117 protein-coding genes, 1 tRNA gene and 4 pseudogenes (1 of these 122 running past the window's edge) are annotated in these 115,343 nt (G+C 40.1%); 12 read left to right on the top strand and 110 right to left on the bottom strand.

Translation table 11 applies throughout. The features are described from left to right. The 17 genes from K6V48_RS00610 to tehB all read right to left on the bottom strand — a co-directional run. Nucleotides 1–997 carry the 5' portion of a capsular polysaccharide synthesis protein gene (locus K6V48_RS00610; protein ID WP_222367227.1) on the bottom strand. It extends 941 nt beyond the left edge of the window, so only the first 997 of its 1,938 coding nucleotides appear in the window; it begins with the start codon at nt 995–997; its stop codon lies beyond the left edge, outside the window. Beyond that, complete coding sequence (locus K6V48_RS00605; RefSeq protein WP_222367225.1) at nt 990–2,135, bottom strand: glycosyltransferase WbsX family protein; 1,146 nt, start codon at nt 2,133–2,135, stop codon at nt 990–992. Before K6V48_RS00605 ends, K6V48_RS00610 begins: the two co-directional genes overlap by 8 nt. After that, entirely contained in the window at nt 2,135–3,100 is a 966-nt protein-coding gene (locus tag K6V48_RS00600; RefSeq protein ID WP_222367223.1) for a capsular polysaccharide synthesis protein, read from the bottom strand. The genes K6V48_RS00605 and K6V48_RS00600 overlap by 1 nt, the downstream gene beginning before the upstream one ends. After that, a complete protein-coding gene (locus K6V48_RS00595) occupies nt 3,093–3,926 on the bottom strand; it encodes a LicD family protein (RefSeq protein WP_261311007.1) in 834 nt (277 codons plus the stop codon). Before K6V48_RS00595 ends, K6V48_RS00600 begins: the two co-directional genes overlap by 8 nt. Beyond that, nucleotides 3,923–5,095 carry an SDR family NAD(P)-dependent oxidoreductase gene (locus K6V48_RS00590; protein WP_222367221.1) on the bottom strand — a complete coding sequence of 391 codons (1,173 nt, stop codon included), beginning with the start codon at nt 5,093–5,095 and terminating at the stop codon, nt 3,923–3,925. The genes K6V48_RS00595 and K6V48_RS00590 overlap by 4 nt, the downstream gene beginning before the upstream one ends. A gap of 44 nt (nt 5,096–5,139) precedes the next feature. Beyond that, the gene (gene cps2T, locus K6V48_RS00585) at nt 5,140–6,309 is read right to left on the bottom strand and encodes a beta 1-4 rhamnosyltransferase Cps2T (RefSeq protein ID WP_222367218.1); all 1,170 of its coding nucleotides are present in this window, start codon (nt 6,307–6,309) and stop codon (nt 5,140–5,142) included. 38 nt (nt 6,310–6,347) lie between these two features. Then, the gene (locus tag K6V48_RS00580; protein ID WP_222367216.1) at nt 6,348–7,724 is read right to left on the bottom strand and encodes a sugar transferase; all 1,377 of its coding nucleotides are present in this window, start codon (nt 7,722–7,724) and stop codon (nt 6,348–6,350) included. Nucleotides 7,725–7,806: 82 nt separating this feature from the next. Further along, entirely contained in the window at nt 7,807–8,529 is a 723-nt protein-coding gene (gene cps4B, locus K6V48_RS00575; RefSeq protein WP_222367215.1) for a capsular polysaccharide biosynthesis protein Cps4B, read from the bottom strand. A gap of 17 nt (nt 8,530–8,546) precedes the next feature. After that, nucleotides 8,547–9,242, bottom strand: coding sequence for a tyrosine-protein kinase (locus tag K6V48_RS00570; RefSeq protein WP_222367212.1), 696 nt, complete (start codon nt 9,240–9,242; stop codon nt 8,547–8,549). A gap of 9 nt (nt 9,243–9,251) precedes the next feature. Beyond that, nucleotides 9,252–9,941: a YveK family protein gene (locus K6V48_RS00565; RefSeq protein ID WP_222367210.1), complete on the bottom strand. Its 690-nt coding sequence runs from the start codon at nt 9,939–9,941 to the stop codon at nt 9,252–9,254. 33 nt (nt 9,942–9,974) lie between these two features. After that, nucleotides 9,975–11,435: an LCP family glycopolymer transferase CpsA gene (cpsA, locus tag K6V48_RS00560; protein WP_222367208.1), complete on the bottom strand. Its 1,461-nt coding sequence runs from the start codon at nt 11,433–11,435 to the stop codon at nt 9,975–9,977. Nucleotides 11,436–11,696: 261 nt separating this feature from the next. Next, nucleotides 11,697–15,062, bottom strand: a complete 3,366-nt coding sequence (locus K6V48_RS00555; protein WP_222367203.1) for an FtsX-like permease family protein — start codon at nt 15,060–15,062, stop codon at nt 11,697–11,699. Between the two features lie 8 nt (nt 15,063–15,070). Further along, entirely contained in the window at nt 15,071–15,772 is a 702-nt protein-coding gene (locus K6V48_RS00550) for an ABC transporter ATP-binding protein (protein WP_172018069.1), read from the bottom strand. 304 nt (nt 15,773–16,076) lie between these two features. Next, the gene (locus K6V48_RS00545; protein ID WP_222367201.1) at nt 16,077–16,403 is read right to left on the bottom strand and encodes a helicase BlpT; all 327 of its coding nucleotides are present in this window, start codon (nt 16,401–16,403) and stop codon (nt 16,077–16,079) included. Nucleotides 16,404–16,678: 275 nt separating this feature from the next. Further along, nucleotides 16,679–17,173, bottom strand: coding sequence for a thiol peroxidase (gene tpx / locus K6V48_RS00540; RefSeq protein ID WP_222367199.1), 495 nt, complete (start codon nt 17,171–17,173; stop codon nt 16,679–16,681). 209 nt (nt 17,174–17,382) lie between these two features. After that, a complete protein-coding gene (locus K6V48_RS00535; protein WP_222367196.1) occupies nt 17,383–19,845 on the bottom strand; it encodes a heavy metal translocating P-type ATPase in 2,463 nt (820 codons plus the stop codon). Nucleotides 19,846–19,939: 94 nt separating this feature from the next. Then, a complete protein-coding gene (tehB, locus tag K6V48_RS00530) occupies nt 19,940–20,797 on the bottom strand; it encodes an SAM-dependent methyltransferase TehB (protein WP_222367193.1) in 858 nt (285 codons plus the stop codon). Nucleotides 20,798–20,950: 153 nt separating this feature from the next. On the opposite strand from tehB, the gene K6V48_RS00525 reads away from it, so the two are divergent. Then, nucleotides 20,951–21,994: a zinc-binding dehydrogenase gene (locus K6V48_RS00525; RefSeq protein WP_222367190.1), complete on the top strand. Its 1,044-nt coding sequence runs from the start codon at nt 20,951–20,953 to the stop codon at nt 21,992–21,994. Between the two features lie 158 nt (nt 21,995–22,152). Here K6V48_RS00525 and K6V48_RS00520 read toward each other — a convergent pair whose 3' ends face one another. The 15 genes and pseudogenes from K6V48_RS00520 to ybeY all read right to left on the bottom strand — a co-directional run bounded on the left by K6V48_RS00520 (nt 22,153) and on the right by ybeY (nt 33,257). Next, nucleotides 22,153–22,602 carry a type II toxin-antitoxin system HicB family antitoxin gene (locus K6V48_RS00520; RefSeq protein ID WP_160863757.1) on the bottom strand — a complete coding sequence of 150 codons (450 nt, stop codon included), beginning with the start codon at nt 22,600–22,602 and terminating at the stop codon, nt 22,153–22,155. Nucleotides 22,603–22,639: 37 nt separating this feature from the next. After that, a pseudogene (locus K6V48_RS00515) lies at nt 22,640–22,822 on the bottom strand (type II toxin-antitoxin system HicA family toxin). Between the two features lie 377 nt (nt 22,823–23,199). After that, nucleotides 23,200–23,667 carry an SsrA-binding protein SmpB gene (smpB, locus tag K6V48_RS00510; RefSeq protein WP_024396797.1) on the bottom strand — a complete coding sequence of 156 codons (468 nt, stop codon included), beginning with the start codon at nt 23,665–23,667 and terminating at the stop codon, nt 23,200–23,202. A 2-nt stretch (nt 23,668–23,669) separates the two neighbouring features. Continuing rightward, complete coding sequence (rnr, locus tag K6V48_RS00505) at nt 23,670–26,039, bottom strand: ribonuclease R (protein WP_222367188.1); 2,370 nt, start codon at nt 26,037–26,039, stop codon at nt 23,670–23,672. A gap of 49 nt (nt 26,040–26,088) precedes the next feature. Next, a complete protein-coding gene (gene secG, locus K6V48_RS00500) occupies nt 26,089–26,322 on the bottom strand; it encodes a preprotein translocase subunit SecG (protein WP_105126555.1) in 234 nt (77 codons plus the stop codon). A 46-nt stretch (nt 26,323–26,368) separates the two neighbouring features. Continuing rightward, a complete protein-coding gene (gene rpmG / locus K6V48_RS00495; RefSeq protein WP_012775228.1) occupies nt 26,369–26,518 on the bottom strand; it encodes a 50S ribosomal protein L33 in 150 nt (49 codons plus the stop codon). Then, nucleotides 26,518–27,723, bottom strand: a complete 1,206-nt coding sequence (locus K6V48_RS00490; RefSeq protein ID WP_222367187.1) for a multidrug efflux MFS transporter — start codon at nt 27,721–27,723, stop codon at nt 26,518–26,520. The genes rpmG and K6V48_RS00490 overlap by 1 nt, the downstream gene beginning before the upstream one ends. Beyond that, nucleotides 27,710–28,312: a dephospho-CoA kinase gene (gene coaE / locus K6V48_RS00485; protein WP_222367184.1), complete on the bottom strand. Its 603-nt coding sequence runs from the start codon at nt 28,310–28,312 to the stop codon at nt 27,710–27,712. Before coaE ends, K6V48_RS00490 begins: the two co-directional genes overlap by 14 nt. Beyond that, complete coding sequence (mutM, locus tag K6V48_RS00480) at nt 28,305–29,132, bottom strand: DNA-formamidopyrimidine glycosylase (protein WP_222367180.1); 828 nt, start codon at nt 29,130–29,132, stop codon at nt 28,305–28,307. Before mutM ends, coaE begins: the two co-directional genes overlap by 8 nt. A gap of 276 nt (nt 29,133–29,408) precedes the next feature. Then, the gene (locus K6V48_RS00475; RefSeq protein WP_172090161.1) at nt 29,409–29,846 is read right to left on the bottom strand and encodes a GNAT family N-acetyltransferase; all 438 of its coding nucleotides are present in this window, start codon (nt 29,844–29,846) and stop codon (nt 29,409–29,411) included. A gap of 51 nt (nt 29,847–29,897) precedes the next feature. Continuing rightward, nucleotides 29,898–30,455, bottom strand: coding sequence for a DUF1697 domain-containing protein (locus K6V48_RS00470; protein ID WP_172017055.1), 558 nt, complete (start codon nt 30,453–30,455; stop codon nt 29,898–29,900). A gap of 93 nt (nt 30,456–30,548) precedes the next feature. Next, complete coding sequence (locus K6V48_RS00465) at nt 30,549–31,025, bottom strand: NUDIX hydrolase (RefSeq protein ID WP_172017056.1); 477 nt, start codon at nt 31,023–31,025, stop codon at nt 30,549–30,551. Between the two features lie 436 nt (nt 31,026–31,461). Further along, nucleotides 31,462–32,361, bottom strand: a complete 900-nt coding sequence (gene era / locus K6V48_RS00460; RefSeq protein ID WP_222367178.1) for a GTPase Era — start codon at nt 32,359–32,361, stop codon at nt 31,462–31,464. A gap of 16 nt (nt 32,362–32,377) precedes the next feature. Continuing rightward, on the bottom strand, nt 32,378–32,779 hold the full coding sequence (locus K6V48_RS00455) for a diacylglycerol kinase family protein (RefSeq protein ID WP_024392025.1): 402 nt from the start codon (nt 32,777–32,779) through the stop codon (nt 32,378–32,380). Then, nucleotides 32,760–33,257, bottom strand: coding sequence for an rRNA maturation RNase YbeY (ybeY, locus tag K6V48_RS00450; protein ID WP_222367177.1), 498 nt, complete (start codon nt 33,255–33,257; stop codon nt 32,760–32,762). Before ybeY ends, K6V48_RS00455 begins: the two co-directional genes overlap by 20 nt. A gap of 104 nt (nt 33,258–33,361) precedes the next feature. Between ybeY and K6V48_RS00445 the strand changes: the two genes are divergently transcribed. Both K6V48_RS00445 and K6V48_RS00440 read left to right on the top strand, forming a co-directional pair. Then, nucleotides 33,362–33,733, top strand: coding sequence for a MurR/RpiR family transcriptional regulator (locus K6V48_RS00445; protein WP_261311006.1), 372 nt, complete (start codon nt 33,362–33,364; stop codon nt 33,731–33,733). Nucleotides 33,734–33,952: 219 nt separating this feature from the next. Further along, a pseudogene (locus K6V48_RS00440) lies at nt 33,953–34,786 on the top strand (transposase); the annotation flags it as partial. Nucleotides 34,787–35,359: 573 nt separating this feature from the next. Here K6V48_RS00440 and K6V48_RS00435 read toward each other — a convergent pair. From K6V48_RS00435 to K6V48_RS00385, 11 genes are all read right to left on the bottom strand, one after another. Further along, nucleotides 35,360–36,064, bottom strand: a complete 705-nt coding sequence (locus K6V48_RS00435; protein ID WP_222367168.1) for an HAD family hydrolase — start codon at nt 36,062–36,064, stop codon at nt 35,360–35,362. A 15-nt stretch (nt 36,065–36,079) separates the two neighbouring features. Then, nucleotides 36,080–36,727, bottom strand: a complete 648-nt coding sequence (locus tag K6V48_RS00430) for a GntR family transcriptional regulator (RefSeq protein ID WP_105126575.1) — start codon at nt 36,725–36,727, stop codon at nt 36,080–36,082. A gap of 139 nt (nt 36,728–36,866) precedes the next feature. Next, a complete protein-coding gene (locus K6V48_RS00425) occupies nt 36,867–37,391 on the bottom strand; it encodes an Asp23/Gls24 family envelope stress response protein (protein WP_105126576.1) in 525 nt (174 codons plus the stop codon). A 46-nt stretch (nt 37,392–37,437) separates the two neighbouring features. Beyond that, complete coding sequence (locus tag K6V48_RS00420) at nt 37,438–37,635, bottom strand: CsbD family protein (RefSeq protein WP_105126577.1); 198 nt, start codon at nt 37,633–37,635, stop codon at nt 37,438–37,440. A 22-nt stretch (nt 37,636–37,657) separates the two neighbouring features. After that, a complete protein-coding gene (locus K6V48_RS00415) occupies nt 37,658–38,161 on the bottom strand; it encodes an Asp23/Gls24 family envelope stress response protein (RefSeq protein WP_222367166.1) in 504 nt (167 codons plus the stop codon). Nucleotides 38,162–38,183: 22 nt separating this feature from the next. Further along, nucleotides 38,184–38,369, bottom strand: coding sequence for a DUF2273 domain-containing protein (locus K6V48_RS00410; RefSeq protein ID WP_222367164.1), 186 nt, complete (start codon nt 38,367–38,369; stop codon nt 38,184–38,186). 8 nt (nt 38,370–38,377) lie between these two features. After that, nucleotides 38,378–38,953, bottom strand: coding sequence for an alkaline shock response membrane anchor protein AmaP (gene amaP, locus K6V48_RS00405; protein ID WP_172017081.1), 576 nt, complete (start codon nt 38,951–38,953; stop codon nt 38,378–38,380). Between the two features lie 21 nt (nt 38,954–38,974). Next, entirely contained in the window at nt 38,975–39,220 is a 246-nt protein-coding gene (locus K6V48_RS00400) for a GlsB/YeaQ/YmgE family stress response membrane protein (RefSeq protein ID WP_172017083.1), read from the bottom strand. Between the two features lie 54 nt (nt 39,221–39,274). Beyond that, nucleotides 39,275–39,520 (bottom strand): GlsB/YeaQ/YmgE family stress response membrane protein, encoded by a 246-nt coding sequence (locus tag K6V48_RS00395; RefSeq protein WP_172017086.1) that lies wholly within the window; start codon nt 39,518–39,520, stop codon nt 39,275–39,277. A gap of 414 nt (nt 39,521–39,934) precedes the next feature. Next, nucleotides 39,935–41,674, bottom strand: a complete 1,740-nt coding sequence (locus K6V48_RS00390) for an ABC transporter ATP-binding protein (protein ID WP_222367162.1) — start codon at nt 41,672–41,674, stop codon at nt 39,935–39,937. Continuing rightward, nucleotides 41,674–43,401 carry an ABC transporter ATP-binding protein gene (locus K6V48_RS00385; RefSeq protein WP_222367160.1) on the bottom strand — a complete coding sequence of 576 codons (1,728 nt, stop codon included), beginning with the start codon at nt 43,399–43,401 and terminating at the stop codon, nt 41,674–41,676. Before K6V48_RS00385 ends, K6V48_RS00390 begins: the two co-directional genes overlap by 1 nt. Nucleotides 43,402–43,992: 591 nt before the next feature. Here K6V48_RS00385 and K6V48_RS00380 point away from each other — a divergent pair. Further along, nucleotides 43,993–44,265 (top strand): annotated as a pseudogene (locus K6V48_RS00380) (tyrosine-type recombinase/integrase); the annotation flags it as partial. Here K6V48_RS00380 and K6V48_RS00375 read toward each other — a convergent pair. Beyond that, nucleotides 44,260–44,332: transfer RNA gene (locus K6V48_RS00375), tRNA-Thr, on the bottom strand. The pseudogene K6V48_RS00380 and the gene K6V48_RS00375 sit on opposite strands and share 6 nt — an antisense overlap. Nucleotides 44,333–44,527: 195 nt before the next feature. Here K6V48_RS00375 and K6V48_RS00370 point away from each other — a divergent pair. Genes K6V48_RS00370 through K6V48_RS00360 form a run of 3 tightly spaced genes read left to right on the top strand, consistent with a single transcriptional unit; the run spans nt 44,528 to nt 47,284 of the window. After that, nucleotides 44,528–44,989: a FeoA family protein gene (locus K6V48_RS00370; RefSeq protein WP_222367158.1), complete on the top strand. Its 462-nt coding sequence runs from the start codon at nt 44,528–44,530 to the stop codon at nt 44,987–44,989. An 8-nt stretch (nt 44,990–44,997) separates the two neighbouring features. Beyond that, nucleotides 44,998–47,148, top strand: coding sequence for a ferrous iron transport protein B (gene feoB, locus K6V48_RS00365; RefSeq protein WP_222367155.1), 2,151 nt, complete (start codon nt 44,998–45,000; stop codon nt 47,146–47,148). Further along, a complete protein-coding gene (locus K6V48_RS00360) occupies nt 47,141–47,284 on the top strand; it encodes a FeoB-associated Cys-rich membrane protein (RefSeq protein WP_222367154.1) in 144 nt (47 codons plus the stop codon). Before feoB ends, K6V48_RS00360 begins: the two co-directional genes overlap by 8 nt. 266 nt (nt 47,285–47,550) lie before the next feature. Here K6V48_RS00360 and K6V48_RS00355 read toward each other — a convergent pair whose 3' ends face one another. The 14 genes from K6V48_RS00355 to rplK form a co-directional block, all read right to left on the bottom strand. Continuing rightward, complete coding sequence (locus K6V48_RS00355; RefSeq protein WP_222367151.1) at nt 47,551–47,898, bottom strand: GNAT family N-acetyltransferase; 348 nt, start codon at nt 47,896–47,898, stop codon at nt 47,551–47,553. Next, nucleotides 47,888–48,910 carry a PhoH family protein gene (locus K6V48_RS00350; protein WP_222367148.1) on the bottom strand — a complete coding sequence of 341 codons (1,023 nt, stop codon included), beginning with the start codon at nt 48,908–48,910 and terminating at the stop codon, nt 47,888–47,890. Before K6V48_RS00350 ends, K6V48_RS00355 begins: the two co-directional genes overlap by 11 nt. 78 nt (nt 48,911–48,988) lie before the next feature. Beyond that, on the bottom strand, nt 48,989–49,204 hold the full coding sequence (locus K6V48_RS00345) for a YozE family protein (RefSeq protein WP_009910192.1): 216 nt from the start codon (nt 49,202–49,204) through the stop codon (nt 48,989–48,991). A gap of 5 nt (nt 49,205–49,209) precedes the next feature. Next, nucleotides 49,210–49,665 (bottom strand): DUF1801 domain-containing protein, encoded by a 456-nt coding sequence (locus K6V48_RS00340; RefSeq protein ID WP_172071562.1) that lies wholly within the window; start codon nt 49,663–49,665, stop codon nt 49,210–49,212. Nucleotides 49,666–49,674: 9 nt separating this feature from the next. After that, nucleotides 49,675–50,595 (bottom strand): 2-dehydropantoate 2-reductase, encoded by a 921-nt coding sequence (locus K6V48_RS00335; protein ID WP_222367145.1) that lies wholly within the window; start codon nt 50,593–50,595, stop codon nt 49,675–49,677. A 9-nt stretch (nt 50,596–50,604) separates the two neighbouring features. Continuing rightward, on the bottom strand, nt 50,605–51,459 hold the full coding sequence (gene cvfB / locus K6V48_RS00330; protein WP_222367143.1) for an RNA-binding virulence regulatory protein CvfB: 855 nt from the start codon (nt 51,457–51,459) through the stop codon (nt 50,605–50,607). Nucleotides 51,460–51,587: 128 nt separating this feature from the next. Beyond that, complete coding sequence (gene frr, locus K6V48_RS00325; RefSeq protein ID WP_172038947.1) at nt 51,588–52,145, bottom strand: ribosome recycling factor; 558 nt, start codon at nt 52,143–52,145, stop codon at nt 51,588–51,590. 63 nt (nt 52,146–52,208) lie between these two features. Beyond that, entirely contained in the window at nt 52,209–52,940 is a 732-nt protein-coding gene (gene pyrH / locus K6V48_RS00320; protein ID WP_172017104.1) for a UMP kinase, read from the bottom strand. A gap of 429 nt (nt 52,941–53,369) precedes the next feature. After that, on the bottom strand, nt 53,370–55,763 hold the full coding sequence (locus K6V48_RS00315) for a Spy0128 family protein (RefSeq protein ID WP_222367140.1): 2,394 nt from the start codon (nt 55,761–55,763) through the stop codon (nt 53,370–53,372). Nucleotides 55,764–56,029: 266 nt separating this feature from the next. Next, nucleotides 56,030–57,670 (bottom strand): putative polysaccharide biosynthesis protein, encoded by a 1,641-nt coding sequence (locus K6V48_RS00310; protein WP_222367287.1) that lies wholly within the window; start codon nt 57,668–57,670, stop codon nt 56,030–56,032. A gap of 160 nt (nt 57,671–57,830) precedes the next feature. Beyond that, complete coding sequence (yghU, locus tag K6V48_RS00305) at nt 57,831–58,619, bottom strand: glutathione-dependent disulfide-bond oxidoreductase (protein WP_172065877.1); 789 nt, start codon at nt 58,617–58,619, stop codon at nt 57,831–57,833. A gap of 8 nt (nt 58,620–58,627) precedes the next feature. Further along, complete coding sequence (locus K6V48_RS00300; protein WP_222367137.1) at nt 58,628–58,918, bottom strand: hypothetical protein; 291 nt, start codon at nt 58,916–58,918, stop codon at nt 58,628–58,630. A 106-nt stretch (nt 58,919–59,024) separates the two neighbouring features. Next, nucleotides 59,025–59,714, bottom strand: coding sequence for a 50S ribosomal protein L1 (gene rplA / locus K6V48_RS00295; protein WP_004194879.1), 690 nt, complete (start codon nt 59,712–59,714; stop codon nt 59,025–59,027). 40 nt (nt 59,715–59,754) lie between these two features. Further along, nucleotides 59,755–60,180: a 50S ribosomal protein L11 gene (gene rplK / locus K6V48_RS00290; RefSeq protein WP_024382554.1), complete on the bottom strand. Its 426-nt coding sequence runs from the start codon at nt 60,178–60,180 to the stop codon at nt 59,755–59,757. Between the two features lie 154 nt (nt 60,181–60,334). Between rplK and K6V48_RS00285 the strand changes: the two genes are divergently transcribed. Continuing rightward, on the top strand, nt 60,335–60,697 hold the full coding sequence (locus K6V48_RS00285) for a DUF3397 domain-containing protein (protein ID WP_222367134.1): 363 nt from the start codon (nt 60,335–60,337) through the stop codon (nt 60,695–60,697). 60 nt (nt 60,698–60,757) lie between these two features. Here K6V48_RS00285 and K6V48_RS00280 read toward each other — a convergent pair whose 3' ends face one another. The 14 genes from K6V48_RS00280 to K6V48_RS00215 all read right to left on the bottom strand — a co-directional run bounded on the left by K6V48_RS00280 (nt 60,758) and on the right by K6V48_RS00215 (nt 76,799). Next, on the bottom strand, nt 60,758–61,693 hold the full coding sequence (locus K6V48_RS00280) for an ABC transporter ATP-binding protein (RefSeq protein ID WP_024391700.1): 936 nt from the start codon (nt 61,691–61,693) through the stop codon (nt 60,758–60,760). Beyond that, complete coding sequence (locus K6V48_RS00275; protein WP_105126243.1) at nt 61,690–62,733, bottom strand: ABC transporter ATP-binding protein; 1,044 nt, start codon at nt 62,731–62,733, stop codon at nt 61,690–61,692. Before K6V48_RS00275 ends, K6V48_RS00280 begins: the two co-directional genes overlap by 4 nt. Before the next feature lie 14 nt (nt 62,734–62,747). Further along, on the bottom strand, nt 62,748–63,779 hold the full coding sequence (locus tag K6V48_RS00270) for an ABC transporter permease (RefSeq protein WP_105126244.1): 1,032 nt from the start codon (nt 63,777–63,779) through the stop codon (nt 62,748–62,750). 10 nt (nt 63,780–63,789) lie between these two features. Continuing rightward, nucleotides 63,790–64,704, bottom strand: coding sequence for an ABC transporter permease (locus tag K6V48_RS00265; protein ID WP_105126259.1), 915 nt, complete (start codon nt 64,702–64,704; stop codon nt 63,790–63,792). Nucleotides 64,705–64,774: 70 nt separating this feature from the next. After that, nucleotides 64,775–66,421: a peptide ABC transporter substrate-binding protein gene (locus K6V48_RS00260; protein ID WP_024391704.1), complete on the bottom strand. Its 1,647-nt coding sequence runs from the start codon at nt 66,419–66,421 to the stop codon at nt 64,775–64,777. A gap of 425 nt (nt 66,422–66,846) precedes the next feature. Further along, nucleotides 66,847–67,233, bottom strand: a complete 387-nt coding sequence (gene gloA2 / locus K6V48_RS00255; RefSeq protein WP_172006957.1) for an SMU1112c/YaeR family gloxylase I-like metalloprotein — start codon at nt 67,231–67,233, stop codon at nt 66,847–66,849. Beyond that, nucleotides 67,233–69,608 (bottom strand): DNA translocase FtsK, encoded by a 2,376-nt coding sequence (locus K6V48_RS00250; RefSeq protein WP_222367131.1) that lies wholly within the window; start codon nt 69,606–69,608, stop codon nt 67,233–67,235. Before K6V48_RS00250 ends, gloA2 begins: the two co-directional genes overlap by 1 nt. 116 nt (nt 69,609–69,724) lie before the next feature. Continuing rightward, nucleotides 69,725–71,083: a glycoside hydrolase family 32 protein gene (locus tag K6V48_RS00245; RefSeq protein WP_172006892.1), complete on the bottom strand. Its 1,359-nt coding sequence runs from the start codon at nt 71,081–71,083 to the stop codon at nt 69,725–69,727. Nucleotides 71,084–71,101: 18 nt separating this feature from the next. Further along, the gene (locus tag K6V48_RS00240; protein WP_172006893.1) at nt 71,102–72,712 is read right to left on the bottom strand and encodes an ABC transporter substrate-binding protein; all 1,611 of its coding nucleotides are present in this window, start codon (nt 72,710–72,712) and stop codon (nt 71,102–71,104) included. 42 nt (nt 72,713–72,754) lie between these two features. Beyond that, nucleotides 72,755–73,642, bottom strand: a complete 888-nt coding sequence (locus tag K6V48_RS00235) for a carbohydrate ABC transporter permease (RefSeq protein WP_160863638.1) — start codon at nt 73,640–73,642, stop codon at nt 72,755–72,757. 9 nt (nt 73,643–73,651) lie between these two features. Then, nucleotides 73,652–74,572, bottom strand: a complete 921-nt coding sequence (locus K6V48_RS00230) for an ABC transporter permease (RefSeq protein ID WP_024403655.1) — start codon at nt 74,570–74,572, stop codon at nt 73,652–73,654. A gap of 109 nt (nt 74,573–74,681) precedes the next feature. Further along, nucleotides 74,682–75,722: a LacI family DNA-binding transcriptional regulator gene (locus tag K6V48_RS00225; RefSeq protein ID WP_160863639.1), complete on the bottom strand. Its 1,041-nt coding sequence runs from the start codon at nt 75,720–75,722 to the stop codon at nt 74,682–74,684. A 106-nt stretch (nt 75,723–75,828) separates the two neighbouring features. Then, the gene (locus tag K6V48_RS00220; protein ID WP_222367129.1) at nt 75,829–76,368 is read right to left on the bottom strand and encodes a hypothetical protein; all 540 of its coding nucleotides are present in this window, start codon (nt 76,366–76,368) and stop codon (nt 75,829–75,831) included. A gap of 74 nt (nt 76,369–76,442) precedes the next feature. Beyond that, complete coding sequence (locus K6V48_RS00215; RefSeq protein WP_222367126.1) at nt 76,443–76,799, bottom strand: DUF2500 domain-containing protein; 357 nt, start codon at nt 76,797–76,799, stop codon at nt 76,443–76,445. A gap of 147 nt (nt 76,800–76,946) precedes the next feature. Here K6V48_RS00215 and K6V48_RS00210 point away from each other — a divergent pair, with 147 nt between their 5' ends. Beyond that, nucleotides 76,947–77,747: a peptidylprolyl isomerase gene (locus K6V48_RS00210; RefSeq protein ID WP_105126252.1), complete on the top strand. Its 801-nt coding sequence runs from the start codon at nt 76,947–76,949 to the stop codon at nt 77,745–77,747. Nucleotides 77,748–77,800: 53 nt separating this feature from the next. On the opposite strand, the gene K6V48_RS00205 is transcribed toward K6V48_RS00210, so the two are convergent. The 11 genes from K6V48_RS00205 to K6V48_RS00155 all read right to left on the bottom strand — a co-directional run bounded on the left by K6V48_RS00205 (nt 77,801) and on the right by K6V48_RS00155 (nt 84,860). Then, nucleotides 77,801–78,346, bottom strand: coding sequence for an ECF transporter S component (locus tag K6V48_RS00205; RefSeq protein ID WP_024403660.1), 546 nt, complete (start codon nt 78,344–78,346; stop codon nt 77,801–77,803). Next, complete coding sequence (locus tag K6V48_RS00200) at nt 78,343–79,188, bottom strand: pyridoxamine kinase (protein WP_222367123.1); 846 nt, start codon at nt 79,186–79,188, stop codon at nt 78,343–78,345. The genes K6V48_RS00205 and K6V48_RS00200 overlap by 4 nt, the downstream gene beginning before the upstream one ends. 198 nt (nt 79,189–79,386) lie before the next feature. Beyond that, nucleotides 79,387–80,076 carry a 5'-methylthioadenosine/adenosylhomocysteine nucleosidase gene (locus tag K6V48_RS00195; protein WP_222367120.1) on the bottom strand — a complete coding sequence of 230 codons (690 nt, stop codon included), beginning with the start codon at nt 80,074–80,076 and terminating at the stop codon, nt 79,387–79,389. Nucleotides 80,077–80,084: 8 nt separating this feature from the next. Further along, nucleotides 80,085–80,405 carry a cell wall synthase accessory phosphoprotein MacP gene (macP, locus tag K6V48_RS00190; protein WP_222367117.1) on the bottom strand — a complete coding sequence of 107 codons (321 nt, stop codon included), beginning with the start codon at nt 80,403–80,405 and terminating at the stop codon, nt 80,085–80,087. 8 nt (nt 80,406–80,413) lie between these two features. Beyond that, nucleotides 80,414–80,959: an NUDIX hydrolase gene (locus K6V48_RS00185; RefSeq protein WP_130555174.1), complete on the bottom strand. Its 546-nt coding sequence runs from the start codon at nt 80,957–80,959 to the stop codon at nt 80,414–80,416. An 8-nt stretch (nt 80,960–80,967) separates the two neighbouring features. Continuing rightward, nucleotides 80,968–82,350 carry a bifunctional UDP-N-acetylglucosamine diphosphorylase/glucosamine-1-phosphate N-acetyltransferase GlmU gene (gene glmU / locus K6V48_RS00180; protein WP_222367109.1) on the bottom strand — a complete coding sequence of 461 codons (1,383 nt, stop codon included), beginning with the start codon at nt 82,348–82,350 and terminating at the stop codon, nt 80,968–80,970. Between the two features lie 168 nt (nt 82,351–82,518). After that, the gene (locus K6V48_RS00175) at nt 82,519–82,833 is read right to left on the bottom strand and encodes a hypothetical protein (protein WP_222367108.1); all 315 of its coding nucleotides are present in this window, start codon (nt 82,831–82,833) and stop codon (nt 82,519–82,521) included. Between the two features lie 65 nt (nt 82,834–82,898). After that, entirely contained in the window at nt 82,899–83,372 is a 474-nt protein-coding gene (locus tag K6V48_RS00170) for an ASCH domain-containing protein (RefSeq protein ID WP_222367106.1), read from the bottom strand. After that, nucleotides 83,369–83,920 carry a GNAT family N-acetyltransferase gene (locus tag K6V48_RS00165; protein WP_222367105.1) on the bottom strand — a complete coding sequence of 184 codons (552 nt, stop codon included), beginning with the start codon at nt 83,918–83,920 and terminating at the stop codon, nt 83,369–83,371. The genes K6V48_RS00170 and K6V48_RS00165 overlap by 4 nt, the downstream gene beginning before the upstream one ends. Before the next feature lie 12 nt (nt 83,921–83,932). After that, nucleotides 83,933–84,631, bottom strand: a complete 699-nt coding sequence (locus K6V48_RS00160; RefSeq protein ID WP_222367104.1) for a 3-oxoacyl-ACP reductase — start codon at nt 84,629–84,631, stop codon at nt 83,933–83,935. Further along, entirely contained in the window at nt 84,624–84,860 is a 237-nt protein-coding gene (locus K6V48_RS00155; RefSeq protein ID WP_004194840.1) for a DUF2829 domain-containing protein, read from the bottom strand. Before K6V48_RS00155 ends, K6V48_RS00160 begins: the two co-directional genes overlap by 8 nt. 341 nt (nt 84,861–85,201) lie before the next feature. Here K6V48_RS00155 and K6V48_RS00150 point away from each other — a divergent pair, with 341 nt between their 5' ends. Continuing rightward, nucleotides 85,202–85,294: a type I toxin-antitoxin system Fst family toxin gene (locus K6V48_RS00150; protein ID WP_125175730.1), complete on the top strand. Its 93-nt coding sequence runs from the start codon at nt 85,202–85,204 to the stop codon at nt 85,292–85,294. Nucleotides 85,295–85,497: 203 nt separating this feature from the next. Here K6V48_RS00150 and K6V48_RS00145 read toward each other — a convergent pair whose 3' ends face one another. The 11 genes and pseudogenes from K6V48_RS00145 to K6V48_RS00095 all read right to left on the bottom strand — a co-directional run bounded on the left by K6V48_RS00145 (nt 85,498) and on the right by K6V48_RS00095 (nt 94,503). Continuing rightward, nucleotides 85,498–86,004: a class I SAM-dependent methyltransferase gene (locus K6V48_RS00145; RefSeq protein ID WP_222367103.1), complete on the bottom strand. Its 507-nt coding sequence runs from the start codon at nt 86,002–86,004 to the stop codon at nt 85,498–85,500. Between the two features lie 79 nt (nt 86,005–86,083). Further along, nucleotides 86,084–86,878, bottom strand: a complete 795-nt coding sequence (locus K6V48_RS00140; protein ID WP_222367102.1) for a DUF1129 domain-containing protein — start codon at nt 86,876–86,878, stop codon at nt 86,084–86,086. A gap of 1 nt (nt 86,879) precedes the next feature. Beyond that, nucleotides 86,880–87,197, bottom strand: coding sequence for a PadR family transcriptional regulator (locus tag K6V48_RS00135; protein ID WP_002936711.1), 318 nt, complete (start codon nt 87,195–87,197; stop codon nt 86,880–86,882). After that, a complete protein-coding gene (locus tag K6V48_RS00130) occupies nt 87,194–87,358 on the bottom strand; it encodes a hypothetical protein (protein ID WP_222367100.1) in 165 nt (54 codons plus the stop codon). The genes K6V48_RS00135 and K6V48_RS00130 overlap by 4 nt, the downstream gene beginning before the upstream one ends. 448 nt (nt 87,359–87,806) lie before the next feature. Beyond that, complete coding sequence (locus K6V48_RS00125; protein WP_105126087.1) at nt 87,807–88,148, bottom strand: P-II family nitrogen regulator; 342 nt, start codon at nt 88,146–88,148, stop codon at nt 87,807–87,809. A 14-nt stretch (nt 88,149–88,162) separates the two neighbouring features. Then, complete coding sequence (locus K6V48_RS00120) at nt 88,163–89,398, bottom strand: ammonium transporter (protein WP_222367286.1); 1,236 nt, start codon at nt 89,396–89,398, stop codon at nt 88,163–88,165. Nucleotides 89,399–89,628: 230 nt separating this feature from the next. Further along, nucleotides 89,629–89,847 (bottom strand): annotated as a pseudogene (locus K6V48_RS00115) (transposase); the annotation flags it as partial. A 122-nt stretch (nt 89,848–89,969) separates the two neighbouring features. Continuing rightward, the gene (locus tag K6V48_RS00110) at nt 89,970–91,979 is read right to left on the bottom strand and encodes an FtsX-like permease family protein (RefSeq protein WP_222367098.1); all 2,010 of its coding nucleotides are present in this window, start codon (nt 91,977–91,979) and stop codon (nt 89,970–89,972) included. A gap of 1 nt (nt 91,980) precedes the next feature. Further along, on the bottom strand, nt 91,981–92,739 hold the full coding sequence (locus K6V48_RS00105) for an ABC transporter ATP-binding protein (RefSeq protein ID WP_024392533.1): 759 nt from the start codon (nt 92,737–92,739) through the stop codon (nt 91,981–91,983). Nucleotides 92,740–92,834: 95 nt separating this feature from the next. Next, nucleotides 92,835–93,827, bottom strand: a complete 993-nt coding sequence (locus tag K6V48_RS00100) for a sensor histidine kinase (protein ID WP_222367094.1) — start codon at nt 93,825–93,827, stop codon at nt 92,835–92,837. Beyond that, nucleotides 93,820–94,503 carry a response regulator transcription factor gene (locus K6V48_RS00095; RefSeq protein WP_024396851.1) on the bottom strand — a complete coding sequence of 228 codons (684 nt, stop codon included), beginning with the start codon at nt 94,501–94,503 and terminating at the stop codon, nt 93,820–93,822. Before K6V48_RS00095 ends, K6V48_RS00100 begins: the two co-directional genes overlap by 8 nt. A 175-nt stretch (nt 94,504–94,678) precedes the next feature. Between K6V48_RS00095 and K6V48_RS00090 the strand changes: the two genes are divergently transcribed. Then, entirely contained in the window at nt 94,679–95,860 is a 1,182-nt protein-coding gene (locus K6V48_RS00090; protein ID WP_172071546.1) for a DUF2974 domain-containing protein, read from the top strand. Nucleotides 95,861–96,091: 231 nt separating this feature from the next. Here K6V48_RS00090 and K6V48_RS00085 read toward each other — a convergent pair whose 3' ends face one another. The 16 genes from K6V48_RS00085 to K6V48_RS00010 form a co-directional block, all read right to left on the bottom strand. Continuing rightward, nucleotides 96,092–97,216, bottom strand: a complete 1,125-nt coding sequence (locus K6V48_RS00085) for an aminotransferase (RefSeq protein WP_172071545.1) — start codon at nt 97,214–97,216, stop codon at nt 96,092–96,094. 186 nt (nt 97,217–97,402) lie between these two features. Beyond that, on the bottom strand, nt 97,403–97,939 hold the full coding sequence (locus tag K6V48_RS00080) for a YtxH domain-containing protein (RefSeq protein WP_222367091.1): 537 nt from the start codon (nt 97,937–97,939) through the stop codon (nt 97,403–97,405). Next, complete coding sequence (locus tag K6V48_RS00075; RefSeq protein ID WP_222367089.1) at nt 97,923–98,336, bottom strand: DUF948 domain-containing protein; 414 nt, start codon at nt 98,334–98,336, stop codon at nt 97,923–97,925. The genes K6V48_RS00080 and K6V48_RS00075 overlap by 17 nt, the downstream gene beginning before the upstream one ends. Nucleotides 98,337–98,346: 10 nt before the next feature. Beyond that, nucleotides 98,347–99,123: a prolipoprotein diacylglyceryl transferase gene (gene lgt, locus K6V48_RS00070; RefSeq protein WP_222367087.1), complete on the bottom strand. Its 777-nt coding sequence runs from the start codon at nt 99,121–99,123 to the stop codon at nt 98,347–98,349. Nucleotide 99,124: 1 nt separating this feature from the next. Next, on the bottom strand, nt 99,125–100,057 hold the full coding sequence (gene hprK / locus K6V48_RS00065; protein WP_024403682.1) for an HPr(Ser) kinase/phosphatase: 933 nt from the start codon (nt 100,055–100,057) through the stop codon (nt 99,125–99,127). 119 nt (nt 100,058–100,176) lie between these two features. After that, complete coding sequence (locus K6V48_RS00060; protein ID WP_222367284.1) at nt 100,177–103,290, bottom strand: glycosyl hydrolase; 3,114 nt, start codon at nt 103,288–103,290, stop codon at nt 100,177–100,179. 181 nt (nt 103,291–103,471) lie between these two features. Continuing rightward, entirely contained in the window at nt 103,472–104,863 is a 1,392-nt protein-coding gene (locus K6V48_RS00055; RefSeq protein ID WP_222367085.1) for a glycoside hydrolase family 1 protein, read from the bottom strand. After that, complete coding sequence (locus K6V48_RS00050) at nt 104,844–105,827, bottom strand: acetylxylan esterase (protein WP_222367083.1); 984 nt, start codon at nt 105,825–105,827, stop codon at nt 104,844–104,846. Before K6V48_RS00050 ends, K6V48_RS00055 begins: the two co-directional genes overlap by 20 nt. A 1-nt stretch (nt 105,828) precedes the next feature. Further along, nucleotides 105,829–106,467 carry an SGNH/GDSL hydrolase family protein gene (locus K6V48_RS00045; protein WP_222367082.1) on the bottom strand — a complete coding sequence of 213 codons (639 nt, stop codon included), beginning with the start codon at nt 106,465–106,467 and terminating at the stop codon, nt 105,829–105,831. Nucleotides 106,468–106,469: 2 nt separating this feature from the next. Next, a complete protein-coding gene (locus tag K6V48_RS00040; protein WP_172084553.1) occupies nt 106,470–107,342 on the bottom strand; it encodes an ROK family protein in 873 nt (290 codons plus the stop codon). Nucleotides 107,343–107,350: 8 nt separating this feature from the next. After that, complete coding sequence (locus K6V48_RS00035; RefSeq protein ID WP_172066353.1) at nt 107,351–108,064, bottom strand: GntR family transcriptional regulator; 714 nt, start codon at nt 108,062–108,064, stop codon at nt 107,351–107,353. Nucleotides 108,065–108,194: 130 nt separating this feature from the next. Next, complete coding sequence (locus tag K6V48_RS00030) at nt 108,195–110,420, bottom strand: alpha-galactosidase (RefSeq protein ID WP_222367081.1); 2,226 nt, start codon at nt 110,418–110,420, stop codon at nt 108,195–108,197. Beyond that, nucleotides 110,404–110,997, bottom strand: a complete 594-nt coding sequence (locus K6V48_RS00025; protein ID WP_105112825.1) for a hypothetical protein — start codon at nt 110,995–110,997, stop codon at nt 110,404–110,406. Before K6V48_RS00025 ends, K6V48_RS00030 begins: the two co-directional genes overlap by 17 nt. 27 nt (nt 110,998–111,024) lie before the next feature. After that, nucleotides 111,025–111,852: a carbohydrate ABC transporter permease gene (locus tag K6V48_RS00020; protein ID WP_105112824.1), complete on the bottom strand. Its 828-nt coding sequence runs from the start codon at nt 111,850–111,852 to the stop codon at nt 111,025–111,027. 3 nt (nt 111,853–111,855) lie between these two features. Further along, nucleotides 111,856–112,734, bottom strand: coding sequence for a carbohydrate ABC transporter permease (locus K6V48_RS00015; protein WP_172084544.1), 879 nt, complete (start codon nt 112,732–112,734; stop codon nt 111,856–111,858). A 61-nt stretch (nt 112,735–112,795) separates the two neighbouring features. Continuing rightward, nucleotides 112,796–114,103 (bottom strand): ABC transporter substrate-binding protein, encoded by a 1,308-nt coding sequence (locus tag K6V48_RS00010; protein WP_222367080.1) that lies wholly within the window; start codon nt 114,101–114,103, stop codon nt 112,796–112,798. 177 nt (nt 114,104–114,280) lie between these two features. Between K6V48_RS00010 and manA the strand changes: the two genes are divergently transcribed. After that, nucleotides 114,281–115,222 (top strand): mannose-6-phosphate isomerase, class I, encoded by a 942-nt coding sequence (manA, locus tag K6V48_RS00005; RefSeq protein WP_222367077.1) that lies wholly within the window; start codon nt 114,281–114,283, stop codon nt 115,220–115,222. The last annotated feature ends 121 nt before the right edge of the window (nt 115,223–115,343 follow it).

Here is a 115,343-nt window from a genome sequence, read left to right as displayed (position 1 = left end):
AAACTAAATTAAAGAAAATATAACCATAAAAATCAAAAATTCTTCGTGTTAATAGTTCAAGTTTTTTGGGTTTATTTGTCGTATGTTTTAAAATAAATTTTAGTGTACCATGGTAAAGCTTATCTTTCTTTAATAATGTATATAGTTGTTTAAACGAAGAACTATCACTTTGCTTCAATCTTTGAAAATAATTTTCAATTAAAAAGAAATACAAAGCCATTGATTGATGATCATTTCGTGAAACTTCTAACATTTTTTGATAAGCTAACTTGCTTTTCTCTAAAGTACTAATTAATTCACCCGTTTTCATCATTGAATTCTGATTAGCAACATTATAAAAATACGAATTTGGAGAACTAATTACTTTAACGCTATTACTTGCCTGCAAAGTCAACAACGTGAACATTGAATCTTCACCCAAACTAATCTTTTTACATTTTTCAAACGCAGAAAAAATCTTGTTAATCACAGTCTTCTTATATAACTTATTCCACCGAGATATAAAGAAACGATTTGAAACTAATGCCTCACCCTTTTCATATAAAAACATTTTTCCAAATTTATCTAGAGCTTCTCCAGAATAAATTCGAGACTCTTTAAGATACTTTGGAGTTAATTCCCCAGCCCTGTCAAGATAATAGCCCATTGAAATAATATCAAAATCATCGGTAATTTGCCCAACAAAATTTTCAATAAAATCTTCACCTATTCTATCATCAGGATCTAAGAATGCAACATAGTCACCTGTCGTGTTTTGCAACCCAGTTAATGTTGCATCAACCAAACCCCCATTGGCTTTATCAATAACTTTGAATCTTGAATCAATTTGTGAATAATGTTCTATTATACTTCTACTACTATCAGTAGAACCATCATTTACAACAATAATCTCAATATTTGAATAAGTTTGAGAAATTACTGATGGTAATGAGATATCTAAATAATTTTCTTGATTGTAAACTGGAATAACTATTGAAACTTTTATTTTATTATTCATCTGCCTCTAATTCTTCCCTCAATACCTGAATAAAACCTTTTCCATAGACTGTATCTGGCTCCATATAAGCTCCTTCAGCCCATTCATTCCAAGAGTTTAAAAAAATTATTTTATGCTCATCTTCTTTATTTTTTACGCACTCTAATGAATTACGTACTGCTTTTCGGAACTCAGAAGGGGTGTTTTCATAATATACCACCGCCGTTTTTCCTGATCTCGGAGACCGATCCCGTCCAGGAATTAATTGAGGAAAAATGTTTTCTTGATGGTCTTCTTTTGTATTAAAATATTTAATAATATCTTTATAGCGGTATTTTTCAACAAACATCGAATTTAAATACTTACGAGTAAAGGCATAAAATATTTTTTTAATTTTTCCATTTGCATTTAGTTCTGCATATTTTAATGTATGTGAATTGATTCCATCATAACCCAATTTTAATATTTCTTGATATTTATCGGAAAAACTACTCCCACCATTTGTTAAATTACTTGCACTTAATTTTCCTAGTGGGTCGACTTTCGCCACAAAATAAATGCCTTTTAAACCATTTTCCTTTGCCAATTTTTGCCACAAATCAATAAACTCTTTAGAATTAGGAATACCAATAGGATCCCAAACATAGAACAGTGGTTTTCCATCAACCGTAATATACCTTCTATCCTTAAATGCAGACAAAAGGTGATAAAAATGAGATTCATAATCCGATTTACCAGGATACTTTTGTTCAAATATTATCGTGTCTTCGGAATTACTTTTATCTTTATCCCAAGTTTTTGTCGACCAGGTATGATTTGCCCATCCTAAGCAAAATGGGAAGTCTGGTTTATTTGAATTTAGAACTTCTTCAAACGGCATTTCTAATGTCTGTATCCCATTCCCAAACCAGTAATGCCAGTAACAAAAACCTTCAATCCCCGCTTCTCTTGCAAGTTCAGCCTGTGTTTCTCTCACTTCAGGCAGCCTCAAATCATAAAAACCTAAGTCAGCTGGTATACGAGGTTGATTGTGCTTTCTAAACAACGGTTTTGCTTTTGCAACATTAGTCCATTCTGTAAACCCTTTACCCCAAAATTTATCATTTTCTGGAGTTGGGTGAAACTGAGGTAAATAGAACGCTATAACTCTTGCTTTCATTAATATTTCCTAATTATCTTTCTATAAAAAGTGTTTGGTAGTTGCTCATCTTCTTTAGTAAATTTATATGTTAATTTATGAATAGATGATTGCTTCGCAATTCCTTCCCATATGCATTCATTGAAATCATCAAACAATTTTAATAATAAAGAATGTGGGGTCGAACTTGTTGCCGGAACAACTAGCTTCCATTCTTCAGGATAATACTCAGTTGCAATTTGGAAAAACATATGGAAAATAAAGTAATGAATAACATCGTTATTTTTCAACCAATAGGAGTACAGTAACTCCTTTGTCATACAAAGTAACGGATGATTTGCTTTTGATGTGATGAACCAGTTAGAGATAGCTAAAGAGTTCCCGTCCAAAGCAGGTTTTAGTTTTTGAAATAGAAATAAATCAGAATCAAAAAAGAATTTTGGGAGGTTATCATCAGAAAAATAAACTGTGGCATCAACCCACGTTCCACCATATTTTGTTAATAACTCTAAACGAAGTAAATCTGACATATGAGCACCTGAAATAATGCCATTATCAATTTTTTCTTGAATAAATATTGGAAATATAACATAATCTCTGTAATTTTCACAAGTTATTACTATAATCTCTTTACTATGGATATTTCGTTTAAGGCTTTCAAAACATATCTTTACAATATCTGGAGCATCCTCAATCCCCTGAAACCAGCAAACCCAAATAACATTATCTTTACGATATGAAAACTTTTTCGCATCAATAGAAGTTTTAATTCTAATTGCTTCGCTTTTATATTTTTTTCTTAATCGGTTTATAATCTTATTATCTACAGAATTTCTCACTATCTCTAAAGATTTTTTTGAAGTGCCTTGTGTCAAAATCTGAAATAAAGCAAAAATAAGAACTCTTGATTTTGCATATTGCTTGATAACATTAAATCCATTGACCTTTTTAAAAATATTTAAAAAATTTTTGAAACTATTAATCATTTTTTTCCTTAATATTTACAACTTTAAAGTGTGTCTTTCGACTTTCCACTGGAGGAAGCTGCATGTAATCACCATAAGTATAAGTTAAGTACTCATCATATTTATCTAAACCTACAATTTCAATATTTTCAAATTGATATTTAGTTCCTTTTCCATACCATTCTTTAGGGACAATTTCTTTAGTACGGTATGCTCCCATAATATTTCCAATTAAGTGAGAGCTTTCAATATCTTGCTTAGATAACAACTTATTTATTTTTTCTTTTTCCTTATATGGAGTTGTCAACTTCTCAATTGGAACTCTTTCCAAAACAGCAAGCAATATTTTTTCAGCGAGGCCACGTTTTCTTTTTCTATCAATTGAGTCTTTATAACATAATGACATCATTGCCCTATGATAAAGTACTCTGAAGTAGTAGATTTTCCGGAGAATTGAATTGTTCGGAGTACCATCAATCGGGAAAATATCAATTGATGCGTGAGTATACTTACTACTATTCCCAATCCTTTCCTCGATAACCTGAGTAGTAGTATCCATGATTCTCGTAATATAATATTGATACTCAGGTGTGTTCTTATAATTAACTATTTTGAGTCTATCTGATAATTGACTCGGGCCAACCTCCAAGAATTTTTCATAATCTTTCCGAGGCATACCTAAATCAATATCGTCATCCCAAGGTATAAAACCTTTGTGTCGAATAGCACCGAGCATCGTTCCACCAAGAGCATAGTAAGTTAAGTCATACTTCTTACAAACATCAATGACTTCTTTTACAATCTCTATATCAACCTTATGCAACGAGTTCATTATTAATTTTCTCAACTTTCATTTTCTATTCTTTGGGAAACAGTTTTTCTAATTTCAGTACTACTAGTTCCTTGAGTATAAGGGAAATATATAATTTCTGCATCCTTATCTGAAAAATATTCTTCATATTTGTTAAATCTTTCAGTGCCTTTATAATCACTACCTACAAACAAATAGTTATAATGATATAAATCCCAAGCAGCACTGTCTTCAGGTGTAGAGGTTACAACCTCATCAACATACATATTAGAAGCTACGATCTGTTTTCGTTCTTCAAAAGGGATAAAAGTATTTTTACCTTTGTGAGAAGCATCGGGATGAACACCAACAATCAAATAATCACAATGATTTTTCGCATTCTTTAATAAATTCAAATGTCCTACATGAAATAAATCAAATGTGCCAGATAGATATCCAATACTAATAGCTTTTTTCTTTTCATTCGACACTCGGCTCGATTTTAATTTGTACTCATAGCTATCTAATCCAAATTGATGTGAATCTAAATGATAGCGTCTTAGAACATCACTGTAAGTTGCATCATATTCTGGAATAAAAATTTCATTTTGGGAGAGTACCTGTGACACAATTTCCCCAGCCAACTCAGAAGTCAACGAATAATCATTTTCTCCTCCATTGAATTTTGTTCCTTTGATTGAACCAGGAGATACATTTAATATTCTATTAGCATAGCCTTCTGACTCTAGCTCAATATTAATACTCTCAATAAAGCGATTCAATGCCGATTTCGAAGCAGCGTACGTTGCAAACAACGGAGAAGAAACTAAGCCAGCTATTGAAACCATCATACCTGTATAGAATGAAGAATTTGACTGAATCCTATTATAAAAATACCTGATAATTTCTAAGCCAGCAACTGTATTAACTCGAAAAATATCCCTAATCTCTTGAACGCTTACAGATGAAAATGGAGCCACTCTTCCAAAACCGGCAGTAATCATAAGAAAATTAATTTCATCGTCTTCTGATAACTTAAGAAATGTACTCGGATTAATATTAGTTAAATCTGTGTAAATATATTCTGTGTTTTCTTTTTTGCAAAAATCTTTTAGATTTGGTTTAACTAAATCTAAAACAAAAACAAAATATCCTGATTGAGCTAACTCTTTGACAATAGACAGACCAATACCGTTGCTACCGCCGACTACTACAGCTTTCTTCATGTTCAACTCCTGATTCTAGTATTAATAAAGATACAGACTTCGAATTAATCTTTAAATAAACTCTCATACTCATCAACAATAAAGTCCCAAGAAAACCTTTCGGTTACTTGTTTCTTCGATAACTTATCCATTTCATCAATTCTATCTTGTGACAATCGTTCACTTTCTTCAATGACTTTATGAAGATTCTCTTTTTCCCAATACATTGCGCCATCTTCTCCTACTTCCCTGTTAAAACCGACATTTAAGAGAAGATTTAACTTAGTTGAAGACAAGGCTTCTAGTAATGAAGGATTCGTGCCACCAACTTCATGGCCATGGAAATAGGCAAAAGCATTTTCACGAATGTATTTCAAAAGTTCTTGGTTATAGACTGTACCAACAAACTTAATACGAGTATCCTTATCAAAGCCCGTTTCTTTTTTGAGTTTTTCATAAAAAGCATTCTGCTCAACATTCGTAATCAGAACAAAATCTTTTTGTGAATTTGACTTCATAAACTCTCTAATCATTGATTCGTAGTTGTTCTCAGGAACAAAGCGACCTACAACTAAGTAATAATTATTTTCACTGACTTTCTTCTCGTTAAACCATTCGCGAACTACTCTGTCTTTTGATGTTAAAATTGATTTTTCTAGATCTGTACCATAAGCGATATAAGTAGTTTTAGGATTGAGCTTGCTGTAATCATTTTGAATATATGTTTCAATGTTTTTACTATCACAAACCAATAAGTCTGCATGTTTTACCATCAATGACTCTGAAACTTTCCAATAACGACGAACAGGGGCACTCCACTTCTCCCTTAACCATTCATGTCCATCTGGATTAACAAATAATTGACCTCCTAATTGATGGATTTCTTTACGATATTTTGAAATAAATGGCCCGATACGACAAGCTAGAATATAAAAAATAGGTTCTTTGTCACCATTTGTTTTTGCAATCTCAATTGCTTTTTTTAATGCTGCAATATCATATGCAATTGCTTTAGCTGGACCAATATTTGGAACATCTATGCTGAAACATGTTGCACCATTATATTCAAAAAAATCTTCACTAAAATTAGATTTTTTTGAATTTTCCCTTGTACATGCCACGAAATACTTAATATTCTGATTTTTTTGATTTTCCGTTAATTTTTCTACAAAGGTTTCAAATCCGCCATATTTGGCAGGAATCCCTTTTGATCCAATAATATAAACTGTTTTCATATAGCCAAATTTTCCTAACATGTACAAATAATTAAAAACTACTTACTTCCCTCTTTTTTAAAAACAACGACGATTGTCTTCAACAAAATCTTAATATCTGACCAAATCGACCAATTATCGATATATTCAACATCGAGTTTTACCACCTCATCAAAGTTGGTAATATTGCTACGACCACTTACCTGCCATAAACCTGTAATTCCTGGTTTGAAGCTAAGGCGACGTTTTTGACTTGGTGAATACTTTTCAAATTCATCCACTGTCGGTGGACGAGTACCTACCAAGCTCATATCACCAACTAGTACATTATAAAACTGTGGCAATTCATCTAGACTTGTTTTTCGGATAAATTCACCAATTGGTGTAATCCGTGGGTCATTATCCATTTTAAACATACCACCCTGCATCTGGTTTTGAGATAATAACTCTTTTTTGCGTTCTTCAGCATCAACATACATTGATCGGAACTTATAAAATTTGAAAGTCCGTCCATTCTTACCAACTCGTTTCTGTATGAAGATCGCTGGACCACCATCTCTTCGAATCATTGGGACAAGGACGATAGAAACAATACCACAAATCAGCAATCCAACAATCGCACCAAAGATGTCTAACAGACGCTTGACAAAGATATGACTAGGCTTGTAGTAATTTGAATTAAAGGTAACAATACTGTGATCTCCGACCTGCTTTATCCTTTTATTTTTCAAAGCCTTAAAGTCAAAAGAGTTAATATCAACACTAACATCAATTCCAAGTACCTCAAATTCTGAAACTATATTTTTTATATCGTAATATTCACTCGGTAAGTTGATAAAGACATGGTCGACAACCTCTCTTGTAGCAAACTCAATGGCATCATCATAATGAATAAGTGGAACACTTAAAGTGAGACTGTCCTCTGTTTCACCCATAATCACCATTCCTGCCAAGTAGCGGATTGGTAAATTTTCAGATTCAAAAAGTCCTTGCATCAGATGAAGTCTTTCAGAGGTTGTGATGACTAAAGTATTTTTTTGTTGTTCAGCAGTTACCAAAAAAACATATTTATATTTCTTCACGATATAATTAATACCATAAATAAATATAGAATTTATAATTAAAAAATATACCACACCACGCCTAGAAATAGTAAAACTATCCTCTAACATAAATGAGAAGAAGGTAAGAAGGAGGCCAAAAAAAATGGAATAAACAACCATCTTTTCTATTTCTGAAAAATAACCTCGACTTTCAAAGTCACTTGCCATTCGAGAAACATAGAAAGCGATGAAATGTAGTGCTAATACTAAAAGTATGCTAATACGATTCAAATCCGAATTTGGAAATTGATAGGTTATAAAGATTGCTGCGGCCACACCAAACAGCTCCAAAAATGCCAAGCGTAATCGACGATATCCATTAATATTTATCATTTTAAAATCTCCTAATTTAAGATACTAAATCCCCATCTAATCATTAATGCATTGATCGTTTACCTGACATTCAAAATACGACTTATTTTTTTAATATCATCAATGGATTTTTTTTCAATAATGCTTTTGCTCGATCAATCCCATATTCCTTTTCAATAATATCAAAGGCCTCTTGCATATAAGGCTTTCTTTTAGAAAGATTGTGCATATCACTTGCCACGCAATGAACTAAATCATTTTCCAAGAAATATTGGACTCGCTTCTTAAATGTTTTGGACGAATCACCGATTAAATGCGGTTTTAAAACATGATTGCTATTTACCTGAGTGTAACACCCTTTATCAATCAACTCGGCTACCCTCTCACCTTTAAAAGCCAGAGCATCGTACCTTTCAATGTGAGCGATAACAGGAGTCAGCCCCAAAAGGAGCACCTCATTGACTGCTTCTTGAATTTCCTTCCATGGGGTATTCATACTAAATTCAATCAAGACATTTTGAGTACCATTGATAGTAGGAATTTTTTTCTTTTCTAACTTGCCAATAATATCTTTCGTGTAATACAGTTCTCCTCCATAACAAAGGGTTGTACCCGGAAATACCTGAGACACAGCTTCCTTCAACTCGAGAAAATTTGCCATGATCACTTTTTCTGGTGTCTCAAACATCCCCTTACGACGGTGTGACGTTGCAACGATGATACGTACTCCCTGTTTCCTTGCTTCTCCGATCAATTCTAGACTTTCTTGTAATGTCTTTGGCCCATCATCCACACCAAAGATAATATGGGAATGAATATCAATCATTTTCTATCTCCATTTTATTAGGATTTTTTACCATAATTTCCGTAATTACCATAGTTACCATAGGCACCATATTTTTCAGTTGCGACATCGTACTTGTTTAAGATTACTCCTAGGAACTGACTTTCCGTCTGTTCCAACTGTTCTACAACTTTCTGTACTCCTGAACGTTTCGCACGTCCAGCTTCTGCGACAACTGCCATACCATCACATTTTTGAGCAATAATAGCGGCATCAATGACAAGTCCAAGCGGAGGGCAGTCCACAATGACATAGTCATAGTAACGTCGTAAGGTAGTAATCAGGTTTTCAAAGTTCTTGCTCTGCAATAAAGCTGTCGGGTTTGGTGAAACCTTACCAGATTCAATGACAGTTAGGTTTGGAACATCCGTATCACATAGTCCTTGAGACAAATCTGTCGTACCTGCTAGGTAATCAGTCAAACCAGTAATTTTAGCTGAAGGTTTGAAAAATCCAAACATGACCGAGTTTCGTATATCTGCATCAACCAAAACAGTTTTGTAACCAGAACGAGCATAGGCAATGGCCAAGCTAGCTGATGTGGTACTTTTACCTTCATTTGACTCTACTGAAGTAATCCCGATAACCTTTAAGTCAGTACCACTTAGTTGGATATTGGTCCGAATAGCATTAAAATATTCTTCCGTTTTCTTGACTAATGCCAGTTTCTTCTTTGCTAATTCTAAAGTTGCCATAACTATCTCCTATTTCAATTTGTTTGCCTGAGGTACAATACCAAGTAAGGTCAAGCCTAAGGCTTCCTCGATATCTTGTGGCCGTTTTACCCTATCATCTAATACTTCCAAGATCAATACTAGAGCAGTTGCAAGGAAAAAACCAGCAATGAAACCTAGGGCCATATTACGTTTTGTTTGCGGAGTGGACGGGTCTAATGCTGGAACAGCTTCCTCTAATGTAGTCACATCACTAACTTTTGTAACATCGATAATTTTATTTGCAGCCTCTTCACGGAGTACGTTTGCGATAGTAGCAGCTTGATTTGGATCACTATCTCGTACAGTAATAGACAGGATACGAGTATCAACTGGGATATTAACAGTAATTTTTTCTTTTATATCGTCAGTAATTCCTAAAGTAGTAGTGACGTTTTTCAAAACATCTTGAGATAGGATGATTTCCTTGTAGTCTTTTACGAGGAAACTACCAGCCTGTAAGTCCTGGTTAGTCAAGCCTGCTCCAGCCTCAGTATTCTGGTTTACTACATAAAGTCTCGTTGTTGCATCATATTGAGGCGTTACCAGAAAAGCACTGTAGGCATAGGCTAGGCCTGTTGTTAACAGGGCTGTCAGAAGGATTAAGAATTTTTTTCTCCAAATCGTTCTTAATAAGGCTATAACATCAATTTCAAGCGTATTTGTTTCTTGGTTTTTCATAATTTCTCCAAATAAATTAGTTTTATTTTTTATTTATTGACCGGACATTGTCGCATTTATAGCTGCTTTAGCTTGTTCTAAGCTATCTTGGCTAAGTTCCAACATATACAGTGCATAACCTGGCATGGCATAAGATGGAAGTATGCCTGTACTTCCTGTACCTTCGACAGACTGAGAAGTTACGGAATAATTTCCACCTGACTCCAATTGTTGATTGACCAATTCCATCATGGTTTCCAATTGCATATCTGTTTGAATAGAATCGGATAAGGATTGGATGATATCCTGATAATGAACCAAATTTTCTGGTTGAGTCAGTTTATTAATGAGAGCGGCTATAACTTTTTCTTGGTTCTTCCCACGGTCATTATCTCCGTTAGCTAAAGAATATCTCTCCCGAACGAATCCTAAGGCTTGTTCAGAATCCAAATGCACCTGGCCTACTGGAAAATAATAATTACCATGCAAGCTTGTGAATGCTTGCGTATTCTCCACATCCACTCCTCCTACGACATCAATCAGTCTGAGGAAAGAAGTAAAGTTTAATCGAGCATAGTAATGAATATCAATACCATACAGTTGTTCGAGGGTCGCTTCAGATGTCGCCACACCATAAACCCCTGCATGAGTGAGTTTGTCTTTTTGATTTTGACCTGCACCTGGAATCGTCACATAAGCATCACGAGGCGTAGTTGTTAACAGGATTTTTTTCGCATCACGATTGATGGTCATAATGATGTTAACATCAGATCGAGATACGGATGTAATTGGTCCGTAGGTATCAATACCACTGATATAAATATTGATGGCCTGGCCTTTTTCTTGAACTGGATTTCCTTGAACCTCATTTTTAATTTCATTGGTAGTTGAGTAAAGGACCTTAATCTTTGAATCGATTTCCGGATCTTCAGATCGGAGCATTTCTAGGAATACATTATTCAAGACCATGGCATCTCCCTCTCCATCTATCAAAGCTTGATAAGCATCTAGATAAGATGCCTTAGAAGTAGGAGTTAATTCTACATTTTTTTCAGCTTTTAATTTTGTCAGTAATTTGGTGATATTATCACCATCTGTTTCTGTAGGAGCCAGTAGATTTGTTACCTGACTAACATCGGCGATACTACTTTCTGCAGGCACTACAATCTGCATTTCGTAGCTTGAATAGCTGGCATTCTTATTGACAGCCGAGCCAAGTTGAACCAAATTCTGTGTACCCCAGATTCCGACCCCAGTTAAGGTAATACCGATGAGAAATAGGATGCTAGTTAGTACTTTTGCTTTCTTTTTAATAAGTAGAAATAGTCCAAGTAATCCTAACATTACCATCGCAACAACCAAGATATGGTTGATATTCCTAAAGTTTAGAATTTGATAGCGATAGATTGTGAAGGTTAGGTAGCTAACAAGCACGCTATAAACAGCAAAAAGACCCCAATTTAATATCCTTAAAAATGGGTTCCTCTTCTGACGCCTTATTCTACTCGATTTCATAAAAACTCCTATAATCTTTAGTCATTTATTATACGTACACATTAATAGCTTATCTTATTATTTATACACTATTTCTCACAAATATTCAAGTGAATTATCTATTATTCACAAAATGAATATGTTTACATTTTACCTGTCTTTTACACTAAGTAAAAGCTAATACAATAGTTTGTTCATTCTATCACAATTTTAGGATTCTGTATAGCTATAAAAATGAGGAGCTAACTGAATCTTCTAAGCATTCAGCCACCTCCTCATATATTAGTCTACAGATTTCAAAGCTTCTAACATATCAATTTTTTTCAATTGATGATTCACATACCAACCTAGAAAGGCTAAGATGCCAACAATTGCAATTATAGGTATAAAATAGACTTCTATTCCAACCGATGGATTGAAACGAATGCTGTCAGAACCAATCATATAAAGCAAGATTCGATGGAGATAGAAACCTCCAATCAGCCCAGTAACTATTCCGATGATTGATAAAGCAATTGTCTCTCGGTAAATGTATAGAGTAACTTCCTTATGGTGGAAACCTAGCACTCGTATCGTGGATAATTCTCGGATACGCTCTGACATATTGATGATGGTCAGATTATAGAGAATGACGAGTCCTAGTAATATTGAAAGAACCACTAAAATAGTCATAATACTCTGCAAAGAGGCTGCCATTGTTGTCAACATGGCCATAAGTGAAGTATTTTGTACCAGACTTTTCACAGCTGGCATTTCTAAGAGTTGACTGGCTACTTCTTTTACATGTTCCGAAGTATCTTTTTTCAACTCCACTAAGTAAGCATTGGCCAATTTTCGGTCACCTGTTACTTGTTGATAATAACCATCGGTCATAAACATAAAGTGCCCAGCATACATATCTGCAATGCCATCAACTCTAACTTCGACTTCTTTTTCATTAAGTGTCAGTTTCAGCTTATCACCAGCGGTGACACCATATAATTCTGCTAATTTCTCAGTCAGGATAATTCCACGTCCAGTTAGGCTAAGTGTCTTTCCATTCTTCGTTTCTAAGTGGACGAGATTTCCTAAATCTTTCCTATCAGTGATATAAAGACTGATGGATGCTGTTTTTTCTTGGGCATTTGAAGTGATTTTTTCTGTTAATTGTTCAAATGCCACAGGCAAGGATTGACGAACTTGGTCAGATTGTAGAAAATCAGAAAGCCCATTCAGTTCATCCTCAGAAGTTTTGCTATTTTCCACCACCAACAGATCATAATGAATCAGGTCACCAAACTGCCGATCCACGACACCAGATATTGAGGAACGGATACCTAAACCTCCGAATAGGAGAGCAACTGTTCCTGCTACGCCAAAGATTGTCATCAGCATCCGTAGTTTATAACGGAAGATATTCCGTGCGGTCACTTTTTGTGTAAAGCTAAGGCGAGACCAGATAAAACGCCATTTTTCTAGAAGGATTTTTGAGCCTGATACTGGTGGTTTAGGTAAAAGAAGTCTAGAAGGTTTTTCAAACAATTCTTTTTGTGCAACCAAGTAGGCAGGAAGTACTGCCGATATCAGTGTTAGTCCAATTGCTACGAGAGTCCAAATCGGGTAGAAATACAGTTTTGAATCTCCGATGACACTCGTACTTGTAATAATGGATGAGATTAAGGGAGATAAAACAATATTTCCAAGGAGTATACCGATTACAGCACCAGCCAAACCAGCTCCTAATCCATATAAAACAAATTTAGCCATGATTTGTCGGTTAGTATATCCCAATGCTTTAAATAGTCCTGATTGGGTCCGTTCTTCATCTACAAATCGTGCCATTGTGGTAAAAGTTACCAAGGCGGCAACTATGTACAGGACAACTGGGAATACATTCCCAACAGCTGCTATAGATCTTGTGGCATTTTGATAGGTTACATAGCCATCACTTCCAGGTAAAGTTGATCGGGTATAAATTTGATAACTTGATTTTTCTAAATTACTTAATTCGGACTTAGCTTCCGCTATGTCATTTTGTGCCTCACTTATCTCTTTGTCAGCTTGTGCTTTTTGAGTAGAGAATTCTTCACTAGCTTTACTTAATTCCTCATCAGCTTGATTGAGTCGTAATTCTTCTTGATCCAAAGTTAGGCTTGAGGACTGAAGTTGTTGAACCCCCCACTCATAATCAGCTACTCCTTTTTGATAGGCAGCATAGCCATTCTCAAATTCTTTTAACCCTGCATTGTACTGTGCCAGTCCTGCTTGGTATTCAGCATTCCATTTATTATACTGATCTAAACCCGTTTGGTACTCTGTCTGCTTTGTTTGAAGCAAATTATAGCCTGAAAGATAATCCGTATGAGCTTGTTCGTATGAAGCTTCCAATTGGTCTAAACGTATTTTTTCTGCATCTATAGCCTCTTGTCTAGCCAATAGCTCAGGATAGTCTGATAAATTCTCTCCTTCTTTGATTTGACTTGTAATAAGGGCATTTAGTTCATTTTGAGCTTGGTTCCATGCACTTCGGCCTGATGTAATCGTTGCACCGAGCTGATTTAATTGCTGATTTTGATTTTCAAGTTCTGCCTTTGCTGTTTGTAATAAATTAGCAGATTGATTAAGCTCATTCGCACTCGCATCCAAGAAAGCCTTGGTTTGGTCAAGCTTTTGTTTGGAGTCATCCAGTTGTTGCATACTTGTTTCCAAACGTGCTTTGGTTTCGAGCAAAGTAGCATGAGCAGTTTGCAATTCTTGCTCAGATTGGATTATTTTAGCCCTTCCTCTGGCAAATTCTTCCCGTCCAGTTGCTAGCTGAGCGTTTCCATCTTGGATTTCTTTCTCAGCATCTGCTAATTCCTGTTGGGCTTTGGTAATTTCCGCTTCTCCTTTGGAGATTTCTTCTTGTCCATCAGCTTGAATACTGGCTATACGTTGTTCATCATTATCAGCCACAAGTGTCTCTAAATCTTCCTTGTGTTTTTCCAATTTCGAAGAATATTTATCACTGGAATATGAAATTTTTGCCAAGTCATCATAGGAAAGACGGGCAATCATGTAGACATCTGATGAAAATACAGAGGAAGGTACTATTGCATAGCCTGTCAGCTGTCCTGTACCACTACTAGCCATTCCCATGGTGACATTGTCCCAAATTTCAGAAGAAGCTACGAAACCAACAACCGTAAATGCAGATTCTTTGAGAACTGTACCATTTTTATCAGGCTCTACAATATTAAATGTGTCTCCAATTTGATAACTAGACTTCAGTGATGGTGACAAAGCTATTTGATTTTCTGTAGTTGGAAATTCTCCCTCAACCAACTTGTATAGAGATATTTCTTCCGGTTGTGAGAAGATTCGCACAGCTTGTTGGTTGTCTCTAAGGACAACATCTTTGAAATAGCCTGGTTCAACTGTCGCTCCCTCTATTGTCTGCAGTTCCTTCATATCATCTTGAGTAATCCCCAGTTCAGACATGACAGCTAAATCCATGGTTCGGTTGGCTTCAATATATGACTGTGCTGTCCGATCCATATTTGGAGCTGTTACTTTTAATCCAGTCAATGCCAGCGAACCTAACATCATCAAGCTAAAAATAGATAAAAATCGTCCTTTGGAAGACAACAAGGATCGTCGGATGTCTTTCCAATAGATGGTCTTTTTCATAGTTTCTCCTAATACTCTAGACTGCTAATGTCCTGTGGTCTCGGGTTTGTTTCAACTGAATGGATCCGTGCATCACGCATACGAATCACTCGATCTGCAATTGGAGCGAGTGCCGCATTGTGCGTTACAATAATGACTGTCGCGCCTTCTTTTCGAGACATATCTTGAAGGATTTGCAAGACCTGTTTTCCTGTTTGATAATCCAGGGCCCCTGTTGGCTCATCACAAAGAAGTAATTTTGGTTTTTTTGCAACTGCACGCGCAATGGCCACTCGTTGCTGCTCCCCTCCAGACAATTGAGCGGGGAAATTGTCCTTCCTATGTCCTAAACCAACTCGTTCCAATACCTCTTCGGCATCAAGAGCATCTTTCACAATCTCTGCTGCCAATTCTACATTTTCTTTGGCAGTTAAATTGGCTACGAGGTTATAGAATTGAAAAACAAATCCAACGTCATCTCTTCGATAATTGGTCAATTCATGGCTTGATAATTTGGCAATATCAACCCCATCAATCAATACTTCACCCTCATCAGCTTGATCCATTCCACCCAGAATATTCAGCAAGGTTGATTTACCAGCACCTGAGGAACCTAAAATAATTACTAATTCTCCCTTTTCTATATCAAAGGTCACATCTTTATTTGCCATAATCAGCGCTTCACCCATAGGGTAAAATTTGCCTTCGTTTTTCACTTGAATATAGGTCATATGACACCTCTTTTCTACCTATAATTATAGCACAAAAATGACAACCCTTCTATTTTCAAGGGTTGTGACTTTGGTAACGATTATAAGATAGAACAACCAACCCAGTCTCGTAAGTCCGTGAAGGAGTTACCTGGGTTGAGGGAATGACGTTGAGGGGTGAGAATTTGCTTATACATTGTCTTATATAATATTGATAGGAACAATTTAACTGTCATATCACCTATTTATTCTCGACAAAGAGTGATTATCTAACATTACTATAAAAAGAGCCACTCGGCTCTTTTCCTTTATGATCCCGAACAATCTACCCTAATCTCGTATTTCCGTGAAGGAGGAGTTTGGGTTTTACTTGGTCGTAGTGAAATTGGTCATAGGCACGCCATGCTCGCCTGGTCGTTTCGCTTAATTGAACGTCCCCCAATCCGATCAGAAAACTTGCATTTTGATAAAATTTTTCCAATCGAATAGTGAGCCGATTGATATCTTTTGACTCATTCAACACCTGCAAAATTTCTTGTAAATGCATTTCCAATCGAAGCTCATCCATGGTCCCTCTCTTGTCAAGTTGGAAAGCTTTTAAAACGTCTTCAATCAAGCGATTAGCACGAGCTTGAAATAATACTGTATTCATCTCAATATCCTTATTTCATAAAATCGTCATCATTATAACAAGTAGCTATCTTTTTGTCAAAAAAAAAATGAAGCCACTACTTAATCAGTGTCAGTGCAGAACTGCTTAAGAAGCGGCTTTTTCATATCTGGCAAAACAAAGGCTACAAGGAAATGAGCCTGAGTGCCTTGAGCAAGCACATTTAGTGTAGCACATTGAGATTATTTTGTCATGTCAAACAGTTGTTCCGTTAGTTGGTATGGTCACAAAACAAGAGTTATTCTTGGTTTGAACATTTACCCCAATCTCTTCACCACTTCAATGACAGATTCATAATCTGGGTGCGTATTGACATTGTCCACGTACTCAACATATAGAATGGTATTGTCACTATCTAGGACAAATACAGCTCTTGCAAGCAAATGCCATTCTTCCATCAACACCCCATAGGCTTTTCCAAATGCATGGTCATAATAATCCGATAAGGTCACAGCATTTTCTAGGCCCGCTGCCCCACACCAACGTTTTTGAGCAAATGGTAGATCCACTGAAACAGTGATGACAGCTGTATCTTCATTGAGTGCCAATTCTTGGTTGAACCGGCGAGTTTGTGTATCACAGACACCTGTGTCCAACGATGGAACGACACTAATCACCTTTATTTTCTGACCGAAGTCTGAAAGATGTTTTGCCTGTAAATCATTGTCCATCAGCACAAAATCAGGCGCTTTATCCCCTACGGTCAAACGGGGGCCAATCAAGGTTACAGTTTGTCCAATAAATGTTGTCATATGCTTTCTCCCTTCCTTTTATTATCATTGTAAGCGTTTAAAGAGTTTTTAGCCACTAATTTGTTTGGGAATATTATAAGCATAGAAAGAACTGAGGATTCGAAACGGAAATTAAATCCCTATAAAACCTATCCTAAAGCAAACACCCCACAGACGAGAAATCATCTACGGGGTATTTTCATATGTACAACATCATTAGCGTTAATCCATTAGAGGCTATCAATTCGGGTGTTTTTCAATCGCAGAGCATTCAAGACGACTGACACTGAGCTGAGAGCCATGGCTGCTCCTGCCAACATGGGGTTGAGCAAGGGACCACCAAATAGGTGAAGGACACCCATTGCAACAGGAATTCCTATGACGTTATAGGCAAAAGCCCAGAATAGGTTTTCCTTGATATTTCGAATCGTTAATTGACTGAGTCGAACAGCCTTTGGAACATCCATGAGATCACTGTGCATCAATACAAGATCCGCAGACTCGATGGCTACATCTGTTCCTGAACCAATTGCTATTCCAACCTCAGCTTGGGCCAGGGCAGGGGCATCATTGATTCCGTCACCAACCATGGCAACTTGTTTTCCTGATTCTTGGATGCGTTTGACCTGTTCTGCCTTATCCTCTGGCAAAACTTGACTAATCACTCTATCGATACCAACTTGCTCCGCAATGGCTTGAGCTGTTTTGGCATTGTCCCCTGTCAGCATAACAACTTCCAATCCCATTTGGTGCAAAGCCTGGATAGCGGCCTGACTAGAGGGTTTTACTTGGTCCGCAATGGCAATCACGGCAACTAGTTCCCCATCTGCTGCCAAATAAACAGGCGTTTTAGCTTCGGAGGCGAATTTTTCCGCGACAGCTACTGCTTGGTCAATCTCAATAGCAGATTCTGTCATTAATTTGGCATTCCCGAGTAAAATGTGTTGCTCTGCTATTGTCACAGATAAGCCTCGTCCTGAAAGTGCCTGAAAATCTTGGCTGGCAAGTAAGGAAATTGATTCCTCTTCTGCTGAACGTAAGAGGGCTTGAGCCAATGGATGCTCGGAGTATTGCTCACTGCTTGCTGCTAGTTGAAGGGCTTGTTCATTTGTGAAATTTCCGAAAACCTGAATGTCTGTTACGACGGGTTTCCCTTCAGTAATGGTTCCTGTCTTATCAAAGACGATGGTATCAATTTTTTCAAGGACTTCAATCGCTTGACCAGATTTGAAGAGAACACCATTTTCTGCTCCTTTACCAGTTCCAACCATGATAGCGGTCGGTGTGGCAAGGCCCAAGGCACACGGGCAGGCAATGACAAGAACGGAGATAGTAATGGAAAGGGAGAACATCCAGGGCTCTTGTCCCAAGAAGTACCAAGCAAGGCCAGAAAGGACGGCTAATCCCATTACAATTGGAACAAAGACTGCTGAGACGCGGTCAGCCATCTGTGCAATCGGTGCTTTTGAACCTTGTGCCTCTTCTACTAAGCGAATAATTTGAGATAGGGTTGTATCTGCACCGACTTTTGTGGCTTGCATCTGAAATGCACCATGTTGATTGAGAGTCGCACCAACGACTGTATCCCCGATGGTTTTTTTAACAGGTAAACTTTCCCCTGTCAGCATGGATTCATCAACAGTCGATTGGCCTTCTACTATTTTCCCATCAACTGGAATCTGTTCACCAGGGCGGACTTGCAGTACATCTCCTACTCTGACTTGTTCCAAAGGAATGGTCACTTCTTGTCCAGCACGGAGGACATGCGCAGTTTTAGGGGCGAGGTTCATCAGTTTACTGATAGCTTCTGAAGTACGCCCTTTTGATAAAGCCTCCATGTATTTTCCAAGAGTGATAAGAGTTAAAATAACAGCTGCCGATTCAAAATAGAGCTCAGGATGTCCATGTTGGGTGGCTACTTGGTTGGTAGCAATCATCATTGTCATAATAATCCCTTGAACCAGGGCTGCACTTGTCCCAACGGCTATCAAACTATCCATATTGGGATGTCCTGCTAGGAGTGTTCTAAAGCCTTTTTGATAAAATGCACGACCAACATATAGGACTGGTAATACAAGAATGAGCTGAACTAGGGCAAAAACTAGTGGCTGGTGTAAGATCGCTGGCAATGGCAATCCCCCACCAGGTAGCATAGGTCCCATTGCAATGTACAGCAATGGAAGTGTGAAAATGGTTGACCAGATAAATCTGCGCCACAAATCATTTTTGTGTTGTTCTTTTCCGCTCGGTTGAGCTTCTGACTCTTGTGTTTTTGGCAGTACCGCTTTATAACCTGCTTTTTCAACAGCTATCTCGATATCTGATAAGTTCAGGTGGGCTGGATCATACTGAATGGTTGCTTTTTCCGTTGCTAGATTCACACTGGCGTTTTGTATTCCATCTAGCTTATTCAAGGCTTTCTCGACTGTCAGAGCACAGGTTGCACAAGTCATCCCTTCAATAGCAAGCGTTTGGCTCTGGTAAGGATTTTCCAATTCATATCCAGCTTTTTCTACAGCCATCTGCAAGTCTTTCAGTCCAACTTCCTGCTCATCATATTCAACAGTTACTTTTTCAGTCGCAAGATTGACTGTAGCCTTTGAAACTCCTGCTACTTTTCCAACAGCCTTTTCAACAGTTAATGCACAGGTTGCGCAAGTCATCCCATTGACATTATAAATGGATGTTTTCATAATACTGCTCTCCTTTTGACTACGTTTGTAATCAAATTATATACTTTTTGATTACATTTGTAAACGTTTTTGATTAAAAAAATAGAGATCATCCCTATTTCTTTCGTGCTAACATGGTCGCAAACCGCATCTTAAGGAAATTGCCATTTTCATCCCGCTTATGGAGTTGACCAAAATCTTCATTGTATTTGACCAGTTCCCAGTCACGATAGTATTCTTTCAGCTCACCTGCTCCAAAAGTAAAGGAGAAATTCATAGGACATGGCGCATCTTCTGTATCCATGGCAGCTACAATCAAGTTATAGCCTCCAGTGCGTGTTCTCTCCTGCATATTGTGGATAATGTCCGATACCCGATTTCGCTCTAAGAACATAAAGACGACTGTTGAGATAATCCAGTCATAGTCCTGCTCCAGACTGGCTGAATTGATGTCATAGATCCCAGCCTGCAAGTCCAAGTCCTCCACTTCCTTGACCTGCAAGAGTGTCCGAATACTTGGCACATCTTTATCTACAGCTGTTACCTCAAACCCCTGCTGAGCCAAGTAGAGACTATTTCGACCATGCCCACAGCCTAAGTCTAAGATCTTACAAGGCTCAATTATCTTCAAAGCCTCTAAGACCTCCGAATGGGTTCGCGTATAGTCATACTTTTTAGCAAAATAGTCTTCTGGTTGACAGAAAAATTCCAAGAAAAACTCTGTTTCCTCTGTCAATAGGGTCACACGATGCCAGGCCTGCGGTTCCACAAAGGGAATGTCATCGGTTGGACCATAGACATACTCTCCCAAAGTCTCATTGTCATCTGAAATCGGCTCAAATTTAAGTTGACCTCTCAAGACCTTGATTTTGGCCCAAGTACCAACCTTGGTATTGTGCTTGGTCAAAAAATGCTGGGGAACCGTATCCTGATTCCAAATGGACATGCGTTTATAAGGAACTAAAACTGTCATTATCTCTCCTTTTCTTTCCGATACACTTAGTCTATCACAAAGGAAATATGAATTCAAACCCATTTTTTTCTTGACTTGGAGTGAACTCCAAGGTGTATAATATTCCATATCAATCAGAAAGGATATTTACTGACAAGTAAATGTGTGATGAATATGAAAACAGCTATTTATGAAAAAGCCGGTAAGATGACCGTTGCTGAAGTCGAGAAACCAAGCCTTCAAGCCAAAGATGATGTCATTATCAAGGTTGTTCGCGCCTGTGTCTGTGGTTCAGACCTCTGGAACTATGGGGAACACATTCATCACGATCATGGTGATACCAATACTGGGCATGAAGCCATTGGTATTGTAGAAGAGGTTGGCGAAGATATCACTACCTTTGTACCTGGTGACTTCGTTATTGTTCCATTTACACATGGTTGCGGACACTGTGATGCCTGTCGTGCTGGCTTTGACGGTACTTGTGACAACCATCCAGGCTACACCAACTGGGGCAACAACTACCAGTCTCAATACATTCGTTTCCACTACGGCAACTGGGCCTTGGTCAAAATTCCTGGTCAGCCAAGTGACTACTCAGAAGGCATGATCAAATCTCTTCTTAGTTTGGCTGACGTGATGCCAACAGGCTACCATGCTGCCCGTGTAGCAGATGTCAAACCTGGTGACAAGGTTGTTGTCATCGGTGATGGTGCAGTGGGTCAATGTGCCGTCATTGCTGCAAAAATGCGCGGAGCTTCTCAGATTATCATGATGAGCCGCTATGCAGACCGCCAGCAAATGGCTTTGGAATCAGGGGCTACTGCCATCGTAGCAGAACGGGGTGAGGAAGGTATTGCCAAAGTCCGTGAAATTCTAGGTGGCGGAGCTGATGCTGCCCTCGAATGTGTTGGTACAGAAGCCTCTATTGACCAAGCCCTCGGTGTCCTCCATAACGGTGGTCGTGTTGGTTTCGTTGGCGTCCCTCATTACAACAACCACGCGCTCGGCTCAACCTTTGCTCAAAACATCATCATCGGCGGTGGATCTGCTTCCGTCACAACCTATGACAAAGAAATCCTGCTCGATGCTGTTCTCAAAGGCGACATCAACCCAGGTCGAGTTTTCACCCAAACTTACAGCCTAGACAATATCGACCAAGCCTACAAAGATATGGCAAACCGCAAAACCATTAAAGCAATGGTAACGGTGGAGTAAGAAAATAGAACAAAACCCCTGAAGTTTACATAAACTTTGGGGGCTTTCGTATAATTAGTAGAAAGATAAAAACGGAACCATCCCACTCATTAGAACTACTAATACTCAATGGGAGTTGAAAGGTCCAGTTTCAACACTTGCAATAACAGAATCAAGTGTTAAGCATGAATTTTTTTATCTGCAATTGCATCTGTGAGGGTCTGTGAGAAATTCAATCCTAGTTCACGTCCTAGTGTGTCTGCCCAGCGTGGGATAGTGAGTGTTTTCTTTACTGGCTCTTGACTGCCCAAATACTTTGCAACATCCACCATCACCATGGAGATAAAAGACTTGCTAGAATCGTAAACCATCTCAAAATCCTCATCACGGAAAGGGTTATTATCTACTAATGACAAAGTATTTATAGAAGACGGGGTAGGAATGTCTCGTCCATTCTCGATATAATCAGCTAAGTTCATGCCTAACCAATCGCTAGCCATTGCCATAGCGTCCGCCATATCCTCGCCTTGAGTTGCTGAATGCTCAAAATCAGGGAATGTTACAAAGTAGGGCGCGTTAGCTCCGTCTGTATCATCAAAATAAAATAAAGCTGGATAAGTGACAAGCATAGTTTACCTCCAAATGAAAACAAGCGGTAGGCTGTTGTTATAACAGCCCTGCTTGCTTTTTGATACCTCTTTCGGTGTATTTGTTTATTTCACCGTGGGGAATGGTTATGGGTCGCTCGCCTGCTTTTTCAAGTTTCACGTGTTACCCCTTACCGCCTTTGGTTTTTGTCCAACCATGGGCTGTAAGTAGCTTAACCATTTCTTTTTGTGTCATAGGCATAGCGCTTTTACCTCCTGACAAAATCATTATACCACACGTATTACACGTATTAAACCACAAAGATTCAGAAAATGTCTGAAATTTGCGACTGATACTCAATGAAAATAGCCTCTAAACTCTAGCTCTGATACTCAATGGAAATCAAAATCTGACTTGCTCTAAAGTTCGGAGAACCTTTAGAGGTTGGAAATAGGCGAGCGTAGTTCATTTCGCTTTGACATAAATTGAACTCTGTCCCTTTTATATTTCAAGGGAACAGGCTCTCAAGCTCCACTGGAGCTTGACACTCATCTAATCAAGTCAACAACGTCTGACTTTGATTTTCGAAGAGTGTGAGGGTTCATTCGTAGAAGAAAAACCAGGATTTCTCCCAGTTCTTATCGATTATTGATCGCCTTCATGGTCCGCTTAATATCACGGTCTTGCTCACGACGTTTAATTGACTCCCGCTTGTCGTAATCATGCTTCCCTTTAGCAAGCCCAATCAAGACCTTGGCAAAGCCGTCCTTGATATAGACCTTGAGAGGAACAAGGGTCATCCCAGTTCCCTTGACTTCATTCCCCAAATCTGCAATCTGCTTCTTTCGCAGGAGAAGCTTGCGAGTTCGTGTTGGCTCTTGATTCCAGATATTGCCCTCATCGTAGGGAGCGATATGAACATTAACCAACCAAGCCTCACCATTCTTTATTTGGGCAAAACCATCTTTAAGGTTGATCCGCCCCGCACGAATGGACTTAATCTCTGTCCCCGTCAGGACAATCCCCGCCTCCACTGTATCCACAATGGTATAGTCGTGACGGGCTTTTTTATTCTGCGCAATCACATTGCCCTCACCCTTGGCCATACCTATCTCCTTTTCTTCTTATTCTTTTTCGCCACTTCTTTATAAAATGGTTTCTTTTTCTTGTCAGTTGCTCCAGACTTAGATTTGCGGTCTTTTCCAGACTTGTGACGTCCGCTGTCGCGACCAACAGCTTCCTTTTTACGGTTTTTGCCCCGTCCTCTCCCTGACCGATCATCACGATCGCGGTTTGAATGACTCACTGTTTTCCGTTTCGCCTTTAGATTCTTCTCGACAAGATCCAGCTCGGACGGCACGTGGGCAAAATCGATTTCCCCTGTCATCTTGTCCGCCCGCGTTAGCTTGATACGAATTGGCTGACCGACACGGAAGACACGACCAGATTTCTCACCCTGCAAGGTCAGAGTCCGCTCGTGGAACTGGTAGTACTCGTTGAGATTGGTAACATGAATCAGGCCTTCAACGGTATTTGGCAACTCTACAAAGAGACCGAACTTGACCACGCTAGACACGACACCATCAAACTCTTGCCCGACAAATTCTTGCATGAATTCTGCCTTCTTCATAGCTTCGACTTCCCGCTCTGCCTCAATGGCACGGCGTTCTAAACTGGACGAAGACTTGGCAAGCTCAGGAATGACCTGCTCAAAATGCTCTGCTTTTTCCGCAGGATTGTGACCATATTCCCGCACCATACGGTGAACCAGCAAGTCAGGATAGCGGCGGATAGGACTGGTGAAGTGGGTGTAAAACTCCGCACCCAGTCCGTAATGGCCGTGGTTGTGCTCTGAGTAACGCGCCTGCTGCATGGAACGTAGCAACATCATGTTGAGGACATCCGCATAGGGTTCATCCTTGACCCGCTCCATAAGGTCCTGAAGGGCATCCTGGCTGATAGAGCTGGCCGTGCCATAGACCGTCAGACCGAAGCTGGTCGCATAGTCGATGAACTTCTGCAACTTGTCTGACTTAGGCTCCTCGTGGATCCGATAAATAAAAGGCAGGTCAAGCTTGGCAAAATGCTCGGCAACGCACTCGTTGGCTGCTAACATGAAGGACTCAATCATCCGCTCAGCAATACCCCGCTGACGCAGTTGAATATCGACTGGCAGACCATCCTTGTTGACGATGATTTTAGCTTCAGCTGTATCAAAGTTGAGAGCCCCACGCTTGTAGCGCATGGCTTCCAGCGTCTCATGGAGTTTGACCATGAGCTCTACACTTGACACGATCGCCTTGTATGTAGCCAGCTTTGCCTGATTGCCCGCAATCATGTCATTGACATCGGAATAGGTCATGCGGAAGGTCGTTTTGATGACCGTCTGACCAATCCAGTGCTTGACCACCTTGCCCTTACGGTCAATTTCCATAATAGCCGACTGGGTCAGGCGATCCACATTTGGATTAAGGGAACAAATACCATTTGACAAACGTTCTGGCAACATTGGCACCACACGATCAGTCACATAGACAGAAGTCCCACGCTTGATGGCCTCTTGATCCAAGGCTGAGCCTTCCGTCACATAGTAGCTGACATCAGCGATATGGACACCCAGCTCAAGATTGCCGTTCTTGAGTTGCTTGATATGGACCGCATCGTCCAAGTCTTTGGCATCAGCACCGTCGATAGTGAAGATGATTTCATCTCGCAGATCCAAGCGGCCTTCAAAGTCCTTCTCAGATGGACTTTCTGGTACTCGATTGGCCTCTGCCAAGACTTCATCCGGAAACTCCGACACGATGTCCATGGATTCCAAAACTTCCAAGACATCAATCCCCACATCGTCCTTGTGGCCCACCACGTCCCGAATGGTCGCAACAAAGTGGTCCCGTTTCTTGTTTGGATAGGCTTCAATGTCAACTTTGAGAATTTCCGTTCCGGTCAATACCAAAGGTGACTTCTTGATGTAGATTTTCTGAGCGATTTTCTGATTTTTTGACTTGATGTAGCCTGCATATTCTGGCTTATCTTCGTCAAAAACAATCAAGCCAACCGCAGTTTTCAGGCTATGTTCTAAAATATCAATGACTTCCGCTTCTGCGGCAGTTCCCTTGAGACGATCTGCAACCTTTTTAATTGCAATCTCAACTCTGTCACCCTCAATAGCAAAGTTGACATCGTCACGACTGACAAAGAGATCATCTTCCTCCTCGTCTATGGTCACAAAGCCAAAGCCTGACTTGTGGGCACGGAAAATGCCCTGCAAGGTTACTCGATTTCTAGTAACCTTGGGCGCTGGAAGAGCAATTCTTCCATCTTGGTCGAAAACCAGTTTCCGCTGTCCTTCCATAGAAGAAACCATCTTGACCAAATCGGTAAAGCTCTTAGCAGAACCAGCTCCAAACTGATCCGCTAATTGGTCCATGGTCACAGGCCCAACTTCTTTAATATAGTTAATAATTTCGTTTTTCATCTTACCTTTACTAAAAAAATAGACCAAGAACAAGTCCCAGTCTGTCTATCTACTTACTAGAAATGATTACTAGCGCAACAGCATCTAACAACCACAAAAAGATAAGTATGGCTGTAATACGCTGCATAACGGCTTCAAAACCACGCGCTTTTGTACGCTCAAAGAGGGCTCCACTTGAAGCATCAAAAACGTTACTTGATTGGTTTTTTGCTGGTTGGATAAAAATCACGGCTATAAGAATAACAGATAAAATCAACAGAATGGTTAATAATGCTTGATACATATTTTTTTCTCTTTCTACAATAACTCCATTCATTATAGCATAAAATTTATTTGGTTTCAAGATGGAGTGTAACTTTTCTCTCTTTTGGGCAGTATTTTAGGACCTCAATCTTATCAGGATGGGTCTTGGCATTTTTACTGGTCAGATAGTTTTTACTACCACACTCTGAACACTGTAAATTGATTTTAACTCTCACTAAATATCCCTTACTTTCAAGTAATTTCTAAAGTTGGTTAAGGACCAGATTAGATTAAAGAGGACCAGTCCACACGATAGGTAGAAGACCCAATCATAGCCCATATGGGCAGCAACTGCTGAACCCATCATCGGCCCAACTACAGTTCCCAAATTATTAAAGAGCTGATTATAAGAAAATATTCTTGAAATCCCTTCTTTCGGTGTCAACTTGGTCAGTAATGAATTGACAGAAGGCAAGAGAGCCCCTGTCCCAAATCCATAGAGAAAACGAAGCAATCCTAATTGAAAAGGATTTTGCGCAAACACAAAGAAGACGTTTATCAATAAACTATAGGTCAAGGCCATTAACAAGAGACGATGATTACCTATACGATCCCCCAACTTTCCTAGATAACCAGAGGTCATTAAGGATGCCATCCCTGGCAAGGAAATGATAAAGCCAGCCACGAAGAGCAGATTATCGGTTTGCCCCAAATGGCGAACGTAGAGGGTTAGGATAGGTACTACCGTCTGTGCCGCAGCAATGATAATCATGGAGGTCACAAAAAGTCCAACCAGCATTTGTCGATCTTTTATCTGAGCAAACAAATCCTTGACCGGCATCGCATCACTTTTTTTGATAGGAACAAAGTCTTCCCGAATATATAAAACGGTCAACAATACTACTATAGCATAAAGAAGCCCAACCAACAAGAAGACTGTATGAACTCCAAAAATCTCCGCTAGAACCCCACCAAGAGTTGGTCCAATCAAGTTCCCTGCCACAGCCCCAGTTGACAAGGTACCTAGGGCATAACCTGTCTTATCTCTCGGAACCTGGCTAGCAATCAAGGCTGTCGCATTTGGGATATAACCCGTAAAAACACCGTTAAGTACACGAAGAATAAGAAGCCAGAAAACATTGGGAACAAAAGCCATCCCGCCCATGGTAAAGATCATAGCAAAAGCCGCCCGAACCATCATAGGCTTGCGACCATAGCGGTCAGCCAAACTCCCCCAAATCGGTGCCATCAAGGCCGCTGCAAGAGCATTCGTAGACACAGCAAGCCCCGCATAATACTCCACCAAACCAGGCCCTACACCCAATTCTTCCACGAACACTGATATAAACGGCATGACCAAGGTAAAACTCGTTCCCGTCAGGAAATTCCCCAACCATGCCACCTTTAAATTCTGTTTCCAATAACTACTACTGTCGTCCATCCTTCAAATCCTCCAAAAGTAGTTCGACCCTTGCAAACGTCTCCTCGACCGCACCACTATTATCAATTAATACCTGTGCCTTTGCTCGTTTTTCTTCTAAAGAAAGCTGCGCATTCAGTCGATTTTCAGCATCTTGAACAGAAAAACCATTTCGCTTCATAAGCCGTTCCAACTGCTGCGCCTTATCGACATAAACAAGCCAGACTTCATCCACTTCCCCGCTATAATCCACCTCGTAGAGCAAAGGGATATCCATGAAAACCACTGGCTCGGTCTGCTTGAGAGCATCCCTTCTGGCCAACAATTCCTCCCTGATAATCTGGTCCTGTAAATGAGACAAATGTGCTCTTAGCCCAGCATTCTCAAAAACTACTTGACCTAATTTTTTCCGATCCAAATCCCCTTCTGCCGTTAGAATTGCATTACCAAACTCTTCGACAAGAACCTGATAGAGTTTACCACCCTTTGCTTGCAATTCATGCACGACCGCATCCGCATCGATGACTGGATAGCCCTGTTCTCGTAAAAAAGCTGTGACCGTTGATTTTCCAGAGGCGATTCCGCCTGTTAAACCGATAATTTTAGTCATGTTTTACCTGACACGTGGGGCAGAAATGCGTCCCCCGTCCGCCCAACTGGATTTTCACAATCTCTGTCTGGCAGCGAGGACAAGCCTGTCCTGTCTTTCCATAAACTTGAAAATAATCTTGCATGGTTCCATCCATCCCCAAGGCATTCTTGTATGTTCGAATCGTAGAACCACCCTTTTCAATCCCTAATTGCAACACTGCGATTACAGCTTGATGCAGGTCTTCTGCCTGTTTCTCCGTAAGTCGACAACTAGCTTGAGCTGGATGAATCATAGCTCTAAACAAAACCTCGTCTACATAGATATTGCCCAAACCAGCCACTAAAGACTGATCCAAGAGATGGGCTTTAATAGGTTTTTTGGAACGTGCCAGTTTGGTCTTGAATACCTCCAAGTCAAAATCTTCCTCTGTCGGTTCAGGACCAAGATTTCGATTGAGAAAATAGGCCTCAACATCCGCTTTCCCAAGCAATTCCATGGTCCCAAACTTGCGAACATCTTGATAAACCAGCATCGACCCATCTGAAAATGTAAAAAAGGCATGAAAATGCTTATTTTTCGGAATTTTTTCTGAAAAATAGTTGTATTTTCCTTCCATACGCAAATGAGAAATCAACACAAAATCCGTCAGATAGATTAACAGATACTTGCCACGACGATCCACATGCTGTATTTCTTGACCAATTAAATCCTGACAGAATACGTCAACACCAGTCTTAACCATCGGAGCATAGGTCACCTCCACCTTGGTGATGACCTTCCCCTTAACCAACCGATTCAAACCACGACGAACCGTCTCCACCTCTGGTAACTCGGGCAATATAGGATACCAAGAGCGTAAAAAGCGACTGAAAATTAGGAGAGCGACGCTGTGTGACTTGCACACAAGGAGCTCTATCTATTTTCCGAGCTTTTAGCTCGGGTTCAAGTACGCAACACTCGTCCTTTCTAACAAAATTACAAAGCAAATAGAAACCTGACCGACGGTGCTACGGCACCTAGGTCACGGTTGTCTTTTTTCAAAGAGTCGTAGGCGAGTTCAAGACAACACCTAGTCGGCTTTCCTTTCTTAACTAAATGTGTGGTAGACATACTTTTATTCACTATTCAAATCTCGAACATAGTGAACTGTTCGGCTAACTTCACGGAAGCCATGCTTGATATGAAAATTCTGACTAAGTAGGTTATCTAATTCCGCATCAGACCCCAGTTGGCTTATTCCACGGCTTTTAGCCCAACCTTGTGCAAAATGCAACAGTTCTTCCGCAATCCCTTGACTACGGTAATTCGGACTAATAAAAATTCCTTCTAAATAGGCAACTGGACTAAACTGACAGCCTTCCACATAATCATGACGTAGTGACAAACTTATCCAAGCCACCGCTATGTTTGATGGAGAATAGTAAAGAAACTCAAAGGGAAATTTGCCCTCAGTAAATTGTTCTTGCAAAACTTGTTCATCTGTCTGCCAAACCCTGCTTGCAAATGAAACCCAAACCGAAACTGTTTGTTCTGTGACAGATTTAATTGACATACTTTTCCCCTTGGTGACAAACATACAATTGCCCCCGTCTAATACCTGTTCTCATATTTCCCCATTTCTGGACTGGAGACGCGCTACTATCTTGTTGAAGGTATTGGCATTTCTCAGCGTAATAGCTTGATTAAAAGGCTTGGTCATAATCTTTCTGGCATGAGCTGTTTTAGTATAATGTTCCTTGGTGGCGACCCGCCAAAAGAGGGCTGTTTCACCAATATGATACTCTTCCTCTCCTAACTGCCAAGCCTTTAGCTGATCCGCAAGCATCTCTTTAGAACAGTTTGGCAAATAGAAAAGGGCATCACATCTGTAATTTTCTTCCTGCCACCAGTGAGGTAGACAATCCGCGTCCTCAATAATTGTCGAACTTTCCAACAATACAAACGGAATTTCGAAATCATACTGGCTCTGCAATAAATCCGCAAGAGATTGAACCAAATCAACTTTCGGTCTATCTGAATAGAAAAAAAGATTTCCCGTGTTGATATAAGAATCGACTTGGAGTAGACCAATACTGGCAAGTTGTTCCTTTAACACTGGCATAATAACCTTATTCTCTTTTCCTAGATTAACCCCTCGCAAAAGAAGAGTATAGTGAACCATAGAACCTCCAACTATTCTAAAAAACAGAAAGATGGTCGCCATCTTCTGTCTATTTAACCGTCACATTGGCTGGTATTTTTACACACGAATGCGTCAATGCCCCATCTTAAAGTCATTTGCGAAATATTCATCCAGCATTAGGCGATGTTTTGCAGATAGGCTGTCCAACTGTGCAATTTCTTCCTTCGAGAAAAATTTCAACTTCAGGGTTTCTTCATTGCTAAAATCCGCAATGTTATAGTCGGAAATCGCGCGCAACTTGTAAATAAAGACAACCGTCTGCACCGCATCACCATTGGGATAGATTTCCTCAAAGTTAGTATAGACATTGAGCAAGGCATCCGACTCAACGGCAATTCCAGTTTCTTCCAAAAATTCACGTTTGCAAGTCTCCAAGGAACTCTCGCCAAGCTCCATTGTGCCTCCCGGGATGGCCCACGTTTTCTTATCACCGCGGAGTTGAAGGAGAACGTGCCCATCTCCATTGGCTAAAATTCCCCCAGCAAAATTCAATAGTATCTTCTCATGCCCCACTTTTGAGCGGATAAAGGAGATATAATCTTGTGTCATGCTTGCCTCACTTTTCTGTTGTCAAGAACGGGCTCAACTCGCCAAAATTAAGTGCATTGAAATGCTACTCAACTAATGGCAATTCTCAACGGAATTGCCTAGGCGACTTACTAGTTTCTCACATCATTATGATCGAATGATGTGAGAAACGTCGAACACGTCCACTGGACCTACCTCGCTCTCCAATTTCTTGGCTCGGGTTTTCACATGGTCACTTTCGCATTTCTAGGTGACCAGCTGAAACAGTCTATTCCCAGACTGTTTCACTCCCCCGGACTACCACGCTCTCTAGTTTTCAAGCTCGGGTTTTTCAAATGGTCACTTTCACATTTCTAGGTGACCAGCTGAAACAGTCTATTCCTAGACTGTTTCACTCCCCCGGACTACCTCGCCCTCTAGTTTTCAAGCTCGGGTTAAAAACGTCCCCCGGACGTTTTTAATACTCTTTCTCATTATACCCAAAGTCAGCGAGGTCGAGTTTTTTGTCTCGCCAGTTTTTCTTGACTTTAACCCAGGTTTCGAGGAAGACTTTGTCACCAAGCATTAATTCAATGTCACGACGGGCCATGGAGCCAATTTTCTTGAGCATAGCTCCTTGCTTACCAATGATGATGCCTTTTTGGCTATCACGCTCTACCATAATCGTCGCGCGAATGTGGACTTTGTCGGTAAATTCATCGCGTTTCATGGACTCAATGACAACGGCAACTGAGTGCGGAATTTCCTCACGAGTCAGATGCAAGACTTTCTCACGAATCATCTCAGACACCAAAAAACGTTCGGGATGGTCAGTGATTTGGTCCGCAGGGAAATATTGAAATCCTTCGTCCAGGTTTTCCTTGAGAATTTCCATGAGTCGGTTGACATTGTTCCCTTGGGTAGCAGAAATTGGTACAATTTCCTTGAAGTCCATCTGTTGACGGAAATCATCAATCTGTTCCAAAAGCTGGTCCGGATGAACCTTGTCAATCTTGTTAACCACTAAAATGACTGGAACCTTGGCTTGTTTGAGACGATCCATTATCATATCATCGCCCTTGCCTCGTTTTTCATCGGCTGGCACCATAAAGAGTACCGTATCCACTTCACGAAGGGTGCTGTAGGCAGACTCCACCATGAAATCTCCTAAAGCTGTCTTGGGCTTGTGAATTCCTGGCGTGTCAATAAAAACAATTTGCTCTTCATCCGTGGTATAAATCCCCATAATCTTATTACGGGTGGTTTGAGCCTTGTCGCTCGTGATGGCAATTTTTTGCCCCATTACATAGTTGAGGAAAGTGGATTTTCCTACATTTGGACGACCTAAAATCGCCACAAATCCTGACTTAAATGTCATGAATTCTCCTTCATTCTTAAAATATAAAATTCCAAATTTTAGGCACAAAAATAATGAGCCCTGTTAGTAATGCAAATCCTGATACAAATAAGACTGCCCCTGCCGCCATATCTTTTGCATTTTTGGCCAGCATGGAAAAATGATAATCAGAAGCCAAGTCCACCACATTTTCAATGGCAGAATTGACAATCTCAAAGGCGATAACTAAGCTGATACTCAACAAAAGAAATAGCCACTCTGTCACCGATACTTGGAAAACCAAGCCTGCCAAGATGACTAATATAGCCGATACAGCATGCTTACGCATATTGCGCTCTTCTTTAAAAGCGGTAATGAGTCCTGATACAGCAAAATCCAGACTCGACATCAATTCTCGGTTTTTCCACCGATTTTTTGAATTATTCTCGTGTAAGTCCATAAGCAGTTAAAATTTCTTCTTGTAAACCAAACATCTCAGTTTCTTCTTCTGTCGTATAATGATCGTAACCATTGATGTGTAAGAAACCATGTACGGCTAAAAATCCCATTTCACGCTCAAAGCTATGTCCATAATCCTCAGCCTGTTCACGCGCCTTATCAATTGAAATATACAATTCACCAATATAGGCATCAAAATCTTCCATCATTTCAGCCAATTCAGGATTGTCCACCAAATCTTCTTCATCAAAGACAATTTCTGATTCGGGTTTGTACTCTAAACTAACCACATCTGTGGGGCGATCAATGCCTCGATATTCCAAATTTACTTCATGCACACGGGCATTATCTACAAATGTCACAGCCATTTCTTTATTTTGTTTACCGATTTTTTCAGCTGCAAATTGGAGCAATTCTGTGATTTGTTCTTGCATTTTCACAGGAACTTTTCCTGTTTCGTCTACCATTTCAATATACATCTTATTACATTCCTTCTATACAAGTCCATTATACCACAAAAGGGAAGAAAGCGGATTTTTATGGTATAATGATTACAAACCATCGTACTAAAGGGTAAGTCACTATGATAGCAACAGAAAAAAATATCATTGCCATTATTGAGTCTAATATTGATAAAATGACTGAGTTGGAAAAAGAAATTGCCCGCTATTTCACGCAATTGGATCCTGTTGATGCAGATTTAACATTGGAGTTCATTACAGCCGCTCTTCACGTTTCACCATCTGCACTCACACGATTCGCTAAAAAATGCGGTTTCTCAGGTTATAGAGAATTTGTTTTCACCTATCAAAAAGATCACCAGCATTTGTTAAAACATTTCGACCATATTCAGCGTAGCCTAACTAAACATACTAAGATTAGTAGTGAAGAAATCTCCGACGGGAGAGAGTACTCACTATTTTTTCTTTATGATAAAGTAGAGGTGTCTTGTTAAGTCGTGGGGCTTTTTGACACTAGACGTCGCAATAAAAACTGTCAAGATACCTGTTTTAGAAAGAATGTTATCAAAGTATGTGGGATGCCAGACGTCGAGTATTGAAAATGACATCACTAAAACAAGGAATCATTCAAGACAAAGAGGTAATATCATGCGTTCAGTTTTTGGGATTGATGTGAGTAAGGTAAGTTCAGAAGTGGCCATTCTAGTCAACGGCGAGATTTAAGTCGATTCTATCAGAACTTAACTGAGGACATTGTTCGGGCTAAAAACTGCCTGCACAAGGTCTTACAGGTCACTTTCCCAGAGTTGGAGGCTATCTTATCAACACCAACTGGTGAACAATACTGGAACTTAGTTATAGCTTTTCCTTGCAAGGACTTCGTGCTTGACTTAAGCAAGGATGAACTCTCAGAGAGCATCCGTCAGTCCACTTCAAAACGACTTTCTGACAAACTTGTGGCTTACTTAGCTGAGAAACTTATAGCACTAGCAAATCAGTCTTACTGTGCTGTCAAGAAAACCTCTCCAATGCTGGAAGAGGTCCGTTACTATACAAAAGAATTGCTTAGACTTTCTGAACAGAGACAGGCAGTCTTAGACGAAATGGTGGAACTAGCTCAGCCATTACCTGAATATGACATTCTGCTCTCTATTCCTGGAATAGCTGAGACTGCTGCAACAAGTATTATTGGTGAACTGGGAGATATTCGCCGTTTTCAGTCTGCCAATCAAATCAATGCCTTTATCGGTATTGACCTGAGACACTATGAATCTGGTAACTTCCTCGCTAAGGAACACATTACCAAGCGTGGCAATCCCTACACTAGAAAGATTCTGTTCAAATGTATTCACAATATCGCTTCAGCTAGTCACACCAATCCTTGCCATATCGCAGACTTTTATGAGAAACGAAAAAGACAATCGCAAACGACTTCAACGAAGCCGCACACGATTGCCTCCATCTCCATACATCGTCTCATTCGGACAATGTATTACCTCATAACGCATAACAAACTTTACGATTACGCTTCAACCCAAAATCGGTAAAACTGTTTATGCTCTATCATTGTAACACCTTATCAAAAAATTTCAACATAAGGTGTTGGTTTTGTATGCACTTTTTACACTAAACTTTAGTCCAAAATAAAACAATTTACTTATTTTGACTACTGAACTCAAAATATTTTTCATCAAACACCTTGATAGGCTTGACAAATGGTAGAAAAAGAGTTCGTCAACAATTTTTCGTTTTAAGTTGTTGAGCTGTAACTGTCTATCCCCAGACATCAATTTATGTGAGCTGACTACCGTCAGCTTATATCTCCCACTTTAAAAGGTCTCCCAGACCTTTTAAACTCCTACCCCCGCATAGCTCCAATGGTTCCTCGAACCTTTGGAGGCTGGAGATATAGCGAACAAAGTTCGCATTAGCCATAGTGGTCAGATTAGGAGTGTAAAACACGAACTGCTGAGATTTGCTGTGCAAATCTTATCTCCTACCTTTAACAGTCTCCCAGACTGTTAAAGCCAATCAACCACTGCGCTAAGATGTTAACACGAACTCTGAGAAGCGTGGCTGGACTTTCTGCCCAGCCTCTTTTCTTCAATCTGAACCAGCATTTACTGGTTTAACAATTGTTTAATCGCAGGTACAAGTTCTTCCCATTCGGAGATTATGGAATCTGCTGAAACAGAGCTGGATGGAAGTGGGCGTTTGCGATGATTGAACCAAATTGCCTTCCAGTTCGCAGCTTTTGCGCCCACCACATCATTTTCAAACGAATCTCCGATATAATACGACTTCTCAGCAATTACCCCCGTTCGCCCTTCCATTTGGTGAAAAATAACAGGGTTGGGTTTGGTTATCCCGATTTGTCCAGAAATAAGAACGTTTTCCGGTTCAAACCAATCAAATAGACCCATGGTACGAATTTTTCTTAACTGATGCCTATAGGGGCCATTTGTAATGATGCCAATTGCAATTCCATGCTCTTTACACACTGAAAATATTTCTGGGAAAATGGGGGCGAGCTCAATCTGACCTTGGAAATAGTCATAATCAATTTGAATGGTCAAAGCCAGCGCATCAGACACCTGATAACCATTGTCCGCCAAGGCTTGTTTCATCCGGTAAATATGGCTTTCCTGTAAACTCATTTTACCAGTTGCAGTAGCCTCAAAAACCTCATCTGCACGCTTGCGAAAATCCAGATAAAGCTGATCCAATAGGTCAGCTGGCACGGACAAATGACGTTCCAAGGCCCGCTGAAAGGGCTGAATTTGGTCATAGAGAGTATCATCAAGATCAAAAATTAAAGCTTTCATCCGCTGCTTCACCTGTTATTGTTCAGGATTTTCTGGATGCAAGTCAAATAAATTCTTCATCCGGGTGTAACTCTCTTCCTCACCGACAAAGTAGACTAAATCATCCTTTTCAAGCGTCTGATAAGGACTAGGGGAAATCAACAATTCATCGTTGCGTTCAATACCAACAACGACTGCACCAGTATGATGCCAAACTCGGATTTCAGTCAATTGTTTCCCCAACAAATCAGAATCCGACGTCAGCTTTAAACCGTATGGTTCAAGGGGATACTTTTTTTGGACACGCTTGGTCTGATCTAGGTAAACAGAAACCATACCACGCAATTCTTTCAGCATGAGCTCCTGTTCATCCATTTTTTCAAGAATCCGATCTTTCTGCGTAACCAATGAATTGGTCATTTCGAAATTATCCAAGAAATCATGAGCCTTTTCTTTGGATAGAACAATGGCACCGCTCCCGTGTTTAACCGACACAATGTGCAAATCCGCCAATATATTCAAGGCTTTTCGAGTCGTTTCAGGCGAAACACCAAACATACTGGCTAATGTAGAACGAGATTTGATTCGTTCACCCACTTCATACTCCCCGCTCACGATCCTTTGAGCAACTCCAACTGCAATTTGCTGATATTTTGATGCTTTTACCATCTTACGATTTGGCATAAGTGTTCTCCTTTCAAACTGAAAAAGAAGTGAGATGTCATCATCTCACTGTAATGATTATCTCACTCCTATCGTCTAGCTGGATAACACATCTTTTACCTAGCTAGTTGTCTCTTTTCGCACCTAACTGCGAACGTGATTATTGAACACGTGATGATTCAAGTTTATCTTTTACCACTTCTGTTTGAGTTGTGACAAAATCACCAGCTTTACTAGCTTGATCGGCAATCACTTCACCTGTAGCTTGAGTAGCACTAGCTACACGATCTTGTAAGGTTACAGATTCTGCCTCAAACTCTTCACGTGTCTTAATATCCACAACTTCAACATTAACTTCCACCACTTCCAAGTGTGTCATCTTCTTCACTTCGGCACCGATAACAGACTTCATTGTTTCGACGATTTCAGGAATATCTTTTCCATATTCTACCACAATTTTCAAATCCGTTGCAACTTGTTTGCTACCGACTTCAACGTTGATACCTTCGCGAACATCTGAGCTGTTGACCAATTTGTTCTTAATGTCTGTGAAAAATCCACCACTAACAGCCAAGAGACCTGGTACATGTTGCAAAGCATGACCAATCATCTTCTCAATCACTTGGTCTGCATAGGTTACAGTCCCCTTCATTGCCGTTGTTTGTTTTGCGTTTGTTTGTGTCATATTTTTTTACTCTACTTTCTTTGCTACTTTACTATTTTTTCGTTCGTTATTTTGGATTGTTGATACCATTCAAGGCACCTTTAACAGCATCCTTTGCATCTGCTAAAATGGATTCTGCTTTACCTTTTAATTCTTCAACCTTACCTTCATTTTCCAACTCTTTATCTCCAGTCACTTTACCAGCAACTTTCTTTGCTGTTCCAACAAATTCATCTTTTTTTGCATCAAATTTTTCTACTGACATAATTTTTTCCTCCTATATTCACTTAAATGACGCGTGGTTCTTTGCCACTTGTCAAGTTGTCTACTCCATTAGAAACCTTGTCTACTTGGTTTGACGTAAATCCAACCGCAGAGCTAGCAACGTCCGTTACCATATCCTGTAGGCTAACGGAGTCTGCCTCAAATTGAGCCCGTGTTTTAATATCGACAACTTCGACATTGACTTCAACAACTTCCAAATCTGTCATCGCTTTGACTTCTGACTCGATAATGGCTTTCATGTCCTTGTAAATCGTCGGCAAATGTTTCTTGTACTCCGCAACGATCGCTAAGTCCACAGCAACTTGTTTTTTACCAACTTCAACATTGACGCCTGTCGTCGGCTCATCGCTATTGACCAATTTGTCTTTCAAGTTCGCGAAGAACCCCCCACTAACCGCTAGCAAGCCGTCCACTGACTCCAAGGCAATGCCAATCATTTTTTCGATGACTTTATCAGCGTAGGTCAATTCACCTCTGATTGCAGATAATTCTTTGATTTCTGTCATGTTTATTCCTCCGATGTCGCATTTACTTTCTCATCAGGTATCCCAAGATACCCGACTTTTGTACCAAATACCCCACTCCTGCACCGGCAACTACCAAAACAAGAACCAGCAAGGTTTTGAGAAAACCAAGTGTTAGGAGCAAGACTGCCAAAAGCAATCCTGCAACCGCACCGATAATGGGGTATTTCCAACGTTCAAATTCTCTCATGTGCACCTCTATTCTACCCGTGAAACTAAGCCTTGCTTAGGATCCACGACTTCTTTAACGGCTACGGAAAACTGCATTGGACGAGACAGGCCGAAGAAATTTTCTAAACCGTCACGGATTTCCTGTTCCAATTGAGACAATTGTTGAACAACCGCCGTCCGCGAGCGCATTTGACCAGCAACTTTCACCTTAAAACGTTTCTTATAAATCGAAACTTGGACTGCTGGCGCTGTCATTGCACCATTGGCATCTACTACTGATTTAACGTAGCCTTCTAGGGCTGATTTTTTCAATAGTAGCTTTCCATTGCCATCCTCAGATAAATTGACTTCTGTATAGCGCTTTGGCCATAATAGAAAAACCAGACTGAGAACCAAGAAGATAAGGATAAATACGAGCGATCCCCAGAAGAGGAAATTTGAAAATACTAGATTTGTTTGGTCATGGAGATGCCATTGAGGTAGAAAATTTTCTACCTCTTGTGGCAAAGTGACAATCTCCGAATAGCGAATAGCCACCAGTCCAAGTAGGACAATCAGAGGCAAAGCCACCAATCCATAGACCCATTTTACTAATTTAGTCATAGGCTACTCTTTCTAATCGTCTTATGCTTTACGGCTGACGAAGAAAGAAACAACTGCTACTACGATAACCGCACCTAAAATCGATGGGAAGAGTGCCATACCTGCAAACGATGGACCCCATGATCCAAAAATTGCTTGACCAATGGATGAACCAACAAGTCCTGCTACAATATTTGCGATCCAACCCATTGAGCCACCTTTTTTCGTAATCGCACCTGCGATTGCACCAATAACACCACCTACGATTAATGTCCAAATGAATCCCATAATAAACCTCTTTCAATACATCTAATATCTTTTAAGACTGTGTGCTTACTTCGTCTACGCCTTACGACCCACGAAGAAAGAAACAACTGCTACAACGATTACCGCTCCAACAATCGATGGAACAAGTGCCATTCCTGCAAGCGATGGTCCCCAATGACCTAAAACAGCTTGACCAATGGATGAACCGACGAGTCCTGCTACAATATTTGCAATCCAACCCATAGATCCACCTTTATTCGTAATCGCTCCTGCGATTGCACCAATGACTCCACCTACGATTAATGTCCAAATAAAAGCCATAATAAATTCTCCTTTAAAATAAGTAATAGTAAAAAATCGATTTTTGTTTTATAAAGATATATAATCGTTAACGTTACTTTTAAAGTGACAACTCTTTATTTATCTTTATGTTGTCAGTATAACATTAAAGGTGTCACTTTGCAAGCCTTTTGACTCACTTTTTTAAAAAAATTTTCCAACAATCCTTATAAACCGTATAAAACAGCGGTTTTCCACAATCTGTTTTTTTTTTTGTTATTTTTTCATAAAACAAGATTTCAATACTATTATTCCTTTTAAACTTCAAACAAAATCACCAAAAAAATCAGCAAACTGACACTATTCCAATTTATTTTTAATAAAAGGTTGTCACTTTTTTATTAAATCATGAACAAGACAAAAATCCAGCTCGTCAGAACTGGATGTGTGTGTTTATTAGACTTTAGACTGAATAGTCTGCATTTGAGCATAGATGCCCCCGAGAGCTAAGAGGCTGTCATGTGTTCCCCGCTCGACAATCCGTCCTTCATCCAGTACCAAAATCTGGTCCGCATTCTGAATGGTTGACAATCGGTGTGCAATGATAAAGGTTGTTCGGCCTTCTTTCACCACTTCCATGGCATGTTGGATAATTTCTTCCGTCTCCGTATCAATATGAGATGTTGCCTCGTCCAAAATGAGGATTTTAGGATCAGAGTAGAGTGTCCGAGCAAAGGCAATCAGCTGGCGCTCACCACTTGAAAAGGCTGCTCCCTTCTCAACTACAGGTTCATCAATCCCTTTCTCTAAACGAGATAGCATCGGCCCTGCTCCAACTTTTTCCAGGGCTTGCAAAATTCGTGTTTTGTCTGCTGTTTCCTCATTCATGGAAATATTACTTGCAATCGTTCCTGTAAAGAGATAGGGATCTTGTAAAACAATTCCCATGTGACTACGCAGGCTTTCACGAGAATAGTCACGAATATTTTTCCCATCAATCAATACACGACCCGCCTGTGGATCATAGAAACGATAGAGGAGGTTCATAATGGATGACTTTCCAGAACCCGTATGTCCTACCAAAGCAACTGTTTCACCTTTTTCAGCCCGAATGGAAATATCTCTCAAAACTGGTTTGTTTTCTTCATAACTAAAATTCACATTTTCAAACACGACTTGACCTTGATTGACTTCCAAATCATGCTCGCTATCAGGTTCAGCCTCTTCTTCTAAAAGAGCCATTAGACGCTTACCCGTTTCAAAAGAACGAAGCATATTTGGAAATTGCTGAACCAAGGCACCTAATGCGATGAAGACTCCCTCGATGTAGTTAACATAAACAAAGAGTCTCCCGGCTGTAACTCCAGGATGGCCCTTGAGAAATTGATAACCAACTACTGTCAAAATCCCTGTAATCACTAAATTTTGTAAGAAGCCACTCAAATTCCAAGTTGCGAGAGACTGAGCCCAAATCATCTTGTTGTCTGCACGACGCATCTTGTCAGCAGTCGCTTCAAACTCTTGCATACTTCTTTCTTCTTGTCCAAAGAGTTGAATCAAACTAGCACCGTTCATGGTTTCATTTACCTGAGTATTCACATCACTCCTGGCATCATAGAAGTCCTTCATGGGCTTGTCAGTCATTTTTTTATAAGCATATTGAATCCCAATATAAAGAGGAATTAGCAGCAACATCAGCCAACCCAGACTACGATTCATGTAGAAAAGAACAGCATATGTAAATACCAGTCGAACGATATTGTTAAAGGCATAAACTAAAGTACCATAAAATTGAGTTCGCAGTGTCTCTGTATCGTTGACAATTCTTGTTGCAATCTTCCCTGCTGGTTTATCATCAAAATATGAAATAGGCAACCGCTGCATCACATCATAGGCTTGATTTCTCAGATTCTCTGCAATCCGATTGGCACAATGCATGAGCAAGCGCATGGATAGGTAAAAACCAATGGCTCCTAGGACTATCATCCCCATATATTGAGCTGACTGGGTCAAAAAAACAGTTTCATCAAATGGCAAACCCTTGCTCAAATCTGTAATCGGCCCATCGATAGCCTGCTGAATCAACAGAGGAGCCAATCGAACCAGGGTTGAAGCTAGTAAATAGAAACCTACAGCTACAATAAATAGCCATTTGATGCGTTTGATTTGTTTTAATAAAAATCCTAAAATAGTCATTACTCTCCTCCTTCCTGGCTTTGTTGTCGCTGGTATTGTTCATAATACCAACCTTTTTGAGCAAGCAAATCAGTGGGACGCCCTTCTTCAACGATACGACCCTCATCCAGAACCAACACCCAATCAGCATGGTTGACAGCAGATAGACGATGGGTCACGATGACATTGGTTTTACCTGCACGTTCTTTTTGAATATTTTGGATAATCTGGCGTTCTGTCCGAGCATCCACTGCAGATAAGGAATCATCTAGAATTAGTAAATCTGGCTTCCGTAAGAATGCACGCGCAATAGAAATCCGTTGCTTTTGACCACCCGAAATAGACACCCCACGCTCACCTATCATGGTGTTAAGTCCATCACTCATCCGTTTTAAATCTTGATCAAATGCAGCCGTAACAATGGCTCGTTCAATCTCTTCAGAACTACTATCTACTTTACCGAGCGCAATGTTTTCTCCGACAGACTTAGAAAAGAGAATGTGTTCTTGTGGAACATAACCAATTTTTTCTTCAAGACTAGCGCGTTTATAATCCAATACTGATTGATCATTAATGGTGAAATCACCCTGACCAATAGGATATTGACGGAGGAATTGGCGGATTAAAGTCGTCTTTCCAGAACCTGTTTTTCCGACGATTCCAACGGTCTGTCCAGCCAGTAGGGTCCAATTAATATCCAGTAGGCTGGCTCTTTCCGCCTGTGGATATCGGAAACTGTAATCCTTGAAAGCAATACTCCTCAGCTCTGCTATTTCCTTGACCCCATCCACCTCCAAATCATCACCTGTCTCTATTAGCTCTTGCAATTTTTCGAAAGATGTCTTGCCAGTTTGATAAACAAGGATAAAATCTGCCAGTGTCCAGAAGGGCTCTAAGAGCGAACTGACATAGAGTTGCAGTGCAATGACTTGTCCAAGTGTTAATTGCCCTTTCTTCACGGCCTGTGCTCCCATTACAAGTACTAGAATCGTAGATAAACCTAAACAGACAGTCGCTAGTGGATTATATGTAGATTGAAGTGAGGTGATACGATCACCACCTTGTGCTAATTGTTTGGTGCGTGCTTGGAATTGAGCTTTTTGAGTCGCTTTCTTACTATAAGCCCGAGTCACTCGAATCCCTTCAATGACTTCCAAAACTTCATTATTGAGTTGAGCTACAGCGTCCCTATTCGCGTCAATCGCCTTATCTTGTTTTCTTCCGACAAAAAATATACAAAGAGTCATGAACAGCATCGGAAGCAAAGCAACCGTAGAAATCTTCCAGTCAATGAAGAACATGGTTGGGATAATAAAAGCTAGCATACCGCCTGCATAGACGACAATCATGAGACCGTAGCCGACCATCTCCATCAAGCCATCCACATCCGTTGAAAAACGGGTCATTACATCTCCTGAGCGAAATTTCTCATAGAATGGTGTTCGCATGGTGACCAATTTTTTGAATGCCCGTTGTTGCATATCAAACTTGAAGTTAACGGAAGCCTGAAACAGTTTAAGGTGCCAAATAAATGCCATAGCATAGTTCAGCAAGGTCACGAGCAACAAGAGCGTCATATCCTGAACTAAAATTGCTTGCGTTAATTCATTTTTGGTCAGTATATCAACCATCCGTTGAATCATTTGCGTCGGTACCAAAAGTGTGGCATCATAAATAATCAAGGTCACTGCAACCAATAAATAGAGCCACTTATGACGTTTGATATAATCAAAAATTAATCGAAACATATATCTCCTTTACAAATCTCCAGCCTGTCATTTGCCACTTTATTCAATCAGCAACAATTGATAGACGTTATACTCAATGAAAATCAAAAGTAGCCTAGAAAACGATGTCGAAGATAGAACTCTGTTACTTTCTTGTTTCAAGGTAACAGGCTGAAAAGCTCCACTGGAGCTTTTCACTCATCAAGGCTCTTGACAAAGGATAATTTTGATTTTCGAAGAGTATTACCTTTCTAAGCGCACAAAAAAGCCCAGGGAAGCATTTCACTCCTCCTAGGCTTGCTTTAGTCCACAAAAATAGACCCGTTGTTTTTCAAAAATCACTCAATAAGTCAATAAACTTAACTAGCTGAACCGCAGTTCAACCTCTATTCTTCATTGAGACCACACTCATGAATGATTTCTAGAATCTGTTTTCCCGCTTAGAAAGGAGTATATGATAAAAAATAGCTTGTTTGACGACAAGGTTCTTGTTCATTTGTTTTACTCCTTTCAGCTTTCTATCCACTATTTTATCACAATAAACATATATGTCAAGGGATTTTGTTGATAAAATATTCCCTTTTTACCCCCATTTAAAAGAATCGCCTTTAGAAAATTGTCGGGCAAAATGTCCATATACACTCATTAAGACATACCTATGCTTCATACTTGATTACCCAAGGTGTTGAGTTAATTTCTATTTCCCAGTTGTTAGGGTATGAGAATTTAAACATCTCACTCAAAGTCTACGCTCACCAACTTGAATCATTAAAAGAGAAGAGTAATGACAAGATCAGAAAGATATTTGAAAAATTTGGGGCAGATTTGGGCAGACATAACAAAAACCCTTGTGTATCAAGGGTTTTTAACGTTATTTTATGCTAGTTGCCGGGATTGAACCGGCGACCTCATCCTTACCATGGATGCGCTCTACCGACTGAGCTAAACCAGCGTACTTACCTAGTATATCATACCTCCTAAAAATGTCAATGGATTTTTATAAAATAATTGAGAGCCAACTTATCAATGTAAGCCCGTGAACAAAATATATTCCAGTATCATTAAAGCTAATATATATCTAAAAATTATCTGACATTTTTAAGTATTTGTGTTATACTATTGTTATAAAAATCACAAAGGGTGCCTAATGAACATGCAAACACTGCAAATTGGACAAATTTATCTTGTAAAAGACATTCAATTACAAGAAGATGTTCGCAAACATTTGAACCATCTTGGGTTAAAGATAGGACAAGAAATTCGAATCATTTCAAAAACAAAGGACAATGCAATTATCCAGGTCAAAGCCAGTCGTTTAGCCCTAGATCAATCTGTTCTCAATAGCTTGGTTTTAGAAGAAAAATCAGAACAAGAGCAATCCTTGGCCTTATCAGATCTTCCAATTGGTAGCAGCGCTAAGGTTATTGAAATCTGTGCGACAGGCGCCCTACGCCGTCGTCTCATGGATATGGGTATAACGAAACATACACAACTTCTTCTAAAAAATGTTGCTCCTTTAGGCGACCCATTAGAAATAACACTTCGTGGCTATCATTTAACTCTCCGGAAATCGGAAGCACAAATGATTCTCGTTCAAGTTGAAAGCTAGGTGAATACATGAAAAAACAGATAGCCTTAGTGGGTAATCCGAACAGCGGGAAGACCACCCTTTTCAACCTACTGACAGGAACCAACCAACGAGTTGGAAATTGGCCAGGTGTAACGGTTGAAAGAAAATCAGGAAACATAAAAAAACGACCACACTTGGATCTGCAAGATCTTCCCGGAATCTATTCCCTCTCACCCTACACTTCCGAAGAGATGGTTGCTAGAGACTATCTCCTATCTGCTCAACCAGCAGCCATTTTAAATGTTGTAGATGCAACGAATCTGGAACGGAATCTATATCTAACTCTCCAATTACTCGAGATGGGTATCCCAACTGTTATTGCACTGAATATGACCGATACTTTGAAACAACAGGGACGGAGTATTAAATTAGATCAGTTATCTCACCAGCTAGGTTGCCCCATTCAATCGATTAGTGCTTTAAAAAAGATGGGTATCCCTCAACTACTCAGCGAAGTTGAAAGAACGAGCACCCAATCTAGCACACCTTATTTTCCGCAATATGAGAAACAATTTGAGGCAGCTATCGCTCAAGTGATTGAATTGTTACCTCAGACAATCCCTACTAGGCAACAACGCTTTTATGCTATCAAGGCTTTAGAACAAGATCCAGACATTTTACATCAACTCAATTTCGGAGAAACTGAAAAAGCAGATTTATCTGAAATTATCATGATTTTGGAGAAAATCTATTCGGATGATATCGAAGCCATAATTGTCAATCAGCGATACCAATTAATTGAAACTATTTCGAGCTCCGTTCAAGAAGAATTTGGAAACGGCCATAATATTTCTGATATAGTGGACCAAATTGTAACCAACCGCTTTCTCGCACTTCCTATTTTTGCACTCGTTATGTGGCTAACCTACTTTCTTGCTATCCAAACCGTAGGAACTATTGGGACTGACTGGGTCAACGATGTATTGTTTGGCCAATTTGTTCCAGATATTATTCAAAATCTTCTTGATACCTTTGGAATTGCTGGCTGGTTACAATCATTAGTACTTGATGGAATTGTAGCTGGTTGTGGGGCTATACTCGGCTTTGTGCCACAGATTTTTGTACTCTTCTTCTGTCTAGGAATCTTAGAAGATATTGGATACATGAGTCGCATTGCCTTTGTCATGGACCGAATTTTTAGACGGTTTGGCCTATCAGGTAAATCATTTATCCCAATGCTGATTGCTACAGGATGTGGTGTTCCTGGAGTAATGGCTAGTCGAACAATTGAGAATGAACAAGACAGAAAAATCACCATTATGACAGCTACTTTCATGCCTTGTTCAGCCAAACTTCCGATTATTTCACTCGTTGCAGGTGCTTTTTTCCCTGGCAACCCTTGGATTGCACCCAGCGCATATTTCATTGGTATGGGAGCCATTATTCTTTCTGGTTTGGCATTGAAAAAAACAAAGCAACTCGGTGGCTTGGCGAGTCCATTTATCATGGAATTGCCTTCCTACCATCTTCCGCAAATTCAAACTGTTCTTCGTTATTCTTCCGATAAGGCAATAAGCTTTATCAAACGTGCGGGAACCATTATCTTCGTAACCAATATCATCATTTGGTTTGCTAGTTCATACAGCTGGGCTTTGGCACCAGTCGAGACAAATCAAAGTATCCTGGCTTCAATCGGCCATGGTTTTGCCTTTTTCTTCCACCCACTTGGTTTTGGGAACTGGAAAGCTACAATCGCAGCGATTACTGGCCTCTTAGCCAAAGAGACAGTCATTGCTAGTTTTGGTATTCTCTATAAACTGGGAGAAACTTCCGAGAGCAATCGTGAATTGTGGGTATTGCTCCAGCAAGATTATTCCGCTTTATCCGCCTACTCATTCCTCATTTTTAACTTGCTCTGTGCACCATGCTTTGCTGCTATTGGAGCCATACATCGTGAGATGGGAAATGCAAAATGGACCTGGATTGCTGTAGGTTTCCAAACAGGACTAGCCTATGCTGTCAGCCTCATCATTTATCAATTAGGAGCTGTTTTTCTCTACCATCACCAACCAACTATTTGGACCGGTATTGCACTGATTTTACAATCTGCAATGGTGTATAGTATTGTTCGAAAACCTGCTTCCGACCTACCTATCGTCACTCTAAAAAACCTTCAAAAGGAGCAAATGAATGGCTAACTTCATCCTGATATCACTCATTGTTGTATTGTTCGTCCTAGCTATCCGTAGCTTGGTCAAAAGTAAAGGTGCCTGCAATGATTGTTCTTGTGACTGTGCTATCAAACAAGAAATTTCTCATCAACATGATTCATAACATTCTAAAATCTCATAAGCTTTACCTTTAAATAAAAAATTCCATTTTTAACTGTCAGACAGATAAAAAACTGCCTTATTTTCTTTTTGTGAAATAGGCAGTTTTTATTAGTATTCATCTAATGCATATTCTGCTTAGACGATTGTTTTTCCAGCCAACTCTTTGACCTCACCAGTTGGACAAAATCCAACTTTGGACCAAAAATGACTGGCCTGAGGATTGCTTTCTACATAACCTAGACGCACCTTTTTGAAGTGAGTTGCTAACTAAGTTAAGAGCTTTGCTATGATCTTTGAGCCCATACCCTGACCAGCCAATCTTGAATCCACCATAAAAAGTCCGATATAAGCGGTGTCTTCTGTCGGATAACCGTCAATTAGGTCTAGAATGGCAACTAATCGCTCTTTGTCCCAGAATCCTAAAAAATATTTATCTGATAGCTCCTTACCTGGTGGATACTCGACAAGGTCATTTGCTAAACTTTCCAGACTAGGCAAGGGTGGAAAATGTTTAAAATAGAGAGGGTTGGTCTGGTAGAGTGCTAAGACCTGCTCTAAGTCGGCATCTGCTAACTTTCGGACTTGATAATGATTTGAAAAGTGACTAATCTTCATCTTCTTCGCTCCGACCAGGCTGTCCAATCATTTCAAAACTTGCTCGACTAGCAGCTGCCTGAGCCTCCTCTTCATAGGCATTGATAATCTGGGCAACAACTGGATGGCGAACCACATCCTTGGCTGAAAAATGTACGAAATCAATCTGTGGAATTTTGCTTAGTTTCTCTGTCGCATCAATCAAGCCCGACTTAACCTTGCGTGGCAGGTCAATCTGACTAATGTCCCCATTGACAATCATCTTGGAATTAAAGCCCAGACGGGTCAGGAACATCTTCATCTGCATAATGGTGGTATTTTGCGCCTCATCCAAGATGACAAAGGCATCTTCCAAGGTCCGCCCCCGCATATAGGCCAGCGGTGCAATCTCGATAATCTCGCGCTCCATTAGGCGCGTGGTCTGCTCCTTGCCCAAAATCTGGTATAGGGCATCATAGACAGGACGCAAATAGGGGTCTACTTTTTCTTTTAAGTCCCCTGGCAAAAAGCCTAAACTTTCGCCTGCTTCTACCGCAGGACGTGTCAGAACAATCCGCTTGACCTGTCCCCGCTTGAGGGCTGTTACAGCTAGAGTAACCGCCAAGAAGGTCTTCCCCGTACCAGCTGGTCCGATTCCAAACACGATGTCATGACGCTTTACGCTGTCCACGTAGAGTTTTTGTCCAAGGGTCTTTACGCGAATGGGTTTGCCATAGTTGTCCTTGATAATCTCTTCTTCATAGAGGGCAACGAATTTCTCAATCTCATCATTTTTTGCCATGGAAATAGCTGTGACCACATCTGGCGTATTGATAACCAAACCACGACTCACCAAGACAAGGAGAGACTGGATAACAAGACGCGCCTGTTCTACATGTTCTTCCTGTCCAATCACCTGCACTTTTTCCGTACGGGCATGAATAACCACACCTAGTTCCTGTTCCATCAATCTCAGATGGCGTTCATTCGAACCAAATAGGCTAAACGAATCATCTGGATGCTTGAGTTGAATATCAATTGAATGTTCTAGCAAGAGTTGCTCCTTTTCCTGTGCTTTTCTCTATTATAACAAAAATAGCCCAAACAGGGCTATTTTGTACTATTTTATCCATCAATGTCCCAAATAATCTTCCCAAATCGCATCAAAATCAGACATGGAAAAAGCAAAGCTGGCCGATTCCTCCAAAAAACGACTGACTTCATCGAAATTATCTGATTGCTTAGGAAAATCAGATTCATCAAAGGCATAATCTGCTAAGATAGCTACTGGTTCATTACTTTTTGGGTTGCGCTGGGTCATCAACCAAGAATAAAAACTTCTTCTCACTACATCTACTTTCTATGATTTTTTTCGTAGAGCTCTATATAGCGCTCCATAGACATCTTACTAACCAATTCCCCAATCAATTCATAAGGAATATTCTTGGGATTTTTCATACGAACACAGGACTTGCCCATATCCAGCTTGGTAGGCACCTGTGCTTGATAAGCAGCAACGAACCAATCATTCAATTCTTGGTCCATATAGATTCCCATGTGGTAGAGGGCGATATGTGCCTTTTGTGATGCCAAGGCAAGGAATGGCAAGGGCTCTCCCGGTGTGCAATGATAACCATCAGGGTAGGCAGCAAGCGGCACATAATAGTGAATCATACCTCCCAAGATGCCTACTTCAAAACCAGCTGGTAACTGTTCCACAATCACATGATGGAGTCGTTCAACTGCTTCCTTCCGATTTTCAGGCAAGGCAGACATATATTCTTCAATCGTTTCCACTTCAATCAGCATGATTTTCTCCTATCTCAACCCCAGCATACTCTCTTTGGCGTGAACCATGTCTGTTATCATTTGGCAATAGGGTGTAGGGATACCTGCACGTTTGCCCTTAAAAACAACCGCTCCATTCAGATAATCAATTTCTGTCTTTCGACCATGTTGGACCAAATCCTGGTGCATAGATGGATAGTGATTGGAAGCCTTCTTCGAAGCATCAATAACATATTTCCAAATAGTTTCTTCGTCAATTCCATCTGCCTCAGACTTAGCAACAGCAATAAATTCTTTGAAAATCCCTTGAACTAGATTCAGTCCAGCCTCCGTACCAAATAATTCACCAATTGTACAGTCTAAAATGGTACAAGTTGGATTCATCACACCATTGACACAGGCTTTCTTCCAAATGGCACTGACAACATGATTGTCATAGGTCACATTTAGTCCTGCTTCATTCAGCATTTCAATAATATCCGCAATTGATTGCTCATCACCAAGAATATGCTGAACGGAAATAGAACCCGGACCTTCTAAGTGAGCCTGTCCAGGACCCTTTAGTCCCGCCAACCACATGGTCACCCCAACCATAATACTTTCATCTGGTACATACCGACGCATGGTCGTCGCATGGCCCAAACCATTCAAGAGACACAAAACCTTGGTAGTTGGACCGATAATTGGCTTAATATCCCGCAACATCTTTGGCAACTGATCAGCCTTTGTCAGTAGAATGATAAAATCTGCTTCTCTCGTTGCTTCGGTCGGTTTCATGATGGGTAAGTGTACAGTTTCCTCTACATCTCCAGTCACTTTCAAGCCGTTTTCTCGAATTGCCTCGACATGCTCTTCCCAATTATCCAGCAAAATCACTTCATGATTTGTCTTAGACAATTGATAACCAAACCGACACCCCATTGCTCCACTACCAGCAATATATACGAGCATAGATGCCTCCTATACCAACTCTGTTCCCAAAGAATCCTGTTTAATTTTCCCAGCCTTCATCAAACCACCAAGAGCTTTTTTGAATTGCCCTTTGGAAATACCAAAGGTGGCCTTGATGTCTTCCGGAGCAGACTTATCGTTCAAGGTCATGAAACCTCCATTGCTTTCCAGATAAGTCAATATCATCTGAGCATCATTTTCCAGCATCTCAAACGAACGTGGCTTGAGAGACAAGTTCAAGGTCCGATCAACTGCACGGTAGCCGATGACACGCGCCTCCAAAACCTGACCCAAGCGTGGTTCCGCAAAGCGTTCGCTCGGATGGATAAAACCAAGCATGTTGTTGTCTGGCAAATAAACAAAAGTACCATTCATTTTCAAACGGTAGACAATCGCTCGCAGAGTTTGGTTTTGCATATTATCATAAGCAGGTCCAGCCATTTTCTGAAAATCTTCCTGAAAAGCTGGTAGAGCCCAAATGCGGTCCTTCTTATCGACGTCTAATTTGACGTACAACTGATCACCTTTCTTCGGCCAGAGTTCCTTGATTTCAGGCAAAATGTCTAAGGAAACAACCACTTGCTTGTCTGGCAGGCCTGTATCCACAAAGACACCCAAATCCTTACGTACCTCAGTGACAGTTCCCCAACCAAAGCTGGTACGACTCGCTCCAACTTCCTTAGTTGTCAAACGGAGTTTTTGTTTCATATCGGTATAGGCAAATCCCTTAACAGATTGACCTAGACTATGTTCTCCTTCATCCTTAGAAAGAGCAAAGGTTCTCCCCTCTTTTTGGATAAAGTAAAACTGATCATTTTCGTCAGTCACTAAACCAACGATATACTGTGCTAATAAATCATTCATGATTTTCTTCTTTCTGATTAAAAAAGGAGGAGTCTGTCTAACTCCCCCCATTAGATTTCTTATTGGTTCACCACTGGAAGTTAGACAGCCCAGTGATGATCTATTTTTGTAGCCTGAAAACGTGTTGATTAAACTTCCAACAATTCTTTTTCCTTGTCGGCAGTCATTTTATCAATTGTCTTGATAGCTTCATCTGTTACTTTTTGAATATCCTTTTCAAGTGACTTCAATTCGTCTTCCGTGATTTCTTTTGCTTTTTCAGCTTTTTTTGCTTCATCCATAGCATCACGACGGATATTGCGGATAGCAACTTTAGAGTTCTCACCCACTTTTTTCACATCCTTGGCTAAATTCTTACGAGTTTCCTCAGTAAGGGCAGGAATGACCAAACGGATAACAGTACCGTCAGATTGCGGTGTCAAACCAAGATCTGAAGCGTTCAAAGCACGCTCAATATCTTTTAATATTGACTTGTCGAATGGTGTAATCAATAGAACACGCGCTTCTGGCACTGTAATACCAGCCAACTGGTTCAATGGTGTTGGAGAACCGTAGTACTCAACTGAAATACGGTCCAACAAGCTAGCATTTGCACGACCAGCACGAATGTGGCTAAATTCACGCGCCAAACTCTGATGAGATTGGTTCATGCGCTCTTGCGCTTTAGCAATAATTTCTTTAGACATAAAACTTCCTTCTTTTTTTATTTTCCTATTGAATAGATGAAAGCTGAACTCAATTTCAATCTATTATTTTTCTGCAGTATAATTTGAAACAGTTGTCCCAATCGGTTCACCAAAGACAACGCGCTTGATGTTCCCTGGTTCATTCATATTAAAGACAACCAAATCAATGTCATTGTCCATTGAAAGTGTTGAAGCAGTCGCATCCATAATTTTAAGACCACGACTAATCACTTCACGGTGGGTTAATTCATTAAATTTAACAGCATTGGCATCTTTCTTCGGATCAGCGTTATACACGCCATCCACACCATTTTTAGCCATCAAAATTGCATCTGCCTCAATTTCAGCAGCTCGTAGGGCAGCTGTTGTATCGGTTGAGAAGTATGGAGAACCAATACCTGCACCAAAGATAACAATACGACCTTTTTCCAGATGACGGAGCGCACGACCACGAATATAAGGCTCAGCAACAGACTGCATGGCAATGGCGGTTTGTACACGTGTATCTACACCAAGTTGTTTAAGGGAATCCGCCATTACAAGGGCGTTCATAACAGTTCCAAGCATACCAGTATAGTCAGCCTGAACTCGATCCATGCCCGCCTCAGCAGCAGGTTCTCCACGCCATAAGTTTCCGCCACCAATTACAAGGGCAATTTGAATACCTGATTCTGCAACTTCCTGGATTTCCTTTGCCATTTCTTGAACAGTTTTCAAGTCAATGCCGACACCACGTTCACCAGCCAAAGCCTCTCCAGACAATTTGATAAGAATACGTTTGTATTTAGGTTTCATTCTATTACTCCTCTTTTTTATCCCTACTATTCTACCACATTTTTTTCTTTTTTTATAGTATAATCTTTCTGATAAAAATGTAATCATTCAACGCCCTATCAGACCTAATATAATCAAGTTTGAGTTGGGAAGACTTTCATGATGGAATAGCCCACACCCTAGAAAACATAAAGCCCTCACTAAATGAATAATCTTAGTGAGGGCTTGTGGTTGACGAGTTAATGATATTATTCATCTATGGAAAAACTGATCCACTCTACCTAATAGCAATCCAAAATATGTGAACTGCATACCCAAATTAGTACGGAGCTGAAACAGTTCCCAGACTTTCAAAGCCAATCAACCACTATGCAGAGATGTTGACATGAACTCTTAGAAGTGGCACTGGGCTTAAACCAGCTTCGATATCATTGGTACACACTAGTAGGCTTATTGTTGTTTTTTATACCCTTTAAACAACTTGGTAACCATACTAGTAGCAATTAGTAAGACGAGCCCAATAATAGAAATAAATGAATTATTAGCTTGGCCAGTATTTGGAAGAACTTCTCTCTTCTCTGTACTACTAAGTATTGGATTTTTCAATACTTGAGGCTCTACGATTGTTGGCTCTGGATCTGGAGTTGGTTCTGGATCTGGAGTTGGCTCTGGATCTGGGGTTGGCTCTGGATCTGGGGTTGGCTCTGGATCTGGGGTTGGCTCTGGATCTGGGGTTGGCTCTGGATCTGGAGTTGGATCTGGATCTGGAGTCGGTTCTGGATCTGGAGTCGGTTCTGGATCTGGAGTTGGCTCTGGATCTGGAGTTGGTTCTGGATCTGGAGTCGGTTCTGGATCTGGAGTTGGATCTGGATCTGGAGTTGGTTCTGGATCTGGAGTCGGTTCTGGATCTGGAGTTGGATCTGGATCTGGAGTCGGTTCTGGATCTGGAGTTGGTTCTGGATCTGGAGTTGGCTCTGGATCTGGAGTTGGTTCTGGATCTGGAGTTGGATCTGGATCTGGAGTCGGTTCTGGATCTGGAGTTGGTTCTGGATCTGGAGTTGGCTCTGGATCTGGAGTTGGTTCTGGATCTGGAGTCGGTTCTGGATCTGGAGTTGGTTCTGGATCTGGAGTTGGTTCTGGATCTGGAGTTGGCTCTGGATCTGGGGTCGGTTCTGGATCTGGAGTCACTGTGTTCACAAATGTAGGGGCAGCACCATTTTCATATGTAACTTCTGCTACATACCTATCATTTTCAGACATAACCTTGACATTAACCATATAAGATTTTGAATCATAAATTATATGTGCGTCTGTTCCAGCTACTTCTCGGATTATATAGTTAAAATTACCAGTTTTTTTATACTCGATAACTGGGAATAAAATCTTTCCTTCTGCATCATTGACAGCCGTTGCAACAACTTCATTTGTTTCAGTATCTACCAATTCAAAGGTAAAATCACCACCTTGTAATGATTGACCTTCAAAGGTTTTTTGTGCCTCTAAAATAACAGATGCTGGTATTGGTTCTGGTTTCACTGCATTGACAAATGTAGGAGCTAAACCGTCCGCAGTTTCATAGGTAACAGAACCTAAGTGACGACCATTTTCAACAATTACGTTAACTTTAACATTGTAGCTATTTTTATCATAAAGAATATTTCCATCTTTACCAGCTACTTCACGGATAAAGTAGTTATAGTCACCAGGATTTGAGAATTTCATAACAGGGAAAGAAATCTTTCCTTCTGCATCATTGACAGCTGTTGAGATAACTTCATCTGTTTCGGAATTGACCAATTCAAAGGTGAAGTCACCACCGTTCAAAATTTGTCCCTCAAAAGTCTTTTGCGCTTCTAATATAATATACTCAGAACGAGATCCGCTAGCATACCCTGAAGCATCTCCAAGGACCACTTCACGATCGACAACAGATTGAATAGTTCCACCATTTACATTTGCATGTACGGTATTTGTCGGATTTCCAGGAGCGGTCAATTTTGTCGTATACTGAATCAAGGCGATACGATCAATTTGGTCAAAGTGCACGGTAAAGCCCGTTCCATCAGGGTTAGTGGTAACAGCATCCCCAATCACTGGAGGTGTCGCTTCTGCTACATCCGTTAAAAGTCGCTCAGGATTCCAAGCATCATAGTAAATTATTCTATCTACACTCACAAATATATGGTTAGGTCCTAAGACATCAACTATATCGACATTGGTTAAGGACTCTCTATTCGGGTTGAAGCGGATTTCCCAGTGTACAAGTGATGGGTCATTTTTGTCTTGGCTTCCCCACTTTGCAATTTTTTCTCCGGGGTAGATTCCTTGTGCTGGTGGTGTGATAACTGATGGAATAGGAAATGAATCAGTCGGAGCTATCTCTGTATTATTTGTAGCCCGTCGTGAGACCTGAGCATTAAACTCAAAACCAAATTTCTTATTCTCATTTAATCCTTCAAAATAATCATTGAATGTAAAGATAATTTTATTGGAATTTGGGTCCTTTTGGGCCGTACCTGCAGGATTTCCTTGGGCATCATAGATAGTAAAGGTATCGGTCTTTAATATCACAAATGCATCTGGTACTTCGACTATTAATGTATCACCTTTTTTGACCTCAACAGTATCATCTAAACTAATATCTACGTTAAACTTATACTCCGTATCATACTTTAGTTGTGTACCCGCCAATATTTCATTTCCCGTAGCATCCTTTAGACGCACCTGACTTGAAAAGTCTCCACTTGGAATCTCAGCAGCATTTACAGACTGACTGGTGAAGAGGCCTAGGTTGACAACGAGAACTGCTAATCCGGCCAGTATTTTTTGAAGTATTTTTTTCATCAATACAATCTCCCTAAATATCTCCTTTTATTTTGTATATAATACTTTCTGAATCCTTGGCATACTTGAAAAATGCTGTAATCAGCTTTGTAAGCTACAAAAATTCATTAAGATAAAGCATAACATATATGCTATGCTTTTGCAATTTTATGAACCGGAAAAATCTAAGTTTAACAGGAAGGTGAACATTCCCTAGACTGGGAATGAACCAAACTAGTTATCCTTTCAGCAAAGTCATAAAGTTCCTTCCTTCCATTCTCCCATCTCTATAGCATATTTAATTTTAGTCTTATGATTCCAGCTCTAGCACCAATCAACTTATCTAACTGACGCGTCTTTAATGTCAATAGACCGAAAACAATAATACCAGCACCACCAGCAATCACTAAATGGATAAAGCTAGAAACATATCCATTTGCTGGAAGAACGATATCTAGTAGGAACTCGATAACCCAGACAACCAAGCCCATCACCGCGGAAATCCAACTAATCGTCACAATATCCTTCACTACTAATTGTTCATCAATATCTAGTATCTTATCAATTCGTTTATAAAAGAGATACAGCATAATACCTAAACCAAAAATTGTTGAAATAAAGCTGCCATAAACTTTGAAAAGATACATCATTGGTACTTGTAAAACAATTTTCACTAGCATACCAATCAAGAAATAATAAATTCCATGTCTGTTTTCAAAAATTGATTGAATAACAACGCTAATGACTGAATACAAGCCCAAAGGAAGAATCATAAAAAGATTCCAAATAAACAAGGTAATTGCGATTTCTTCTGATGGACCATAGAATACCGTATACAAAGGACGAGCTAATAGAACAGTACCAACAATAGCTGGGATAGTAAAAATGAAAAGAAGTTGTAAGTTATCAGCAACTAAATACGAAGCGGCTTTCAAATCCTTTTGAACAAATTTTTCAGTTATCAAAGGAATGGCCACGCTTCCTAAACTCTGAGAAATACCAATAATCATCATAGTAATTTTGTTCGGATTTGCGGCCAAATAAGAATACAGTTCCAATAATTCTGAATTGGAATAGGTTGTAATCCGCTCCATCACATTAATAAAGGTAACCTGATCAATAAATTGCAACAATTGAATGGTTAAACCTAAAATAATAATCGGAATAGCATCCTTTACAGTTTCTCTGATTAACTGACCAGTATGGATAGATATTTTCTGCTTTTTCGCATGAATCAATCTTCCTAAGTAGCCTTGTTTCCATAAAGCATAGACTAATACTGCAACACTGGCAATCATACCAACAAAGGCAGCAAAAGTAGATTGGACAACCGCATCAAGGTAATTCCCATTGCCTAATTTCATGATAATAAAGGTCGCTGCTAAAATCCAAATAACACGGACCAACTGTTCTGCGAGCTGACTAATCGCATAGGGCTTCATATCATGACGACCTTGGAAAAAACCACGAAGAATGCTCATAGCCGGGAAAATAAATAAGGGCGGTACGAGACTATACATGACCGGAATCAATTTTTCCCTTGAGCCAGATGCTTCTGCTAACCACGGTGAACTGATATACATGATTCCAGCAAATACCGCCCCAAAGATCAGCATAATTTTGAAGAACTCTCTTACCAGATAGAGAGAAACATCTTCCTTACCAAGAACATTGTATTTTGCAACTTGCTTAGCAATCGCTACAGGTAAACCTACTGTTGAAATCAATAAAAAATTTGCATAAATTTGATAACCCATACTAAAAAGAGCATTTGCTTCTGCTCGGTATTCTCCTAGCCAAATATACCAAGGGATTACATAAGCTACACCCAGTAAGCGACTTAGAATATTTCCAGCAGTCAACCAAGCCAAGCCTCTGGCCATTGTCGCCTGTTCTTTAGACTGCTGTATTTCAACTTTTTCAGACATAATCACTAATCTTTCCATATAAGTATCAATTTTATTCTCTCAAAAATCTACATTAGCCACTGCTTTTCTTTAAAATTCAAGAGAGTCTAACCCTTTCATTATAAACTTTTATGATACCAAAGTAAAAGAAAAACCCACCAATTTGGGTGGGGTAAGTGGTTTAATGATCAATGGACTGATACTGCACTGTCAACCCTCGTTGTATAGCAGGACGCTGAGCTATTTTCTCTACCCAGGTCTTTAGATGCTTGTAAGAATCAACATCTAAAAATTCTGCTGAACCTGGATATAGTTCTCCTTGCACCAAGCGACCATACCAAGACCAAATTGCAATATCTGCGATGGTATAGGTATTTCCTGCTATATATTCTCTTGTCGCCAATAGCTGATCCAAGAGATCTAGCTGACGCTTAGTTTCCATTGTATAGCGATTAATCGGATATTCTTGCGCTGTCGGAGCGTAATGGAAGAAATGTCCAAATCCTCCACCAACAAATGGAGCGGCGCCAGTTTGCCAGAAGAGCCAGTTAAGGACTTCAGTCCGCTCTGCCCATTCTTTCGGTAAGAGAACATCAAATTTTTCTGCTAAATAGAGAAGAATATTTGCTGATTCAAAGACGCGAACGGGTTCTTTTTCAGAATAATCTACCATGGCTGGAATTTTGGAATTGGGGTTGATAGTAACAAAATCGGAGCCAAATTGGTCTCCTTGACCGATATTAATGAGAAAGAGGTCATAATCTGCATCTGAAATACCTAACTCTTTCAACTCCTCCAACATAATAGCAACCTTAATGCCATTCGGCGTTCCCAGCGAATAAACTTGAAAAGTTTTTTCTCCTTTTGGTAGTTTTTGTTCAAAGCGACTGCCTGCTGTTGGACGATTGCCAGATCGGTTGTCATTTTCATCTTCCCACTTCCATACGAGTGGTTTTGTATATTCTGTCATGTTTTCTCCTATTCTATCTTTCCTGGAATAATGCTTGCATAACGATAGTGATTTTGAAGTTCTTGAAGATAGCGAGCTAACTGAACCAATTCCTTGGGTGCTCGACAAGTCAGAGCTGTTAGCTCTGCATTGATAAAACGACTTAAGTATCCAGCCAGTATATAGAGATTTTCCTCCTTATCCAACTGACCTGCCACCTCCAATATTTTTTCACGCAGGGCTTCTGAAAATGCTTCCTGCGGAAGGTTGTAGGCTGCAGATAGGTATTTATAAAACTCTTCTTTCTCTGCTACTTTCATCGGATAACTCCTTTTATGTAAATTGAATATAGTATAAATCGAAATCAAGTGCTTGTCAAGAAAATCTCAAGAAAAAAAGATTGCCCTAAGACAATCTTCTTATTGATTAAAGTGAGTTAGGATCAACTTTGATACCAACACCTTGTGTTGTTGTGATTGATACTGAAGTCATGTAAGTACCTTTAGCTGTAGCTGGTTTAGCTTTAGCCATTACATCGTGGAAAGCTTTGAAGTTTTCAACGAGTTTGTCAGCGTCAAATGATACTTTACCGATAAGAGCTTGTACGATACCAGCTTTGTCAGCACGGTAAGTGATTTTACCACCTTTAGACTCTTCAACTGCTTTAGCAACATCCATTGTTACTGTACCAGTTTTAGGGTTTGGCATCAAGTTACGTGGACCAAGTACGCGACCAAGACGTCCAACAACAGCCATCATATCTGGAGTTGCGATAACAACGTCGAAGTCCAACCAACCACCGTTGATTTTAGCAACAAGGTCATCTTCACCAACAAAGTCTGCACCAGCAGCTTTTGCTTCTTCTGCTTTTGCACCACGTGCGAAAACAAGAACACGTGAAGTTTTACCAGTACCATTTGGCAATACCATTGCACCACGGATTTGTTGATCAGCTTTACGAACGTCGATGTTCAAGTTGTAAGCAACCTCAACAGACGCATCAAATTTAGCGAAGTTAGTTTCTTTTGCAAGAGCAACAGCTTCTTCTACGCTGTACAATTTTGTGCTGTCGATTTTCTCAAGAGCAGCACGCAAGTTTTTGCTTTTTTTAGCCATATTATATGTCTCCTTGTAATCAGATAAACTTGGGTGCTACTTAGTCAGTAACAGTGAATCCCATAGAACGAGCAGTACCTTCGATCATACGCATTGCAGCTTCTACAGATGCAGCGTTCAAGTCAGGCATTTTAGTTTCAGCAATTTCTTGTACTTGTGCACGAGTAACTGTTGCAACTTTAGTTTTGTTTGGTGTACCTGAACCTTTTTCAACACCTGCAGCTTTTTTCAAAAGAACAGCAGCTGGTGGTGTTTTAGTGATGAAAGTGAATGATTTATCTTCATACACAGAGATAACGACTGGGATGATCATACCAGCTTGGTCAGCTGTACGAGCGTTGAACTCTTTAGTGAATCCCATGATGTTGATACCTGCTTGACCAAGTGCTGGTCCGACTGGTGGAGCTGGAGTAGCTTTACCTGCAGGAATTTGAAGTTTTACGAGTTTTTCGACTTTTTTAGCCATGATATAAAATCCTCCTATTGTGGTTTTGGCGGTAATTACAGATTTTTACCTCCCACAAATATGTGTTTTACACATACCTTTTCATTATACACGATTTTCAAAGAATTGCAAGCTTTAGGTTTACTTTTGTTCACATTTTTTATAGAATAGACTTATGTTTGAATCAATGATTTTTTTAAAGATTGTGGCAATATTATTTCTATTTCTGACTTTGGCACTTTCCATTATAGTTGTCAATTTTTTTAAATTGCAAAAAAGAGGATGGAATTTTGCAGATATTGCCTTTCCATTATTTGCCTTTGAGTTTTATCTTATTTCTGACAAGGCTTACTATAGTAGCTTAATACCTCATCTGACCTTTTCACTGTCAGTACTTGCCATCGGTCTTTGTCTCTTCTTCTTGCTTCAAAAAAGACAGTTTAACTACAAACGATTTTTCAAAGTATTTTGGAGAGCTGGCTTTATTTTGACATTCCTGATGTATTTGGCCTTGGTGATTGCTGTGCTAACTTTATAAAACTAAATTCGAAACTTATCACATATAAAAAAACCTGAAATTTTCAGGTTTTTTTATATCTTATTTATTACGTTCAGCGCGGTATGCCGCAGCCTCTTCTTCTGTAGCCAATACAAAGTGACCAGGCGTAATCTCATGCATCTGACGTTCTTGACCATCTAATTCAGCACTTGGATCGTATTCCACATGGACACGATTTTTTTCAAATTCTGGATCCGGTTCAGGGATAGCAGAAAGCAAACTCTTCGTGTAGGGATGAATTGGGTCATTGTAAACAGCATCCGACGTTCCAATTTCCAACATTTTACCCCAGTGCATAACACCAATACGGTCAGAGATGTACTTAACCATTGACAAATCGTGTGCAACAAAAAGATAGGTTAGACCTTGTTCTCTCTGCAATTTTTGCATCAAATTAACAACTTGTGCTTGAATGGATACATCTAAGGCTGAGATTGGTTCGTCAGCAATAATGAATTTTGGACGAACTGCTAAGGCACGTGCAATACCAATCCGTTGTCGTTGTCCACCTGAAAACTCATGCGGATAACGCGTTAAATGATCCTTATTTAAACCGACTAAATCCAATAAATGTTGAACACGCTCATCCCGTTCTTCTTTTGAAGAAGTCAAGCCGTGAATATCCAAACCTTCTGCAACGATATCTCTGATTTTCATACGACCATTCAAACTAGCTTGAGGATCTTGGAAAATCATTTGTGCATCTTTTCGAAATTCTTTCAAATCTTTTCCAGAAAGCTTTGAAATAGACTGGCCATCAAAGAGAATATCACCAGCATTATAGTCATACAATTTTAGAATGGTACGACCAACCGTTGTCTTTCCTGAACCAGATTCACCAACGAGACCAAAGACCTCTCCTTCATAAATGTCAAAGGAAACATTGTCAATGGCTTTAACTTCGTTTTTCTTACCTGCATTAAAAGTCAATGAAACATTTTTTAGTTCAACGAGTTTTTTTCTATTTTCGCTCATTGTTTCTCCTTCTTACTATTCCATTTTTCCCAACGTTTCAAGATTGCTAACGGTGGTGTAATTTCAGGAGCTCGCTCGTCTAACAACCATGTTGCTGCATAATGGCTATCTGAAATTTGGAACATTGGCGGTTGCTCTTCAAAATCAATATCGAGAGCATATGCATTTCTGGCTGCAAAAGCATCTCCAACAGGAGGGTTCAACAGATCTGGAGGAGTTCCAGGAATGGATTCCAAACTTCCAGAAGCAGTCTCTGTTGTCGGCATAGAGTTTAATAACCCCCATGTGTATGGATGTTGCGGATTATAAAAGACTTCCTCAACCGTTCCAACTTCCACAATCTTCCCAGCATACATAACAGCTACACGGTCTGCCATACCAGCTACCACACCCAAATCATGGGTAATAAAGATAATAGAAGACTGAGTTTGGGACTGAATTTCTTTCATCAAATTCAAAATTTGCGCTTGAATCGTCACGTCTAAGGCAGTTGTTGGTTCATCTGCAATTAGAATTTCTGGATTCGCTGCAAGTGCAATCGCAATGACTGCACGTTGACGCATCCCACCTGACCATTGATGTGGATAATCTTTAATGTGCTCTTCAGCATTTGGAATACCAACCTTTTTCATGAGTTCCAAGGCACGTCTCAAGGCCTCTGATTTGGATACCTTTTCATGTAAAATAATTGGCTCAGCAATTTGCATACCGATTGTCATTGTTGGATCCAAACTTGTCATTGGATCTTGGAAAATCATGGCAATTTCATTTCCACGAACTTTTACCCATTCACTCTCTGACAACTCACTCAAGTCTTTATCTTTAAAATGAATCTTACCTGACAAATGTGCATTTTTGGCATTTAAGCCCATTAGTGTACGTGTTGTTACTGATTTACCTGAACCTGACTCTCCAACAATAGCAAGAGTTTCACCCTTGTTCAATGTAAAATTCACATCACGAATGGCCTGAACTTCACCGGCATAGGTATGAAAGGTTACATTTAAGTTTTCAACCTGTAAAATCGTTTCTTTATTCATCACAGCCTCCATTCCTAGTCTGCACTTGATTTCGGATCAAAAGCATCACGTAAGCCATCACCTAACAAGATAAAGGCAAGCGAAATCAACACTAATGCAGCTGCAGGAATCATTACTTGATATGGATAATATTGTAAGTTCTCCTGAGCGTCTGTAATCAATGAGCCAAGAGATGCTGTAGGTGGTTTCACACCGAGGTTGATGGCTGACAATACAGACTCATACATGATTGCACTTGGGACAGTCATCATAATTTGGACAATAATAATACCTGAAATATTTGGCAAAACATGTTTAAAAGCAATTTTCAGGTTGCTCTCACCTAACGCACGAGAGGCAAGTACAAAGTCACGCTCCTTATAGGATAGAGTTAGGTTCCGAACTTGACGAGCCATTGAGGTCCATCCAACAATTGCGATTGAAATAATAATAGAAGTCACACCATTTCCCAAGAGCAAACCAAGCATGGTTACAATAACCAGGTTTGGAATGGAAGAAATAACTTCGATCACCCGTTGCATAACTGTGTCCACTTTCCCACCAGAGAAACCTGAAATCAGACCATAGGTTACACCAATAACTAAGTCAATCAAAGTAGCAACAACCGCAATTAAGAGTGAAATACGAATACCAACCGTTACTCGTTTTGCAATGCTCCGTCCAAGGTTGTCCGTACCTAAAATAAATTTGACACCTTCAGGAACACTCTGATCTGCATAGGCATCGTTTGCTTCAGTATTTCCTGAATAAACAATTGATCCATTCCAGAATGGTAAGTTATCACTAATTTTTGGCGGCAAGTTACGATAAGTAGAAACTTCTTCACTATTGAAACTATTGGCAGAATTTGTAGAAACCACAAAAGTTGAACCAATTGCAAATACTAACAAAAATCCAATAAACCATAATGAAATAACTGCTAATTTATTTTGCTTTAATCGTCGCCATGCATCTTGCATAAACGACAAGGCTGGCTTTTCAATTTTTTCCTGGGAGTCTGAGCTACCCGCACCAACCAAAGTAAATGTTTTTCTTTGTTCTGTCATTATTTACTCCTTATCCCAGTCTGACACGTGGATCCACAATGCTAATGATCACGTCAGTAATCAAGATGGCTACCATGAGCATCATCGCATAAACAATTGTAGTTCCCATTATCACTGGATAGTCTTTTGTAGGAATTGACGTTACAAACTGTTGACCTATCCCTGGAATGGAAAAAATTTGTTCAATCAAAGCTGAACCCGTCAAAATATTAGCCGCCATTGGTCCAACCAAGGTCAAAACAGGAATCATGGAATTACGGTAGGCGTGATGATTAGTCACTTGACGATTTGTCATCCCTTTAGCACGTGCCAATTGAATATAGTCAGTGTTTAATGTTTCAATCATTTCACTTCTGAAGAAACGTGTAACCTGGGCGAAGACAGGGATTGCAAGGGCAAAAGTTGGCAAGATAGTTTGTCCAAAAGTCCCCCATCCTGAAAGAGGTAATAACGCCCATTTGAAACCTAAGTAATCCAATAGAAGCAGACCGATGATGAAGGCCGGTACTGAGATACCCAGAGTAGAAATCACACTTAAAACACCATCAATTTTATTATTTTTGTTACGTGCAGAAACAGCACCTACTAAAAGACCTCCACTGATACCAACAACAAGGGCTTGAAAACCGAGATGAATAGATACACCTAGGCGTTGTGTAATCAATTTTGTAACAGATTGGTTAGCAGATTGGTAACTTGTACCAAAATCTCCATGCAAAATATCAGTCAGATATTTTAAATATTGTTGCCAAAGGGGCTTGTCCAAACCATACTGTTTGTTCATTATTGCAATCATTTCATCAGTAAGTCTAGGACTATTGTATGGAGTTCCCGGCATAATTTGCATCAGAAAGAAGGAAAGGGTAATAACAACCCATAGTGTCGCCAATAGAATAGCGATCCTTTTCAATAAATATTTAGTCATGTTATTCCTCAAAGCAAAAGCAAGAATTGGCAGATCCAATCCTTGCAAATTTGTTCATCATTCGTACAACTTATTTAGTTTTGTAAGCATATGTGAAGTCTACATCAAGACCAGTTGAATTACGAACTAGACCTTCGATGTTAGGGTTTTGCAATCCTTTGTTAGACAAGTTGTAAAGTGGGTTGTAGTGTGAACCCTCGTAAAGAGCTTGTTCTGCTGCTTTGTAGTCTGCAGCCCCTGCATCTTTGTCTAAAGCATCAGTTGTCAAAGCTTTTTCATATGCAGCGTCAAACTCAGGGCTATTTACTTTACCGTAGTTATAAGCTGAACCAGATTGGAACAAACCGTAGAAAGTAGAACCTTCTGGATAGTCACCGCCCCAGCTTACGAATGCAACTTCAAAGTTTTGATTTTTTGTATCTTCCAAACGTTGTTTAAAGGTTACAAATTTTTCTTCAACAGTTAAGCCTGGAAGAGTAGTTTCCCAAAGTTCTTTGATGTAGTCAGTTGCAGCTTTCTTGATTGGGTTATCTGAATCTGCTGTAATTGTCAATGTTAAACTATCAACACCTAACTCAGCCAAACCTTCTTTGAACAATTGCGCAGCTTTTTCCTTGTCAAATGTATACGGTTGTGACACAAACTCATTTAAGTCTGTACCATCAGTCAATGTTGCCAAACCTTTTGGTACAAATGCAGTTGCTGGGTTTGTACCAGTATCAGCTGCTGCTTTTACAAGCCCTTCACGGTCAGTTGCAAGGTTTAAAGCCTCACGAATTTTTTGATTAGTTAATGCTTTAACACTACCAGTTTCGTTGTATACAAGGTAATCCGCACGAGCTTCCGCAATATCAATAACATCTTCATTATTTTTGTTTGCATTGTAAATAGCAGATGTTTGTGAAATGTTTGCAAAGTCTAATTCACCTTGTTTATACATTTGAACTGCTGTATCTGGTTTTTTAACAGTTTGAACGTTTACTGTTTCAGTTTTCACGTTTGCTGCATCCCAGTAATTGTCGTTTTTCACGAGTTTAAAGCTACCGCTTGTACCATTCCAATCTTCTACAACGAATGGACCAGAGTACAACATCTTATCTGAAGATGTACCGTAATCTTCGCCAGCTTCCTTAACAAATGATTCTTTTTGTGGAACAAAGTTAGAGAAAGTTAACAAGCTTTCGAATTGAGGAGCTGGAGTAGACAAGGTAAAGATAACTTTGTTTCCATCCGCTTTAACACCCAATTCTTCAACTGGTTTTTCACCGGCAATAACTTCATCAGCATTTAATACATGGGCATCCGATACAAGATATGCATACTCAGAAGCAGTTGCTGGATCTACCATACGACGCCATGTATAAACAAAATCTTCAGCAGTGATGTCGCTACCATCAGACCATTTAATTCCATCACGAAGAGTAGCTGTAAATGTTTTACCATCTTCAGAAACTTCAACTTTTTCAGCTAAGTCAGGTTGGTTTTTACCATTTTCATCTACACGAAGCAAGTTACTTCCACCATTACCGATAGCCATTGCTGAATAGCGATCTGTGTTTTTTGAAATATCTAAAGTAAGAATTTCAGTAGGTGTATACCAATTGATTGTAGAAGTGTCTGATGATGAAGATTTTGAACCTCCATTACCACAGGCAGCTAATACAGAAAGTGTAGCAACAGCCAAACCAGCTGCAGCAAGTTTTTTCCATTTATTCATAAGAAAATCTCCCTGATTATGAACTTTTTAACAACTTTTTAAGTTATGCTTAAGATTATATACTAATCTTTATTCACTAGCAAGTGTTTTTATAAAATTTTCTGACTTTTCTTTCAGCTTTTAATATACGTAATATATATTAGCACCATAGTTGTTTTACTTATTTTTTATACTATTTGCGAATTATGTTTTCGTAAATGCTTGATAACATTCGTTTTTACCTCTATTTCTCAACAGTCTAATCCGTAAAATTATACAGTAAATAACATACTTTGTATCCTTTACACATAGTGTTAGTTTTTATTACATTGAAGCATAAAATTATTTGACAAAAAAAGTAATTAGCTGTTTACTAACTACTTTTATTCCAATCATGGTTCAAATTTTATTATAACTTGCTCAAATTCCTACAAGTAATGACGAAATTATTCATGGATTTCTAATGGAAGACCATCTGGATCAAAGAAAAATGCCATCTTTTTTCCGTCAAAATCATCCCACCGTACGCTTTCATGCCGAATCCCAAGTATATCAAACTCGCTTAAACACTCTTCTACATTCTCAACCTTAAATGCTAGATGACGGAGTCCAGTATGCTCTGGATTTGGCATAGCTGGTCGCTTGGGGGCATCTGGTTTAATGAAAATTTCCAAAACCAGATTACCTTTTCTTACATTAAAAAGAATATCCTTTTTTTCTGGACGGATATGCTCATCAAGTTGTTCAAACCCTAACTTTTCAACATAAAATTCCCTTGTATTTTCATAATTGCTACCAATAATAGCAATATGGTGTACCGTATCAAGTTTCATTATTGCGTTTCCAATACCTTTCTTGGTTTTGTGCCTTCTGCAGGGCCGATGACACCAGCAGCTTCTAGTTCTTCCATTAGTCGTGTTGCACGGTTAAATCCGACAGATAAGCGACGTTGAATCATCGATGCACTGGCTTTTTGCGTCTCGATTACTAATGCTCTTGCTTCATTAAAGAGTGGATCTCCTTCGTTGGATCCACCGTTTGCACCGTAATCTGTATCACTGTCAGATACTTCTCCTGGATCAAAGGTTTCATCATATTCTGCATCAGCCTGATCTTTGACAAAATGAACAATTCGCTCTACATCATCATCTGAAATAAATGAACCTTGTAAACGCATTGGGGCCGATTCACCAATCGGATGGAACAGCATATCACCACGACCAAGTAATTTTTCGGCACCATTCTCCCCCAAAATAGTTCGTGAATCGGTACCTGATGCTACAGCAAAAGCAACTCGAGATGGAACATTTGCCTTAATTAGACCAGAGATAACGTCTACTGAAGGACGCTGTGTTGCTAAAATCATATGAATACCCGCGGCACGGGCTTTTTGACCAAGACGTATAATTGCGTCTTCAACTTCCTTGCTAGCTACCATCATCAAATCTGCCAACTCATCTACGATAACAACGATAAGTGGTAATGGAATTTGTTTTTCATCTGAACGGCTGTTAAATTCTTCCACTTTGGAATTGTAGCCTTCCAAATTTCTAACCCCTACTTGACTGAAAAGTTCGTACCGTTTTTCCATTTCGTCAACGACTTTTTGAAGAGCCCGTGCGGCTTTCCGTGGATTGGTTACAACAGGGATTAATAAATGAGGAATATCATTGTAAACCGATAACTCTACCATTTTAGGGTCAATCATCATGAACTTCACTTGGTCTGGGCTTGCTTTCATCAAAATAGATGAAATGATCCCATTGACAGCCACTGATTTCCCCGATCCTGTCGAGCCAGCAACTAACAAGTGGGGCATCCGTGTCAAATCAAACGAACGCACCGTCCCATTGACAGCTTTACCAAGCGGAATTTCTAACAATTTAGCTGGGTCTGTCTTGGATTGTTCCCATAATTCTCGGAAAGGCACCATTGCCACTTCTGTATTAGGAACCTCGATACCGACTAAAGACTTCCCGGGAATAGGAGCTTCAATCCGAACATCTTTAGCAGCTAAGGCAAGAGCCAGATCATCTGCCAAATTAGAAATACGATTGACGCGAACCCCAACTGCTGGTTTCAGCTCATACCGAGTTACAGAAGGTCCAATTTCTGCCCGTTCAACAACTACTTTGATCCCAAAACTTGCAAAGGTATCTTCTAACACTTTTATATTCTGACGTACGATTCGCTTTTCATTGCCTTGTCCCTTGACTTTAATAGGTGCAAATAAATCAATTTTCGGCAATTTATAGGCTAATCGTTGCTTAGGCTTGAAGTCAATCTGAATATCCGTATCTTCAACTTCTTCAACCTTACTTTCTTGGTTCTCAAGCGTAGCTGAAATGTCGTCCTCCGCGAGCATAATCGGAAATTCATCCTCTGGTTCCAAATGATCAAATTCAGAAAAAATTGGCACTTGAACGGGTTCTTCCATCTCTTTTTCCTCTAGGATTTCCCCTGTCTCAAAATCAATTTTTCGTTCAGGAGAGGTACTTTCATCGGTTGCCTCAACTTCATTTTCAATCCGGAGTCGCTCCTCCTCAAGACGAGCTAATTCTTGCTGGCGTTTTTCTTCTCGTTCAACCCGCTTCTGAGCGCGAAGCTCTGCTCTTTTTTCCTGCCTTTCTGAAAGTCTATCTCTGAAAACTGCCATTCCATCCGCTACATCATAAACAGACCATGGACTCATAAAGAAAATTCCAAAGGCAATCAATAAGAAGCCGATGAAAAATACTCCAATGTTTGAAAATAAAAACGAAACTGGCAGATAAAGAACATTCCCAACCAGACCACCTCCAAAGAACCCCTTCACTTGGAACGATGACAAGTCTCTAATTGCTAATTTAAGTGTTTGTTGGAATAAATCTTCACCCTTAAACTGCCAGTCAAAATAGGCATGAAATTCGAGCAAGAGTCCCACAATAATTAGCCAAAAACCTGAGATTGTTCCTTCACGATTCCGAATCTTATTTGGAAACAAGAAATAGAAGAATGCACCTGCTATTAATAGATAGGCCAAACTTCCAAACAGTAGGCGAAAAATATTGTAACTTGTTACCCCAAAAATGCCTAGTCGACTTGCTGAAAATGCCAAAAATAGGATCCCTATGATACGTAAAACCATCTTTTTGACACGCTCTTGTTGGGCCAACTCCGCCTTTGTCGGACGTCTCGTTGTCTTACCTTTTTTACCCGTCTTTCGCATAGATACCTCAACTTTCTCAATCTCCTTATTTTATCATAATTACGGAGATTTTTCACATCAGAAAAAGCCCTGCAAGCAGGACCTTTCTTGGAGAAAAAAATTTAGGGGAAACAAATTTATAGAGTGTTTAGAGTTCTCTGACCCTCAACATAGTAAGTTGAGGTCAAAACTTCTTGGCCATTATTGACAAAAATTTCTACACAGTTGGTATCTATCATAATCAATAACTCTTCAGCTTCAACCGTAACTGATCGGCGAATGGTTGACCATTCTTCTTCTCCAGTTTGCTGGATATCAAGGTGACCACGATCGATGTAGACTTCTTGACTTTCCTTATCGTAACCAAATTGAAGATAATCTTGGTCGTTTCCAAGTTTTAGATCCAAACTGTCATCCAGTTTGAGGGAGAATTTGCTTGGTCCTTGAATAACTTGACCAATTTCAATTTCGGCAAAGCTATTCAAGATACTTGCTGGCAAGACCTGTTGGAGTCCATTCTCACCATGCTTGAGTAGACGAGGCAGGGTCATTTGTCCATACCATTTATGACCAAGGTCATTGGGTACAAGCGGACGTCCCCAAGTGTGCATCCAAGCTATCATGACACGCTCTCCTTCTGGACCTTGGGTTGTTTGAGCCGCATAGAAATCATGACCATGGTCAATTTCTTTGAAGGAATCTGCCACAAAGACTTTCTTGTCCCAGTCCACATGACCTGTCACAAAGATATTGGAATTGATATTGACAAAGTCGTTGTCTTCTTTTTGATACCGCATCGGCGAAACAATCAGGTACTCCTGACCATCTACTTCAAAGTAATCCGGACATTCCCAAACGTGACCTTGGTGGGCTTCCCCTTTTAAGAAGATAGACTCAAATTGCCAGTCCAGCAAATCGTCAGATCCTAGTAGGACAATACAGCCGACCCCGTCTTTGTGCTTAGTTGCCACAACAGAATAGTAGCGACCATCTTTCTCGAAAATCTTTGGATCACGGAAGTCATTGGCGATGACTTCTTCCGGTAGAAATTCCTCCGTCGCAACAGGGTTCTGTGCGATTTTTTCAAAATGTATACCATCTGTCGAATAGGCCATGTTCTGCACCTGTCTGACAGAGCCATCTTCATTGACAATGTTGCCCGTATACATGAGCCATAGGGTATCATCTTTAACAATAGCTGAGCCCGAGAAACAGCCATCCTTATCGTAGTTCTTATCTGGGGCGAGGGCAACCGGAAGATGTTCCCAGTTGACCAAGTCCTTACTTTTGGCATGACCCCAATGCATTGGCCCCCAGACACTTTCATAGGGATTGAATTGATAAAAGAGGTGGTATTCTCCTTTGAAATAGACAAACCCATTCGGGTCATTGATCCAGCCAATTTCTGGAACAAAATGACGCTCTGGTATAAAAGTCGTATCAACGGTTACTTTTTCTGCTTGAATGTATGCATTGGCTTTTTCAACTGTTTTCACAGGTAGCCTCCTTTTTGATTACTGATTTTCTTTGTATTGATCGTAGTATTTTTGTTTGATAGCTAACCAGTCAGACAGACCGTAGTTTTCCAATTCTTTCAAATAGCCATCCCATTCTTCTTCGACACCGCCGTTCACAATCCATTCTGCACGTTTGCGGTAGATGAAGTCGTTCATATCTGCTTCAACTTGGGCAATCTTGTCCAAATCCTCTTGTTCCATGAAGACACGTGGGTAGATTTCATCATTTGTTACATAGTCCATATAAGTAGCGTGCATCAAGTCCAAACGCCATTTGGCATCATCTGGCATGGTGGTTACTGTTCCATAGTATTCATCAAGAATTGCCAAAGGTCCACCCACTTCTGTCTTCTGACGTAATTCGCCTGGTGCAGTACCGTCCAATGGTAAGTGTTTCAAGCTCTTAGTTGCTTCATCATACTCAAAGATGTTTTGTTGGCTTTCATCTCCGTATGTACCCCAGTTGTTTTGAACAGATTGGAGTGGAGCGTATTGGGCATCAATCCATTTGGCTGTTAACTCCAAGTTTTTATTTGCTGATGTAATGACCATGCGATCACGCTGGAAACCCATACCATTTGTACGGGTGATGTGTTTGGTTCCGTCAGGACCTGCCAAGACTGGTAAGATATCATAGGTATCATTCATACCAGTCACATTTGCTTTATCCCAAGTAAAGTAAACACCGTAAAGATTTTCACTTCCTTTAGAAATATAGGTATTCCAATCTTGTTCGAACGCCTCAGGATCAAGAAGACCTTTTTCTTGAAGGGTACGTATAAATTGAACACCCTCCTTATAATCTTCATTATCTGCAGTGAAGTCAACTGTTCCATCATTGTTGACAACCAAATGGTCATCATTATCCCCAACACCAAAGGCACCGAACAAAATTTTGAAATCCTCGTTACCGCCACCATTGATAAAGGACATTGGAATTTCGTCAGCTTGGCCATTACCATTTGGGTCTTGTGTTTTAAAGGCTTCAAGAACCTTAATCAAGTCATCAGTAGTTTTTGGCATTTCAAGACCAAGTTTGTCCAACCACTCTTTGTTAATCCAAGCAATGTCGCTAACAGTGTGGATAGACTCCTTACCTTCGCCCAACTCTTCAATCCATGGGAATGAGTAGATATGGCCATCAGGAGCCGTAATCATAGAACGGTATTCTGGATTTTCATCAAGAATTTTCTTCAGGTTTGGCATATGCTCATCAATCAAGTCTTCGACTGGTACAATGACCCCTTGCTTCGCCCAGTTCATCAATTCTACATCAGAAGCACCGTCGTTATGAATGGCATCTGGTAAATCACCTGAAGCAATGTCCAAGTTCCGTTTTTCACCAAAATCTGACTGATAATTTGTCCAGTCAATATGCACACCTGTTTCCTCTTCTAAACGCTTGAAAATTAATTTTTCATTTGGATCTGCTGGAGCTAAAGGCGAACTAGCAGTCATAAACTTAAGTGTGACTGATTTTTCCAACGGAAACTGAACATCTTTTAACTCATAATCCGGGCTAGAAGCCGAATTTTTTGAACCACAAGCAGCTAAAAGAACTGTACTTGCAAGAAGCGTAACAACTGTTTTTCCAAATTTGTGTTTCATCAGAAACAACCTCCTATTATATTACTATTTTACTGGATAAGATTAACCTTTTAATGAACCAGCCATAATACCCTTATCAAAGTATTTTTGGAAGAATGGATACATGACAATCAACGGTAGACTTGAGATAATAATTGTTGCATACTTGATCATTTCAGCAATTCGCTTCATTTCATTCATGGCAGCCTGTGCCCCAATCATATCCTTCGCAGGTTCGCTTTGGATAAGAATTTTTCGAAGAACAAGTTGAAGTGGTTCTAAATTAGGATCTTTTATATAGATCATTGCATCAAAGTATGAATTCCACTGCCCAACAAAAGCATATAGGAATAACACAAACATAATTGGTTTTGCAAGAGGCAACATAATTTTTAAGAAAATTTGAAATTCGTTAGCACCATCCATAACTGCTGCTTCAACCAACTCATCTGGCAAGCCTTGGAAATAAGTTCGCGCTAAGATGATATTCCACACATTGACTGCACCAGGGATGATAATAGCCCAAACAGTATTTAGCATCCCTAAATCTTTAACTAGGAGATATGTAGGAACCAAGCCTCCGCCGAAGAACATTGTAAAGACAAGGAAGGTATTGATCCATTTTTTTCCAACCAAATCTTTTTTTGACAAGGGATAGGCAGTCATAACTGAAATGGCTACTGTGATAAAGGCGAAGGAAAATGAGTAGAATAATGAATTTAGAAACCCTCGTACTATTGATTTATCCGAGAAAACTCTCTGATAACCTTCAACTGTCCAATCCTTGGGATCAAAGCTGATGCCTTTACTGATTAAGGCTTGCGGATCCATAAAGGATGCAACAAGGATATAGACCATTGGAACAACTGTTATTAAAACAAGAAATCCTAATAATATTTTATTGACAACGAGCATTCGCTTGTCAAATTTTGTATACATTTGCGAATTCATATGAACCTCCTATAAACCTTGTCCATCGTTAATGCGTTGGACAAATTTATTCACTGCAATGAGCAAGATGATATTAATCAATGCATTGAACAAACCAACGGCCGTTGAGTATGAGTAATCACCTGATACCAAACCTATTTTATAAACATAAGTGGAAATAATCTCCGAACTTGTCAAGTTCAATGAAGTTTGCATCAAGAAGGCTTTTTCATACCCGACATTCATAATTCCACCAGCCGCTAAAATAAATTGGATCACCATAACCGGTTTGAGTGCTGGCAAGTCAATATGCCAGATCCGCTGAAGGATATTTGCCCCATCCAATTTTGCTGCTTCAATTAATGCTGGATCAACATTTACTAAGGTGGCCGTGTAAAGAGTTGATGCCCAACCCATTCCTTGCCAGATACCACTTAAGATATACAGAGGTCTGAAAAAGTCTGGATCTGTTAAGAAATTGGCCTCAATTCCAAAAATTCTAAGAATGGAATTGACTGGGCCTCCTACTGAGAAGAAGAGGAAAATCATACCGACAATAACAACGACCGAGATAAAGTTTGGGGCATAAAGCACCAATTGAATCCGTTTTTTTGCTTTATCACTCAAGAGCTGATTGAGCATGATCGCTAATATAATTGGCGGAAGAAATCCTAATAGAAGGCCATAGACACTCAATTTTAAAGTGTTGGCAAGTAGATTGCCGAAGTTTGGAGAAGAGAGAAACTTCGTAAACTCTTCAAATCCAATCCACTCACTACCGAGTACTCCTCGTAGTGGATTGTAATCCTTGAAAGCAATCAGAACACCATACATCGGAATATATCGAAAAACGAATGTCAAGATTAATCCAGGGAGCAACATGAGCAATAAAATCTTCTGTTGCTTTATTCTTTCCCAAATTGTCACTTGCTGAAGTTTAGATGTTTTCATATGAACTCCTTTTGAAACGTTTCAAAATATTTTGTTTTAGAAAGAGGAAAAGTTATTCCTCTTCTATTATTTTTGAAACGTTTCATTTTTTATTTAAAAATAAAATCAACTAACTTGATGATTTTATTTTATCATTGTAACCGTTTTCTGTCAACTGCTTTTTGAAATTTTTTGTAGTTTTTCCTTCAATATAGGAAATTGGTAGGGTTATTTGAAGTGGCCGCTCTTTCTTATCAATGATATCTAAGAGACACGCTACCGCTTCCTTGGCCATCTCACCAATTGGTTGGCGAATAGTTGATAAATACTGCGAACGTTCTTCTGCTTGTAGAATGCCATCGTAACCAACTATTTGCACATCTTCTGGTACACGTTTGCCAATTTTTTCTAAGATTTCAATAGTATCCAGAGCTGCAAAATCATTTATCGTAAAGATGGCATCAATTTGTGGATGCTTGCGTAGAAATACTTCAACTTGCTCTAAAAAATCATCGTATGGCTCCTCTAAATCAAGAACCTCACATGGGAAACCAGCCTCTATTATTGTTTTTTCAAAGTAAAGTCGACGTTTCTTAGTCTCATTAATTGTTTTATTATGGCCACCAATGAAACCAAAATGTGTACCACCCTTTGAAATTAGTACCTGAGCAGCAAGTTCAGCCCCCTTTCTGTTGTCTGAACTAACACAGGCAATCGCTTTGTCTTCATAAGTTCGATCGATACTGACAAATGGAATATTAGACGATAGATAATTTTCAATAGGACTGTAAGTAATGGCAATTATTCCATCAACCTTATTTTGCTGAAGCATGGTGATGCAATCTAGTTCTCTTTTTGGACCAGAAATATTACAGAGCAACAATTTATATCCCTTTTTACTTAGTTCCACTTCAATGTGGTATGCAAATTCTCCAAAAAACGGGTGCCATACCGTTGGAATAATTAAAGCAATTGTCTCTGTTTTATTTTTCTTCATACCACGAGCATAGACATCTGGTATGTAGCCCAATTCATCAATCGCTTGGTGAACTTTTTGCAATGTAATTTCCTTGATTCCTTGCTCTTGGTTGATTACACGAGACACTGTTCCAACACTGACTCCTGCTAATTTGGCAACATCTTTCATGGTAATCGATTTAGTTGGTTCCATGGCTCGTCCTTCCTAGTTACAAAAAAAATGAAACGTTTCAATGTTTATAACAGAATACCACTGTTAGCGTTTTCTGTCAAGAAGAAAAAAGGACCAGCCTTGCTGATCACATTTTCTTCTTCGGGTGTTTGTCTATTACTTCAGGGTGATTGTCTAAGGCTGCCTTTCCCTTTTCCGTCAAGGCGTAGCCGCGAACTGAAAAATATGGTGCCAATTTTTCTTCAGTCAAATACTCCTTAAGAGCTGCATCAAGGTCAGCAGCTTTTAATTTGGATAATCCTGTAACTCCTTCTGCTTTCAGAATACTTTTCTTTGCAGTTGAAGTGATATGATCCAACGAGTCAAAAGCCGTCTCGACATATGCAAATCCATTTTCAATCAATTGGTTCATATGTTCTAGACCATTGATACCATAGATATACTCAAAATACTTTGAATAAGGGGTCGTTGTTTCAAACGTACCAAAGTTGATGCGCCATAATAAAATGATATCCCCTGGTAACAGACCTTCTTCTAGACGAACCATATTACGCTTTGGCACCGGTTTAGCTTCTAATAGCCAGGTCGCAAGATCACGTTCTGGGGAAATATAGGGTTTGACCTCATGGTCTTTATACATTTCTGCGATGCGTTGTTCAACAGACATAATTACCTCACATTATTATCTCTAAATAGTAACATCATTATACACTATTCCACAGGAAAAACCTAGATTGGTGACTAGGATTTGCGTTCAAAAGAGAGCATGCGAGTTCCTTGAAAGGTCAATGTTCCTTTATCTCCTTCCGTTAACAATCCGTATTCATGATCCTTGACACGAAACTCCCTTCTTTGACCATTCCATTCAAATGTCAGATAATAATTGGTCCGGGCTGTTTCATTTCCAAAGACATCGGTTCGCTTTGTGACCAGGAAGGCTTGACAGGTCTCAATTGGTGATTGGTTATTACGATGCCACTCCATAAAATTTCGAAGGATTAGAAAACATATTAGCCCAATTATGAAAATAAAAACGATATAAAAAAGAGCCATTTCCCATATAATTCCTCCATGTGGACCAAATAAATTTCCAAACATATGGTAACCTCCTATTGCATTTATAACAATAGTATATCATATTTAGTTCATTTAGAAACGATTGATTTCATCTAGGAGAAAAATTGAAAAAATTAGAAAAACATGGTAGAATGTGCATAATTTATAAGAACCAGAAAGGTATTTTCTATGAAGAAAACAATACTGTTTTTACTGACTTCCAGTTTATTTCTAACTGCCTGCGGAAATAGCTCATCAACTTCAGATTCCTCTAGCTCCACAAGTTCAACATCTGAAGCATCTACAACTACGGATACGACAGCATCAAGTCAATATGCAAAGGATTTGGCTTATGCGATCAACAATCCTTCAGCTACTTTTCCACAATTGTCAACTGATATAGCTGAAAATGAGGCTGCCGTTAAAATCAAGACAACTGAAGGGGATATTACTATCAAACTCTTCCCTGAGCAAGCACCTTTGACCGTTGAAAATTTCTTAACCCATGCAAAGGAAGGATACTACGACGGTACAATCTTCCATCGTGTCATTAAAGACTTTATGATTCAAGGCGGAGATCCACTTGGAAATGGTACTGGTGGTGAATCTATCTGGGCAGGAAAAGATACGACCATCGATGCTGGAAATGGTTTCAAAGATGAGTTTTCAGCCTTCCTTTACAATATTCGTGGCTCGCTTTCAATGGCCAATGCTGGTACAGGTACGAATGGTAGCCAATTCTTTATCAACCAAAATACCACAGACATGTCAAGCCAACTTTCTAGTTCAAGCTATCCTGGTAAGATTATTGAAGCCTATAAAAACGGAGGAAATCCAAACTTAGATGGTAAACATACTGTATTTGGTCAAGTGATTGATGGAATGGATGTCGTCGACAAGATTGCTTCTGTTGAGACGGATGACAATGATAAACCAAAAACTGATGTTAAGATTGAGTCAATTGAGATCATTAAAGACTACACTAACTAGTCAGACTAATAAAAAAAGAAAACTTGAGAATTTCCTCAAGTTTTCTTTTTTTATTACGATTGCTTTCCTTGTTTTCCATTATATAAACCTTTGAATACTTGATAGAGGATTGGTACAGCAATGATGGTTGTAATTGCAGTGCCATAGGTTCCTAAGATTTTACCCAAAGCTGCGAGGAAGGAAGCTGAGAAGGTTAACCCTCCGACAAAACTTCCCGTTAATGTATACTTCAATAGGTTCAAGATAATTTTTGTAATTGCCGCAACAATTCCAACCAAAATAATATTGGTTAAGCGATCATTTTCCTTGAGGAATTTCTCGTAAAACAAATGCAAAATGAAGCAGACGATGAGCGATTCTAAAATGGTAATCCAAGCGACTGAAGCATAGCCAGAAAGTAAATCAAAGATGCCTAGACCAAGAGATGCCGCCACAGCTCCTTTTTTGGCTCCAAATAGTAGAACACCCACAACCACTAGAGCATTGCCTAGATGGACAAATTGACTTCCGAAAGGAATGCGAATAAAGAAGACAACCACACAAATAAGGGCTGCAAATAAACTAACTTCGGTTAATTGACGTAATTGATTCTGTTTCATAATTTCTCCTTTAATGTTTGAAATGCCTGTTGTAATTCTGCTAAAAATGGTTCAAAATAGATCCCTAACTTTAGGTCTCGATTCAATGACAGGGTTTGCCTTAAACTTTTGTCAATAAATTCTAAAGCAAGAGGGATGGCTTGATGGAGATTGATTTGTTCAATAGTTGCTACTGCTAACAAGGTAGATAGAATGTCACCTGTTCCAAAGAAATTTGCTGGATATTTTTTAGACAAATAGGTAGTAATTCCCCCTGTTTCCTGCTGAAAATAGGCTACACCTATTTGGCTATCATCAAAGGAAATCCCTGTCAGTACAATATCTGCCGACACCTGCTCTGCCAAAGATTTTACTAAATCCTCAATATCATGAATATCGTAGGAATCTCCCAAATAGTTTCTCCCAGTTAAAAGCGATGCTTCTGTTATATTCGGAAGAATGAGCTTGGCCGACTGAGTCAATTCTTTCATGGCTTCTACATAGGATGATGTAAAACCTGTATACAATCGTCCATTGTCACCCATAATCGGATCTACAATCAATGGTGTCTCAGTTTGCTTGGCGTACATTGCCAATTGTCTAAGTTGCTGGGGACTTCTACAATAACCTGACAGAATTCCCGCTACTTTTACATTCAATTTCTTCCACTGTCTAAAATAGGCTCGATTCAAGTCAGTCATATCTTCAATGACAACATCTGGGAAACCGCCTGTATGTGAGGATAAAAGAACTGTAGGTAAAAGCATTGTTTCTACCTGACAAGCTGCTGCAATTGGGATGCTAGTGGCTAGGGCAACCTTTCCCAAACCAGGCAAATCATTTGCAAGCAATAATCGTTGCATCAAATCTTCCTCCTAAATTATTTTTCATAAACAAAATTGTAAATGATTATCATATATTTTTCAACATTACATATTCACAACTGTATGGGGACAGATAGCTGAAACTTTACAACACCAGTCTCAAATTTTTACACAAGAAAAACAGTAACAACTTTTTGCTACTGTCATCCTTTTCAATGTATTGTTGTCAAAATCTGCTTAATTTTTCTCCAGAAAGGCAATCAGGGTCTGGGCAGAACGTTCTCCTGCTTGAATGATAAATTCATCAAAGGTGATATTGGCATCTCCCTGAGCTGTATCACTCATAGCACGGATAACCAAGAATGGCTTGCCTGTATTGACAGCTGCTTGAGCGATAGCTGCTCCTTCCATCTCTACGGCAAGGACTTCTGGGAAATGAGTTTTGATCGTAGCGATTCTCTCCTGACCTGCGATAAAACTATCACCTGTCACAATCAGACCCACATGGCTAATCATTTCCTGCTCTGCTAAAACGGTTCTGAGCTGTTCTAACAAGGCTTGGTCTGCTGGATAATACAATTCCTGCCCTGCCATTTGCCCGTAAGCATAGCCAAAAGCTGTCACATCGACATCGTGGTATGCCAATTGATTCGCTACAACCACATCACCGATGGCAATACCGTCAGCAACAGCACCAGCTGAGCCAGTATTGACAATGACATCAACCAAAAAACGATCTGCCAAAATCGCTACAGACATAGCTGACATGACTTTTCCAATCCCTGATTGAACGAGTACGACATCATGCTGACCTATTCGTCCCTGATAGTAAGTTCGACCCAAGACATTGGTTTCTGCTTTATCTTGTAGATGCTCAACTAAAATCTTTAGTTCTTGAGGCATGGCTGCGATAATTCCAAATTTCATCTCTTCTCCTAAATAAATAATACTGCAATGATAAAGATAATCAGCAAGATGATGACCCACAAGAGGATTTTATTCACTTTACTACGGAATTCTTCTCTCTTGATGGTTTCAATACGACGACTTTTTACCACACTGGGTTTGACTGGAATTCGGATGGTTTGGCCTTCCTCATACCCTTGATACTCTTCTTCTAGATAAGTCTCAAATACATTGTCATCCATCGATACATCTTGATTTGGACTATAATGTCCAAATTGATTTGATTGACCTGAATACTGATTCTTTTTCACTTTCTCTAAAATTTCATCCGTCAACAAGGGCTTCCTCATGCCTTAACCTACTTTCTCATGAGTTGTAAATATTGCACAGCCATAATCGTCTTAGCATCACAAATCTCGCCCGTTGCAATCAGGTTCATTGCTTCTTCCAAAGTCACTTCAGAAAGTTCAATAACCTCGTCCTCATCCATTGGACGTGGATTTTCAACTTTGACCAGATGGTCAGCTAAATACAAGCGAATTCGCTCATTACAAAAACCGATGGCTGAATAGAAATCTGCTAGCAATGTCAGTTTGTCACTGGTATAACCTGTCTCTTCTTCTAATTCTCGCAAGGCAGCATCTTCTAGCGTATCTTCTTCGCCTAATTCCAACTTTCCTGCCGGAATCTCATAAATGGCGCGTTCAATCGCTTTCCGATACTGTTTGACCAAAATCATTTTTCCCTCTGGCGTAACAGCTAAAATACAAACTGCTCCCCTATGAAATATTAATTCACGCTTGCTCATCGTACCATCTGGGAGTTGGACATCATCCACAACTACATCAAAAATGTGTCCTTTAAAAATTTCGGTCCGCTCAATGGTTTTTTCTTCAAAATTCATATGTATACCTATTTTTGACTTGGATGGAAGGGGAAACGTGTCGCATAACCTTCTTTATTTTCTTGACGACCACGACCAATTCCGATAGCGTCTTTTGGAATATCTTTTGTAATCACTGATCCAGCAGCAAGCAAGGCGTTGTCCCCAATAGTTACTGGGGCAATAATCGTAGAATTAGAGCCAACAAAAGCATTATCACCGACAGTTGTTTTATATTTATTTTTACCATCATAGTTAACCGTAATGGTACCAGCACCAACATTGACATTGCTTCCAAGAGTTGCATTTCCAAGATAGGTCAAGTGACCAGATTTTGTTCCTTCTCCTAAAGTTGAAGCCTTAACCTCAACAAAGTTTCCAACGTGAACATCTTTTTTCAAAAGACTACCTGGACGAATATGGGCGTATGGTCCGACCGTTACGCCTTCTTCAATAACTGATTCTTCAATATCTGAGTTGCTGATGACGACATCTGCTGCAATTTTCGCATCACGTACACGAGTACCATTGGTTAAAACAGTGCGTTCACCAATGATCGTTTGACCGTTCAAGACAACATTAGCTTCGATAACAGCTTCTGCACCAATCTCAACATCAATATCGATATATGTAGCATCTGGGTTGATAAAGGTCACACCATTGACCATGTGTTTTTCATTGATTCGTTTGCGCATAACAGCTTCTGCAGTCGCAAGAGCGACGCGATCATTGACACCCAAACTTTCATCAAAATCACGCAATACATAGGCACCAACCTTTTCGCCTGCCTGACGGAAAATCGAAATAACATCTGTCAGATAGTACTCACCTTGGGCATTGTCCGTATTAATATCTTTAAGCGCTTCAAAAAGACGTTTATTATCAAACAAATAGGTTCCTGTATTGATTTCTTTTACTTGTTTTTCAAAATCGTTGGCGTCTTTTTGTTCAACAATTTTTTGCACTTCCCCATCAGCATTACGAATAATGCGTCCATAACCAAAAGGATTATCAGCTTGAGCTGTCAAGATAGTCGCAACATTCTTGTGGCTGACATGGAAGTTGATGAGGCTCTTCAAACTTTCTCCTGTAATCAGCGGTGTATCTCCTGCAATAACAAGGGTCTGACCTTCCAAACCTGCAAGAGCTGGCTCAGCCATCATAACGGCGTGGCCTGTTCCCAACTGTTCTGATTGAAGAGCAAACTCTGACTGACCTTCTAAAACAGCTTGAACCAATTCTGCTTTGTGCCCGACAATCGTTACTGTTTTAGCAGGTTCCATAGCATCTACAGCCCGTTTGACATGCTCCAACATGGTAATTCCTGCCACTTTATGTAGGACTTTTGGTAAATCAGACTTCATGCGAGTCCCCTTCCCCGCCGCTAGAATAATTGCATAGTTATTGCTCATAAATAATTCTCTTTTCTTCGTAATACCACTATTATAGCAAATTTTGATTTTTTTTGAAAATGGCAAAGTTCCACCTGTCTGGGAAACAGTTAGAAGTTGGAAATAGGGCGAACTAGTTCGCTTCAGTCGTAACAGACTATTTAGATATAAAAAAAGAGCCTGAGCTCCTTAGATCGTTAAGTGAAGACCTCGCAGACCGTCCTCTCTAGTTTGTTCCGTCAATGCTTTCAATTCTTCCCAGACAGGACCTTCTTGGTCTGTAAAACGGAGATTGGTTCCTGGCAAGCTGGCATTGGAAATGGTCTGAACAAAGCCTGATAAACTGGTTGCCAAAGCCACACCGTCCTTACTGGCCACATCTTCCTTGGTCACAAGCAAGGCCGACTGCAATTTCTCCGTCAGTTCTTTGCCGATTGTTTCCTCTTTCCCAGCCAGAATGGGAGAAAGCTGGTCCAACAAATCAATAACACGTTGTTTATCCATAGGATCCTCCTAGTTTTTTATTTTTATATTATTATATCAAAAAACAGAGACGAACAAGAAAAAACTTACATTTTAGGGTAAACCAATTCAAATTCTTCACAGACAACCAGCATGTCTTCTGAAAAGGACAGGCCTGCTTCTGCCAGCCAGATAGTGAAAAGCTCTTCATGAACCTGTCGCCAGTGGATTAGACTTTTCGCTTTTATGTCAGACAAGTCACCTCCCTGACGGAACTCACCCTCCTTGTAGGCATGTTCTTCCGTCACTTGGGAAAAGGGCGTCACATAGACCTTTGTGGTCTGGATAATGCACACTGCCTGACCTTGTCCGTCCAGAATGATGTCATAGCCACCAGCTCTTGGAATTTCTTCTCCCTCTACTGCGTAGAGTGCATGGGCGGAGCTGGTCGAGGTTTTGATGCCTCTAGCTACCAAGTCAGCCAGTTGATCAGCTTCCGCCCCAAAGGCCCAAGCTTCTGGCTCAGGACCTGCTTGGGGATTGATGGCAAGGAATTCTTGCCAGAGTTGTGTAGGTGTCATGGTTTTTCCTTTCTAGACTGCCATTCCTCTCTCGTCAATAAACTCACTCGTTCGGTACGAATTTCATCAATGAGTGGGAAATGCACATCTTCCAAGAGGTATTGGTAAACAAAGCCCAGTTTTTCTTGGACACGTAATGATTTGCTATTTTCTACAAAAGCACGACACCAGACTTTCTCTAAATTCAATTTGGAAAAGCCGTAATCCAGCAAAACTTGGCTCGCCTCTGGCACCAATCCCTGTCTCCAAAATGAATGACCAATCCAGTAACCAATCTCGGCCTCTGAATCAGCCAATTCAAGACCACCTTGTTTACCAAGCATGAGTCCGATACTACCAATCACCTGTCCTGTTTCTTTGAGAACAAGGGCGTAGGTTTCGGGTTGGCTAAGGACTGTCTTGATAATTTCTCGACTTTCTTCCAGACTTTGATGAACTGGCCAACCCGCTGCAGGACCAACTTCCGAATGACTGGCCTGAGAAAATAAGTCAGTTGCATCTGTTTCACTCCAAGGTCGGAGCATCAATCTATTGGTTTCAAGAATCATCGAATTTCCTCCCTACTTCAAACTCCAGCCACCGTCAATAGTGATAATTTGGCCTTGCATAGAGGCGAGTTTGCCGCTGGCCAGCATGAAGGTCAGCTCTGCTATTTCGCTGGGCTGGGTCCAGCGTCCGATAGGGGTCTGGTCTGCCACCCAATCCGCCAGACCACCAGGCTCAAAGTCCTTCTGGGTCATGCCTGTTTGGACGGCACCTGGGGCGATACCGAAGACCTGAACCTTGTCCTTGGCATAGTCCAAAGCCAACTGCTTGGTAAAGCCTGCCAAAGCGTGCTTGGAGGCGGTATAGGCTGAACCTCCTCCACCTGCTAGACTGGAGGCAATGGAGCACATGTTGATAATGATGCCAGACTGTCTGTCCACCATTTGTTGCAGATAGGGACGGGTCAGTCTGGTCACCGCAAAAAAATTAACCGCGAAGATGCGAGCTAATTCATCCTCCTCGATATCCAGATGGGGACGGTAATCGTCTAGAATGCCTGCTGTATTACAGAGGACATCGACTGACTGACACCATGAAAAGACGGGCGATAAATCGCCTGTCAGGTCCAGCTGTAGAAAGTGGAAATCACCTGCCAAATCAGGCTTGCTGGCCTGATCAATCCCGTACACACGCCAGCCATTTTCCAAAAAAATCCCCGCCTGAGCTAGTCCGATACCGCTGGAAACGCCTGTGATGAGCGCTATCTTAGTCATGGACTTCTACCCAGTCGGTCGCAAGGACATCGCAGGGAGTCGGGCTCCACATGGAGAAACCTTCGCCCTCGCCTGTCACGTTGATGAGGAAATAGGGCGTCGCCTCCAGCTTTTGCCCGTGGACCTCAATGGTGTCAAAGAGCTGGACGTAGTTCTCCGCCCCGCCCCAGCCTGTGCGAACGTACTTTTTCTTGGCCTTCAAGCCTGGTAAAATCTCTTCAAATGTCATGGTTTGCTCCTTTGTTGTTTATAAACGTTGATTTAATAAGGTTTCTAGTACCTTGTATTGAGTTAATTTTGTAATTTGTTCACCTTTTTGTTCACCCTAAAGGCTATTCATGGCTTTTTCGTAATATGAACCTACCTCTTTTTCCTGCAGGTCATATTCTGTCTCCGATTTTACTGGATATTCCGTTTAAAAAGTGTTACTCCTTGCTAGAAAGCAGAAAATATCTATAATTTGATTAAAAAATAACAAATAGGGATGAACTAGAGTGATTGACAGGTCAATCGGTATTCTGATATACTTTGCTTGCCCCTTTGGGATAGAAAGGGGGTGAAGTGTTCTAAATGGAATTACTTATCATCACGTTTGTTGCTCCTTTGTTGGTATCTATCCTGACAGCATTGTTTGAGTATTGGCTCAACTCACGCAACAAATAACCCTAAGGCATAGCTTTAAATAGCTAAGAGCCAAAAAGAAAACCCTCAACGCTGGCACGTTGGGGGCTTTTTGTGTTCCTTTGGAACTACTTATCATTACTTAGAGTATAGCACCCCTTTATTCAATTGTCAAATAGTTTATTTACGTTAGCTATTCATAGCTTAACTCAGAATTTGTAACAAGTAATACTTATTACCTTTGCTTATCTGTTGCTCGTTAGATAGTGGGGATTTCGGGCTGTTTCTGTCATCGGTATCATGTCATGATTGATAAAAGCGATGAGCAGCTTGCCACCTGGTGCCAGAAGTCGCTTGGCTTGGCGGAGAGTTTCCTCACGGTCTGCTACTTGTGAGAGGTGGTAGAGCGGTCCGAACAGTAAAACGATGTCAAAATATCCGCTGGGAAACTTTTCCAGTTCCAAGTAGCTTTTCTGCTGGGTTTCTAGATTGGTTAGCTGGCTAGCCGCAATCTTTTCTGTCAATCTTTGGTAGTTTCGAGTAACAGGCTCTAGTGCGACTACTTCCCTAGCAATCTTTGCAAGAGGAAAAGAATAAACTCCCGTCCTTGCTCCGATGTCCAATATCTTAGACTGGTCCGTCACATACTTTTCCAACTCACGAAAGGTGGTCAAAAATTCAACCTGTCCAGTTTGACTGACCAACCGCTCATCCTCGTTAAAAACAGAATACAAGGCATCATTGCGTTGCAAATCGTCTTAGATGCGAAGAATTTCCTCAAACTCCATATAGGCACCTCCTGTTTTTCTTTATTATACCAAAATATCGCTTCTATTTCGGTTTTCTCACCAACAAAACCGCAGTTCCAATCCAAAAGGCCATAGCTGGCAGAATGAGCAAAACCAGATTGAGCCAAACTGGGACTGTAATGACCATATTCACCACACCGCCAACCATCATGAACAGATAACTAGGTATAAAGACATAGCGGACCAATTTTTCCTTTTGGAAAAATAGCAGAGCGAGACCGAGCAAGGTGAGTGGCACTAGAAGCCCCCAGCCAGTCAAAGAGAGGTCAGTACCATCCGGCAATAGGATGAAACGACCGGCCAAAATTGCTACATAGACCAGTGGAAAACCAATATAGGTCGCCCAAATTTTCAGTTTAGAAGTTTGGTAAATCAAATTCCGTAACAAGAGCATGATGCCAGCCGGCAGTAGAAAGGCCAGCAAACTATCACACACCAGTGCTAACCAATTAAATTGGACTGTGCCTGATCCTGCAAATTCCATGAGAAATCGACTGCCGACATAGACCAGCCAGACAAACCCCGCCAGGCGTCCAACTTCCTTGACTCCAATCGGAGGCAAATAGTTCAACAAATCATCCGCCATCTGCTTGCTGTCTTTGCCCAGAAAATCCTCCGCCGAAAGCCCGTCTTTTTGGGCTTCCAGAACATCTTGGTAAATGGATAAGAGCTGGTCAGTCACTGCTTCTTCCTGCCTGTGAAAGACAGAAGCAATCATCATGTAGCCATTGATACGACCCATGTATTCCTTGTTTTCCTCGGTCAGCTGACTTTCAATCACTTCAATCTGCTTGCGGTATTCCATTTGTTTGCTCATCTTATTCTCCTTTCAATCGCTGAACCTTTTGGACCAATTCCGTCCACTGGCTCCAAAAATCTTCTAGATAAGCCTTTCCCTGGTCTGTCAGATAGAAATACTTCCTGTCTGGTCCGTCTGGCGAGGGCTTATTCTGACTAAGAATCAGGTCATTTTTTTCTAACTTTTGAAGGAGTGGATAAACCGTCCCCCCGACCATGTTTTCAAAGCCCTGATTTCTCAACTCCTGAACCAATTCATAACCATAAATCTCCTTCTGGCTGATAATTTGTAATACACAGCCATCTAGGACCCCCTTGAGCATCTGGGTTTCTTTCATAAGTCCTCCTCTTCCTCTACAAAAAAGCCAAACAGTAAGTCTGATACTAACATGAGGCCTAAGATCAAAATAGAATCCAAAGCCCAGCCAGTTATTATAGCCGTCACAAGCGTGATACCTGCTAGTTTCCAACTTTCCCGACTTTTCTTATCCAGTTTCATACTGCCTCCCCATCTAGTTTGTAATACCAACTAGCCTGATAAAAATAAAAGTGATTTTCTTTGTCCTCTATCACTAGTTTGTTTTACCTATTAGCTTTGTATCTATAGTCTAACACAAGACAACTAGTTTGTAAAGCTTCAACAGTCTGGGGAGAGACTGTTGAAGGTGGGAAATAAAACAAACATGGTTTGTGTCCAAACAATCTGGGAAATTGTTGGAAGTTGGAAATAAAAAGTTACGGTAGCAACTTATCTTAGAACCTGTAAAAAAACTTGGGTTGCCCCAAGTTCATCATATCTATTTCTTAGAACCAATATTCACCAATGACAAACTTTTAGATAAGTAAGCGATCTACACTGGTTTTTGAGAGAACACTAACTGTATTTTGACAAGAACTAGTGTTGAAAAGCTTATTTAAATGAAAGTGCTGAGCTGTGAATCCACGTTCTAAATTGCATCACGACCACGTTCCCCTGTCCGGATGCGAACAACATCATCGATTGGCTGAATAAATATTTTGCCGTCACCGACTTCCCCTGTTCGGACTACAGTAGTGATGACATCAACAACTTCTTCGACTGCGGCATCTTCCACAACAATCTCTGCTTTTACCTTAGCAAGCATGGTTGGAGTCACCTTTTGACCACGAACGAATTCCGCAAAGCCTTTTTGATTTCCAAAACCCAGAACTTGTGAAATAGTCATTCCCTTAGCAACTCCTGCACTAGTTATGGCAACCTTAAAATCTTCTAATTTTTCTGTACGAATAATAGCTTCAATTTTTTTCATCAAAAACACCTCTCTTATGAATCTAAGCCCATAAATGTTGGATAAGCTGTCTCACCATGTTCTGTATCATCCAAACCAATTGCTTCTTCTCTATCTGAAACGCGGAGTGGCATGAAGAATGAGATTCCCTTGATGAGAACAAATGTCATGCCTGCAGACCAAATAATTGTAAAGACAATCGCTGCGATGGTTACCAAGAACAGGCGTGGATTACCATAAATCAAGCCAATATTTTCAGGGTCTAGAGCTAATTCAGGAGTAGTGAACAGTCCTGTTACGATACCGCCAAAAATACCACCGACACCATGACAGCCAAAAGCATCTAAGGCATCATCGTAACCAAGTCTATGTTTCACAATAGCAATTGCATAGAAACAAACTGGACTAACCAATAATCCGATAATCACTGCACTCCACGTTGATACAAAACCAGCCCCGGGCGTAATAGCAACCAAGCCAGCTACTAATCCTGTTGAAGCACCGACAAGTGATGGTTTACCATTTTTTATATATTCTAACAGAATCCATGAGAACATGGCCGCTGCAGCTGACAAATGTGTCGTTACTAAGGCATGAACAGCCAAACCATCGGCTGCTAAGGCAGAACCTGCGTTAAAACCAAACCAACCAAACCAAAGTAAGCCAGCCCCCAATAGGACAAATGGTACATTATGTGGACGGTATTCGAGGCGATTAAAGTCCCTGCGCTTACCAACTACCAAAGCCAAAACCAAGCCACTTACCCCTGATGTAATATGGACAACATCACCACCAGCAAAGTCAATTGTACCCCACTGAGCAAGTAACCCTTCATCCCAAACCATATGGGCAAATGGATAGTAAACTAAAAGAAGCCAACCAACTATGAAGATTAAGAGAGGTTTAAATCGCATCCGTCCCGCAACGGATCCAGTTAAGATCCCAACAGTAATGATAGAAAACATCATCTGAAAAACTGCGAAAAGTGAATCCGGAATCGTCAAGCCCCTTGTACTCTCTGAGTCACTGACGCCTTGAAAAAACGCATGTCCAAGATCACCAATAAGGTTTCCATCCCCTGAAAATGATAGAGAGTAACCAACAGCGAACCACATCACCGTTGCAAGGGCTAGCGAGACAACAGACATCATCATCGTTGAGATGACATTTTTCCGTCTCTCGAGACCACCATAGAAGAAAGCAAGGGCTGGCGTCATTAAAAATACCAAACCTGTACAAATCACTATAAAGGCAATACTTGATCCTTCAATTTTCATAAGCACATCTCCTTTTCTATCCCTTAATTGTTAGCACTTATCTTACTACCTTCATTTTTTATAAAAGGCAAGAACGATGATACTAAACAACTATAGAATGAACTTTTTGTTATGCTACATACAATATCACTATCCTCTTCATCTGTAAATATTAAATTGACAGAAAATTCTAAAAACGTTCCACGTTATGTTAGAAATATCAAAAAGAGGCTGGGCAAAAACTAGCCAGTAAATAAAAAACACAGATAGGCGAACAGTGTCATTTTAAGCAACATAGCTGGATGAAAGGCTGGACGACCTGTGTGGGAAGTTTCTTCCAGTAGAACGGATTGAGGAATGGTATCCACAAACTGACTAATCAGACGTGCCTCATGTGTAGTAGGTAAGTCCCAAGCAATATTTAATTCCAAACTAAGCTGATTTGTGTTATACTGTTTATACATTTTCATGCCTTTCTAGTTGTTTTGTGGTTATTATAATTATAAAGCATGAAATGGAAAACGAGCAACTCCTAATTGGAATTGCTCGTTTTTTTATTGTGAGAAGCTAGTTTTTGCCCAGCCTCTTAAGAAATAATTTTCTTATACGACTGTGTTGTAATAGTATAAACAAGGAGATAGAGTAAGAAGTAAATGACGCAAATACTTACGGTTACTTGAAACATCAGCGCTGCATTAACAACACCAATTGTCAGTAAGATGGACGAAAGCATCTTATAGGCAAAACCAAGATGAACGATAGCCAGGAAGATTGGAAGGAAAAATACCATCAACAACTGCTTACGGATGGACTGTCTGGCTTGATTCTCATCCAGACCAACCTTGGTCATGATGATAAAGCGATCTCTGTCTTCATAGCCTTCTGAAATCTGTTTGAAATAGATGACCAATACCACCGCCATAAGGAAGGTGAGCGATAGCAAGAGCCCAATGAAGAAAAGTGAACCAGCAAAACTAAAGAAGTTACGTGTTGCGTAGGCACGGTAGGCCAGACTAATGGCGTTCGTTCCATCCGGTAATATATTGGACTCCCAAAGCTCACTTTCAAAACTTCCTGATAAAAAGGTGTCATGGCTATCTACCTGTTCTTCTTCTGATAGACTGCTTTCAAAGCCCATATAATAGCGATTTTCGGCTTGATTTTCAAATATTGTCAAGTCTTGAACAACAATAACTAAATACTTACTAAAATTAAAAGTCACATGGTCAGGCAGATGTCCCAAGGTCACATTCTTGGGCAAGACTTGGGCAACTTCCATCTCCTTTTCATCAAAGGTGAGAGTTTGACCAGCTTGATACTGGACTCCCTTACTATAAATGGCCACTTGGTCAGCTGCCAACTCCAGTTTTTGACTAGTCATTTTTTCATATGTAGCTTTATCCAAAATATAGCCTACACCTACTTGATTAGAAAAATCCATCCATGACTCTTTTTCCATCAAAAATTTTATTTGCTGGTTTGTCACTTCAGAAAAATAGGCTTGCTGGTAAGGATAGACCACCTTACTTTCAACAGGAATATCTGTCTCTTCTAAGATAGCTTCCGCCCACTCCTCCCACTTCTCCGTTTGAGCTTTTGAAGTGGTTGGCTGCATACCAACATCAATCGAAAAGTCATTTGGATTTTGATTGGCGATGTAATCTTTGCCACCGATGTAAATATTGAGTCCTCCAACCATGGTCACTAAAAACATAGTGGATAAAATGGTAATCGTAGCAAGACCCAGAGCATTTTTCCGCATACGGAAAATCAAGTTAGATACAGAAATGAAATTATCCGGCTTATAATAGTAGGTTTGACGATTCTTTAGCCAGTTTAATAGACTGATAACACCTGCTTGGAAGAGCAAATAAGTTCCAAGGATAACCAGAAGAGTTGCTCCGAAAAAGCTTGGAATAGCCTGTATAGGACTCGTCACTAGTTGGGCAATAACATAGCCTGCCCCCAGTAAAATAAGTGCTAAAAGAGTTTGCAACCAGAGGAATCCTGTTTTCTTATCCCCTCGCTTCTTGCCCTGAACCAGCTTGAGAGAGTCAGTTAAGCCTAGCTTTCCTATATTAACTAGGCTGACTAAAATGAAAATCCCATAGAGATAGGCAAGTACAATTGCCACATTTTTCAATTGAAAGACGGATGTCAAAACAACTGGCATCTGCATGGTCTTAAGCAAGAGCGCATAGAAAAGTTTGTCCAGAGCCAGCCCTAAAAGTAGGCCGGTCACAATAGTGCTAGTTGAGTAGACCACATTTTCTAGGAAAGTCATCAAAAGAAGGTGTTTTTTCTCCAAACCCAAAATACTATAGACACCGAACTCTTTTGAGCGTTGCTTCATGACAAAACTATTGGCATATAAAACCATAATAGCAACTGCTAACATGACCACAATCATACCAAACCCCAACACTTGGGTTACTCCATTTGCTCCCTTGACTTGACCTAAATCAGGATGAAAAGCTAATGATGCAAATATATAAGAAATGGCTGTGGAAACAATGGTCATTATTGCGTATGGGTAGTAGAGACGACGGTTCTTTTTTAGATTGGTTAGCGCCAATCGAAAGCATAGTCCAAACATACTACTCACCTCGATTCGCCATAAGAGTCAGAGTATCTGATATCAACTGAAACATCTCTTGACTGGTCCGCTCACCTCGGTAGATTTGGTTATAGAGAATACCATCTTTGATAAATAAAACCCGTTTTGCCCGACTTGCTGCAGCTGTCGAATGGGTTACCATCAGAATTGTTTGCCCCTGCTGATTAATTTGTTCAAAAATATCCAGCAAGGTTGCTGACGATTTGGAATCCAAGGCACCAGTCGGCTCATCTGCCAGAAGAATTTCTGGTCGTGTGATAATGGCACGCGCCACCGCAACTCGTTGTTGCTGACCACCAGAGATTTCGTATGGCATTTTCTCCTGCAAGGTCCCAATTTCAAGACTATTGAGTGTATGTACCAAACGCTTGTTCATCTCATCTATCGGATAGCGAGAAAGAACTAATGGCAGGAGGACATTGTCCTTGACGGATAAGGTATCCAAGAGGTTAAAGTCCTGGAATACAAAACCCAATTTCTCCCGACGAAAGGCTGCTGCTTCCTTACTCTTGATAGACTGTGTATCCAAACCGTTCAGCAAAACCTTGCCTCGCGTTGGCTTATCGAGGGTGGCCAAAATATTGAGCAAGGTCGATTTCCCTGAGCCAGACTCACCCATGATAGCGACATATTCTCCCTCTTCTACAGTAAAATGAATATCTTTTAAGGCCTCTACTTGCCCTGCCTTAAAGCGTGAACTATAAATCTTTTGCACATGCTGAACATCTAAGACGGTCATAACATCACTCCCTTTCTTTTTCTACCTCCATTCTAGCTTAAGCCAATATAAGCTGCCATAGTTCAAGCTTTCATTTAAGTGACAGTTTTGTAAGATTAATCCAAAACCAGTTCAACCTCCTTGATACCAATCCGAACTTCTGTGCCTTGCCCCACTTTGGAACTTAGTTTTAAGGAATAGCCCAGCTCCGCTGCGATTTTACGTGAAAGATAAAGCCCAAGTCCCGAAGATTGCTGTGTTCTACGACCATTAAATCCTGAAAATCCACGTTCAAAGACCCGTTCCAAATCACTCTCTGCAATCCCGATTCCTGTATCACCAATGACCAAATCGTCTCCGTCCAAAACAATCGAAATGGTCCCTTCCTGACAATACTTGAGGGCATTGGATAAAATTTGCTCAATCAGAAGTCCTAGCCATCGTTTATCAGTCCTTACAATCCGATCTAGTTGTCCTAAGTCCAAACGATTCTTAGACTGTATAAAAAAGAGAGAATACTTCTTCACCAAAGTCCTGATGAGCTCATCTAAATGAACAGGTTCAATGACTAAATCATCATGAAAAGACTGGAGTCGCAAGTAATTCAAGACCAAACCAGTATACTGCTCTATCTTGAACAACTCAGATTCTAGTTGGTGACGAATTTGACTGGTCTCAATTTCATTGATTAAGAGGTGGCTGGCTGCTATTGGTGTTTTCATTTGATGGACCCAGAGGGTATAGTAATCATCTAATTCAGCCTGGTCCTTTCGTTGCTTTTCAAAGAGTGATTTATTTTCGACTTCCAGTCTTTCCAACTTCTCCTGTAAGCAACGCTCACTAGCTGTCATTGATGCGACCTTCTGACCACGCCAGATTTTTCTAAAACGAGAAAACTCGACAAGAAGGTCGAACAAAAGAGCAAGAAACCAGCAGAGACTGAGAAGGGTAAGGGCATAGATGATTAAATTGCTGTCTATTTCAAAAAGTGAGCCAAATCCTAGAATAATCCCCGAAAAAACGATAATGGCAAGGAGAAAAATCCAACGATGGCCTAGCCAGGAACCTAGAAATTGATAAAAAATGCTACGAAAATCATCTTTATTCATGTATCCACACTAGGCCGTAGCCAACTCCTTTCTTGGTCGCAATGAGGTCAGGCAAGCCCAGTTCTGTCAATTTTTTGCGCAATCGGGCAATATTTACTGATAAGGTATTATCATCGACAAAGATATCACTGTTCCATAACTCACGCATCAATGCCTCGCGGCTAACGACTTCTTTGCCATGCTCAAAAAGTACTCGTAAAATCTGAAATTCATTACGAGTCAATTCTTCAACAGCTTCTGTATAGGAGACCTGCATAGTTTTTAAATCAAGTGCAACCTCTTCAAACCAAAGTAAACTCTGCTCAGCAACAAAATCATAGGTTCTTCTCAAAAGTCCTTGTATTTTTGCCAAAAGTACTGTCATTTCAAAGGGTTTGGTCACAAAGTCATCCGCTCCCATATTAATCGCCATGACAATATCCATCGGCTGATCATGCGAAGACAAAAACATGATGGGGACACGAGAGGTCTTACGGATTTCCTGACACCAATAATAGCCGTTAAAGAAAGGAAGACTGATATCAAGTATAATCAAGTGAGGTTGAAAATCGTCGATTTGCTTCAAAATCGTCTGAAAATCCTTTACTTCTTGGACCTGATACCCCCAGTTCGTCAAGTTTTTAGCGACCAATTGGCTAATGGTTTTATCATCTTCGACAAGAAAAATCTTCTGCATCTGTGTCTCCTTTCACTCTTCTATTATTATAGCCTATTCCATAAAATTTATGCAAATTTATTCAGTGGAAATGAATGTGAAATTTTTATGAAAATGACCAAATAACAATACGAATAGTTGTCATCTATGCATGATTAGGTTATACTATTTATCTATAAGAGAACTTGAGGTTTTTATGCCAAATTTACTAGATTACATTAAAAATATCCAATACGATAGTTTCTATGATCAAGCCATTAATAAATTAGATATTCTAGCCTTGACAGAATTATCTTATCTCCCCTTTGACGATCTTGTTCCGATAGAATTCACCAGTTCTGGTATTCGTATTGATAAATTATTTGATGCTTTCAATGAAAAATACAATCAAAAATTTCCTCCTTTTACCATGGTCACAAAGAGCCGCTTAACTCTTTTTGAATTAATGGCTAGCTCAAAACGCTATAAATACTTGAAAGCATTTGCGTATGTTAATGATTATCAGATTGATTTACAACAACAATTTGCAGCAGTTAGCTATCACTTGGATAGAGATACAGTGTTGACCTGTTTCCGTGGCACCGATGATACCATCATTGGGTGGAAGGAAGATTTCCATATGACCTATATGAAGGAAATTCCTGCACAACAAGCTGCCAGTCGCTATTTGCAGGATATCATGGCTGCTCAACATTCAGATTTTTATGTTTCAGGCCACTCGAAGGGTGGTAATTTAGCAATTTATGCTACTTCCCAACTTCCTCCAGCCCTTCAACAATATATTTTGATTGTTTACGCTTTTGATGCTCCAGGACTTCATAAACAGTATTTGACGTCGGATGGGTATTTGGGGATTGAACCAAAAATTGTACCAATTATTCCTCAAAATTCCATTGTAGGGATGATGTTGGAAACACCAGAAAAAGCGCAAATAGTGAGCAGCCGCACAATCGGTTTATTACAACACATCAGCTTTTCTTGGGAGGTAGATGGGTACGATTTCCGGACCGCCCCAGCACTTACTGAAGAAAGTTTGCAAATTGACCGCACCTTAAAAGCATGGACTGCTAGTTTAACAGAGGAAGAACTACAAGCCTTTTTCGATCTATTTTTTGGCATTTTCATTCAAGCTGGTATCGAACGCTTTAGTGACTTTGTCATCAATCCCTTGCAAAAATTACAGGAGATTGATCGATTAAGAAAAAAATTCTCCCCTCAAGAAGCCGAGATGATGGATAAACTCATTCGCATGCTCTTTGATACCCGTTATCAAATCTGGCTAGAGGGATGGAATAATCGCCTCCCAAAACCCGACCTAAATTTCCCTGATTGGAACGATCTCTTTACTCTCCCAACTATCAATAAAAATAAAAGCTAGTTTAGGTTCACTAAGCTAGCTTTGTTTATATACTTTGAGGTTTATACTCTTTGAAAATCAACATACCCCCTCGTCAAGATCCTCGATGAGTGAAAAGTTCTAGTGCTACATTTCTGCTTGTTACCTAAAAAAAGAATGCCAGAAGGTGCTATCTTTGGCTTAAAGATAGACTGTGTAGAACTCATATCATTTATGATGAGTTGTCAATGGATCTTCAATTCTAGTTAATTTTCAATGACTTTTGTCGTATGCTGCTAAAGCATTTCCTAATAGCTCCAATCCTTTTTTCAGTGTCTCTTGGTCACAGGCATAACCAATGCGAACATACCCCTCTTTTTCAAATCGACTTCCAGGTACAACCAATACCCCATATTTTTCTAATAGGTTCAAAGAAAATTCTTCAATCGGAATAGGAACATCCAATTTGACAAAGGAGGTTGAGACAAAAGCAGGTTTTATATAAGATGCCCTAGGTTGCATAGATACCCAATGGTCCAAAATTGATAGATTTTCGTGGATAATGCGGTGGTTTCTTTCCAAAATTGCCTGGCGATTGTCCAAAGCTAGCTGAGCAACCATATCATCGAATACACCTGCGCAAATCAAAGTGTAATCCCTATAATCACGTAAAATGGAAATGACCTTCTCATTTGCAGCAACCCAGCCAATACGAATACCTGCTAAGGAGTAGGTTTTGGACAAACTGTTGACTGCTATGCCATTTTCATACAGGTCTACAATTGAAGAATTGTTGTTTTCTGAAAACGATGTGTAAATTTCATCGACTAGTACATAGGCACCAACACTGGCCGCAATTGTAGCCACTTCTTTTAGGAAAACATCATCCATTACCGCACCCGTAGGATTATTGGCATTATTTAAACAAATCATCTTTGTCTGAGGGCGAATTAATTGACGTAAATCATCTAAATCTGGTAACCAATTCAACTCTTCTTTAATCTGCCAATATTCAAGCTCTGCACCTAGTGATTTTGGAATATCATAGAGCTGTTGGTAAGTGGGATAGAGCGAAATAATATGATCACCTGGTTCAATTAGACTAAAGAGGGCTAGAAAATTTGCTCCAGTAGCACCATTTGTCTGTAAGATATGTTCTGGTCCGATCGTACGATAGAGTTGACTGACTGATTTCTTAAACCCTGGAGACCCCTCAATCCAGCCATAATCCAATTTTGTCTTTCCCAGTTCCTTGTAAAATGTCTCTGCAGAAGTATTGGTCAACTCAAAAAGTTCATCTAAGGTTAATGATTTGATGGAAACCCCTGCGATATCATATTTTGCATTTTTTTCATGGACATTCAGCCATTCTTCAACCCCAAAACGTGGTAATTTCATCTTAATCTTCTTTCTAATATTCTCTATCAATCATTGTAACATGAAATGATTATTTCAATACTGGAAATAATAGAATTTTGGAAGGTTTTTGTGGCAAAGATTTTTCCTTCCCTCACAAATGAACCAAATTCTTGTCAAAAGAAAGAATCAATTTAGCAATGCTAAATTGATTCTTTGACTATTATTTTAGAGGTTGTGAGACTCTTCGCTATCATTTGTTGCTGCTTCAGCTACTTCCTCCACAGTAGGTTCTACAACAACAGACTCAATATCAATTTCAATATCCTCTGAAACTACCACAGCATCTTCAATATCATCAGCCGTTACATCAACTGTTGGAGCTTTAGCGGTTTTAGCTTTGATTGCTTCCAGAATATCTGCTGTAGAAAGATTTTGTTCTGCAATTTTTTCTTTGATTTGTTCAAAGGTTTCCAACGATTTTTCCTTGCCAGTTTTGACCAAGTCTTCAACTGTCAGTTCTCCAGTTTCAAGTTGTGTTTTCACTTCAGTGAACCGTTCAGATGCTTGTTTTCCTAGATCTTGAGCTTTGTTCACGAAATCAGCATTGATTTCATCATGATTTTCCTTGTAATCATTTGCAAAATTGACTACCTTTTCTTTGACTACTTTACCAGTTTTGCTTGCTAGAAATGCAGCAGCTGCTGCACCTCCCGCTGCTCCCAATAAGAGACTGGTTAGTACTCTACTAGATTTTCTTCCCATTTTTTTCTCCTTTCTTACCTAAGAGTGATGAGATAGTTGACAGGACGGAGAGTGCTCCACCTGCTTTAACAGTACTTGCACCAGCAGATTTAGCTTTAACTGTTAAATCTCTAGCTGACGCATTTAAATCAGATACAGAAGTCGACAAATCGGCAACAGCAACGAATAGGGGATCGAGGGTAGAAACCTTTCCATTGACATCTTCTACCAAGACATTGGTTTTAGCCAATAATTCATTGGTTTGATAAAGTGTCACATTCACATCGCTGGTCAAGACCTTTATAGTCTGTTGCGCTTCGTCTGTTACAGTCCCCAATTTTTTTAACAATAATACAATATATACTGCCACAGCCGCGATGGACAAGGCAATAATCAACACTGAAATTTCAATAATCATATTTTCTCCTTTACGATAGATAGTACGGAACGGTTGACTTTCTTCTCCGTAGCACAACCATGATAATACCAACGAGGATCAGAATTCCAGATAACCATTGTGAGACACGTATTCCTAAGAACATGAGACTATCTGTCCGCATTCCTTCTATCAGTAATCGACCGATACCATACCAAATGAGATAGAAAGCTGTGATTTCTCCCTGTTTGAGAAGTTTAGGACGTCTGCGTAATATACATATCACTACAAATCCCAATAAGTTCCACAACGATTCAAATAGGAAGGTTGGTTGACGATAAGCACCGTCTATATACATCTGATCACGTATGAATCCTGGTAAATAATTTAGGCTATCAACAGCTTTACCATAAGCTTCTTGGTTGAAGAAATTTCCCCAACGACCAATCGCCTGAGCCAACATGACCGATGGCGCAACGACATCTAGAAAATCTAGTGTTTTGATAAAGCGGTACTGTGTAAAGAAATATAAGATGATAGCTCCCGTAATCAAACCACCATAGATAGCGATTCCACCATTCCAAATCGCAAAAACGGATAAGATATTGTCTTTATAGTCGCTCCAAGAAAAGGCAACGTAATATATTCTCGCTCCAACAATGGAAAGTGGAAAGGCAATCAAGATAAAATCCAAAATATCATCTTGAAGGATTTTCTTGCGCGGAGCCTCTTTTACTGCTAAATAAACTCCGAGCATTAAACCAAGTAAAATACAGACGGCATACCAACGAATCTCTAGGGGGCCTAATGTAATTGCAACTGGATCCATCTTAGTTTTCACTCCTATTATGTTCAATTAAATTAGAAAGACGCTCCTCAAATAATTTTGTCGCATCAAATCCCATTTGTTTTGCTCGGTAATTCATTGCAGCTGCTTCAATCACTACAGAAATATTTCGTCCTGTTTTTACAGGTATACGGATTTGGGGAATCGCTATCCCGGCAATCTCAATCGTATCACCAGAATTTCCTAATCGGTCAAACACCTTGCCAGTTTCAAAATTTTCAAGGTAGACAGCTAATTGCACTTCTGATGAATCTTTAACGGCACTTGCACCATATAGACTCATCACATCAATAATCCCAACTCCTCTAATTTCCAATAAATGACGAAGAATTTCTGCAGGCTCACCCCAAAGGGTAACATCATCTTTGGCAAAGACATCAACTCGGTCATCAGCCACCAATCGGTGTCCTCGTTTAACCAGCTCTAGGCCTGTCTCACTCTTACCAATACCAGAATCACCTTGAATTAAAACCCCCATGCCATAGATATCCATCAGGACACCATGAACACTGGTACGTTGCGCCAATCGACTATCCAAATAAGAAGAGAGTTCTCCTGACAATCGACTAGTTGCAGTTTTACTTCTACAAATTGCAATCTGTTTTTCCTTAGCAGCCTTATACATCTCTTCAGGAATTTCTAGACCACGGGCAACAATAACAACAGGCGTTTCTGGCTGGAACATCTGAGAAAGGACCTGGAAACGGTTATGAGCAGTCATTGCTGTCAAATAGGACCATTCCTTCATACCAATCAGTTGAATCCGTTCTGGAGCATAGTAATCAAAGTAGCCAGTCATTTCCAATCCTGGACGGGTAATGTCTGCCGTTGTAATGGGCTTTTTCAGGAGCTCTTCCGTACTGTAAGCACATTCAATCCGCAGATTATCGACCAGATCTTTTACATAAACGGTCATTTGTTCCCTCACTTTCAGTTTTATTATATTATACCATAAGCTAGCGCTTGCAGGGGAAAGAAGTGGACTATTTACTGAAAAAACCCTCATTACTGAGGGCATTAGGAGGTAAACATTGATCACATTTTTTTCCGTTTGAAGATTTGAACTGCAGACAGGAGCCCTAAACCTAAAAGCATAAAGGATAAGCTACTACCATCACCTGTTTGAGGTAAGGTTTTAGAAGACGTTGAAGAGGTTTGTGCAGTCATAGCTGTCGGTTTGCCTGGTTCCCTTCCAGTTTTTAAAACGTGACCACTAGGATTCGGCAAGACATGTTCAGTTGCAGTTTTTATAGGTTTGACATGCTCAATTGGGTCTGTATCTTGATTCTTATCCTGTTCCTCTTTTTCGACAGGTGAACTTGGTTCATTGTCTGTAGATGGGGCTTCTTCTGTACTATCCTTACTTACCTTTTCCTCTAATTCAGCAAAATCTTTCACAAGTGAAATCTGGTCAATCTGTATTTGAACCTGATCTTCACTGCCTTGCCCCAAGAATTCAATACCAATTTCACGTGTATTTGAACGCTCCGCAATCTCTGACAAATCAAATCGTAAATCCGTCCACTGGTCATTAACTGTTGCCATTTCATTATTAATCCATTGCCAACTATCACCAACTTTAATATAGAGTTTGGCTTGAACTGGGGAACTTGTTTTTAGTTTAACGACATACCAATTATAGTTGGATAGATCTTGATTTGCTTGGAGATTGATTTCTGTTTTCTGATCTTTTTCACCAGAAATAGTGGCAACAAGCTGTCCTTCTACTGTCTTCAAATCAGGACCGTTCCATTTTCCAACTTCCTCATCAAAGTGATAAATCGTCGGTTGATAAGTTGCTACTTCTGGCTCATATTTGTCCACGATTGCAGGTAAATCTTCTCTAGTGACTGCTTGAATATTATCGATGTAAAGAGTACCAGTTCCTTTTTCGCCTCCCAAATATAAGGCGAATTGACTTACTTGGCCTAATCCAACTTGATCAATGCGTGCACTTTGATTACCTTCCCAAGCAGCTGGTAGAAATTCAGCAAGTGGCATGCTAACTAGGCCTTCGAATGCTTCGTTCAAGGCAATATTTTTCTCATAGCTGACATTGCCAATGCGTATTTGGACAGTCAAGTGTTGAGGATAACCGCTATGTTTGAGCGAGAAACTTAAAGCGTTGGCTCCTTGCCAATTTTTTTCAAAGGAAATTTGGCGCCCAGCATAGCCTTTATCTCCAACTTCATAGTCATAGACCATGCCATATTTGCCTTCTTGCTTTTGGTTTTCAGATAAGCTAATTTGAATCTTATCCCCGTTCGATGAGTAAGCTTGGTGCAGTAAACTATTGTCTCCAAAATATTGCTCAAAAGTATCAACTATAAGGGGGGATTCTGTGTTCTGCGTGAAACGAGTAAATAGTTTTACTTGCTCCTGCTTGCTTTCCTGTCCCTTACTGGTGTATAGGATGGTTGCAATCAAGACTTGATTATCTAACTCAACCGGAAGTGTAATAGTTGCTGTAAAATACTGACCTTCCTTGGAAAGCTGATAAATTTGTTCGCCAATTGTCACAGATACGGCATCATCCTCCTGACTTGGCTTGACAACAATAGTGACCTCTTGCTGACCAATAATATTCCCATTTGCTGGACGGATCAGATAGGCTGAATTAGTTACAGGACTTGTTTGGAAATTCTTACCCTTCCCATAAATTTGGCCCACTTCCTTGGCAAATACAGTATTGGCATGCTGATAAAATCTTTCAAAGTCTGGCAATAATTCATGGTCTCCACCAAGGCTACCATTGACATCACGATAAGGAACGTAGATGTTATTGGGCAGACCAAAATTTGCCCAAGTCAGCATGTAGGCAATTTTAGAAGCCTTTTGGTCAGATTGAATGGTTTTAAAGATGCGGCTATACCAATCTAAGGTATTGCCGGTTTTATTGAGACCTTGGGCGCTATAGCCAAATTCTGTCAAGGCTGCTACTTTCCCTTTTTCTTCTGCTAAGTCCACTATCATGGAGAGGTCTTTCACCAAGCCTGAAAGGAATTGTTCTGACCCTGCATTGTCTTTTGAATCATAGGAATCTATTCCTAAAATGTCCACATAAGCATCACCAGGATAGGTCTCTAAATAACGTTCTTGGTCCCCAGGTGTAGCTGTATTTGGCGAATATACATAGAGGATATTATGAATATTTTTCTGGTCACGAAGATATTCAACAGTGTAGCGATAAAGAGCCTTGTATTGGTCGGGTTTGGTTGCGCTGGCACCCCACCAGAACCAAGAACCATTCTGCTCGTGGAAGGGACGAAAAATAAGCGGAATATCCTTACCTTCATCATCCTCTAATCCCTCAGCCAGACTGGCAATTCGATCCAACCATTGATTAAACTCTGTGTTTTTCGTACCACCAGGTAGAATTTCAGACACGACATTGCCAGAGCTATCATTGAAATTTCCACCCGTCACAAAATTATAGGGGTGCATACTGAGAACGACTGCCCCTCCTAGTTTGTGAGCAGTTTTCATGGATTCGATGACATTATTCAAGCTTTGTTCAGGATCCCCTGACACGCCAGGCTTTTCATGACCGTCTAGAGATAGCGTATCCCAACCAAAAATTGCAGGATAATCCCCAACAGAATTTTTTACCTCAGATTCAGTCGAGCCTGCTCGACTGCCTTCACTGGTCAAGCTCATTCCTTCATCAAGGGCATGCTGTTGTCCAAACAAGATATCTGGACTGGCTGCTTTTTCCTTGAGATAGTCCAGTAATTCCTTAGTCTCCTGACTGGCCTTCGCATCAACCATATTGAGAACCACACTATCTCTTGTGCTTTCAGTCTCCACCCCTTCAGTAGCTACAACCTCCTCTGTTGTCTCTGACTGAATATCTGTTACAACTCCTGTGTCTTCACTACTAGGCTCATCAGTCTTTACTTCAACAATATGTGGAGCAGATGTAGCTTGTGTTTCCGTATTTTCATCTAAAACTTTCGTTTCAGAGTTTGCATCAGGAACCGCCTTCATTTCTGTGTTGACAGAAGTTTCCCCTACTGGTGAAGGAATAACTTCTGTTGAACGAATAGGGTCCGAACTTGTTTCTTCCGCCATAACAGCATGCCCTCCCAACATACAACTAGCCACCAAAACACCTGCTAAAACACTTGATTTCGTCAGTCTGTTTCCCATTTTAGACTCCTTTTAATCTATTTTTTCCAAAAAGTGACCGCAAAAAAGAGCGATTATTGTAAAACCGCTCTCCATCAAAAAATGAACCAATGTCATGGGAGGTTAAACCTCCCATGACAGAGCACTACTGCTCACTGTCAAAGGACCTAATGCCCTTTGCACAAGGAATTCCAGTAGCTTCTTAGTCCAATCCATTTTGACCAGCAACAGTTTTAAACCACTCACCTGATTTTTTTATGGTTTTCACCTGCGTATGGATATTATTTGAGATAAATCCATAGCGGTTGCGATAAGCATTGGTCCATGACCAGCAATCAATCGGCGTCCAGAGGTGATAACCAAAGCAATTAGAACCTTCTTGGATTCCCTTATGAAGAAATTCCAGATGCTCACGGATAAAATCAATCCGATACTCATCTTGAATCTGACTACTCTCATCCAAGAACCGTTCTTCTCGTGAAACTCCCATACCATTTTCAGAAACAAACCATGGAATATTCTTGTAATTATCGCGAATATTGATGGCAATATCATACATGGCTTCTGGGTAGATTTCCCAGCCCTTATCAATATTCATCCGACGTCCAGGCATGTCATAATGGTCATAATAGCGGGTAGGCATCCAGTCACCTACAGAATTTGGAGCGATGTCTGGCGCCTTCACTCGGTTTGGATGGTAGAAGTTGACTCCAAGGAAATCCACAGTGTTGTTCTTAAAAATAACAGCATCTTCAGGTTCTGTTTGCCAGATAACCTTGTCGCTTGTCAAGACTTCCTCTAGTTCTGCTGGAAAATGTCCGTAGATAGCTGGTTCCAAGAACATCTTATTGTTCCAGAGTTCAGCAAATTTAGCTGCTTCTTGGTCAGCTGGCGCTTCTGAGGCTGCATAGGTTGGCGTCAAGTTCAAGACTGTACCAATGCGTCCGCCATCCTTATCCAAGCCTAACTCACGGAATTTGGAAATGGCTTTGGCAGAGGCAAGGTTAAGATGATAGGCTACCTGAACAGCTTTTTTCCCATCCACTATTTTAGGATAATGGAATTGATAAAGGTACTCTCCATCCACAACGACCATTGGCTCATTATGAGTTGTCCATTCTTTGACACGGTCACCGAAGTGTTTGAAGGCCTGCTCTGCAAAGCCAACATAGAGGTCCACCACATGACGAGACTCCCAACCACCATACTTGTGATAGAGCTCTACTGGCAAGTCAAAATGGTGCAAATTCATGATTGGACGAATGCCATTTTCAATGAAACAATCAATCACCTGATTGTAGAAATCAACCGCATCCTGATTGACCGTATTGGTTTCCAGATCATCAATCAAACGCGTCCATTGAATAGAGGTCCGCACACTGTTGAGACCAACTTCTTTCATGAGAGCAATATCTTCACGAAAACTATTGTAAAAGTTGGAAGCTGTATCAGGCCCAACCTGATTATAGAAGGCTTCTGGTTCTATCTCATACCAGTAGTCAAACATATTGGCGTGTTTTTTAGCAAAACGTCCTTCGCTTTGGGGACCTGATGTCGCTGCTCCCCACCAAAAATTAGCTGGAAATACTTTCATCATCTTCTCCTACTGCACTTAATCGTTGGTGCATGATATCATTAAATTTTGGTAAATACTCATGTCCAAATTCTGGATAAATGAGTAATTCTTTTTCTGATTGTAATTGATTATAGACCGCAAATTGCGTTTTGGGATGGCAGATTCGATCTTCTAGAGCCATACCCCACAAGACTTTGGCCTGAATCCGTGGCACCAAGTATTGGATGTCAATGTAATCCAAGGCTCCAAGCACAGCTTCTTCCGTTTCATGCAAAGGATCTCGAAAGCGGAAATAATAAGGGATTTCTTCATAGGCTGATTGTTCTGCTTGTAGTCCATAGGCTTCTCTAAAGTCACTGAGAAATGGGTATTGGACAAAGCTGGCCGTTATCTGCGGACAAAGACTGGCACAAACCAAGGCTAATGCTCCTCCTTGCGAAACGCCATAACTATACATGCGTTGACTGTCAACCTCAGGCATCAATTTCACAATCTGGGTAAGCTGATAAATGGCTTGGTAAACTCGTTTATAAAATAAATTTTCCGGACCTTCCTCCACTCCTCTGAGTAAATGTCCTTTGAGGGTTCCTCCCTTTGTCTGGCTAGAATCTTGAGAAGTGCCACCCTGACCAGGAACATCCATTGCCACCACCATATAGCCCAAGGAAACCAGACTCAATTTATCAGACCAATCTCCGACATTGGTGTGATAGCCGTGAAATTGAAACATGACAGGGCAGCTCACAATATCTCCTTTGGGCTTCAAGAACTGACAGACAATCCTAGATCCGTCCACAGCTGAAAAAATGAGTTCAAAACAATTTGCAAGCGGGCTTTTAAAAGGAACTGATTTCAACTGATAGTCTAGACCTTTTCCATCAACCTCTTTCAAAGCCTTATCCCAAAATGCATCAAAATCTTTTGGCTTGGATTGACTACCACCATAGTCACCCCAAAGCGCCAGAGCATCCTTTGTCCTCATCCTATACCTCCACCTGCAAACGTTTGAGAACCTCATTCCCAATAAATGCCGCACCTGCTAGTGTCGGATGGACACCATCCTCACCTGTCAAGTACTGTGCAGAGTGGAGAATGGCTTGCTCATTAAGAAGTCCATCTAAGGGAACTAATTCCAAATCAAATTCCTGAACCAAGCGTCGCACAATCTGAATTTTTGGATCCAAGTCTACTCGCCACTCTTGTCTATCCAAAGGATAAGGCAGAACAAATGGCTCCATAACCAGTATTCGTTCTACTCCTGCCTTTTTCAAACTCGTCAGTAGTTTGCGATACTCCTGTTCAAACCGTTCCTCCTCTGCCTGGCTTCCAAATGATTCTTGGCCAACATTATGCCAAACGTCATTGATTCCCACCATGAGTATGATGACTGTCGGGTTGAGGTCAAGACATTCATAAATACGGGCATTCAAATCTGCAACCTTGTTTCCACCAATGCCCTTGTTATAGAAAGAAAAACGGGCTTGTGGATACCGAGCGGCTAATTGGCCTGCAACGTGATTAACATAACCATGTCCCAAGCTTCCTGCATCATTCTTATCTCGCCCCCACTCTGTGATGGAGTCTCCGAAAAAGACGATGGTATCATCCTTGTATAGTTTCATATTTATTCTCCATATTGGCTCACAAAATGGGCAACTGCGCCAAATAAGTTGGCATCATTTCGGTATTGGCAAGCTTCCAGTTTGAATGTCAAATCTGTAGCATCCGCCTCTAAAATAATCTGGTCTAGGCGCTTTCTGACTTCCTCTACCAATTCTTCCCGAACGGAAATGCCTCCACCAATTGCAACAAGTTCTGGATTTACAGTCATCAACACATTGTAAATGCCGATAGCTAGACTCTGATAGATGCCTTCCACTGCCTGTCTGGCCTTTTCATGTCCTTGGTCAGCCAGAGAAAACAAGTCTTTTCCTGAGAGGGATTCAGCTAAGCCTTCTGCCTGTGCGAAACGGTTTGCCACGTGAACAGGACTGACTAGGTGACTCAAGGTCATGCCATCCTGAAGGATCATATAACCAAATTCACCACCAAAGAGATTCTCCCCTTTTAGCAAGGAGCGGCCCTGTGCAACAGCTCCACCCACTCCAGAACCAATGATGAAGAAAACAGAGGATGCGCTATCCTTGGCTACCCCAATATGTAATTCTGCTAAAGCAGCACAGTTGGCATCATTTTCAATCGAAACAGGTAGACTAAATAAGTCACTTAGATCCTTTTGAATGGGAAAACGGTGAATATAAGGAATGGCACTTTTTCCATAAATGATTCCCTCTTCCGTATTGACAGAACCAGGACTGGAAAAAGCTACTCCAGTCAGCCGAGTTGTTGAAAATGATTCTTGCAATTTTTTCAATTCATTTTTCATTTCTTCCCAACTGTCTGGAGTTGGAAAAGAAGATTGATGGGAGAGTTGCCCCTGATTGTAGAGGGCAAATTTCACAGCAGTTCCTCCCATATCACAAACTAGTAAAGCCATATATTCTCCTAATCTTGTCGAATCATCATTTCAATACTGAAGGTATCATAGCGATGGGTACTGATAGAATACTCAAAGGTTGTCCCATTAGATAAAAAACCAATTTGCTCCACAATACCAACAGGATCTCCTTGCTCTAACTCCAAGTGTTGTACTTCTGCATCTGATGCCTTGCGAACCGTAATATTGCGGTGAGCACTTTGGATTTTCATTCCTAAGGCATCTTGAATATACTCATAGATAGATTCTTCTACATTTTTCAACCTTAAATCAGGTATGACTGATACAGGCATAAAGGTATTTTCCATAACAAGTGGACTTCCATCTAATAACCGGACACGTTCAATGTCATAAACAAAACTACCAATTGCAATATTGAGCTTATTGGCTACTTTTTCTGACGCGGCAATTATTTCAAAATGCAAAACCTTACTGGTCACTGTACGAGTAGGGTAATATGCAGAGGTACCCCTCATCTGACTACCAACAATCATTTTTTCCATTTCTTCTACAGAAAGGTCTTTGACAAAGGTTCCAGCACCTCTCCGTTTGATAATCAACCCTTCAGATACCAGAATATCCAAGGCTTTTTTCACCGTCATCTTACTAACTTCATAAACCTCACACAAATCCTTTTCAAAAGGGAGCTGGTCATTAGCCTTGTATACTCCATTTAAAATCTTTTTTCTAACATCATTTGCAATCACATTATACTTTTCCATGATTGCCTCCTTCTAAATTTTCGCTTCTTGACCAATCAATCAATTCTAGAGAATAACTAGCATGACTGTCAGAACTACAAGTATGTGAACGCTTTTTTCTATTATATACTGACTTGATACTAATTACTTCCTAAACTTGTTTTAAATAAAATAATCTGGAAGAAAAATCGCCTGGCATCACTCTAGACCAGTACTCCGCTTCACGGTCTAGATAATTTTCGTTCAATAATAGGCCGATTGTTTCCAAATCTCTCCCAAAGCGAAGTGTCTCAGACTGTTTTTCTTGTACTTTATATGAAACATCTGCTTTTAAACCTCTTAATTTCAAGCGTTGATAGGTCGGATTAGGCTGGGCTAAAAGTTGAAAATGCCCAACTAAAGCCTCTGATTGATCTTGGCTCACAACCATCCATGCGACGCGGTTACTATCGCCTGTTTCTAGGCGGTAAAAATCTCCCTGCATCACCAATCCTTGATAGGTTTTATACTCTTTAATTTGCCGCCTGATTTCTTCTTTTTCCTCTTCGGTCAATGCAAGAGGGTTTAATTCATAACCAAACATACCAAAGAAAGCTACATTCTTTCTCATATCGAGGGATGTGACACGAGCGACTTGATGGTTGGGAACTGCTGAAACATGACTGCCCATACTAGACACTGGGTAAAGCATAGATGTTCCGGTCTGAATAGCCAATCGTTCTACTGCGTCTGTATCATCGCTAGTCCAAATTTGCGGACTGTAATAGAGCATACCAGCATCAAATCGTGCTCCTCCACCCGCACAGGATTCAATCAAGATATGTGGATAATTCTTGCTTAGGCGATTATAAAAATCATAGACACCCAGAATATAGCGATGAGCCAGCTCTCCTTGTTGGTCTGGCAAATAGTCAGAAGAATAGGCCTCTGAGATATAGCGATTCATATCAAGTTTCAGATAATCAATCGGAACCTCCTGCAAGATGGCATCCATCTGCCTATAAACCTCATCAACCACTTTGGGATTCCCAAAATTGAGGACATATTGGTTTCGACCTTGTGAAATATTTTTCTGCGGATGTCCAATGACCCAATCAGGATGCTCATGATATATAGGAGTATCTTCTGAAACCATCTCTGGCTCAAACCATAAACCAAATTGAAGTCCCATTGCATGAATCTTTTGGCCAAGACTGGCTAAACCATTTGGTAATTTTTCGCGACTTTCAACCCAGTTCCCCAAGGAACCCTTATCACTATTTCGATTGCCAAACCAACCATCATCTAGGACAAATAAATCTACTCCTAGTTCCTTAGCTGCCTCTGCAATATCAAGAATCTTTTTCTCATCAAAATCAAAATAGGTTGCCTCCCAGCTATTTAAAAGAACTGGACGAGGTTTATTTTTCCAAATACTCCGAATGAGATGCTCTCGAAAAAGATGATGAAAGGCCTGACTCATGCCTGTCAATCCATTTTCGCTATAAACCATGACGGCTTCTGGACTAACAAACATTTCATTTGTTTTCAATTGCCACTGAAACTGAAAAGGATTGATGCCTAATTGGACTCGTAGTCGGTCATAATTATCCAATTCTATTTGAACACGGAAATTTCCACTATAAATTAAACCAAAGCCGTAAACCTGCCCCTTACTCTCTGTTGTTTGCGGTTGGCAAATAGCAAGGAAAGGATTGTGAACATGGCTACTAGCTCCACGCGTGGAAGAAACATGTTGCACTCCCCGATGAATTTTTTCACGCGATAGGTGATTTTCTCGCGCCCAAGCTCCATCTAGGTGAAGCCACTCATACTGCTCATTGGGGAGGTCTAGGTTCAGACTAGCCAGTTGTTTTACAGAATACTCCTGCTGACCACCATTTCGTAAAATAGCCTGACGTGTTATAATAGGCAAATCTCTGTAAATGGCATAGCGCAAGGTCAGATAAACATCCGAATAATCATCCTTCAGATAAACCTCCAAAACCTGAACCTGCTCTTCTTCCCCAAAAGTTCCTGGCAGGGGCTCAAGGGCTACCTTTCCATCAAAAATCTTATATCCTTGATAGCGAAAATGACTGATAGAGTCTCCGTCTGGATAGGTCATTTCAAGAGCTGGATAACGAAAATCTGTCGTTCCAAAAACGGGCATCTCTTGCTTGATATGTTCTAGGGAAGTCAATAATTTCCCAGCCACCAGATTATTTCCAGGCCGAATCTCTCGTTCTAAGAGCCAGTCGAACTGATCATAATCAGCAATTGAAGCGCCATAATAGAGATGTTCCAGTATTCCTGTATCTTCCATCACCCGAAAAACATAGGAAATGTGGTCATTTTTTAAATGAAAATATAAGTCTTGTTCATGAACCCGTATCATTCTTTTTTTCCTTTCTTAATTGACTGATTTTTGTAAGAACCAGACAATAGATGCCCGGCATGAAAAACCAGACAAGGAGATGTTTTGTAAGGGCAAGATAGAATAGAAGAGTTAAAATGGTGCCTTGCACAGCTACATCATTGAGATTGCGAGAAATCAAGTGCAAACTCATTGCCAAACTCATTTTAAAATGAGGGCCAGCTACTCTATGGTAATAGGGAAGCCAAACCATCAATACTAGCCAAAACATACTTCCCACAAGAAAGCCTAGCAAGAGCTGGTCTGAATAGTTTTGAAGCAAACCAAACCAGCTGACTAGGGATAATAGAAAAGCGAAGGTCATAAAGGAAGAAATGAGCATCTCTGAAACTTTGGATTCTTTAGGAAGATAATCCACTTCTTTCAAACTCACATAATAGGGCTGTGAACTTTCATATAGTGCCAAACAAGTTGCCAAGGCACCGTACCAACCGTAAACGAATCCTCTTCTCACCAAGCCCCACCAAAAATAGGTTGAGGCTTTAGCCAAGACATAGACTCCATTAATGGTTGCAATTAAACGAGATTGTTTCTCCATGAGTCCTCCTTGCTATCACATGATTAACTACTTTACAGAACCAGCCACCCCATTGTAAATGTATTTTTGGAGAGACAAGAATACAATTAAAATTGGTAAGATAACAATAATAACACCTGCTAGAATGACTGGCCAGTTAGTACCATATGGCCCTTTAAAGGCGAAGAGGGCTGTTGAAATCACCTTCAAATTCCGATCTGGCATATACAAGAACGGGCTATAGAAGTCATTATAGACACCTACACCACTGATAATCAACATGGTCACAATTGGGGCCTTTAAGTTTGGCAGAATAATTCTCCAGAAAATCCCAAAGTGACTTGCTCCATCAAGGTAGGCTGATTCATCCAATGAAATTGAAATTTCATCTAAATACTGCATAAAGACATAAACTGAGATCACATCAGTTCCCAAATTCAACAAGATAACAGCCCAAATAGTGTTAAACAAGCCAAGGGAATTAATGATTTGGAAGGTTGCTACTTGACTGGTAATCCCTGGAATCAACATAGCAATCATGAAAAGACCGAGAATCACTTTCTTCAATTTAAAATCAAAGCGACTCATTGCATAGGCAAACATGGACGCCAAGGTCAACTTCCCAATCATACTAGCCACAAAAATGATCAGCGTATTTTTAAAACCCAAAAGCATCTGTCCATTGACAAAGGCTGTTTTATAGTTTGAAAAATCCCAGGTTTTAGGAAGAGCGAGGACATTGCTGCTCAAAAATTCATTGTTTGATTTAAAGGAACCAATAAACACAACCAAGATGGGCAACAGTGCAACGACTGCTCCTAGAATGAGGACAAGGTATTGGAAGACCTTGCCAATTGTCAATTTCTCTTTTCTCATCGTTTATTTCCTTTCCTGCGTAGCATAGCGTTGCACCAAGGTCACTACTACGACAATGACCAAGAGAATAATGGCCATAGCAGAAGCCAAACCAACCTTGTTATACTTAAAGGCTGTATCGATTGTTTGAATCACAAAGGTTGTAGTGCCGTTTGAACCACCTGTCATAATGTATGGAATGTCAAATACACTCAGTGAGCCACTAACACCAAGAATAATATTCAAAAAGATGATATTTCGGATACTTGGAAAAATAATATAGATAAACTGGTCCCAACGATTGGCACCGTCAATTTCTGCCGCTTCATAAATCTCTGGATTGATGGATTGAATGGCACCAAGGAAAACAAGGAAATTAAAGCCTGTATAGCGCCAAACAGAGGTAAAGGCAAGAGAAATATTATTAATTTCTCGATTTCCCAACCAAAGTTGAATCTGATCCCCCAAGCCTAACATCTCAAGAACCGTATCCAAGGTTCCTCCGCCTTTGTAGAAATACAAGAAGATGAAACCAATCGCAACACCATTTAAAAGATAAGGGAAAAAGAGAATCCCCTTCCAAAAATTAGCAAATTTTACCTTGAAAGATAAGATTGTCGCAAACAAAAGTGCAATTCCCAACTGGAAGAAAGTTGCAATAAAGTAATAAAAACTAGTCTTAAAAACCGTAAAATAAGCAGGTTTTGTTAAAATGGTCTTGTAATTGTCCAAACCGACAAAATCCGGATTGGGAGAGTACCCATTCCAATTGGTTAAACTATATTGAAACATTTTCACCAAGGGGTAATAAGAAAATGTTAACAATAATAGCACAGGAATAATTGTAAACGTGAAAATCAATAGACGCTTTTCAGCCGCTTGACTCATTTTCATCTTAAGCATAAGATCCTCCTCAAATAACTAGCGGGCCAGTTAGAGAATTCCAACCAGCCCACCACTATTCTTAGTTGCCAGCAACTGCTTTAATGGCATCTGCCCAACGAGTGTTGAAATCCTTCATAATATCTTGGTAAGTCTCAGAAGAGTTCCCTACTGCAGCATCAATGATGCGTTGTTTTTCAAGGTCAGTTGTACCAATACCCAATTCAGATTGGTTATTAATATCGCTGAAGAGTGATTCTTTTCCTTCTGGTGCTGGATTTTCTTCAAACAATTCTACACCAGCTTCTTTACTTGCCTGCAATGCTTCTGGATAATCTGCACCTTTTACAGTTGGAAGTCCACCATTGTCTTTGGCATAATCAGATTCGTTGACCATCCAGTCTACGAATTTACGAGCTGCTTCTTTGTGTTCTGAATGAACGCTAATACCATAGTTATAGTCTCCACCAACTGGCATATATTGTTTGCCATCAGATGCAATCATTGGAAAGGCTTGGAAAGTAATGTTTGATGCATTATCTGGATTTGCTGATTGGATTTGTGGAACAGCCCAGCTACCCAAGACCATGACTGCAATCTTACCATTTGCTAAATCAACTTTTGATTGCTCCCAGTCAGTTGTTGTTGGATCTGCTTCAATCAAACCTTCTTTGGCTACATCATACAAAAGCTTGTAAATTGTTCCCATTGTATCTTCTTGGTCAAATGGCGAAGTATCAGACGTCATTTTGTTGGTAAAATCTACATCCCCTGCAGCTCCAGCACGAGTAAAGTCCCAGTTTGATAGCGTCCAACCAGCTGCGTAGTTGGTATAAAGTGGAACTACATCATTGTTCTTTTCCTTGATGGTTTTCAAAGCTGCTAGAAAGCTTTCAGGAGTTTTAGGAAACTCTTTTATACCTGCGTCTTCAAATACCTTCATATTTACTACCATACCAGTAGCATTCATCTGACTCGGAATACCGTATGAGACTCCTTCAAATGAACGATCGTTCAAACCGAGATAGGTCTTTTCTAACTCAGCCTTGTCTCCCAACGGTTCAAAGAAGGTTGCGTAATCTTGCGGTTGAATATCACCTGGAATCATTAGAACATCGCCATACTCTTTGGAATTCATACGGGTCTTCATCTGACCAGCATAGTCCGTGATGGTTTGAACTTCTACAGTGATATCAGGATATTTCTCATTGAACTTAGCAATGTATTCATCCCATTTACCATTTCCCTCCCAGTCTGTCTTGTGGTTAATAAAGGTGATGGTTTCTTTTCCATCCTCACTTTGGCTACTTCCACCTCCACTAGCACATCCCGCTAAAACAAGTGCAGCTGCTGCTGCGGTGACACCAAATTTAAACAATGCTTTTTTCATAGATTTCTCCTCCATTATTTTTTCTTTGCATTTGTTTACGCTTTCATTATAACACAAGGTTTTTTAAAAGTATATACTTTTATTTAAAAATATATACTTTTTATAAAATTTTTTAACTTTTTGTGAAAAATCTGTTATACTCTATATAGTAGAATTCTTATTTTGAAGGAGAAAATAATGGAACCCTTGTTTCTCACACCTGTAATGCACGAAAAAATTTGGGGTGGTCAACGCCTGAAAACCAACTACCACTACGATATTCCTAGTGAAAAGACTGGTGAGTGTTGGGCCATCTCAGCCCACCCAAACGGCGTAACAACTGTCTCAAATGGTCAATATAAAGGAAGAGGACTGGATGACCTCTATCAGAATGAAAAACATTTATTTGGCAATCCCACAGATAATGTCTTTCCATTATTAACCAAAATCCTTGATGCAGATGATTGGCTTAGCGTTCAAGTCCATCCCGATGATAGCTATGGCTTGGCTCACGAAGGGGAGCTTGGCAAAACAGAATGTTGGTACATTTTAGAAGCCGAGGACGGGGCTGAAATCATTTATGGCCACAATGCCCAATCCAAAGAAGAACTCCGCCAGCAAATCGAAGCTGGAGATTGGGACAAGCTATTGACCCATGTACCCGTCAAAAAGGGTGATTTCTTCTTTGTACCAAGCGGCACCATGCACGCCATCGGTAAAGGTATCATGATACTAGAAACCCAACAATCTAGCGATACAACCTACCGTGTCTATGACTTTGACCGCCGAGACGATGCAGGCAACCTCCGTGAACTACACATTGAGAAATCGATTGACGTGCTGACCATCGGACCTGTTGCTAACTCAACACCTGCCAAGCTTAAAATCGATCATCTTGATTCGACAGTCCTTGTTGCCAATCCCTTCTTTACCGTATATAAATGGAATATCCAGCAAAAAATCAAAATGGAACAGACCGTTCCTTACCTGCTTGTCAGTGTCATCGAAGGGGAAGGTGCCATCCAAGTCGGTGAAACCAGCTACCCACTTCAAAAAGGAACCCACTTTATCTTACCAGCCGATGTGACAGACTGGTCCTTTACCGGACAACTAGAATTAATAGCCAGTCACGCGAACTAAATAAAATCGAGTAGGGACTAATTTCTAGTCCCTCTCACACCACCGTGCGTGCCGTTCGGCACACGGCGGTTCAACTAACTTTTAACGCATGTCGTTTTAGATAATAATCTAGGCAAGAAAC

Source organism: Streptococcus suis (assembly GCF_019794555.1).
GTDB lineage: Bacteria > Bacillota > Bacilli > Lactobacillales > Streptococcaceae > Streptococcus > Streptococcus suis_AB.
Note: the sequence above shows the minus strand (reverse complement) of the source record. Positions and strands in the feature narration are given on the sequence as shown.

What these genes read in the sequence shown, in the direction of transcription:
- K6V48_RS00570 (WP_222367212.1), bottom strand. Translation starts at nt 9,242, where the DNA reads ATGGCAACTTTAGAATTAGCAAAGAAGAAACTGGCATTAGTCAAGAAA.
- K6V48_RS00185 (WP_130555174.1), bottom strand. Translation starts at nt 80,959, where the DNA reads ATGAATTTTGAAGAAAAAACCATTGAGCGGACCGAAATTTTTAAAGGA.
- K6V48_RS00240 (WP_172006893.1), bottom strand. Translation starts at nt 72,712, where the DNA reads ATGAAACACAAATTTGGAAAAACAGTTGTTACGCTTCTTGCAAGTACA.
- K6V48_RS00020 (WP_105112824.1), bottom strand. Translation starts at nt 111,852, where the DNA reads ATGAGAAAAGAGAAATTGACAATTGGCAAGGTCTTCCAATACCTTGTC.
- K6V48_RS00085 (WP_172071545.1), bottom strand. Translation starts at nt 97,216, where the DNA reads ATGAAATTACCACGTTTTGGGGTTGAAGAATGGCTGAATGTCCATGAA.
- cps2T (WP_222367218.1), bottom strand. Translation starts at nt 6,309, where the DNA reads ATGAAAACAGTTTATATTATTGGATCAAAAGGGATTCCTGCCAAATAT.
- feoB (WP_222367155.1), top strand. Translation starts at nt 44,998, where the DNA reads ATGAAAAAACAGATAGCCTTAGTGGGTAATCCGAACAGCGGGAAGACC.
- K6V48_RS00300 (WP_222367137.1), bottom strand. Translation starts at nt 58,918, where the DNA reads ATGAAAGTAGCAGAGAAAGAAGAGTTTTATAAATACCTATCTGCAGCC.
- K6V48_RS00275 (WP_105126243.1), bottom strand. Translation starts at nt 62,733, where the DNA reads ATGAATAAAGAAACGATTTTACAGGTTGAAAACTTAAATGTAACCTTT.
- K6V48_RS00215 (WP_222367126.1), bottom strand. Translation starts at nt 76,799, where the DNA reads ATGTTTGGAAATTTATTTGGTCCACATGGAGGAATTATATGGGAAATG.
- K6V48_RS00395 (WP_172017086.1), bottom strand. Translation starts at nt 39,520, where the DNA reads ATGGCTTTTATTTGGACATTAATCGTAGGTGGAGTCATTGGTGCAATC.
- K6V48_RS00310 (WP_222367287.1), bottom strand. Translation starts at nt 57,670, where the DNA reads ATGTCTGAAAAAGTTGAAATACAGCAGTCTAAAGAACAGGCGACAATG.
- K6V48_RS00385 (WP_222367160.1), bottom strand. Translation starts at nt 43,401, where the DNA reads ATGTTTCGATTAATTTTTGATTATATCAAACGTCATAAGTGGCTCTAT.
- K6V48_RS00030 (WP_222367081.1), bottom strand. Translation starts at nt 110,420, where the DNA reads ATGATACGGGTTCATGAACAAGACTTATATTTTCATTTAAAAAATGAC.
- gloA2 (WP_172006957.1), bottom strand. Translation starts at nt 67,233, where the DNA reads ATGAAACTTGATACGGTACACCATATTGCTATTATTGGTAGCAATTAT.
- K6V48_RS00600 (WP_222367223.1), bottom strand. Translation starts at nt 3,100, where the DNA reads ATGATTAATAGTTTCAAAAATTTTTTAAATATTTTTAAAAAGGTCAAT.
- K6V48_RS00015 (WP_172084544.1), bottom strand. Translation starts at nt 112,734, where the DNA reads ATGCTTAAGATGAAAATGAGTCAAGCGGCTGAAAAGCGTCTATTGATT.
- K6V48_RS00550 (WP_172018069.1), bottom strand. Translation starts at nt 15,772, where the DNA reads ATGACCTATATTCAAGTGAAAAACGAAGGCAAATTTTACCCTATGGGT.
- K6V48_RS00265 (WP_105126259.1), bottom strand. Translation starts at nt 64,704, where the DNA reads ATGACTAAATATTTATTGAAAAGGATCGCTATTCTATTGGCGACACTA.
- K6V48_RS00410 (WP_222367164.1), bottom strand. Translation starts at nt 38,369, where the DNA reads ATGAGAGAATTTGAACGTTGGAAATACCCCATTATCGGTGCGGTTGCA.
- K6V48_RS00520 (WP_160863757.1), bottom strand. Translation starts at nt 22,602, where the DNA reads ATGCTTGTCACTTATCCAGCTTTATTTTATTTTGATGATACAGACGGA.
- K6V48_RS00470 (WP_172017055.1), bottom strand. Translation starts at nt 30,455, where the DNA reads ATGGTTCACTATACTCTTCTTTTGCGAGGGGTTAATCTAGGAAAAGAG.
- cps4B (WP_222367215.1), bottom strand. Translation starts at nt 8,529, where the DNA reads ATGATTGATATTCATTCCCATATTATCTTTGGTGTGGATGATGGGCCA.
- K6V48_RS00230 (WP_024403655.1), bottom strand. Translation starts at nt 74,572, where the DNA reads ATGAAAACATCTAAACTTCAGCAAGTGACAATTTGGGAAAGAATAAAG.
- K6V48_RS00355 (WP_222367151.1), bottom strand. Translation starts at nt 47,898, where the DNA reads ATGAAGATTAGTCACTTTTCAAATCATTATCAAGTCCGAAAGTTAGCA.
- era (WP_222367178.1), bottom strand. Translation starts at nt 32,361, where the DNA reads ATGACATTTAAGTCAGGATTTGTGGCGATTTTAGGTCGTCCAAATGTA.
- tehB (WP_222367193.1), bottom strand. Translation starts at nt 20,797, where the DNA reads ATGACAGTTTTAGTTCCTTATAAACGCATGTCCATTTGGAATCAGGAT.
- K6V48_RS00075 (WP_222367089.1), bottom strand. Translation starts at nt 98,336, where the DNA reads ATGATTATTGAAATTTCAGTGTTGATTATTGCCTTGTCCATCGCGGCT.
- K6V48_RS00340 (WP_172071562.1), bottom strand. Translation starts at nt 49,665, where the DNA reads ATGCTGATTGAAGTGGAAACGATTGAAGAATATATGTCTGCCTTGCCT.
- K6V48_RS00155 (WP_004194840.1), bottom strand. Translation starts at nt 84,860, where the DNA reads ATGACATTTGAAGAGATTTTACCAGGCTTGAAGGCCAAGAAAAAGTAC.
- macP (WP_222367117.1), bottom strand. Translation starts at nt 80,405, where the DNA reads ATGAGGAAGCCCTTGTTGACGGATGAAATTTTAGAGAAAGTGAAAAAG.
- K6V48_RS00535 (WP_222367196.1), bottom strand. Translation starts at nt 19,845, where the DNA reads ATGAAAACATCCATTTATAATGTCAATGGGATGACTTGCGCAACCTGT.
- K6V48_RS00315 (WP_222367140.1), bottom strand. Translation starts at nt 55,763, where the DNA reads ATGAAAAAAATACTTCAAAAAATACTGGCCGGATTAGCAGTTCTCGTT.
- K6V48_RS00110 (WP_222367098.1), bottom strand. Translation starts at nt 91,979, where the DNA reads ATGTTTGGACTATGCTTTCGATTGGCGCTAACCAATCTAAAAAAGAAC.
- K6V48_RS00420 (WP_105126577.1), bottom strand. Translation starts at nt 37,635, where the DNA reads ATGTCAGTAGAAAAATTTGATGCAAAAAAAGATGAATTTGTTGGAACA.
- K6V48_RS00455 (WP_024392025.1), bottom strand. Translation starts at nt 32,779, where the DNA reads ATGGACTTACACGAGAATAATTCAAAAAATCGGTGGAAAAACCGAGAA.
- K6V48_RS00100 (WP_222367094.1), bottom strand. Translation starts at nt 93,827, where the DNA reads ATGAATAAAGATGATTTTCGTAGCATTTTTTATCAATTTCTAGGTTCC.
- K6V48_RS00335 (WP_222367145.1), bottom strand. Translation starts at nt 50,595, where the DNA reads ATGCTCGTATATATTGCTGGTAGTGGAGCAATGGGGTGTCGGTTTGGT.
- K6V48_RS00090 (WP_172071546.1), top strand. Translation starts at nt 94,679, where the DNA reads ATGCCAAATTTACTAGATTACATTAAAAATATCCAATACGATAGTTTC.
- rplA (WP_004194879.1), bottom strand. Translation starts at nt 59,714, where the DNA reads ATGGCTAAAAAAAGCAAAAACTTGCGTGCTGCTCTTGAGAAAATCGAC.
- amaP (WP_172017081.1), bottom strand. Translation starts at nt 38,953, where the DNA reads ATGACTAAATTAGTAAAATGGGTCTATGGATTGGTGGCTTTGCCTCTG.
- K6V48_RS00095 (WP_024396851.1), bottom strand. Translation starts at nt 94,503, where the DNA reads ATGCAGAAGATTTTTCTTGTCGAAGATGATAAAACCATTAGCCAATTG.
- K6V48_RS00040 (WP_172084553.1), bottom strand. Translation starts at nt 107,342, where the DNA reads ATGGCTTTACTAGTTTGTGATATGGGAGGAACTGCTGTGAAATTTGCC.
- K6V48_RS00195 (WP_222367120.1), bottom strand. Translation starts at nt 80,076, where the DNA reads ATGAAATTTGGAATTATCGCAGCCATGCCTCAAGAACTAAAGATTTTA.
- K6V48_RS00260 (WP_024391704.1), bottom strand. Translation starts at nt 66,421, where the DNA reads ATGAATAAATGGAAAAAACTTGCTGCAGCTGGTTTGGCTGTTGCTACA.
- coaE (WP_222367184.1), bottom strand. Translation starts at nt 28,312, where the DNA reads ATGACTAAAATTATCGGTTTAACAGGCGGAATCGCCTCTGGAAAATCA.
- K6V48_RS00555 (WP_222367203.1), bottom strand. Translation starts at nt 15,062, where the DNA reads ATGAAAAAGACCATCTATTGGAAAGACATCCGACGATCCTTGTTGTCT.
- K6V48_RS00135 (WP_002936711.1), bottom strand. Translation starts at nt 87,197, where the DNA reads ATGAAAGAAACCCAGATGCTCAAGGGGGTCCTAGATGGCTGTGTATTA.
- K6V48_RS00165 (WP_222367105.1), bottom strand. Translation starts at nt 83,920, where the DNA reads ATGATTCTTGAAACCAATAGATTGATGCTCCGACCTTGGAGTGAAACA.
- K6V48_RS00045 (WP_222367082.1), bottom strand. Translation starts at nt 106,467, where the DNA reads ATGAAACTATACAAGGATGATACCATCGTCTTTTTCGGAGACTCCATC.
- K6V48_RS00525 (WP_222367190.1), top strand. Translation starts at nt 20,951, where the DNA reads ATGAAAACAGCTATTTATGAAAAAGCCGGTAAGATGACCGTTGCTGAA.
- K6V48_RS00445 (WP_261311006.1), top strand. Translation starts at nt 33,362, where the DNA reads ATGATAGCAACAGAAAAAAATATCATTGCCATTATTGAGTCTAATATT.
- K6V48_RS00285 (WP_222367134.1), top strand. Translation starts at nt 60,335, where the DNA reads ATGTTTGAATCAATGATTTTTTTAAAGATTGTGGCAATATTATTTCTA.
- yghU (WP_172065877.1), bottom strand. Translation starts at nt 58,619, where the DNA reads ATGACAGAATATACAAAACCACTCGTATGGAAGTGGGAAGATGAAAAT.
- K6V48_RS00080 (WP_222367091.1), bottom strand. Translation starts at nt 97,939, where the DNA reads ATGGGAAGAAAATCTAGTAGAGTACTAACCAGTCTCTTATTGGGAGCA.
- K6V48_RS00580 (WP_222367216.1), bottom strand. Translation starts at nt 7,724, where the DNA reads ATGATAAATATTAATGGATATCGTCGATTACGCTTGGCATTTTTGGAG.
- hprK (WP_024403682.1), bottom strand. Translation starts at nt 100,057, where the DNA reads ATGACCGTTTATGTAAAAGATCTGGTCGATAATCTGCGGATTGAATGT.
- K6V48_RS00010 (WP_222367080.1), bottom strand. Translation starts at nt 114,103, where the DNA reads ATGAAAAAAGCATTGTTTAAATTTGGTGTCACCGCAGCAGCAGCTGCA.
- K6V48_RS00370 (WP_222367158.1), top strand. Translation starts at nt 44,528, where the DNA reads ATGAACATGCAAACACTGCAAATTGGACAAATTTATCTTGTAAAAGAC.
- K6V48_RS00545 (WP_222367201.1), bottom strand. Translation starts at nt 16,403, where the DNA reads ATGAATACAGTATTATTTCAAGCTCGTGCTAATCGCTTGATTGAAGAC.
- K6V48_RS00035 (WP_172066353.1), bottom strand. Translation starts at nt 108,064, where the DNA reads ATGGAAAAGTATAATGTGATTGCAAATGATGTTAGAAAAAAGATTTTA.
- K6V48_RS00160 (WP_222367104.1), bottom strand. Translation starts at nt 84,631, where the DNA reads ATGACTAAGATAGCGCTCATCACAGGCGTTTCCAGCGGTATCGGACTA.
- K6V48_RS00205 (WP_024403660.1), bottom strand. Translation starts at nt 78,346, where the DNA reads ATGAAACAGAATCAATTACGTCAATTAACCGAAGTTAGTTTATTTGCA.
- K6V48_RS00060 (WP_222367284.1), bottom strand. Translation starts at nt 103,290, where the DNA reads ATGGGAAACAGACTGACGAAATCAAGTGTTTTAGCAGGTGTTTTGGTG.
- K6V48_RS00425 (WP_105126576.1), bottom strand. Translation starts at nt 37,391, where the DNA reads ATGACACAAACAAACGCAAAACAAACAACGGCAATGAAGGGGACTGTA.
- tpx (WP_222367199.1), bottom strand. Translation starts at nt 17,173, where the DNA reads ATGACAACATTTATTGGACAAACTGTAACCTTGATTGGCCCCCGTTTG.
- K6V48_RS00170 (WP_222367106.1), bottom strand. Translation starts at nt 83,372, where the DNA reads ATGACACCTACACAACTCTGGCAAGAATTCCTTGCCATCAATCCCCAA.
- K6V48_RS00465 (WP_172017056.1), bottom strand. Translation starts at nt 31,025, where the DNA reads ATGACACAAGATTATATCTCCTTTATCCGCTCAAAAGTGGGGCATGAG.
- K6V48_RS00235 (WP_160863638.1), bottom strand. Translation starts at nt 73,642, where the DNA reads ATGAATTCGCAAATGTATACAAAATTTGACAAGCGAATGCTCGTTGTC.
- pyrH (WP_172017104.1), bottom strand. Translation starts at nt 52,940, where the DNA reads ATGAAACCTAAATACAAACGTATTCTTATCAAATTGTCTGGAGAGGCT.
- K6V48_RS00435 (WP_222367168.1), bottom strand. Translation starts at nt 36,064, where the DNA reads ATGAAAGCTTTAATTTTTGATCTTGATGATACTCTCTATGACCAAATT.
- K6V48_RS00390 (WP_222367162.1), bottom strand. Translation starts at nt 41,674, where the DNA reads ATGACTATTTTAGGATTTTTATTAAAACAAATCAAACGCATCAAATGG.
- manA (WP_222367077.1), top strand. Translation starts at nt 114,281, where the DNA reads ATGGAACCCTTGTTTCTCACACCTGTAATGCACGAAAAAATTTGGGGT.
- K6V48_RS00025 (WP_105112825.1), bottom strand. Translation starts at nt 110,997, where the DNA reads ATGGAGAAACAATCTCGTTTAATTGCAACCATTAATGGAGTCTATGTC.
- K6V48_RS00490 (WP_222367187.1), bottom strand. Translation starts at nt 27,723, where the DNA reads ATGGACGACAGTAGTAGTTATTGGAAACAGAATTTAAAGGTGGCATGG.
- K6V48_RS00270 (WP_105126244.1), bottom strand. Translation starts at nt 63,779, where the DNA reads ATGACAGAACAAAGAAAAACATTTACTTTGGTTGGTGCGGGTAGCTCA.
- K6V48_RS00565 (WP_222367210.1), bottom strand. Translation starts at nt 9,941, where the DNA reads ATGAAAAACCAAGAAACAAATACGCTTGAAATTGATGTTATAGCCTTA.
- secG (WP_105126555.1), bottom strand. Translation starts at nt 26,322, where the DNA reads ATGTATCAAGCATTATTAACCATTCTGTTGATTTTATCTGTTATTCTT.
- K6V48_RS00130 (WP_222367100.1), bottom strand. Translation starts at nt 87,358, where the DNA reads ATGAAACTGGATAAGAAAAGTCGGGAAAGTTGGAAACTAGCAGGTATC.
- ybeY (WP_222367177.1), bottom strand. Translation starts at nt 33,257, where the DNA reads ATGTATATTGAAATGGTAGACGAAACAGGAAAAGTTCCTGTGAAAATG.
- K6V48_RS00055 (WP_222367085.1), bottom strand. Translation starts at nt 104,863, where the DNA reads ATGAAAGTATTTCCAGCTAATTTTTGGTGGGGAGCAGCGACATCAGGT.
- K6V48_RS00125 (WP_105126087.1), bottom strand. Translation starts at nt 88,148, where the DNA reads ATGAAAAAAATTGAAGCTATTATTCGTACAGAAAAATTAGAAGATTTT.
- K6V48_RS00200 (WP_222367123.1), bottom strand. Translation starts at nt 79,188, where the DNA reads ATGCAACGATTATTGCTTGCAAATGATTTGCCTGGTTTGGGAAAGGTT.
- K6V48_RS00220 (WP_222367129.1), bottom strand. Translation starts at nt 76,368, where the DNA reads ATGTCTGTTGAACAACGCATCGCAGAAATGTATAAAGACCATGAGGTC.
- K6V48_RS00400 (WP_172017083.1), bottom strand. Translation starts at nt 39,220, where the DNA reads ATGGGATTCATTTGGACATTAATCGTAGGTGGTGTTATTGGTGCAATC.
- K6V48_RS00225 (WP_160863639.1), bottom strand. Translation starts at nt 75,722, where the DNA reads ATGGAACCAACTAAATCGATTACCATGAAAGATGTTGCCAAATTAGCA.
- K6V48_RS00250 (WP_222367131.1), bottom strand. Translation starts at nt 69,608, where the DNA reads ATGCGAAAGACGGGTAAAAAAGGTAAGACAACGAGACGTCCGACAAAG.
- rnr (WP_222367188.1), bottom strand. Translation starts at nt 26,039, where the DNA reads ATGAAAAACGAAATTATTAACTATATTAAAGAAGTTGGGCCTGTGACC.
- glmU (WP_222367109.1), bottom strand. Translation starts at nt 82,350, where the DNA reads ATGAGCAATAACTATGCAATTATTCTAGCGGCGGGGAAGGGGACTCGC.
- cpsA (WP_222367208.1), bottom strand. Translation starts at nt 11,435, where the DNA reads ATGAAATCGAGTAGAATAAGGCGTCAGAAGAGGAACCCATTTTTAAGG.
- lgt (WP_222367087.1), bottom strand. Translation starts at nt 99,123, where the DNA reads ATGGATCCAGTTGCAATTACATTAGGCCCCCTAGAGATTCGTTGGTAT.
- K6V48_RS00475 (WP_172090161.1), bottom strand. Translation starts at nt 29,846, where the DNA reads ATGTCAATTAAATCTGTCACAGAACAAACAGTTTCGGTTTGGGTTTCA.
- K6V48_RS00050 (WP_222367083.1), bottom strand. Translation starts at nt 105,827, where the DNA reads ATGAGGACAAAGGATGCTCTGGCGCTTTGGGGTGACTATGGTGGTAGT.
- K6V48_RS00175 (WP_222367108.1), bottom strand. Translation starts at nt 82,833, where the DNA reads ATGGATAAACAACGTGTTATTGATTTGTTGGACCAGCTTTCTCCCATT.
- K6V48_RS00590 (WP_222367221.1), bottom strand. Translation starts at nt 5,095, where the DNA reads ATGAAGAAAGCTGTAGTAGTCGGCGGTAGCAACGGTATTGGTCTGTCT.
- K6V48_RS00105 (WP_024392533.1), bottom strand. Translation starts at nt 92,739, where the DNA reads ATGACCGTCTTAGATGTTCAGCATGTGCAAAAGATTTATAGTTCACGC.
- frr (WP_172038947.1), bottom strand. Translation starts at nt 52,145, where the DNA reads ATGTCTAAAGAAATTATTGCTAAAGCGCAAGAGCGCATGAACCAATCT.
- rplK (WP_024382554.1), bottom strand. Translation starts at nt 60,180, where the DNA reads ATGGCTAAAAAAGTCGAAAAACTCGTAAAACTTCAAATTCCTGCAGGT.
- K6V48_RS00430 (WP_105126575.1), bottom strand. Translation starts at nt 36,727, where the DNA reads ATGCCAAATCGTAAGATGGTAAAAGCATCAAAATATCAGCAAATTGCA.
- K6V48_RS00360 (WP_222367154.1), top strand. Translation starts at nt 47,141, where the DNA reads ATGGCTAACTTCATCCTGATATCACTCATTGTTGTATTGTTCGTCCTA.
- K6V48_RS00150 (WP_125175730.1), top strand. Translation starts at nt 85,202, where the DNA reads ATGGAATTACTTATCATCACGTTTGTTGCTCCTTTGTTGGTATCTATC.
- K6V48_RS00140 (WP_222367102.1), bottom strand. Translation starts at nt 86,878, where the DNA reads ATGAGCAAACAAATGGAATACCGCAAGCAGATTGAAGTGATTGAAAGT.
- cvfB (WP_222367143.1), bottom strand. Translation starts at nt 51,459, where the DNA reads ATGAATGATTTATTAGCACAGTATATCGTTGGTTTAGTGACTGACGAA.
- K6V48_RS00280 (WP_024391700.1), bottom strand. Translation starts at nt 61,693, where the DNA reads ATGAGCGAAAATAGAAAAAAACTCGTTGAACTAAAAAATGTTTCATTG.
- smpB (WP_024396797.1), bottom strand. Translation starts at nt 23,667, where the DNA reads ATGGCCAAGGGTGAGGGCAATGTGATTGCGCAGAATAAAAAAGCCCGT.
- K6V48_RS00210 (WP_105126252.1), top strand. Translation starts at nt 76,947, where the DNA reads ATGAAGAAAACAATACTGTTTTTACTGACTTCCAGTTTATTTCTAACT.
- K6V48_RS00415 (WP_222367166.1), bottom strand. Translation starts at nt 38,161, where the DNA reads ATGACAGAAATCAAAGAATTATCTGCAATCAGAGGTGAATTGACCTAC.
- K6V48_RS00605 (WP_222367225.1), bottom strand. Translation starts at nt 2,135, where the DNA reads ATGAAAGCAAGAGTTATAGCGTTCTATTTACCTCAGTTTCACCCAACT.